At 41.4% G+C, this 115343-nt stretch carries 83 protein-coding genes and 9 pseudogenes (1 of these 92 only partly in view); 61 read left to right on the plus strand and 31 right to left on the minus strand.

Going from position 1 to position 115343, the window contains the following annotated elements; translation table 11 throughout:
- Positions 1–402 precede the first annotated feature (402 nt).
- The 10 genes from QUD05_RS00800 to QUD05_RS00845 all read left to right on the plus strand — a co-directional run bounded on the left by QUD05_RS00800 (position 403) and on the right by QUD05_RS00845 (position 7947).
- A complete protein-coding gene (locus QUD05_RS00800; protein WP_289794530.1) occupies positions 403–1200 on the plus strand; it encodes a hypothetical protein in 798 nt (265 codons plus the stop codon).
- 117 nt (positions 1201–1317) lie between these two features.
- Complete coding sequence (locus QUD05_RS00805) at positions 1318–2295, plus strand: DUF5895 domain-containing protein (protein ID WP_289794531.1); 978 nt, start codon at positions 1318–1320, stop codon at positions 2293–2295.
- A gap of 239 nt (positions 2296–2534) precedes the next feature.
- Positions 2535–2807 (plus strand): hypothetical protein, encoded by a 273-nt coding sequence (locus tag QUD05_RS00810; protein ID WP_289794532.1) that lies wholly within the window; start codon positions 2535–2537, stop codon positions 2805–2807.
- Between the two features lie 143 nt (positions 2808–2950).
- Positions 2951–3220 carry a hypothetical protein gene (locus QUD05_RS00815; protein WP_289794533.1) on the plus strand — a complete coding sequence of 90 codons (270 nt, stop codon included), beginning with the start codon at positions 2951–2953 and terminating at the stop codon, positions 3218–3220.
- Positions 3221–3378: 158 nt separating this feature from the next.
- On the plus strand, positions 3379–4452 hold the full coding sequence (locus QUD05_RS00820) for a hypothetical protein (protein ID WP_289794534.1): 1074 nt from the start codon (positions 3379–3381) through the stop codon (positions 4450–4452).
- Between the two features lie 108 nt (positions 4453–4560).
- On the plus strand, positions 4561–5010 hold the full coding sequence (locus tag QUD05_RS00825) for a DUF1257 domain-containing protein (protein ID WP_289794535.1): 450 nt from the start codon (positions 4561–4563) through the stop codon (positions 5008–5010).
- Positions 5011–5012: 2 nt separating this feature from the next.
- Positions 5013–5219 (plus strand): DUF2997 domain-containing protein, encoded by a 207-nt coding sequence (locus tag QUD05_RS00830; RefSeq protein ID WP_289794536.1) that lies wholly within the window; start codon positions 5013–5015, stop codon positions 5217–5219.
- Between the two features lie 90 nt (positions 5220–5309).
- Positions 5310–6932 (plus strand): AAA family ATPase, encoded by a 1623-nt coding sequence (locus QUD05_RS00835; protein WP_289794537.1) that lies wholly within the window; start codon positions 5310–5312, stop codon positions 6930–6932.
- Between the two features lie 95 nt (positions 6933–7027).
- Positions 7028–7375 carry a hypothetical protein gene (locus tag QUD05_RS00840; protein WP_289794538.1) on the plus strand — a complete coding sequence of 116 codons (348 nt, stop codon included), beginning with the start codon at positions 7028–7030 and terminating at the stop codon, positions 7373–7375.
- A 14-nt stretch (positions 7376–7389) separates the two neighbouring features.
- Positions 7390–7947 carry a WGR domain-containing protein gene (locus tag QUD05_RS00845; protein WP_289794539.1) on the plus strand — a complete coding sequence of 186 codons (558 nt, stop codon included), beginning with the start codon at positions 7390–7392 and terminating at the stop codon, positions 7945–7947.
- Positions 7948–7976: 29 nt separating this feature from the next.
- Here QUD05_RS00845 and QUD05_RS00850 read toward each other — a convergent pair whose 3' ends face one another.
- From QUD05_RS00850 to QUD05_RS00870, 5 genes are all read right to left on the minus strand, one after another.
- Positions 7977–8576 (minus strand): Uma2 family endonuclease, encoded by a 600-nt coding sequence (locus QUD05_RS00850; RefSeq protein ID WP_289794540.1) that lies wholly within the window; start codon positions 8574–8576, stop codon positions 7977–7979.
- A gap of 33 nt (positions 8577–8609) precedes the next feature.
- Entirely contained in the window at positions 8610–9815 is a 1206-nt protein-coding gene (locus QUD05_RS00855) for an RNA-guided endonuclease InsQ/TnpB family protein (protein WP_289794556.1), read from the minus strand.
- 255 nt (positions 9816–10070) lie between these two features.
- Positions 10071–11663 (minus strand): beta-barrel domain-containing protein, encoded by a 1593-nt coding sequence (locus QUD05_RS00860; protein WP_289794541.1) that lies wholly within the window; start codon positions 11661–11663, stop codon positions 10071–10073.
- A gap of 103 nt (positions 11664–11766) precedes the next feature.
- Entirely contained in the window at positions 11767–14712 is a 2946-nt protein-coding gene (locus QUD05_RS00865) for a peptidase domain-containing ABC transporter (RefSeq protein ID WP_289794542.1), read from the minus strand.
- On the minus strand, positions 14709–15464 hold the full coding sequence (locus QUD05_RS00870; RefSeq protein WP_289794543.1) for a peptidylprolyl isomerase: 756 nt from the start codon (positions 15462–15464) through the stop codon (positions 14709–14711). Before QUD05_RS00870 ends, QUD05_RS00865 begins: the two co-directional genes overlap by 4 nt.
- A gap of 416 nt (positions 15465–15880) precedes the next feature.
- On the opposite strand from QUD05_RS00870, the gene QUD05_RS00875 reads away from it, so the two are divergent.
- From QUD05_RS00875 to QUD05_RS00935, 13 genes are all read left to right on the plus strand, one after another.
- Complete coding sequence (locus QUD05_RS00875; RefSeq protein ID WP_289794544.1) at positions 15881–16618, plus strand: hypothetical protein; 738 nt, start codon at positions 15881–15883, stop codon at positions 16616–16618.
- Positions 16619–16930: 312 nt separating this feature from the next.
- Positions 16931–17692, plus strand: a complete 762-nt coding sequence (locus QUD05_RS00880) for a hypothetical protein (RefSeq protein WP_289794545.1) — start codon at positions 16931–16933, stop codon at positions 17690–17692.
- 19 nt (positions 17693–17711) lie between these two features.
- Positions 17712–30797 (plus strand): Ig-like domain-containing protein, encoded by a 13086-nt coding sequence (locus QUD05_RS00885; RefSeq protein ID WP_289794546.1) that lies wholly within the window; start codon positions 17712–17714, stop codon positions 30795–30797.
- A gap of 34 nt (positions 30798–30831) precedes the next feature.
- The gene (locus tag QUD05_RS00890; protein ID WP_289794270.1) at positions 30832–32388 is read left to right on the plus strand and encodes a hypothetical protein; all 1557 of its coding nucleotides are present in this window, start codon (positions 30832–30834) and stop codon (positions 32386–32388) included.
- A gap of 29 nt (positions 32389–32417) precedes the next feature.
- Positions 32418–40199 (plus strand): putative Ig domain-containing protein, encoded by a 7782-nt coding sequence (locus QUD05_RS00895; RefSeq protein ID WP_289794271.1) that lies wholly within the window; start codon positions 32418–32420, stop codon positions 40197–40199.
- Positions 40162–41700 carry a polymorphic toxin-type HINT domain-containing protein gene (locus tag QUD05_RS00900; RefSeq protein ID WP_289794272.1) on the plus strand — a complete coding sequence of 513 codons (1539 nt, stop codon included), beginning with the start codon at positions 40162–40164 and terminating at the stop codon, positions 41698–41700. The genes QUD05_RS00895 and QUD05_RS00900 overlap by 38 nt, the downstream gene beginning before the upstream one ends.
- 35 nt (positions 41701–41735) lie before the next feature.
- On the plus strand, positions 41736–41915 hold the full coding sequence (locus tag QUD05_RS00905) for a hypothetical protein (RefSeq protein WP_289794273.1): 180 nt from the start codon (positions 41736–41738) through the stop codon (positions 41913–41915).
- Between the two features lie 51 nt (positions 41916–41966).
- Positions 41967–42698, plus strand: coding sequence for a hypothetical protein (locus tag QUD05_RS00910; protein WP_289794274.1), 732 nt, complete (start codon positions 41967–41969; stop codon positions 42696–42698).
- 55 nt (positions 42699–42753) lie between these two features.
- Positions 42754–43035 (plus strand): polymorphic toxin-type HINT domain-containing protein, encoded by a 282-nt coding sequence (locus tag QUD05_RS00915; RefSeq protein ID WP_289794275.1) that lies wholly within the window; start codon positions 42754–42756, stop codon positions 43033–43035.
- Entirely contained in the window at positions 42987–43349 is a 363-nt protein-coding gene (locus QUD05_RS00920; protein ID WP_289794276.1) for a hypothetical protein, read from the plus strand. Before QUD05_RS00915 ends, QUD05_RS00920 begins: the two co-directional genes overlap by 49 nt.
- Before the next feature lie 225 nt (positions 43350–43574).
- The gene (locus tag QUD05_RS00925) at positions 43575–44054 is read left to right on the plus strand and encodes a hypothetical protein (RefSeq protein ID WP_289794277.1); all 480 of its coding nucleotides are present in this window, start codon (positions 43575–43577) and stop codon (positions 44052–44054) included.
- 73 nt (positions 44055–44127) lie between these two features.
- Positions 44128–44325, plus strand: a complete 198-nt coding sequence (locus QUD05_RS00930) for a hypothetical protein (RefSeq protein WP_289794278.1) — start codon at positions 44128–44130, stop codon at positions 44323–44325.
- 270 nt (positions 44326–44595) lie between these two features.
- Positions 44596–45474 carry a phosphotransferase enzyme family protein gene (locus QUD05_RS00935; RefSeq protein WP_289794557.1) on the plus strand — a complete coding sequence of 293 codons (879 nt, stop codon included), beginning with the start codon at positions 44596–44598 and terminating at the stop codon, positions 45472–45474.
- Between the two features lie 318 nt (positions 45475–45792).
- Here the strand turns inward: QUD05_RS00935 and QUD05_RS00940 are convergent.
- The 3 genes and pseudogenes from QUD05_RS00940 to QUD05_RS00950 all read right to left on the minus strand — a co-directional run.
- Positions 45793–46533, minus strand: a pseudogene (locus tag QUD05_RS00940) (reverse transcriptase domain-containing protein); the annotation flags it as partial.
- Positions 46534–46639: 106 nt separating this feature from the next.
- Entirely contained in the window at positions 46640–48427 is a 1788-nt protein-coding gene (locus QUD05_RS00945) for a reverse transcriptase domain-containing protein (RefSeq protein WP_289794279.1), read from the minus strand.
- Positions 48428–48929: 502 nt separating this feature from the next.
- Positions 48930–49508: pseudogene (locus tag QUD05_RS00950) on the minus strand (reverse transcriptase N-terminal domain-containing protein); the annotation flags it as partial.
- Positions 49509–50105: 597 nt separating this feature from the next.
- Here QUD05_RS00950 and QUD05_RS00955 point away from each other — a divergent pair.
- The gene (locus tag QUD05_RS00955) at positions 50106–50321 is read left to right on the plus strand and encodes a hypothetical protein (RefSeq protein ID WP_289794281.1); all 216 of its coding nucleotides are present in this window, start codon (positions 50106–50108) and stop codon (positions 50319–50321) included.
- A gap of 129 nt (positions 50322–50450) precedes the next feature.
- Here QUD05_RS00955 and QUD05_RS00960 read toward each other — a convergent pair whose 3' ends face one another.
- Positions 50451–52460: a protein-arginine deiminase family protein gene (locus QUD05_RS00960; RefSeq protein ID WP_289794282.1), complete on the minus strand. Its 2010-nt coding sequence runs from the start codon at positions 52458–52460 to the stop codon at positions 50451–50453.
- A gap of 344 nt (positions 52461–52804) precedes the next feature.
- Here QUD05_RS00960 and QUD05_RS00965 point away from each other — a divergent pair, with 344 nt between their 5' ends.
- Positions 52805–53542 (plus strand): SDR family oxidoreductase, encoded by a 738-nt coding sequence (locus QUD05_RS00965; protein ID WP_289794283.1) that lies wholly within the window; start codon positions 52805–52807, stop codon positions 53540–53542.
- Positions 53543–53704: 162 nt separating this feature from the next.
- Here the strand turns inward: QUD05_RS00965 and curA are convergent, their stop codons facing one another.
- Both curA and QUD05_RS00975 read right to left on the minus strand, forming a co-directional pair.
- Positions 53705–54724: an NADPH-dependent curcumin/dihydrocurcumin reductase gene (gene curA, locus QUD05_RS00970; protein WP_289794284.1), complete on the minus strand. Its 1020-nt coding sequence runs from the start codon at positions 54722–54724 to the stop codon at positions 53705–53707.
- A 258-nt stretch (positions 54725–54982) separates the two neighbouring features.
- A complete protein-coding gene (locus tag QUD05_RS00975) occupies positions 54983–55450 on the minus strand; it encodes a GNAT family N-acetyltransferase (RefSeq protein ID WP_289794285.1) in 468 nt (155 codons plus the stop codon).
- 362 nt (positions 55451–55812) lie between these two features.
- On the opposite strand from QUD05_RS00975, the gene QUD05_RS00980 reads away from it, so the two are divergent.
- From QUD05_RS00980 to QUD05_RS00995, 5 genes are read left to right on the plus strand one after another with little or no spacing between them, the layout of a single operon-like run.
- The gene (locus QUD05_RS00980; protein ID WP_289794286.1) at positions 55813–57858 is read left to right on the plus strand and encodes a pentapeptide repeat-containing protein; all 2046 of its coding nucleotides are present in this window, start codon (positions 55813–55815) and stop codon (positions 57856–57858) included.
- Between the two features lie 36 nt (positions 57859–57894).
- The gene (locus QUD05_RS33890; RefSeq protein WP_354666106.1) at positions 57895–58167 is read left to right on the plus strand and encodes a pentapeptide repeat-containing protein; all 273 of its coding nucleotides are present in this window, start codon (positions 57895–57897) and stop codon (positions 58165–58167) included.
- Positions 58139–59158 carry a pentapeptide repeat-containing protein gene (locus QUD05_RS00985; RefSeq protein ID WP_289794287.1) on the plus strand — a complete coding sequence of 340 codons (1020 nt, stop codon included), beginning with the start codon at positions 58139–58141 and terminating at the stop codon, positions 59156–59158. The genes QUD05_RS33890 and QUD05_RS00985 overlap by 29 nt, the downstream gene beginning before the upstream one ends.
- A gap of 18 nt (positions 59159–59176) precedes the next feature.
- Positions 59177–60574: an AAA-like domain-containing protein gene (locus QUD05_RS00990; protein WP_289794288.1), complete on the plus strand. Its 1398-nt coding sequence runs from the start codon at positions 59177–59179 to the stop codon at positions 60572–60574.
- Between the two features lie 7 nt (positions 60575–60581).
- A complete protein-coding gene (locus QUD05_RS00995; protein ID WP_289794289.1) occupies positions 60582–63131 on the plus strand; it encodes an AAA-like domain-containing protein in 2550 nt (849 codons plus the stop codon).
- A 137-nt stretch (positions 63132–63268) separates the two neighbouring features.
- Here the strand turns inward: QUD05_RS00995 and QUD05_RS01000 are convergent.
- The 3 genes and pseudogenes from QUD05_RS01000 to QUD05_RS01015 form a co-directional block, all read right to left on the minus strand.
- A pseudogene (locus tag QUD05_RS01000) lies at positions 63269–64039 on the minus strand (transposase).
- A gap of 52 nt (positions 64040–64091) precedes the next feature.
- Positions 64092–65432: a hypothetical protein gene (locus tag QUD05_RS01005; protein ID WP_289794290.1), complete on the minus strand. Its 1341-nt coding sequence runs from the start codon at positions 65430–65432 to the stop codon at positions 64092–64094.
- Positions 65433–67449: 2017 nt separating this feature from the next.
- Positions 67450–67713 carry a hypothetical protein gene (locus tag QUD05_RS01015; RefSeq protein WP_094345164.1) on the minus strand — a complete coding sequence of 88 codons (264 nt, stop codon included), beginning with the start codon at positions 67711–67713 and terminating at the stop codon, positions 67450–67452.
- A 246-nt stretch (positions 67714–67959) separates the two neighbouring features.
- Here QUD05_RS01015 and QUD05_RS01020 point away from each other — a divergent pair, with 246 nt between their 5' ends.
- The 14 genes from QUD05_RS01020 (at position 67960) to QUD05_RS01085 (ending at position 75184) form a co-directional block, all read left to right on the plus strand.
- Positions 67960–68562, plus strand: a complete 603-nt coding sequence (locus QUD05_RS01020; RefSeq protein ID WP_289794292.1) for a hypothetical protein — start codon at positions 67960–67962, stop codon at positions 68560–68562.
- Between the two features lie 289 nt (positions 68563–68851).
- Complete coding sequence (locus tag QUD05_RS01025; RefSeq protein ID WP_289794293.1) at positions 68852–69277, plus strand: hypothetical protein; 426 nt, start codon at positions 68852–68854, stop codon at positions 69275–69277.
- A 96-nt stretch (positions 69278–69373) separates the two neighbouring features.
- A complete protein-coding gene (locus QUD05_RS01030) occupies positions 69374–69589 on the plus strand; it encodes a hypothetical protein (RefSeq protein WP_289794294.1) in 216 nt (71 codons plus the stop codon).
- Positions 69586–69831, plus strand: coding sequence for a hypothetical protein (locus tag QUD05_RS01035; RefSeq protein WP_289794295.1), 246 nt, complete (start codon positions 69586–69588; stop codon positions 69829–69831). The genes QUD05_RS01030 and QUD05_RS01035 overlap by 4 nt, the downstream gene beginning before the upstream one ends.
- A 170-nt stretch (positions 69832–70001) precedes the next feature.
- Complete coding sequence (locus tag QUD05_RS01040; protein WP_289794296.1) at positions 70002–70760, plus strand: hypothetical protein; 759 nt, start codon at positions 70002–70004, stop codon at positions 70758–70760.
- Between the two features lie 66 nt (positions 70761–70826).
- A complete protein-coding gene (locus QUD05_RS01045; protein WP_289794297.1) occupies positions 70827–71096 on the plus strand; it encodes a hypothetical protein in 270 nt (89 codons plus the stop codon).
- Between the two features lie 11 nt (positions 71097–71107).
- Positions 71108–71446 (plus strand): hypothetical protein, encoded by a 339-nt coding sequence (locus tag QUD05_RS01050; protein ID WP_289794298.1) that lies wholly within the window; start codon positions 71108–71110, stop codon positions 71444–71446.
- Between the two features lie 59 nt (positions 71447–71505).
- Complete coding sequence (locus QUD05_RS01055; protein WP_289794299.1) at positions 71506–71799, plus strand: hypothetical protein; 294 nt, start codon at positions 71506–71508, stop codon at positions 71797–71799.
- Between the two features lie 156 nt (positions 71800–71955).
- Positions 71956–73251, plus strand: a complete 1296-nt coding sequence (locus QUD05_RS01060; RefSeq protein WP_289794300.1) for an RNA-guided endonuclease InsQ/TnpB family protein — start codon at positions 71956–71958, stop codon at positions 73249–73251.
- A 14-nt stretch (positions 73252–73265) separates the two neighbouring features.
- Positions 73266–74162, plus strand: a complete 897-nt coding sequence (locus QUD05_RS01065) for an RNA-guided endonuclease InsQ/TnpB family protein (RefSeq protein WP_289794558.1) — start codon at positions 73266–73268, stop codon at positions 74160–74162.
- A 9-nt stretch (positions 74163–74171) separates the two neighbouring features.
- On the plus strand, positions 74172–74414 hold the full coding sequence (locus QUD05_RS01070) for a hypothetical protein (protein WP_289794301.1): 243 nt from the start codon (positions 74172–74174) through the stop codon (positions 74412–74414).
- Positions 74398–74547, plus strand: a complete 150-nt coding sequence (locus QUD05_RS01075) for a hypothetical protein (RefSeq protein ID WP_190234010.1) — start codon at positions 74398–74400, stop codon at positions 74545–74547. The genes QUD05_RS01070 and QUD05_RS01075 overlap by 17 nt, the downstream gene beginning before the upstream one ends.
- A 2-nt stretch (positions 74548–74549) precedes the next feature.
- Positions 74550–74912, plus strand: a complete 363-nt coding sequence (locus QUD05_RS01080; RefSeq protein ID WP_289794302.1) for a hypothetical protein — start codon at positions 74550–74552, stop codon at positions 74910–74912.
- A complete protein-coding gene (locus tag QUD05_RS01085) occupies positions 74909–75184 on the plus strand; it encodes a hypothetical protein (RefSeq protein ID WP_289794303.1) in 276 nt (91 codons plus the stop codon). Before QUD05_RS01080 ends, QUD05_RS01085 begins: the two co-directional genes overlap by 4 nt.
- 3 nt (positions 75185–75187) lie before the next feature.
- Here QUD05_RS01085 and QUD05_RS01090 read toward each other — a convergent pair whose 3' ends face one another.
- Positions 75188–75562 (minus strand): hypothetical protein, encoded by a 375-nt coding sequence (locus tag QUD05_RS01090; RefSeq protein ID WP_289794304.1) that lies wholly within the window; start codon positions 75560–75562, stop codon positions 75188–75190.
- A complete protein-coding gene (locus tag QUD05_RS01095) occupies positions 75559–75891 on the minus strand; it encodes a DUF5674 family protein (protein ID WP_289794305.1) in 333 nt (110 codons plus the stop codon). The genes QUD05_RS01090 and QUD05_RS01095 overlap by 4 nt, the downstream gene beginning before the upstream one ends.
- 38 nt (positions 75892–75929) lie before the next feature.
- Here QUD05_RS01095 and QUD05_RS01100 point away from each other — a divergent pair, with 38 nt between their 5' ends.
- Positions 75930–76145: a hypothetical protein gene (locus tag QUD05_RS01100; protein WP_289794306.1), complete on the plus strand. Its 216-nt coding sequence runs from the start codon at positions 75930–75932 to the stop codon at positions 76143–76145.
- A 10-nt stretch (positions 76146–76155) separates the two neighbouring features.
- The gene (locus tag QUD05_RS01105; protein ID WP_289794307.1) at positions 76156–76467 is read left to right on the plus strand and encodes a hypothetical protein; all 312 of its coding nucleotides are present in this window, start codon (positions 76156–76158) and stop codon (positions 76465–76467) included.
- Positions 76468–77123: 656 nt separating this feature from the next.
- Here the strand turns inward: QUD05_RS01105 and QUD05_RS01110 are convergent.
- Both QUD05_RS01110 and QUD05_RS01115 read right to left on the minus strand, forming a co-directional pair.
- On the minus strand, positions 77124–77573 hold the full coding sequence (locus QUD05_RS01110; protein WP_289794308.1) for a hypothetical protein: 450 nt from the start codon (positions 77571–77573) through the stop codon (positions 77124–77126).
- An 11-nt stretch (positions 77574–77584) separates the two neighbouring features.
- Positions 77585–77905: a hypothetical protein gene (locus QUD05_RS01115; RefSeq protein WP_289794309.1), complete on the minus strand. Its 321-nt coding sequence runs from the start codon at positions 77903–77905 to the stop codon at positions 77585–77587.
- A 122-nt stretch (positions 77906–78027) separates the two neighbouring features.
- Here QUD05_RS01115 and QUD05_RS01120 point away from each other — a divergent pair, with 122 nt between their 5' ends.
- The 9 genes and pseudogenes from QUD05_RS01120 to QUD05_RS01165 all read left to right on the plus strand — a co-directional run.
- Positions 78028–78537, plus strand: a complete 510-nt coding sequence (locus QUD05_RS01120; protein ID WP_289794310.1) for a hypothetical protein — start codon at positions 78028–78030, stop codon at positions 78535–78537.
- A gap of 65 nt (positions 78538–78602) precedes the next feature.
- Positions 78603–78959 (plus strand): hypothetical protein, encoded by a 357-nt coding sequence (locus tag QUD05_RS01125; protein ID WP_289794311.1) that lies wholly within the window; start codon positions 78603–78605, stop codon positions 78957–78959.
- A gap of 119 nt (positions 78960–79078) precedes the next feature.
- Positions 79079–79519, plus strand: coding sequence for a hypothetical protein (locus QUD05_RS01130; protein WP_289794312.1), 441 nt, complete (start codon positions 79079–79081; stop codon positions 79517–79519).
- Positions 79520–79522: 3 nt separating this feature from the next.
- The gene (locus tag QUD05_RS01135) at positions 79523–79813 is read left to right on the plus strand and encodes a hypothetical protein (RefSeq protein WP_289794313.1); all 291 of its coding nucleotides are present in this window, start codon (positions 79523–79525) and stop codon (positions 79811–79813) included.
- Positions 79814–79817: 4 nt separating this feature from the next.
- Positions 79818–81359 (plus strand): hypothetical protein, encoded by a 1542-nt coding sequence (locus tag QUD05_RS01140; protein ID WP_289794314.1) that lies wholly within the window; start codon positions 79818–79820, stop codon positions 81357–81359.
- A gap of 309 nt (positions 81360–81668) precedes the next feature.
- The gene (locus QUD05_RS01145; protein ID WP_289794315.1) at positions 81669–81953 is read left to right on the plus strand and encodes a hypothetical protein; all 285 of its coding nucleotides are present in this window, start codon (positions 81669–81671) and stop codon (positions 81951–81953) included.
- A 100-nt stretch (positions 81954–82053) separates the two neighbouring features.
- Complete coding sequence (locus QUD05_RS01150; protein WP_289794316.1) at positions 82054–82272, plus strand: hypothetical protein; 219 nt, start codon at positions 82054–82056, stop codon at positions 82270–82272.
- A gap of 464 nt (positions 82273–82736) precedes the next feature.
- Positions 82737–83084: a hypothetical protein gene (locus tag QUD05_RS01155; RefSeq protein ID WP_289794317.1), complete on the plus strand. Its 348-nt coding sequence runs from the start codon at positions 82737–82739 to the stop codon at positions 83082–83084.
- A 616-nt stretch (positions 83085–83700) separates the two neighbouring features.
- Positions 83701–84849 (plus strand): annotated as a pseudogene (locus QUD05_RS01165) (FAD-dependent oxidoreductase); the annotation flags it as partial.
- Between the two features lie 28 nt (positions 84850–84877).
- Here QUD05_RS01165 and QUD05_RS01170 read toward each other — a convergent pair.
- Both QUD05_RS01170 and QUD05_RS01175 read right to left on the minus strand, forming a co-directional pair.
- Positions 84878–86113, minus strand: coding sequence for an AIPR family protein (locus QUD05_RS01170; RefSeq protein WP_289794318.1), 1236 nt, complete (start codon positions 86111–86113; stop codon positions 84878–84880).
- A gap of 79 nt (positions 86114–86192) precedes the next feature.
- The gene (locus QUD05_RS01175; protein WP_354666100.1) at positions 86193–86384 is read right to left on the minus strand and encodes a hypothetical protein; all 192 of its coding nucleotides are present in this window, start codon (positions 86382–86384) and stop codon (positions 86193–86195) included.
- 542 nt (positions 86385–86926) lie between these two features.
- Here QUD05_RS01175 and QUD05_RS01180 point away from each other — a divergent pair.
- From QUD05_RS01180 to QUD05_RS01190, 3 genes and pseudogenes are all read left to right on the plus strand, one after another.
- A complete protein-coding gene (locus QUD05_RS01180) occupies positions 86927–89359 on the plus strand; it encodes an MASE1 domain-containing protein (RefSeq protein ID WP_289794319.1) in 2433 nt (810 codons plus the stop codon).
- A 56-nt stretch (positions 89360–89415) separates the two neighbouring features.
- A pseudogene (locus QUD05_RS01185) lies at positions 89416–90679 on the plus strand (hybrid sensor histidine kinase/response regulator).
- Positions 90680–91097: 418 nt separating this feature from the next.
- Positions 91098–92993, plus strand: a complete 1896-nt coding sequence (locus QUD05_RS01190) for an ATP-binding protein (RefSeq protein ID WP_289794320.1) — start codon at positions 91098–91100, stop codon at positions 92991–92993.
- 11 nt (positions 92994–93004) lie between these two features.
- Here QUD05_RS01190 and QUD05_RS01195 read toward each other — a convergent pair whose 3' ends face one another.
- Complete coding sequence (locus tag QUD05_RS01195; protein ID WP_289794563.1) at positions 93005–93220, minus strand: hypothetical protein; 216 nt, start codon at positions 93218–93220, stop codon at positions 93005–93007.
- On the opposite strand from QUD05_RS01195, the pseudogene QUD05_RS01200 reads away from it, so the two are divergent.
- A pseudogene (locus QUD05_RS01200) lies at positions 93219–93389 on the plus strand (transposase); the annotation flags it as partial. The gene QUD05_RS01195 and the pseudogene QUD05_RS01200 overlap by 2 nt on opposite strands.
- A gap of 138 nt (positions 93390–93527) precedes the next feature.
- Here the strand turns inward: QUD05_RS01200 and QUD05_RS01205 are convergent.
- The 3 genes and pseudogenes from QUD05_RS01205 to QUD05_RS34275 all read right to left on the minus strand — a co-directional run.
- Positions 93528–95762 (minus strand): sensor histidine kinase, encoded by a 2235-nt coding sequence (locus tag QUD05_RS01205; RefSeq protein WP_289794321.1) that lies wholly within the window; start codon positions 95760–95762, stop codon positions 93528–93530.
- Positions 95763–96060: 298 nt separating this feature from the next.
- Entirely contained in the window at positions 96061–98802 is a 2742-nt protein-coding gene (locus QUD05_RS34270; protein WP_502911372.1) for a thioester reductase domain-containing protein, read from the minus strand.
- Between the two features lie 186 nt (positions 98803–98988).
- Positions 98989–103617: pseudogene (locus QUD05_RS34275) on the minus strand (amino acid adenylation domain-containing protein); the annotation flags it as partial.
- A gap of 447 nt (positions 103618–104064) precedes the next feature.
- Here QUD05_RS34275 and QUD05_RS01215 point away from each other — a divergent pair.
- Positions 104065–104568 (plus strand): annotated as a pseudogene (locus QUD05_RS01215) (transposase); the annotation flags it as partial.
- Between the two features lie 629 nt (positions 104569–105197).
- Here QUD05_RS01215 and QUD05_RS01220 read toward each other — a convergent pair.
- The 5 genes from QUD05_RS01220 to QUD05_RS01240 form a co-directional block, all read right to left on the minus strand.
- A complete protein-coding gene (locus QUD05_RS01220; RefSeq protein ID WP_289794323.1) occupies positions 105198–105827 on the minus strand; it encodes a Uma2 family endonuclease in 630 nt (209 codons plus the stop codon).
- Between the two features lie 43 nt (positions 105828–105870).
- Positions 105871–106080, minus strand: coding sequence for a hypothetical protein (locus QUD05_RS01225; protein WP_289794324.1), 210 nt, complete (start codon positions 106078–106080; stop codon positions 105871–105873).
- A gap of 112 nt (positions 106081–106192) precedes the next feature.
- Positions 106193–106780, minus strand: coding sequence for a PEP-CTERM sorting domain-containing protein (locus QUD05_RS01230; protein ID WP_289794325.1), 588 nt, complete (start codon positions 106778–106780; stop codon positions 106193–106195).
- Between the two features lie 182 nt (positions 106781–106962).
- On the minus strand, positions 106963–111174 hold the full coding sequence (locus QUD05_RS01235; protein ID WP_289794326.1) for a DEAD/DEAH box helicase: 4212 nt from the start codon (positions 111172–111174) through the stop codon (positions 106963–106965).
- A 128-nt stretch (positions 111175–111302) separates the two neighbouring features.
- Positions 111303–113069 (minus strand): SWIM zinc finger family protein, encoded by a 1767-nt coding sequence (locus QUD05_RS01240; protein ID WP_289794327.1) that lies wholly within the window; start codon positions 113067–113069, stop codon positions 111303–111305.
- A gap of 128 nt (positions 113070–113197) precedes the next feature.
- Here QUD05_RS01240 and QUD05_RS01245 point away from each other — a divergent pair.
- Positions 113198–113476, plus strand: a pseudogene (locus tag QUD05_RS01245) (GFA family protein); the annotation flags it as partial.
- An 86-nt stretch (positions 113477–113562) separates the two neighbouring features.
- Here the strand turns inward: QUD05_RS01245 and QUD05_RS01250 are convergent.
- On the minus strand, positions 113563–113814 hold the full coding sequence (locus QUD05_RS01250; protein WP_289794328.1) for a hypothetical protein: 252 nt from the start codon (positions 113812–113814) through the stop codon (positions 113563–113565).
- Between the two features lie 142 nt (positions 113815–113956).
- On the minus strand, positions 113957–115343 hold the 3' portion of the coding sequence (gene recD2, locus QUD05_RS01255) for an SF1B family DNA helicase RecD2 (protein WP_289794329.1). The gene runs 860 nt beyond the window's last position; the window shows 1387 of its 2247 coding nt (coding positions 861–2247); its start codon lies off the right edge, out of view — the gene reads right to left on this strand; its stop codon occupies positions 113957–113959.

The following is a 115343-nucleotide window of genomic DNA, read 5'->3' on the forward strand; positions in this document are numbered from 1 at the left end:
CCACCGGGACTAGCAGCCGGAAGCCTTAAACTTGTAATGGCCAAGCCACCGGAGATGATTCCGATGACNCAACCAAGTCTAAAAACTGGTTGTAAAAACTTCAATCTTTCCAGAATTAAGGCGATTGCGTACTCAGTAGTAGGCAATCGCCTTTTTAAAAAATACAACATGGCTGTACAGAGGACACGGTAACATCCCAATATCTTCTCTACAGCTTAGTGCTGTCTGGTGTTTTGACATCAGTTAATACGCTTTATTCTTGAACACTTTTATAAGGCTTCGCCAAATCTAGATTGAGAGTGTTGTGCTGAAAGCACAACAAACTTACCAATAAAAATAGGGCGATCGCGAGTTTTGCAGACGCAGCGATCGCCCTTTTACCCATTTAAGAGGTATTTGCTAATGATTACACAACTTTCAGCCCCTGCGCCAACAAAAGATCCGTTGACCACACGCGATCGCCAAATCATTGCAACCATCGTCAATCAGTCGGACTACTCAAAAGAGTGCAAGCCCGAAGATGTAGTGACTATCTGGATCAACAGTGATGATATCGTCTGGGTGAAAATGACCCACGGCTATGCTCGATACCACAAACAATCTTTCAAACGCGCTGTTGCAGACGTTAAAGCGAGTCTTTCTGCTCCAGTAGAGTGCAATCACGAGCAAGATAAGGAATTAAAACAAGCTACTGAGAAAATTGGCTTATTGGGTGATTGTGATTGGTTATCGTTGAGCGTCCAATACTATCCTGATAAAGTAATCGGTCACGCTGGTTGTTATATCTCTCACAAAGCTCGAATATTAACCCCACCATCTGAATGGGATTTTACCCTGCCGAAGTGGAATATGCTTGCTGCCATCTGTCCAGACTGCGAAGGTCATGGGTGCGGTAACTGCTCGTATCGCGGGACTCGTGCAGAAGACTTGTGCGAACCAGTAGACGGCTATCGACTGACCTATGTAGGACGCACTGACCTTCAGACGGCTCACAACGTATATCTAGATGGTGAATTCTTGGGCATACTCTTCAAAGTCCGAAACCCCAATGAAGTCTGGGAAAACGACCCCAAGACTTACTACTGGCGCTGTGGCAATGGCATGAAGTATTGGAGTGTGAAAGAGGCTGTAGAGGTTCTATCCAGGGCAACTGCTCCGATTGAACTGCCGCAAGTTCGTCAGGAGTTGGTCGCGGCGTAAGTGAAATGGTGGAAGAGAATTTTCTTCCACCACTGTTTTAAAATCAGTGCNCACTCAGAATTAGAGCTTCGTTTATTTTTTGCGAAAACTAACATTAAAGAAAGGCAAGCAGCTACTATGACAGCTTTTGACTTTGATTCTGCTGAACACAAGTCCTACGAAAAGACCCCAGCAGCCAAAAGTATTCCTTCACCCGCAGGCATTTGGATTGCTTACGAAAATCAACAATTAGCAGGATGGTACGAAAATAAAGAACTAGTTGGTGGGAAAGAGTATAAAGTTCTTACTAACAAGTTGGACGAAAACGACGAAAAAATAGGCATTCCTGGCGCTCTCTATAGACAACCACGAATACTTGTGATTGGGCGATCGCCTCTGCTATACGGAAACGATAGAAAGGTGATTGGAGTTTGGCGTAGCAGTGATGGTTTGGACAAGAACGCCTACAAATTCGGTAGGCGGTATATGGTGATTTTCGTCGATGCCCAAAATCAACCTCTTCATATCGCACCAGTACAAATAACTGCTTGGGGAGTGTTTCAAGTGTCGTTTGATCAACAACTAATGGCATTCCGTGAAACTTGCGAACAAGCTTATGCAAGTTTTCAAGGCAAACATCACCAACCGAAGAATTTACTTTGGCATTCGATGTGGGTATTTTGTCCCACATTAAAAACAGAGAAACGTGAGAAAGGGGGGCAAACTTCCAATGCCTGTGTATGTAGCGGATACGAAAAGCCAACTGCGCTCAACTGGGAAAGTTATTGTATTGGCAAGAAACCAATAGCTCAAGAAATTGCCCTTGTGCATAATTCCATCAGCGATTGGTGGAAAAAAGGATTGCCTAACAATAACTTACCAAAGCATACGTCTCATGCAATTGATCGCAATCAATTGATGATGGAGTCACAACGATTGATTGAAGCTTTAGGTTGGGGTGAGGAAAAGGGCAAACAGTTTCTCATAGAGAACTATGGTAAAAAAGGAAGACAGTCACTAACTAACGAAGAATTTGCTAACTTCGTCAACAAATTGCAGTCTATGCAAGCAAATTATGACAATGAAGTTGGTTACTGGGAGGATGTGCCTTCTTAATAGCCAAATACTTGTTGAGGTGATTACAGCAATTGCGTTCATCTTTATGCTTCCCTATTTACCTTCAAGTAGGGAAGCATATTTGATCAGTTCTCAAGTCTTTTCTACAGCTAATAAAGAAGGGACAGGGGAAAAGGTAAAAACCTTGCTTTTCTAAGGATAATTTAATTCATGAATCCCTTTCCACTTTCCCCATCTTTTGATTGGGCTGTACGTATTTCAATCATTTAAAATACCCCATGACTATTACAATCGTTCACCCCACTATCGAAAACTTACAGCAGTTTTCTGACTCATTCGACATTGAGAAACTATTGCAATCTGAGGGAGTTCTGCCGTGGCTTCTAGCAAATGCTTGGAACTACGGCGATGAATCTTGTTTGATTGCAAACATTATCGATGAGTCAACAAGTCTTGATGAAGTTTGGGAATCAGACGAGTTTGATTTTAAGGCTTTGCCTGATGAAGAGAAGGAAAAACTCAATCAAATCTTTGAGCATTTGTATCTGTAACATTTTCTACCCTCAATCAATAATTAACGCAGAGGCAACGAATTCTGCGTGAAAAACTCTACAGTCAGATTCAATCAGTCTGACTGTAGAGAAAAATCGATTCCACAAAAGATTATCACACACTCTACTTCAATACTAATCAGATGGAAGCAAATTTGATTAAAGTGTATGACGCGACACTGTTAAGTTCATCGAAAGTTTACCAAATCGACGGTACGCTTTCACGATACTTGGGTGATGAAGGTACTATCCAACATCCACAGTATCTATTTCTACCTCTGCCAAATCAAAGGAAAAAAGCCAGCTTTCGGCTAAACCGAAACAAACTCATGACTCGCTGTTATGAGGTCGAAGGCATGGTTTATCAAAAGCCTGTGGTACAGGATAATTCACAGCAACTTCAACTATTTTGAGTTATGTCAATACATAAACCACCAGTCATTAAAAGGCATATTCGGCTACAAAAAAGCTCTAAAAAAGTAATCTATAGAGCTACTACAGACATTCANAATAGTCACAAAGAAAGCTTCGCTNNNTCGAAAGTGAAAAATATTGATTGAGGTGAATAATCATGGTACAAGCAATCGACAACCCTATTGCTACAAATTTCCTAACTGATGCAGTAGTCGAGCGCCACAATTTCTCGCAATTAAATAAAACTCGCATCCGCTTTCGTATTCAACTGAAGAAAAGTACAAAGTCTGCTGCTCCTAAATGGGCAGACGTGCTAAAAGCTGAAGTGTCTGAAATTGAATCAGACCTCGTTAAAGTCACAAATTCCGAAGTCGGTCTGCGAGGTATTAAGGTATTCAAAAAGTTGGATGAAGCTGCTGCTCAATTGAGGCAAGAAATTGCTTCGGTTCAAGAGTGGATGTCTGCTGATACTGGTGATTGGATTTGTCCGATTGATTTAGCTCCACTCGTTTGGAACCAGTTAATTAATATTAGGGATAATATCGCTCCTGGATTGCGTAATCAATTAAAAGCTGATTACGAGGCGGGACTTCTTGATTATCAGGAACGGATTGATCAGTTCCTCTCACTTAACACTTGGGAATTAGCACAGGATAAGCAAGAGTCAGTCAAAGCAAACTTGTTAAGAGCATTTCCGATTCTGACCGATCTTGAAGACTATTTGCAGGTTGTCATTGGTCGTCCGGTAATTATTCCAGCACTGTCCGAACAACTGAACCAGCAACAAGCCGAGTGTCTAGACCAGATTACCAAGTTCATTCAACAGTATGACCAAAATCTGGAGCAAAGGCTACGGGAATCTGCGATCGCTGGCGGTGAACAACTTGCCGCACAGTTGCTTGAAGAATTGAGCGACTGGGAGCCAGGACGCAAGCCAATCCAGTTTAAAAAGAAGATGCAACGCCATCTGATGAAGGTTCAGGTTTTGCTAGCGAATGCTGACCCGGAGGCTGGCAGCAGTTTGGAGGCGATGATGGCGCACTTAGATTCTATCGTTAACGATCCAGCGATTGAGTCTAAGAATCTTGGTTCTGATACACGCAGTCAATTACAGCAAAAAATAGATTCTATCCGCGCCAAGTTGTTAGATGAACAACGCAATCTACAATCACTTGCGACTGAGGACGTGGGCTTATCGAAGGCTACAGTTGCCGCATTTAGGTTCAGGTAAAAAACAGTCTTGGGCGGGTGCATTCGCCCAAAACTAAGTACCTTAACGAAAAATGCAGTATACACCTCAAAAAGAATACCGCACTTCTACTATAGGGATAAAATTCTCATGTCACACTTCTCAACTGTTAAAACCAAGCTCACCAACCGCGAATGTCTGGTACAAGCCTTACAAGATTTGAAACTGAATCCGCAAGTTCATGAAACAGCACAATCACTAAAAGGGTACTACGGTAGCTCTCAAGGACAAAGCGCTGAAATTATCGTATCTGGTCGTACCATAAAAGCCCGTGCAGACATCGGGTTCAAATGGAATCAGTCAAGTGGTGTGTACGATGTGATACACGACAGCTACGAGACAGTTCCGAAGTTGGGACAAGACTTTTTCAGTAATAAACTAATGCTGGCTTATGGACAACGGATGGTTCGCGCTAAAGCCGCCGAGTTACAAGAAAAATTTGGGGAATGTGCGATTGCCGAAGAAACCAACGGCACTGTGCAAACTCTACGGCTGACTTTTGCCGGACATCAGGAAGTTAAACAATTTGCACGGAGATAAATATGGAACGTTCAATACTGATTCATTTCGACAATGCTACAGGTGAAGTTCGTGTGGAGGCTGAGGGGTTCGAGGGCTTGAGTTGTTTATCAGCTACGCAACCATTTGAAGAAGCACTTGGAGTTGTGGGCGATCGCACGTTTAAAGATGAAGCTCAAACCCAACAACTTCATACTACGAATAGTAATCAAACACGTTTGCGTCAGTAATCAGTCATCAGTTACCAGTCTTGACTCGGCTGGTAACTGCTGATCATAAAGGCTTCGCCATTTCATAAGTGAAATATTTGAATAATTGACATGAAACTCTCAAATCTTCTCTCCACGCTCGATTCACAGATTCCCATTGCTGCGGTTGATGTGCTGTCTCCTGATGAAGCGACAATTATTCAGTGGTTGACTACAGAGGCATCTAGCAAGCTATCAAGTCCAGTGTTCTTCTGGAATCTGGGGGTATCAACCTTAGAACAATGTTTAATCGCAGCAGATGGGGGATTGGTGTTTAAGCCAGTTGCAGAGTACAAAAGACCTCCACAGGCTGATCCACTACTATTTGTATTTGACTACATTGCTAACTTTAGTAGTGATGGAGTCTTTATCTTAGGTGACATTCACTCGTTTATTGGTAAAAATTCGCCTTCGTTATCTTGGGAGGTTGTTAGCAAGGTAAAAAATCTCTACCATCGTCTCAAACCTACAGATAAACGCATTGTCTTGTTGGGTCAGAATATACAATTACACGAATCACTAGTCAGATTGATTCCTTATTGTGAAATTCCTCTACCGGGAGTTGAGCAAATACTACTTCATATCAATTCTTATTTGCATGACCTACAACAGTCAGCTATTGAACAGGAATTGACTTTCACTATTTCCCTTAATAAAAGTGAAATTGAATCTCTTTCTCGTGCTGCTCTGGGATTAACACTGGAGGAGATTAGCGACTTCCTGCGGTTAACTGTCAAAGAAAACTTAACTAATGATGGTGTTGTCGTTGGTGCTGATTTCATCCCCAAAGCTGTTGAGTATAAAACTCGGCTGTTGTCTCAAATGGGTATTGAATTGGGCAAGCCTGCTAGCATCTCTTTTGGAGGATTGGATTTGTTGCGTGAGTGGCTCAATCGGCGGCGGCGGCTATTCACACAAGAGGCGCGTGAGCTACACCTACCTCAACCAAAAGGTGTGTTGCTGGCTGGCCCACCCGGTACAGGGAAAACTTTATTAGCCAAGAATATTGCTAACATTCTCAATTTACCACTACTCCAACTAGACATTGCGTCCCTCTTGGGCAGTCTGGTCGGTGAGTCTGAGGGAAATGTTAGACGGGCTTTGAAAACAGCTGAAGCGATCGCCCCGTGCATATTGTGGGTGGACGAAATCGAGAAAGCACTTTCGGGAACTGGTGACACGAGTGGAGTCTCACAGAGGATTCTGGGCAATATCCTTACATTCATGTCCGAATCTCAGTGTGGTGTGTTTGTCGTGGCAACTTGCAATGACCCATCTGCATTACCAAGTGAACTAAAACGGAAAGGCCGCTTCGATGAAAATTTCTTTGTTGATCTTCCTACGGAGCCTGAGCGAGTCCAGATTCTAGGGATTCATCTACAACGCTTTGGCATTCACCTGGAATCGGAGTACCTCGAAGCGATCGCAGCCTCGACCGCAAAATTCTCCGGCGCTGAATTGGAAACTCTCGCATCTGAAGCCGCACTGTTGGCATTTGACGAAGGACGACCACAGCAGGTAACGCTTGCTGATCTGGAAATCTGCCGTCAAACCATTACCCCGCTTGCGATTCAGGACGCTGCGGCAGTCGAGCGAATGCAAGCGTGGGCATCTACCGCACGACGGGCTAGTAGTCCTGTGGTTGCGGCGAAAACTCAGTCTCTTAGAACTGCCAAATACAGAAACATGAACTGATATTAATTGCGGTTGCTCCCTAATTTTATGGGGGCAATCACACTTTTTTTTAGAAATCAACACCAGCTTCTTAATAATTAGATAGACCAAAGAAAATGGCAACAGACTTAGTTACTTATTACGGACAAACAGACTTAATCAACCAGTTAGTTGATAACTATGGCGCACACTTAGAGAAATTGAACAGAGAAACAAAACTGTTATTACGAGTAACTCTGTCTACATACATTGTTATGCAGCAAGAGTACACCCCAACTGAATATCCAGTTTCTACAGCCCTTGAAGACGCTTTGTGTGAGCTAGTAATTCCTGATTCTATTCCCCAAGATTTGTATGATGTCTGCTCTGTTCTGAATGGGCTAACAACTCTGGAGGCTGAAACCTTACTTGAAGCTCTACAACATCAAATTAGATGGGGCAATGCCCAAAAGCTTGCGAGTTAATTGGATTTAAAAACATGGAAATCTATTTAGTCTTTGTTGATACTATCCAGAACAGCAATAAATTCTGGTCGGCCATTGTCGAAGATGGTAATTTAACAGTGCAGTGGGGCAGAGTCGGCTATCAAGCGCAGACTAAAGTCCACACATTAGGCAATCATCAGAGAGCCATTGCTAAATTTCATAATCTGGTAGCAGAAAAAAAAGGCAAGGGCTACCGTGAAAGTCAGCCAGAGATTGATGCTAGCCGCAGTGTTGCAGACATTAGACGAGCTATTCAATTGTTGAATATTATCCGTCCGGCTGTTGCTCTCCAGAATTTTGGTGATACCTACATATCTGCTCTTAATGAATATCTGAAAATTGTCCCAACACCTTTGGGGATTGTCAGCGCTATGTTGTTTGGCATCAGTGCGTTAGGCTACTGGGGATTAGAAATTGTTGAAGCTAACACAATCCCGATAATAGAAGAGAGATACGATTGGCAAACTCAAAAACATATTTGTTTCGGTTGGATGTTAGTTGCTTTTTCTAGCTTCCTTGGGAGTGCTTCTTTTGGTAACGAGTCCCACTAATCAATCAGTTCTAAGAGAGTTAAGCAGCCTTAAAAATTAATGCGACGATAGATTTCAGTCAGGGGAATTTCTACGTTTAAACTGTGCAGCATAATCGTGCGCTCAAGGTGAGAGTGAACTTGCCATAGCCAGCGATCGTTACTGTCCCGATCCAAGTTGTGATACTGTTCAATGTAGGGTTCAGTTTGGCTCACAAGCAGATATTCACAAAAGCTGGCAATCGAGCGATATTTTCTGAACTTATCCCCTCGATCATAAGCTTCAGTCGAGGGTGATAAAACTTCGACAATAAGCATTGGATTCAGAATTTCATCATTACGATTGCCATTGAACTCTGGTTCGCCATTCACAACCATCAAATCGGTATAAGTACCGCATTGATATTCAGGAATCCAAACTCGCAAGTCGCTGTTATACAAACGAAAATCCGTGTCTCTCAATAAAAACCCTAAGTAAATTAAGAAGTTACTGGCGATGGCACTGTGAGATTCCGAACCTCCCGACATAGTAATAATCTCTCCGTTGCGGTATTCATGGCGTTCTGGGTTTGTTTCTTCCATAGCCCGATACTCGTCTAACGTCAGGCGAGTTGTTATTACATTTGGGGGACTGGTTTGAGCAAAGAGCACAATCAACCTCTTAGATAATTAGCTGTGAACTACCTACAGTGACGCTTCGCGTACACCGTAGGCTTCCTGTCCAACAGAAAGCGCAGTAGTGGATTTCTTGCGTCCTCCCTTACTACGACTGACATCTGGACAACAGGCTTTATCCCCCGTTCCAGAGGTCAAAATCCGTAGTCCTTCATCTCGAAGGTTAATACTTGCGTTCACATCCCTGTCGTGTTTTGTATGGCACTTTTCACAAGTCCAATTTCTTATGTCTAGTGGTAAACTGCCAACTTGATTAAGACACACATGACAGGTTTTTGAACTGGGGAAAAATCTATCAACCTCTAAATAAATTTTCCCTTCCATTGCTGCTTTGTATTTCAGCATTGTGCAAAACATTCCCCATCCAACTTCATGGATAGCTTTGGAAAGTTTTCTATTTTGCATCATGCCTTTTACATTAAGGTTTTCTACAATAATAACTTGGTTTTCATTAACTATCCTACGAGACAGCTTGTGTAGAAAATCCTCACGGCAGTTAGTAATTTTTCTATGAATCCTAGCAACTTTAATTCTTGCTTTAGTTCTGCTATTAGAATTTTTTTGTTTTCTTGATAACTGCTGTTGTTTGAGTTTTAAATTATTCTCATGTTTATTGAGTACTCTAGGATTATCAAACTTAAACCCATCGCTAGTAACAGCGAAGTGAGTCAGCCCCAAATCAATACCTATTACCTTACCTTCTACTTTTTGTTCCGGCTTATCTTTACCATCATCAAAAAGAATAGCTGCGAAGTATTGATTAGAACAGTTTTTGGATACAGTCACAGTCTTGACTTTACCCTCAATTGGTCTATGAATAATTGCTGAAACATCTCCTATTTTTGGAAGTGTTAAGTAGCTATCAGCAAGTTTGACGTTTTGAGGATACTGAATAGACTGCAAAGCATGTTTTGATTTAAATCTAGGATAGTTAGCTCTTTTCTCAAAGAAATTATTAAAACTAACTCCAAGGTTCAGACAAACTTGCTGCAAACATTGTGAGTAGGTTAGTGATAGCCATTCATGCTCTTTTTTTAACTGTGGAATTATCTTTTTAACCTCGTATCCAGACAATCCCTTGCCAGTCTCTTTATATGTTTGGTTCATCAAATTCAAGCAATAATTCCATAACCAACGGCAACTGCCAAAAGCTTGTGCTAGTGACTGCTGCTGTTGAACATCTGGATATAGCCTAACTTTGACAACTCTTAACATATTAGAGTAAACAACGTTTGCTATAAAGGAGTGTAACACAGAATTGTTCATTTCCTCCATGTCCTTCTCCCTCTTTACCTTGTAGGAAAAATCGGTTAAAGGACTGTCGTAGTTTTTCACCCGCAATTCATCTCATCACTCCGATAGAGCGGGAAGTAAGAAGCTTCTTAAGGTTTTAACTAAAACTATTATCAGCAACAGAAGGAAGAATTGCCAATTTCATGAGAAATTATGATTCAAAGCACATTTACTGGCTTAACGAACAAACTTGAGACTTTCAACACTAGAGCTAAACATATCTGTAAAGATACTCATCACCGTCCGTTCTCGCAGTTTAATATTACCACTGACTGACATCCCAGATTGCAGAAGTACTTTACGCCCATTAATCGAAATTGATTGTTGCTCCAGGCGCACCTTAGCAGGAAAACGATAGAAAGGATAAATCTGATCTGGTGGCAAGGCATCAGAGCCAATCCATACTAGCTTACCTTTGACATCGCCAAACTCACTAAAAGGAAATGAATCAATTCTGACATCTACTGTCATCCCCTCTTTAACAAAACCAATATCTTTGTTGGTGATGTAAACTTTAGCAATCAGAGCATCATCAGGAACAATTTTGAGAATTGGTTCGCTGGATGTGACTACAAATCCTGGTGTATGTGCCTTAAGTTCAAAAACTGTACCTGAAACAGGGGAATTAATCGACTGATATTGAAGATTCATTTGAGTTTGGCTCAACTGAGAATCATTTTCGGCAATTTTCTTATTATTTTCGACAATGGCTTTAGTAAGCTGAGAATCAATCTCGGAAATTTTTTTGTTATTATCTGCAATTTGGGTGAGCCAATCTTTGCGAGAAATAGCTACAGTTGATTGCAACTTAGCTTGTGCTTGGTTAATAGCAGATTGTAAACGAAATCCTTCTTGGGTAAGCTGGTCAATTTCTGATTGAGCGTTTCTAACTTCTTCTTGTTGCTTGAAGTATTGGATTTTAGAAATCGCCCCATCATTCATTAAGGGAGTAATATTGTCAAGAATCCCCTGATTCATTTTAAGAGTATCTTTTGTGCTAACCAATTTAATTTGGCTTTGGTTAAGTTGACGACTTAATTGGTCAACTTCCAGTTTTGCAGCAGTGAACCGCGCATTCAATTCTTCAGAAGTAGAGAAAAATCGTTCTTTTTGTTCGATGGAAAGTCCACTACTAGAACCTGTACCATCTAGTTGGGCACGATATAAACGATTCTCTGCAACTAGAGCAACCCGACTTTTGGTAAGGTCAAGCATTTCATTTGTGGCTTGAAAATCGGTGGAAATTATTGTAGATCCACCTCTCATTTGAGACTGATAAAATTGATTTTCTCTGAGTAAAGATAGACGAATTTTCTTCAAAGAGTCGAGTTGAGCATTAGCAGTAGTGGGGTCAAGCCCGATAAGATGTTCGCCAAGTTTAACCTGCTGTCCATCTTCAACATAGATTTTTTTAACTACGCCACCAACAGGAGCTTGTATTTCTTTAACTGTGCCTGTAGGCTCTAACTTACCACTAGCGGAAACTGCTTCTTCAATTTTGGCGAAGTTTGCCCAGATAATTGTACCAGTAGTAACAGTTATCAAACCCCAAAGGATAGCGCGTGACCATTTACGAGATTGTCGAAGAATTACAGGTTGCTCAAATTTTGGGATATAACGGGGAGCAGTATTAGCTGGTTTTGGCTGAATATCAGATGTATCTATTGATAACTGTTCCAATTTTTGAACAGAAGTTATTGCTGCCTTTGGGGAACTACCATTGCCATTATTTGAATATTTACCATTCCCATTACCATTATTAGTACTCATAATTATTTAACTGTTAGCGATTAGCTTTTTATAGATAGTAGTTAGTGAACAGATAAGTTTTAGCTATTCTTAATTAGCAAAGTATATTCTTTTCCTAATCCGTTTAAACTTGAGCCTCCTGTTGTTGGTACAGGCAGTAATAAAGTCCCACTAAATCCATAAGTTCTGCATGAGTCCCCTGTTCTGCAATTCGTCCTTGGCTCATCATCAAAATTACATCGGCATTTTGAATTGTTCCTAGCCTGTGGGTAATAAAAAATACTGTCCTCCCCTTAAATACTTGGGCTAGATTCAAGCACACCTGACGCTCTGTAGCATAGTCAAGTGCGCTGGTAGCTTCATCCAGAATTAACAGTGGTGGGTTTTGTAGTACAGTCCGAGCGATCGCAATTCTTTGTCTTTGTCCACCAGATAAAGCTGAACCCCTCTCTCCAACACGAGTTTCATAACCATTGGGCAGATTCATAATAAAATCATGGGCGCAAGCAATTCTAGCAGCCTCCACAATCTCTTCTGGTGTGGCATCAGGCATTGTTAGAGCAATATTTCCTTGTACCGTGGTATCAAATAACAGAGTGTCTTGTAACACCATGCCAATTTGTTGACGCAGGGAGTAGAGTTCTACCTTATTAATGTCATAGCCATCAATTTTGATGCGACCAGAGTCTAATTCATAAAGTCGAGGTAAGAGTTTGGTTAATGTACTTTTCCCAGCACCACTTTGTCCTACAACTCCAACAAACATACCAGCTTCAATATCAAGATGAACGTTGTTAAGTTGGGGGTTAGGGCTTTTAACAAAGCTGAAAGTAACACTTTCATATTGAACAGCACCAACAATAGCTGGCATCGGGATGTTATTACGCCCAGCAATTTCTGTTTCTTGGGGAGTATCAAGAATATCAGCCAAGCGTTCTAGCGATAAAGCAGTTTCTTGAAAGTTCTGCCACAGTTGAATTAGTCGTAGTAGAGGACTTGTGACATAACCTGCGATAATACGAAAAGCAATTAACTGTCCCAAAGTTAGTTTTTGCTGCAAGACTAAATATGCACCTACCCATAATAAAAGTAAGCTTGATAGTTTATTCAGGAAGTTAGAGAGGGAACTAGCAGTATTGCTTGTCAGAACATTCTCAAAACTCGCACTAATATATCTTCCATAACGAGATTGCCATTGCCAGCGAGAATTGAGTTCGATGTTCTGTGCCTTGACAGTTTGGATACCAGATACCACCTCAACTAAATAAGATTGAGTTTCGGCATTGCGTTCAGCTTTAGTTCTAGTTTGGCTGCGAATAATCGGAGCAAATATAAAAGTAATCAGCGCAAAGAGCGGTACTGTTGCCAGTGCTACTATAGTTAGCAGCCAGCTGTAAAAAATCATTACTACAATATAAATAACAGAGAAAATAGCATCTAGAACAACAGTTAGGGCAGTACCAGTAAGGAAGGAGCGAATATTTTCTAATTCGTTGATCCGGCTGGATATTTCCCCAACAGGGCGCTTTTCAAAATAACGCAGTGGTAAACGTAATAGGTGATCGATTACTTCGCTTCCCAAACTTAAATCAATCCGATTGGTGGTATCGACAAATAAGTTGGTACGCAGCCAAGTAATAATGCCTTCTACTATAGCCATTGCTATGAGCAGAAAGCCAAGAACGTTGAGAGTATTAATCCCGTTTTGAATGATAACTTTATCAATAATTACTTGGGTGATTAAAGGGTTTGCTAGCCCCAATAATTGGACGAATAGTGAAGCAATAAATACTTCGATTAAAACAGTACGATGTTTTTTAATGGCAGGCAGAAACCAACTTAAGCCAAATCGCTTTTGAGGAGTTTCTTTGGTGGGTTGCAACAGAAGTACTTGCCCTTCCTCCCCCCAAGTCTCAGCAAAATCTGCTGGCTTCTTGCGGACAATGCCTTGTTCTGGGATGGCAAGGACTAATTCTTTTTCAGTAGCTTTGTAAAGAATTACATAGCTATCTTGCCAAGGAATCAAAACTGGTGTGGGTAGTTTAGATATTGCGATGGCGGGAACATTCACCAGTTGAGATGTCAACCCCATTAATTCTGCCAAAGCACCACATAATTGAATAGAAGTGCTGCCTGTGCGCTGAAAATTGCTGACTAAGGCACGGCGCAAGACATCGCGGCGAAATGGCATTCTTAACTGTTGCGCTAGCATTTGGAAACAAGCAAGAGTTCCATCTACAGGGCCACGACCCGATATGTGCGGGTATTTAATTCCTTGCCCTGGCTCTACTTCTTCTGTTTCTTCTGGACGCTCTGGAGCGAATGGGGCGTTTGCCCAAATTCCAGTATCTGACAATGAGGCGATGTTAACGTCAGATTCAGCGATCGGCAGTGTCGGATCGGTAAAACCAACTAAGCGAACTTCTCCAGTAATGTTAGCTCGATCTGAGCCAGGCAAAAGTCTTTCGCCCACATCATAGTTAGACCCTTTACTGCTAACTAACCACAGTAGGTTAGGGTCTAATTGCTGAAGTGATGTTTTGCCTGGGGGCAAGTTCAGGATTGTGGCTTGTTTTACAGTCGCAATCGCAAGTTCTTTAAGATTATCGGGAATCTTGCCCCGGCGTTCTAATTCTGCACCCAATAAATCAAAAACTTCAATGAGACTGCAATGGTTGCAAAAAGCATTCGCTATAGCAGGTTCGAGTTCTATTAGACTTAAAAAATCTGAGGCTTTTAGCGTTAAGCAAAGAGTTTCAACTGAAGCGATCGCAGTTTCACAGGGTACACCACGCAGCAAGCTTGTCCAACCGATGATTGATCCTGGTTTTAGTAGTTGCAGAGTATCAGGGGCAGAAGCACCAGGGGCATATCCCAATAAACGGGCTTGCCCCTGGTAAAGAATGACTACTCTAGCTGGGAGGGTTTCTCTGACCAAAATTGCTTGCCCCATGCGGTAGCGCAAAGGCTCAAGTTTTTCTGCAATCCGCTCAATACTAGTTATAGAAAGCTGATTAAATGGGTAGATGCTGGCGAGAAATTCTTGAATCGTGGTAGTGCTTTCTATCATCTTGTTATTAAAACTGGAGCAGGTGCATCATCATGTATGGTCAATTGCGCTTTGCTGATTTCTTCGGCTAACCAAGTCTCAAATAAATGATTCAGAAGTGTAGAGCGCATTGCATCATCTAATTGAGCCGGAATTAGCTTTTCCAGTCGCACAATCACAAACCACTCGTCCAATTTCATCGGCGGCCATAACTGTCCTGGTTGAGAAATGGTCAGTTTCTGTGCGATCGCTGGATGCGGTTGACTCATGGGAACAGGGCCTAACATTCCCCCTGTTTGAGCTTCTTGCCCTTGTGAATACACCGAGGCACAGTCAGCAAATGTCTGTTCTTGGGCTTTGATGCGGAAATAGAGTTCTTGGGCCACCTCTGCATCAGATGTGCGGATTAGGGAATAAATTACTTTGTCTAGCTGAGGCTTACATTGCAAAAAATAAGATTCTAGCTTTGTCCCCCAAGTGGCTTGCTTTAACTTCTCAATTTTCAGTTCTCGCATAGCAACAGCTTCTAGCTGCTCAAGGCTTATACTGTAATGTTCTAAGGCTTTTGCTATAGCTTCTGGTGTTGTCAGTTGATTGTTTTGGTAGAATTGCTCAATAACACACTCTTTTTCTGATGGAGTGAGTTCAAATGGAGCGATCGCTGTTTCAATAATCAATAAACGACACAATTGTGGGAGCATTTGGAAACCAGCCAGCAAATGCGTAATTTCTGCTTGGCTAATTATCTGGTTGCCAATTCTTAGGTGAGCCATTGGGTGCTAGAAAGTTAGGGTAGAGGAACCTATGTAATAATTTCCCTATCGCATCATGTATTGTAAGTTCTATTTATGACAATGATAAGTATACGTATGTTTTCCTAAAGGATAGCTGTTACATATACTTAGAAATACTTAGAAAAACCGGGAAAAATTAAATTTCCTAGATATATCAGCTACTTTATCAAAAAAATATACTTAATTTTGTTAGTACTTAAGTAAGTATCGAAGCAAGTTTAAGCATAATTTCGCTGGTGTAAATCTGAATAAGGAGAGTATAAAGTTACAAGTATCCGTAAAAAACGTATCCAGTGTCCAGTAATGGATTATGCGCCAAAAGGTTTCAAGTCTACGTCAGAATCAATTGGCGCAAAAACATTCATCTTTGAAGTAACAGTTATTAGGAAAGCATCATGAGTCAAAGCTTAATCACCCAAGAGTTCGGAATTATTATTGCTGCAAAAAATCATAACCCCACACTTCTCAATCCAGATTTTCTCAAATATAGTGGTATAGTTCCGACAGAATGGGAATTGGCTCGTCAACCAATATCTACCCAAAACGTATCTCAAGTTGCCTTCACTAACGGTGTTCTTATAGTAGCTGAACCGACGCGAGTAATATTTATAGAAGCTATTGAAGGTAAAGCAGTAGCAGAAATCATAGTTGCAGACATTGCTAAAAAATATGTCCAAGCACTACCTAACGTAGAGTACGAAGCTGTAGGTCTTAATCCCAGAAGCTACATGAGTTTTGACCAACAGCAAGATGCAGCCCGTCAGTATTTAGCTGAAATGCTACTGTCTCCTGGTCCTTGGCAAGAAGTTGGGACTGCACCTGTACGAGCGACACTAAACTTAGTTTATACTTTAGAGCGCTGCCCATTCTATCTCACTGTCAGTGAAGCAGCATTACGGAATCCAGACGAAACTAGCACTCCAATTGTATTGTTCAATGGCAGTTTTAGTTATCAAGTAATTGCCGAAACCGTACCAGAACGCCTCAGAAATTTGCACCAACTTATTGATAATTGGCAAGGAGATTTATTAACTTACCAAGATATTATCAATAGCAAGTTTATCACTCAAGTTGCGGCTCACACAACTGTAGTTCCAGATGTATTCTCAATGAATGCCAGTGCAGTAGCCTAGTCCAAAAGGTAGAGGATAGTTCAACATCCTAACAAGAGCAGAACAGCCTCTACTTAGTTCTGACGATCAAAAGAACGACTAGCCTACGGTAACAACAAAGGTGAACACCTAAACTAATTTCGGACGATTCATCTTTGCTACATATTCCAAAAAATATTAATAATAGGCAGAGTAATTGCCGCCAATATTGGGATTACATCAACTAGTGGATAATGCACTATTTGACGTAATCCCAAAAATTGGCTGAACCTTTTTAAATACAACTAAAAACTAAAAACAATCAACGATTTACTACTGGCGAGGAGTTAGGTCATGGGTAGTCCTGAAAATGGTGTGAACAACGGTGGTTTAATGCCACCATCTCTATTAGAAAGTGCATCTTTAAGTGCATCCCTAGATGATAATTCTGGTTTAACCGAATTACAAAAGGCACTGAAATCTTCTTCTAGTAGTTTTGATCCCATCAATTTTGAATTAGGAAAACCCTCTGATTCCAATAACTCTGCAACTATTAGCGATAATCAACAATCAAATTCAAATCAAATTGCCAACTACACCCCTGAAAATGGGATTTTTGACAACGGACTATCGATTACCCAACCAGTTGTCGCCAAAACGACTCCACTGTTAAAAACTAGCAACAACAATCAAAAATCTGGCACAACTCAAAGTGTAGATTCACTCACAGGTAATACATCTGACGCTTCCCTACTTGGCATCAGCAACCCGACGACCAATATTAGCGCCAATTCTACCTCTGCACCTCTAAGTGTTCAAACTCAACAAAATACCAGCCAGACTTCCACTCTCCCCTTCGCCATCCGTACAGATGGTACAATCAGCATCAACGGTGGCGGAGATTTTGATGGTGTCCCAACAGACCTCACAGATGATGCCCTAATTTACGCAGCGAAAGGATTTACAATTAATGGCAATCCCACCTTACCCGTACAAAGAAATGCTCAGGGAAACCCCATTCGGGATGCAAATGGCAAACTAATTCTGATCGATAGAGACTGTTACCGTTGCATCAGGATATACCACCATCAACGGAACGAACAACCAATATGCTAATTTAATCCCCCCGCAAGTAGTGGCACAGCAGACAATCACCGTGCCAGCTTACGCAGACATAAAACTTGTTGAACTCAATCGTAGAATACCCGCAGGCACTCCCACTGTCACCTTTAACATTTCCCAAAACCCCATCAACAATGCTAACGATTGGACAAACAAGTTTCCACCTCCTGGTACTACTAGTAATCCGAAAGTTGTCAGAGTCATAGGTGGGGGACTCAACGTTCCTGCCAACCTTAGTTTAAGCAACTATGTCATTACCGTTGACCAAGGAGACATCAACTTTAACGGTAATGGTCAAAATTTGAATAATGTAGTGCTAATTGCTAATAACGGCAATATTAACTTGTCCAATGTCCAGTCCCGCGATTTGTCTGTATTTGCTTCTAGTTCCATTAACATGAACGCGGGAGCCAGATTTGCGGGTTACACCACAATTGCCAATGGTAGCAGTGGCGGAAACATTACCTTCAACGGCGCGACTACAACTACGAGCACTACCGACAATCTCAAGGTAATATCTGCTGGAGATATCACTTATAATGGCGCATCTGACACCCGTGGATTATTTTTAAGCGTCAAAAACTTTATTTTTAATGGCAGTTCTACTTTGTATGGTTCGATTAGTGCTAAAGGGAATATCATCTTCAACGGTCAAGCGACTGTGATTGGTGTCGCTGAATTGATGCCAGATATTACCCCACCTATAATTAGCGCTACTTTAGCTCGTGATACTGCACCCTTCGGACAAACAAATCAAGATTTTATTACTTTTGATCCCACAATTACGGGAACTGTTACTGATATTAATCCCATACTTGAGTTTCGTGCAGGCTTCAATAATACGCCATCTGCCAACTACACAAATGTAACTGCTCAATCCAATAGTGATGGCAGCTTTAGCTTTACCCGTTCTCAGCTAGAAACTATTTATGGTAGCACTCTCGGTGACGGCATTTACACTCTACATTTACAGGCTAAAGATTTATACGGAAATCTTTCCAACACCTTTGATATTCAATTCACTCTTGATACTATTACCCCTTCTCCAAGTAATTTAGACCTCTTAGCTACTGACGATAGTGGCGCTAGTAATACTGATAACATAACTAATAAAAGTACACCGCATATTACAGGTAATGCTGAAATCGGGGCAGTTGTTCAACTTTTCAATAATGGGCAAACTATTGGTCAAGCAACAGCTAATAATACAGGTGTATGGCAAATTGTTACTAGTCCTTTAACAGACGGAGTTTATAATTTAACTGCAAAAGCCAATGACATCGCAGGTAATGTCAGCAATCTCAGTACTGCACTCAATATCACTATTGACAGCACATTACCTCTGTTAACGCTAAATACCCCAGTTGATACTGCACCTCTTACTCCAGGAGCTAGATTAACTGGTCGTGTCGATGGTACTGGTTCTGCTGTAACCGCATTGAGCTATCACTTTGATAACTTAGCGTCGGTTACAGTACCATTTAATGCTACTACGGGAGCATTTGACCAATCTTTTTCTTTGACTGGACTTGCTAACGGGGCGCATACACTAACTATTACCGCTACTGACACAGCAGGTAATATCAAAACTATTCAATATGCTGTCGCAGTGGTTATTGATCAGGATGCACCTGTGATTAGCGCTACCTTAGTGCGAGACACTGCGCCTGCTAACACGACCAATACTGATAAAATTACCTTTGACCCCAGCATTACGGGTACTGTCACCGATGTTAACCAAGTTGTTAGCTTTCGGGCTGGTTTCAACAATCCGAATGTTACCAACTTTGTCAATGTTTTACCTGCTAGGCAATCTGATGGTAGTTTTAGCTTTAGCCGCCCGCAATTAGAACAAATCTATGGCGGAACTTTACCAGATGGCCAACACATACTGTACTTGCAAGCAACAGATTCCTACGGCAATACTTCTAGCGTATTTGCTGTTGCCTTTACCCTCGATACTGTCACACCTGCACCGACTCTCAAATTGTCAACAGCTAGCGATTCGGGATTTAATAATAGCGATCGCCTCACTAACGATGCGACTCCCACAATTGTTGGCATTGCCGAAGTTGGAGCATCTGTACAATTATTCAACAACGGACAGCAAATCGGACAAACTACTGTCAGTGCCGATGGGACTTGGCAAATAACTACATCCTCATTGACCGATGGGATACATTCCTTAAGTGCTGCTGTTACTGACATCGCCGGAAATACTAACACCTCTTTGACATCGCTTGTCGTCACTGTTGATACTGCGCTTCCACAACTGACGCTCAATACACCTTTGGATCAAACTCCTCTGCGACGAGGAGATAAAATCACTGGGAGCATTAATGGTACAGGTAGTAGTGTAATTTCTTTGAGCTATCGCTTCAATAACCAAAGTGAAATACCTATTGCCTATAATTCTACGGAGGCTTTTGACCAGGAACTGGATTTGACTGGACTTGGGAATGGTAGCCACGTTCTGACGATTGTGGCAATTGATGCAGCTGGCAATTTACTGACGACACAATATAACGTCACTGTTCAGCTAGATGAAGCAGCACCTGTAATAACCGCAGCTTTGACAAATGACACAGCCCCAAGTGGTACAACTAACAGCGATCGCATTACTTTTGACCCGGCAATTAGGGGTAATATTGTTGATACTAGCCGTGTAGTTGAATTCCGAGCAGGTTTTGATAATACACAAATTGCCAATTTTGTTGATGTTTTACGCCAGTTAAATAGCGATGGGACTTTTAGCTTTGACCGCAGTCAACTGACAGCAATTTACGGCAGTTCTATCCCTGACGGCGTGCATACCTTACATTTGGTTGCCGAAGATGAATTTGGCAACCTCAGTCAGGTTTACAACTTCACCTTTACACTAGATACGACAACACCTGCGCCAAATAACCTCGATCTGCCTGCTAGTAACGATAGCGGCACGAGCAATACTGATAACATTACCTTAGACCCATCCTCAAGCATTACAGGTAACGCTGAAGCTGGTGCAACCGTCCAACTTGTGAATAGCAATGGCGGACAAATCCTCGGTCAGGCAACTGCCGATGCTAACGGTGTATGGCAAATTACTACCAATAACTTAGCTGACGGCACATACAATCTCAATGCTATTGCTACTGACATTGCTGGGAATCTCAGCAGCGTCTCGGCAATAACAATTACCATTGATAGCACTGCACCTACCCTCGCCTTGACAACTCCTGTTGATACAGCGCCATTAAAACAAGGAGCGCGTCTAGTTGGCAGTGCCAGTGGTACGGGTAGTAGCATTAGTGCTTTGAACTACAGCTTTGACAATCAAGCCGCAATACCTTTATTTTTCAACCTTGATGGTAGTTTTAACCAACAGCTTGACTTTAGAGGAATTGCCAACGGCGATCGCGTTTTGACAATTACTACAACAGACATTGCGGGGAACATTACTACCCAGCAGTATAATGTTACTGTTAATCTCGATTCCGAAGCTCCAATTATTACCGCGAACTTATTACGTGACACTGCCCAAGGAGGAAATACCAATAGCGATCGGATTACTTTTGACCCGACAATTGTAGGTACTGTCACTGACACGAACCGCGTAGTTGAATTGCGAGTTGGGTTGAACGATACACTTGCTGCGAACTATGTTGATATTACTGCCCAAATTCAACCTGATAGCAGCTTTACTCTCAATCGCACTCAGCTAGAAACCATTTTGGGCAATACTTTAACTGATGGCGTACACACTCTATACTTGGTAGCTAAAGATGAATTTGATAATATTTCACCTACCTTTGAATATACTTTTACGCTGGATACCAGCACACTTACACCTAGCAATCTAGACCTGACTCCAAATAGCGATCTAGGAGTAAGTAACAGCGACGATATTACTAATGTTAGCAATCCCACCATTACAGGTAACGCTGAGGCTGGAGCAACAATTCAACTTTTCCATTCTGGGCAAGTTTTAGGCAGCGCAACAACTGATAGCACGGGTACTTGGCAAATTGTCACTAGCGAACTTACTGACGGTACATACAATCTTACGGCGGTTGCTACAGATATTGCAGGTAATGTCAGCAATGAGTCTGCACCATTGCAAGTAATTATTGACAAAGTAATACCGCAACTGACTCTTAGCACTCCTGTGGATACTGCACCACTAGTAACAGGAGCCAATCTAACTGGTAGCATCAACGGTACGGGAAGCGCTGTGGCATCGTTGCGCTATCGCTTTGATAACCTTGAGGAAATTAATGTTGATTTTGATGCTACAGGAGGATTTAACCAACAATTAGATTTGACTGGGCTGAGTCATGGTACTCATATATTGACACTAATTGCCAGCGATATTGCAGGTAATCTCACAACAGTCACTTATAATATTAAAATTAATAATGATACTATTGCCCCTGTAATTGCTGCGGTTCTCAGCAACGACACTGCACCAGGCGGTACAATTAACAGTGATAAAATTACTGCTGACCCAGCAATTAACGGTACAGTTACCGATATAAGTCGAGTTATCAGTCTCCGGGCAGGATTTAACAACACCCTCGCTGCCAACTTTGTTGATGTTATTGCCCAACTAAACACTGACGGTAGCTTTAGCTTCAACCGCACACAACTCGAAGCAATATACGGTAGTTCCTTGCCAGATGGCGCTCATACCTTGCGCTTAATCGCATCTGACGAATTTGGCAACACCTCAAACGCCTTTAGCTTTACTTTTACCCTGGATACTAGTGTCACTCAACCAGTCTTCAATTTAGATGCAACATCGGATTCAGGCATAGTTGGCGACAAGAAAACCAAATTTGATACAGTCACGCTTACAGGTTTAACTGACCCTGGCGTGACTCTATCCTTGGAAGCAACAAATACTACCATTAGTGCTGATAATACAGGCAAATTTACCTTTACTAACGTTTCTTTAGTCGCAGGCGTTAATTCCTTCACCGTCAAAGCAACGGATATTGCAGGCAACCAACGCACCTATGCAACCACCATCTACCGTTTTAGCGCTCCGACTGCCATTAAACTTACTGCTAACAGCATTGCTGAAAATAGTCCTAATGGTACGTTGATTGGTGAGTTGAGCAGTATCGACCCGGATACAAGCGATAGCCATACTTATAGTCTGGTAGATGATGCTCACGGGCGATTCCAGATTGTAGGCAACTCTTTAAAAGTGGCTAATAATACACTTATAAATTACGAGAACCAGAGCCAGCATACTATCGTCGTTCGCAGCACTGATGCTCAAGGTCTAAGCACTACTCAAGAAATTACAGTTAATGTAACCAATATCAATGAAACTCCCAGCTTTACTAGCACGCCTATTATTACAACTATTGAATTTGGTAGTACTTATACTTATAATATCACTACCATTGATCCGGATGCTGGTGATACCCGCATTATCACTGCGACTGGAGTTCCCAGTTGGTTAATCTTTACCGATAACGGCGATGGCACTGCCGCCTTAACAGGTACCTCGAATGAAAATCAACTGGGTCTATTTAATATTGCATTTACGGTAAAAGATGCAGGTGGACTTGGCACTACACAAAATATTATTCTCGGTAGTCAAATTAGTTTGACTGAAGAAACTGACTTTACAGCAACTCGCAGCCTACCTCTAGTCATTCCAGCAACACCTTCTATCCTCAGCTTCAAGATTGATAAGAGTTTTGACATTTCCGATCCTAATGCTATTAACGATGCCTTTGAGGTGGCATTAGTTGATGCTAATGGCAACTCTCTAGTACACACCATCGCATCCGGTAGAGATGCTTTCTTCAACCTGACAGAAGGGGAAGATGTCGCATTGGGCGCGGGTGCTATTTATAACAGCACTGACCGGACTGTGAGCTTGAATTTGACAGGCGTTAAACCAGGTAATGCCACTCTCATTTTCCGTCTGGTAAACAATGACACCGATACTACTACCAATGTCAGCATTACCGAATTTGTTCTGCAAACTGCACCAGCTAATACACAAGCTCCTTTACAGTCGGGTTTTGGTACCCAGCTATCTGCAAATACTACGACATTGCCTAACTTCAACAACTTGACAGATGTCTCTCAAAGTTTCAGTGCAGATTATCACCGCACGAGCTTTAATGCAGATACCCACTTACTATATGCAGACATTGAAATACACAACATTGGCTCTTATAGTGTTGATGCTCCAATGATAGTTGCTGTTAACCACATCAGCGACCCGACTGTTGTATTACGCAATCCTGATGGCTTTACACCCGAAGGTATTCCCTACTATAACTTCTCCAACTTAGTTGCAGGTGGCAAACTCGATCCAAATGAATCCACCACACAACGCTCTCTGGTATTCTATAATCCTCAAGGGATACAGTTTAACTATAATTTGGTAGTGCTGGCGCAGTTAAATCAAGCTCCAGTCATTCAAACTCAGCCCAACAAAGAAATAATTGGTGGTCAGTTTTATACCTATGATGTTAATGCTACTGACACCGATGGAGATTCTTTAACATATAAACTGCTGACATCTCCAGATGGCATGACCATTGACCCAAACACAGGGCTGATTAACTGGAACACGGTAAGCAGCAATATTGGTAATCAGGTAATTAGTTTGGAAGTCAGCGATGGACGTGGTGGTTCAATTACACAGGATTACACTCTGAGTGTGATTGCAACACCACCTAATCGTCCACCTGTGTTTGTAACTAATCCTGTAGTAGAGGCTTACATAAATAAGCAATATACTTATGATTCTAATGCGGTTGACCCTGATTTTGACACGATTAGCTACAGTGTTGTGATTGGCCCCGATGGTCTGCTGATTGACCCAACTACAGGTAAGGTACAGTGGACAGCACCGCCTGCATTGATTTTAGGTGATACGGTGATTGGTCAAGTATCCGTAGCAGGACAAAATCAGGAATTTAATTTTGCGGGTCAAGCAGGTCAACGGATTTATTTTGATCCAATTCAGTATACGGGGAATCGTGGTGATTGGAAGTTTCAAGTTTATAGTCCCAGCAGTCGCCTTGTAGTGGATACCTATCTTGCCTATTACGATAATCAGCTGCTTACCCTAAATGAAGATGGTAATTACAAGATTGTCGTTGACCCCCAAGGCGCAACTACAGGTTCCTATGGGTTTAGTGTAATTAATCCGGCATTGCTGCCGATTCAGCCTTTTGACAAGGTTGTTAATGATAGGCTAAACCCTGGTACTGCGGATCGGGTCTATCGTTTTAATGCAACACAGGGACAGAAGCTCTATTTTGATTATCTCTCCCGTGTAAACGGATCTCTGGATTGGGTACTTTATGATCCACGTAATGTCGCAGTTGCTTTTAATGGCAACTTTGATGATATAGAGTATGATATCCAAACTTCAGGAGAATATATTCTTGCGGTACGGGGTAAAGGTGCTTTTAATGAGGTCAACTCCTTTTCCTTTAATATCATTGATTCACTGCTCCCAACTTCGGCTTACACACTTGGTTCCACAGTTAGTGGTTTTATCCAAAAAGGTGAGCAGGATTCTTTTACCTTTACAGGTACAGCAGGTCAGCAGTTATTCTATGACGCATTAAACAGTACTAATTATTTCCCAATCACTGTTTATGACCCAACTGGTAAACAGATAGATAGTTTTGATAGTCGCGGCGATCGAGGCCCAGACACGCCGCTATTTTTAAGTATGAGTGGCACTTATAAAGTTACAATTGATGGTTCTGGTGAAGCAACGGGAGATTATAAGTTCCGCTTCCTCGATAGAGCCGCAGCCACACCTGTGAATTTAGATACTCCAGTTACGGGTAACTTTGATTCGACATTGAATAATTTGGATGCCAAATCTTACAGCTTTGTGATTCCATCAGTTCCTGTAACTGCAAGTCCAAATGGCAGACAATATATCTATATTGATGGAACAGGCGGTACTGCTTACAATCGTTACAACATCTATAACGAGGCTGGGGTAAATGTTTCTAATGGTTATGTGTATGAAGATCGGGAACTATATTTAGATGCTGGCAGTTATTGGCTAGAGCTAAATGGAACTGGTGCAACTAATTCTAGCTTTAATGTGCAGATCATCACCGCACCTTTGACAACCACAGAAATGAATCTTGGTGATACTATCAGTGGTGCAATTGCCAAAAAAGGAGAGCAGGATTCCTATACTTTTACTGGCACAGCAGGACAACAGTTATTCTACGACACATTAAACAGTACTAATTATTTCCCAATCACTGTTTATGACCCAACTGGTAAACAGATAGATAGTTTTGATAGTCGCGGCGATCGAGGCCCAGACACGCCGCTATTTTTAAGCATGAGTGGCACTTATAAAGTTACAGTTGATGGTTCTGGTGAAGCAACGGGAGATTATAAGTTCCGCTTCCTCGATAGAGCCGCAGCCACACCTGTGAATTTAGATACTCCAGTTACGGGTAACTTTGATTCGACATTGAATAATTTGGATGCCAAATCTTACAGCTTTGTGATTCCATCAGTTCCTGTAACTGCAAGTCCAAATGGCAGACAATATATCTATATTGATGGAACAGGCGGTACTGCTTACAATCGTTACAACATCTATAACGAGGCTGGGGTAAATGTTTCTAATGGTTATGTGTATGAAGATCGGGAACTATATTTAGATGCTGGCAGTTATTGGCTAGAGCTAAATGGAACTGGTGCAACTAATTCTAGCTTTAATGTGCAGATCATCACCGCACCTTTGACAACCACAGAAATGAATCTTGGTGATACTATCAGTGGTGCAATTGCCAAAAAAGGAGAGCAGGATTCCTATACTTTTACTGGCACAGCAGGACAACAGTTATTCTACGACACATTAAACAGTACTAATTATTTCCCAATCACTGTTTATGACCCAACTGGTAAACAGATAGATAGTTTTGATAGTCGCGGCGATCGAGGCTCAGACACGCCGCTATTTTTAAGTATGAGTGGCACTTATAAAGTTACAATTGATGGTTCTGGTGAAGCAACGGGAGATTATAAGTTCCGCTTCCTCGATAGAGCCGCAGCCACACCTGTGAATTTAGATACTCCAGTTACGGGTAACTTTGATTCGACATTGAATAATTTGGATGCCAAATCTTACAGCTTTGTGATTCCATCAGTTCCTGTAACTGCAAGTCCAAATGGCAGACAATATATCTATATTGATGGAACAGGCGGTACTGCTTACAATCGTTACAACATCTACAACGAGGCTGGGGTAAATGTTTCTAATGGTTATGTGTATGAAGATCGGGAACTATATTTAGATGCTGGTAGTTATTGGCTAGAGCTAAATGGAACTGGTGCAACTAATTCTAGCTTCAATGTGCAGATCATCACCGCACCTTTGACAACCACAGCAATGAATCTTGGCGATACTATCAGTGGTGCAATTGCTAAAAAAGGTGAGCAGGATTCTTTTACCTTCACGGGTACAGCAGGGCGGCAACTATTCTTTAAGACGTTAAATACGACTAATCCTTTCACAATTACGGTCTATGACCCAACTGGAAAACAGATAGATTCTTTTGGTAGCACAGCTGATCGAGGAACAGCTAGTACACCCCTATTTATAAGTTTGACTGGTATTTACACTGTTAAGGTTGACGGTTCTGGCGAAGCAACAGGAGCTTATAGCTTTCAACTCCTTGATCAAGCCCCTGTCCTCGGTTCTCTTGTTCCAGCGCCCACATCTGCTATTCCTCTTACCATTGGTACACCTGTGAGTGGGAACATTACAACTTCAGGACAAAAGGTAAACTACACCTTTACAGGTGCAGTAGGGCAAAGACTGTACTTGGATCTCTTAAACAAAAACGGTTCACCTTTTGATCAACAATTTTCCCTCACTAGTCCAACAGGTGTAAACTATGGGATGTTCGATATAATTTACGGTTATCGGACTTTTTCAACAGCAATTACTTTAAAAGAAGCTGGTACTTACACACTCACTGTCTCTCAAGGAGCTTATAATTTTAACCTGTTGGATATAGATGCTCAAGCCACTAATACATTATTTGAGACGGTTACTAACGGAACCCTTGCTCCTTACCAGAGCGTTCTCTATAAGTTCAATGTGCTAAATAATGGGCAGCAGATGTATATAGATTCCCTAGCTAATCCTGGAAATGTATATTGGAAATTGCTAAACTCTAGTAACACTAGGATTATAGATTTATCAGCAGGAATCGATCAAGAAGTAACTCTAGCAACAGATACCTACACATTGATATTTGACAACGATGAGAATATTGCTAAGAACTATTCTTTTAATCTAATTCAAACACCAACTAACGCAACAATTCCAATCTCAGTTAGCACTAATACTGCAAATACTGCACCCAATATCATCAACGGTAATATTTCAATCAAAGGAGAGGTTGACACCTATAGTTTCTCTGGTGCTGCTGGGCAAAGATTGTACCTTGATGTCTTAAATAGAATCGGTAATTACGGGCAAAAAATCTATATAGATAGTCCTACAGGGGGAAATTATCTTAATTACGATCTGATCTACAACGATCAGAGGGATATAGAACCAATCACTTTAAAAGAAACAGGCATTTATAAAGTCAGGGTTGATTATGATGGTGAATTAACTGGGGCTTATAGCTTCAGTTTGATGGATTTAGATCAAGCAATACCTCTAACTTTCGATACTATCGTTAATGGTGCTTCAACTACAGGCATTATTACTGACACGCTTTCAACAGGACAAGAAACTCGTTTCTATAAATTCACTGGCACAGCAGGCACAAAGCTGTACATGGATGCCCTAGTCAATCCAGGGAATGTCTATTGGACATTGTTTAATTCCAGTAACCAAAGGGTAATGGATGATGCAGCAAGAAACGATCAAGAAATAACCCTAGTCGATGATACTTATATATTAGCTATTAGAGGTTATGAAAGTACTTCTAAGACATACACATTTAATCTAATTCTGCCGCCCACGCCTGCACCTACGCCAATTAATATAGATAATAATGCTACTCCTAATTCAGTATTAGGCAATGTGATTGTCAAAGGACAAAATGATATCTATACTTTTGTCGGTACAGCAGGACAGAGATTATACCTTGATATACTAGATCGAAGTACTGGCTCTAATAATATATACATAGACAGTCCAACGGGTGTTCGGTATCTCAGTTACGACATATATTATAACGAAAGCTATTTAGAACAACCGATCACCTTAAAAGAAACTGGCACTTACAAAGTTACTATGGATTTTAGGGGTGAACAGTTGGGAACCTATGGCTTTAGCTTGATGGATATGGATCAAGCAATACCTCTAACTTTTGATACTATCGTTAATGGTGCTTCAACTACAGGCATTATTACTGACACGCTTTCAACAGGACAAGAAACTCGTTTCTATAAATTCACTGGCACAGCAGGCACAAAGCTGTACATGGATGCCCTAGTCAATCCAGGGAATGTCTATTGGACATTGTTTAATTCCAGTAACCAAAGGGTAATGGATGATGCAGCAAGAAACGATCAAGAAATAACCTTAGCCGATGACACTTATACATTAGCCATTAGAGGTTATGAAAATGCTGCTAAGACGTACAATTTTAACCTAATCCTGCCGCCCACGCCTGCACCCACGCCAATTAATACAGGTGATAATGCTACTCCTAATCCAGTATCAGGCAATGTAATTGTCAAAGGACAGAATGATGTCTATACCTTCACAGGTACAGCAGGACAGAGATTGTATCTTGATATACTGGATCGGACTAATAACTATAGCAAAAATATTTACATAGATAGTCCAACAGGTATTCGATATCTCAGTTACCAAATTTATTTCAATGAAAGCAATTTAGAACCTATTACCTTAAAAGAAACTGGTACTTACAAAGTCACTATAGATTTTAGTGGTGAACAATTAGGAACTTATGGCTTTAGCTTGATGGATATGGATCAAGCAACACCTCTAACTTTTGATGCTGCCTCCCTAGATACTGGGATAATCACTGATACTTTACCCAGTGGACAAAATACGCACTTCTACAAATTTACAGGTACTGCTGGGGAAAAATTGTTCCTTGATTCGCTACAAGATCCAGGCAATGTCTATTGGACGTTGTTTAACTCCAGTAATCAGAGGATAATAGATAATGCCGCAAGAGATGATCGAGAAGTCACCCTAGCTACAGATACCTATGTTTTAGCAATTAGAGGTTATGAAACTGCTGCTAAAACCTACAAATTTAAGTTAGTTAAGCCCACCCAACCTGTTGTCAACTACACCGTAGGCGATACCATCAATAGTTCAATCACTAGACCTGGACAAAACGACAGCTATAAATTTGAAGGAAAAGCAGGACAACGGCTGTTCTTTGACTCCCTCTCTGATGCTTCTAATTTCTTTGCCTCGTTGTATGCACCAAGTGGTAAATTAGTCTCTGATGGCTCAAGTGAGCTTTTTAATTGGGATATTCGCAACAACAAAGTCAATAATATCCTTGATGAAAATGGTATTTACACTTTAGTAATTGATCCTATTGGTGAGACGATTGGTAACTACAACTTGAGGTTATTAGAGTATGCTAATGCTGCTTCTACTGCTGCATCTCAAGCTACATCAATTGCTCTAAATACAGATATTTTTGGTAGGTATGACGATCCGAAAGGGCTGGAATCCAATCTCTACAAATTTACTGCATCCGCAGGACAGACAATCTTTGTGGATGTTAACGCAGGTACTTCTCCTAACGGCTACTCAGTTTTCTCACCCAATGGCGAATTAGTCTCTGGTCAAAATAGAATTCTTTTAGGTCAGAGCTATACCAGTAGAAGCATAGTTATGCCATTTACAGGAGATTATACGATTGAATTCTATGGCACTGGCAATTACAGTAATTCTTCTGCTTACGATCCTCGCAATGATTACAGTTTTCGACTCTCAACACCCGATAACATCACTTCCAATTACACATTGGGAACATTGGTTAACACTGCAATCGCTAAAAAAGGAGAAGTTGATACCTACAGCTTCACAGGCACAATTGGACAGAAATTGTACTTTGATTATGTAGTTGCAGCTTGCAAATGAGAGGCTGAAATTCTATAGTCCAACAGGAGTTTTGTTGAACGAAAGATTTTTGAACAGTGGCGACTTCTTACCAGAAACCTTAAAAGAAAATGGTATTTATCGGATTGAGATTTCTGGTGATAACGGAACAACAGGAGCTTATGGATTTACTTTGAGCGATCGCAATGATGTATCTATTCCAGCAATCACTCTCGGCACCGCAATTGTAGATACAGTAAATAGCAACAACACCAAGCTCTACAAAATCAACGGTACTCAAGGACAAATTCTCAACTTCGATTTAGCTGCTCCCATCTGGACAGGCGCAAATTGGGTACTTTATGACCCCGCAGGTATAGCAATCTCCTCTACTTCTGTATCTAGTCCCGACTTCAAAATTACCTTGCCATCAACAGGGCTATTCACCCTTGCAATTGGTGGAGTAAATTCCCAAAACCTGAACTACAATTTCACAGTTAATAATATTGCGCCTTCACCCTTAATTAATAGTGGTTTAAATACATTACAAAGTGGAACTTTAACAGCAAGTACACCAGTTAATTACACTTTTACCGCCACCGCAGGTACGCAAATTTTCTACGATGGGCAAGATGACAGTACTAATGGATATATCCGAGGCAGGATTTACGATCCAAACGGAGTGATAATCGCTGACAACTTGGATCTGCGCTACGACTTTGCGCCAATTTTACTGAAAGAAACAGGTAATTACAAATTCCAGACTTATAGTTACTACGGTAATATAACAGGTAATTACAAATACAATCTTTTAGAAATGCCTAATAGTTTCCGTTCACCTGCGGCAACTTATTTAGCCTTCAATGGGATAGAAACAGGCACGCTCAATAGTGGAGAAGCTAAGGTATTTACCTTCCAGAACTTTGTCGGTACAAAAGTTCTATTCAACGGTATGGTTGGATATGGAGTCAATGCTTATCTCTATGACCCTAGCGGCAATCTAGTAATGAACTTTGGCAACTTTCAATACACTGATTCTGCTCAATATGTATTGACACAAGAAGGTCTATATCACTTAGCGATTGCAGGTGACTCTGGAGCAAATCGCAACTATAGTTTCCAGATGTTAGACGCGAGCAGTGCGCCTCCAGTCGAATATAACTTACCAACTACAGGCTCGTTGGATAATGGACAAAAGGATGTCTTTTATAAAATAAATGCCACAGCAGGAAAGCGGTTATATTTTGATAATCTATCAGCTACTACTACCACAGATATCAACCGATTCACTTGGGGACTTTATGCACCCGATGGTAGCTATGTAAGTAGTACTAACAATTATATCTACAATGATTTTCAATACGACTTCACGAATAGTGGCGAATACACCCTTGTCATTCGAGGACAAGCCGTAACCGATAAATTAGACTACAAGTTCCGAGTTATACAAACAGATATCAGCAACGCCAGAGACATCATCACCCCTGGTGTAGGCAAATCTAATGATCAATTAGATGACGGATCTCTAGCAACTGTAGCGGTTAAACTGCAAGCAAAAGATGGTAAAGGGGGAGTGTTTTCCAAGACTATAACATCAAAGTCTTTGCTGACCCCGATAATACCAATCCTGTAATTACCAGCACACCTGACACCAATTACAGTTTGGCAGAAGATGGTTATCGCTATACGCTCACTGCCCTAGATCCAAATAACGACCCATTAGTATATCGCTTAATTAATGCTCCTGTCGGTGCAGTGATTAATCGAGATACAGGTGAATTACTTTGGTTCCCTGAAACTACTGTCACTTCAGGTAGCAAAGCCAACTTTACTGTCGAAGTCAGCGATCGCAGAGGTGGTAAAGATACTCAAACCTTCACGGTGGATGCCTATAGTAAACTTGGCAAAATTCAAGGTGCGGTATTTGATGACCTGAATGGAAATGGATTACTCGATTCCAAACTGATCAAAGGTACAAATCCTGCTGTAATTATTGCCTTTGACGTGTCAGGAAGTACTGAAGCACCATTCTACGGTGCCCGCAACTTTCCGAATGTAAAAGTTGTTAAAGATGCCCAAGTCGCCGCTATCAAAGAACTGGTCAAAGGGATTATCGCTCAAAGTCAAGGCAACAATGTCAAGATTGGGTTGATTACATTCGTTGCTGGTGGCACAATCGAAGACATGGATTTATCTGCCACAGGCTTGCAGGAATACACTACCGCATTATTGGATACGAATAATAACGGCATCACCAACTTAAATGAAGTTTTAGGACAGCAAATTTTCGCTGACAACAAATTCTATCCACCGGGCAGAAGTGGATTTGATGCCGCTTTAACCACAATTCGCACATTATTACAGGCATATAGCGGCACGCCAAACCTGATCTTTATGTCCGATGGCTACGGGCAACTTAACCCAGTTCTCGCTGCTAGTGTTGCCAATGATATTAAGACAGGCTTTGGCGATCCCACCCGTCAAGGTAATGTTACTGCCTTTGCAATTGGTGAAGCATCAACCCTAGATACACTTAAAGAAATCGACCCAAATGCGATTAGACTCAAAGACATTGAATCTTTGACTACATTATTTGGCGGATTAGATGAAAACTACAATTTAGAACCGTTTAAAGAAAATGTCAGTGTTTATCTGGATTTGAACAACAACGGAGTTTATGATTCAAACGAACCAATTCAAAAGACCAAACGTGGGTTTGCACCGAATAGTTTAGATAAAACTAATTATTATTACACCTTTGACAATTTACTACCAGGGGATTATCGTGTCCGTATTCTGCCACCAGCAGGTTATAAAATTACCACAAATTATAATTTAACCACAGGCAGCTACGATCCTGCCACGGATCAAGGCAATGGCATCTTGCATCGCGTAACTACAGCAGGTGAAAGTTTTGTTGATTTCTTTGGTGTAAACCAGGTTGCAGCACCACCTAATAGTGATCCCAAATTTGTTACTACACCTCCGGTAATCACCCAGCTTAAAAGTGGTGAACTGCTCAAATATAATGCCAAAGCCACCGATGTCGATACTGATCCTTTGACTTTTGACCTAGTATTAGCACCCGACGGTATGGCTGTAGATTCCAATAACGGCACAGTAATCTGGAATCCCACCAAAAAACAAGTCGCTGACTACTACGCCAAACTTGATGCGGATAATCAGTTTCTGATCAATTTTGGTAGATCAGAGGCAGTCAAATCCACCCTCACCTTTGATGCTTTGCTTCGAGTACGCGATGGTCAAGGGGGACAAGATATTCAATATATTAAAGTAGAGTTACTTCGTGATAATACACTTCCTGTCTTTACCTCCACTACACCAACAGCTAACCCGCAAGTAGGTAAAACTTTCCGTTACCAAGCTCAAGCACTGGATTCTGATGGCGATACTTTAATCTACTCACTACTGACAGGCGCTCCCAGTGGCATTACAATTAACTCCACTACTGGTTTAGTCACTTGGAATCCGACTGCTGCTCAACTTGGCTCCCAAGAATTCTCCATTAAAGTTATAGATGGTAAAGGTGGAGAAGCACTACAGAAGGTGAGCCTAGTTGTTAACACTGCTGCACCAAATCTTGCCCCTGTCATCACTTCCACACCTCGTACCCAAACGCAACTGGGTAATAGTTACTACTACAAAATTGAAGCCACTGATCCTGACGGTGATATCTTAACTTACAGTTTACAGACTGCTCCAACTGGCATGACTATTGGTTCAGATGGTGTAATCACCTGGACTCCTACTGCATCTGGGTTTGGTTCTCACCCTGTAGTTATCAATGTCAGTGATGGTAGTTCTACTAAGACTCAAAGCTTTAACCTTAACGTTACTAATATTGCAGCTAACTATGCACCAAGTATTACTTCTGCTCCAAATTTAATTACAAATATAGAGCGGACTTATGAGTACAATCTCACAGGTAGCGACCCTGATAATGATTTGCTGCTGTGGAGTTTGGATGCTGCCCCAGAGGGTATGGTGATTGATACTCAACGGGGAACTCTGCGTTGGCAGCCATCAAGCAATCAAATTGGTGAACATAATGTTAAGGTGCGTCTCACTGATGCTTGGGGTCTTTATACTGGTCAAGAATTTACTCTTACTGTCACTGGTACTAATATTCCTTCTGCAATTGTCTCCAATCCCATAACCAGAGCCGCCCAAAATCAGCTTTATACCTATACGGTGATTGCCACCGATCCCGAAAACGACCCCCTTACCTTCAGCTTAGGTCGTAAACCTGTGGGGATGACGATTGATAGCAACGGGGTAATTCGCTGGACACCCCAAGCGTCGCAAATCGGTTCTCAACAAGTTGAAGTCTTTGCACGCGACGCTCAAGGTGCTGTCACCACGCAGACTTACGCCATTGAAGTTGGCGCAACCGCCATCAACACTGCCCCAAGTATCACTTCTACCCCAGTATACTTAGCCGCAGTTGGTAGTCCTTACACTTATCAAGTGCAAGCTACTGACCCGGATGCTGGCGATCGCTTAACATATCAATTGTTGTCTGTGCCTGCGGGTGTAACAGGTATCAGCATTGACTCTACCACTGGATTACTCACTTGGGCTAATCCTGTTGCTGGTAACTACAAGATAGTTGTCGGTGCAGTGGATGCTGCTGGTTTAGGTGCGGCACAGGGCTTTACACTGACTGCACGAGTTAATAATGCTCCGGTAATTCGCTCTACACCTGTGTTAACAGCAACCCCTGGCAGTACGTACAGCTATGATGTAATTGCCAGTGATGCGGATGGGGATCGCTTATCTTACACCTTGGATCAGACATCCCGTGATTTGGGAATGACACTGGATACTCTCGGCAGACTGCGCTGGACACCGACTACTAATAATGTTGGCAGTCATACAGTTGTCATTACAGTCAACGACGGCAATGGTAGTACTGGGCAGCAACAGTATAATCTGTCGGTGGCGGCTGACAGTGTAGCACCGAAAGTTAGGCTGATTGCGAATTACGACCTAGTAAATCTAGGCGAGTCGATAACGTTCCAAGCACGAGCTACGGATAATATAAAGGTAGCTGGGCTGCAATTGTTGATTGATGGAACTGCGGTAGTGTTGGATAGCAATGGTATGGCGACATTCAAACCCACCACTGCCGGGACGATTACCGCAAAAGCGATCGCAAAAGACACGGCTGGTAATATTGGTGAAGCTACATTCAGTGTGGCTGTGATTGACACCAGCGATGTGAATGCACCTTCTATTAGCCTTGACCTCAGTGCGATCGCTGGTGGTTTAATAACCGCACCTGTCGATATTAAGGGTTCTATTTCCGATGATGGCAGCTTGGATTATTACCGTCTCTTGGTTGCACCTGTTGCTGGTGGCGAGTTCAAGGAGATAGCTTTTGTTGATAATCCAAGTGCGATCGCTAATGGGGTCTTGGGTAAGTTCGACCCGTCACTGTTGCAGAATGACAGCTATATCCTGCGCCTGGAAGTTGCCGATAATGGTGGGCATATCAGCATAGCTGATGAGGTTATTGATGTTGCTGGGGATTTGAAGCTGGGGAATTTCAGACTGTCGTTTACGGATCTTGTTGTTCCGGTAACAGGAATACCTATAACCCTAACACGGACGTATGACAGTCTAAATTCTGGTAGCACTGATGACTTTGGTTACGGATGGCGCATGGAATTCAGAGATACTGACCTGCGGACTTCTCTGCGTCCTCCCAGCGAAGACAGCCAACTTGTAGGCTACCAGAATCCTTTTAAAAATGGTACTAAAGTATACATAACTCTCCCTGGTGGGAAACGCGAGGCATTTACATTTAAGGCGAAGCAAGTCGAGCAAGTCGATGGTGGCTCTTTACTCTATTTTTCTAAGTATTTCTATCAGCCAGAATTTGTTGCTGACAAAGGTGTAACCAGTACATTGACCGTTGAAAGCAATTTCATCACCAAGCAACAAGATGCCGACGAATTCTACGGCTTCCAAGGAAACCCCTACAATCCTGCCGATCCGCTATTTGGTGGCAAGTATAAGTTAACAACCAAAGAAGGGGTGGTATATGAAATTGATGCTGCTACTGGTGATTTACTAACGGTTACTGACACGAATGGCAACAAGTTAACCTATACAGATGCGGATATCACTAGTTCGACTGGGCAGAAAATAACCTTTGGGCGGGACGCGCAGGGCAGGATTGCGACGGTGACTGACCCGGCTGGTAAGCAAATTCGATACGATTACAACGCTCAGGGCGATTTAATTAGTGTTACGGATAGAGAAGGTAACACCACACGTATGGAGTATGACCAAGACCGTAAGCACTACCTTGACAAAATCATCGACCCCTTGGGCAGGACTGGTGTCAAGAACGAGTACGGTGATGATGGGCGGTTGAAATATCTGGAAGATGTTAACGGTCAGAAGGTGGAAATGTCCTATGACCCGAATAACTCCAGACAGGTAGTTAAAGATACACGCGGTTACTCTACAACTTACATCTACGACGAACGTGGAAATGTCCTGCAAGAAATTGATGCTAAGGGAGGTATTACCACACGTACTTATGACAATGATAATAACCTGTTGAGTGAAACTGATGCAGATGGTGTCACAAACGAATATACCTACGATAACCGCAGAAATCTGTTGACCATTGAAGATGGAGATGGCAACATTACTCGCATGACCTATAACATTAGAGGTCAAGCAAATAATATTGTTTCGCCAACAGGTTTAACAACTAGTGCCAAGTACGATCTCCGTGGCAATTTAATCGAAAGCATTGATACAGATGGCTTAAAAACAACTTATACATATAATGCACAAGGTCAACTGCGTTTCCAAACTGCACCAGATGGTCAAGTCACAGAGTTTGACTATGACCGCTTTGGTAACATTAACCGCATGGTTGATAGCCGAGGTAATGAAGTTAAGGCCTATTATGATTTCAATGGCAGAATTGAAAAAGCCACTACAACATTCATCCTAAATGGGCAGACATATAGTCAATGGATGGATTATGACTATGACGATAATGGTCGAACCATTGCCAGCAGAACTTCTCAAGGTAATAGCCAATCAATGAGCTATGACGCTCTTGGGCGTGTTTCATCAATGACGGATGTATTCGGGAATGTCACCTCCTACCGCTACGATTTACAGGGAACAGTTGGACAAGGCAATATTTTAACCGCTCCTGGATCAGTCGTCACTCGAATAGATGAAATGACGCTGCCAGACAATACACCTTTGGACAGCAGCGACAATCCGAAAGTTATCAAGAAGTATGACCAAGCCAACAATCTAGTAGCACAAATTTCACCAACTGGGTTAGAAACACGCTACATCTACGATGAATTAGGTCGTTTAGCAAAGACTATTCTACCTGATTTAACACCCGATAACTGGGACGACAACCCAACAGTTAAAACCGAGTATTCAGCCGCAAGTCGCGTCAAAGCCCAGACTGATGTTTACGGCAATCGGGAAGAATATTTCTACAACGACCTGGGTCAGCTAATTCGCTTAAAGGATGTTCTCACTAATGACACCACCTATACCTACAATAAGGGTGGTCAAATTGAGACGGTGACTGATCCTCGGAATCGCACTACTCGCTATGTTTATGATGACAAAGCGCGACTTAAAGAAACAGTTTTCTTTGATAACTCTCATTATCAAGTAAGTTATGACGAACTGGGACGGGTCAAGAGCGAAACAAATGAACTCAACCAAACTACAACTTACGAATACGATGCTTTCAGTCAAGTAAGCGCAGTCATTAATGCTCTGAATCAACGAACAGAGTTTGAATACGATCAACGTAAGAATCTAGTCAAAGTCACTGATGCCCTGGGTCACTCTACCCGTTACAAATATGATGAATACGCCCAGCAGGTAGAAACTCTCTTCAATAACGGCGATAAAGTTTCAATCGGCTATGACCAATTTAGCCGAGTCACTAGTGTTACAGACGAGAATTTAAATACCACTAAGTACACCTACGACAATCTCAGTCAACTAACTCAAGTTGAACAAGCTAATCAAGCTAAAACAAAATATACCTACAATAATCTCGGTCTTTTAACTCAAACTCAAGATGCAAATCAAAATATCACTCAGTATGAGTATGATGACTTTTATCGCTTAACGGCAACAATTTTGCCGATGGGTCAGCAGAATAAAACTGTTTATGACAAGTTTGGGCAAGTCACTAGTCAAAAAGATTTCAATGGCGACACTATTAACTACAACTATGACCAATACGGTCGCCTCAAGCAAAAAACCTTTACTGATCCCAGAGTTGCAACAGTCTCTTACACTTACGATCCAGTTTCGTCGCAGCTGAAGACTGTGACGGATGGACGTGGGGTAACACAGTACAACTATGACCAGCGCGATCGCTTATCCAAAATTATTCAACCCGATCAACAATTTGTTAGCTACGGCTATGATTTGTTAAGCAATGTTACATCTTTGACAACAGAGGCGGGAACCACTAGCTACGGTTACGACAAGCTGAATCGCTTGGATACTGTTAAAGATGGCACGCGACTCTTAGCAGATTATGATTATGATGCTGTTGGCAACTTAATTCAAACAAAGTTGGCTAATGGTTCTGTTGAATCACGGCAGTACGATACACGCGATCGCTTAACCCAAGTGACAACAAAAAACGTCACGGGTACAACATTCTCTGAATTTAAGTACACCCTTGATGCAGTCGGCAATCGTAAGAAAGTAGAAGAATACTCTGGTCGCAGTGTTGATTATACTTACGATTCGCTCTATCGTCTGACTGAAGAAAAAATCACTGATGCCACAGCAGGGAACCGCACTCTTGGCTATTCCTATGACTTAGCAGGAAATCGTTTAAACAAAACTGATTCCTTGGAAGGATTAACTACTTACACCTATGATGCCAATAATCGACTCAAGGATACAACCCAAGGTAGCGTAGTTACAAACTTTACTTACGATAATAACGGTTCACTCAAACAACGTGCTAATGGCAGCCAGACAATTAACTACGATTGGATTAATGACGGAGAAAATCGCCTGATTGGGGTGACTAGTTCTTCTACAACTGGTATTTCCCAACAGCAGTATATCTACGATGCCTTTGGTAGCCGTGTTGCAAGTATCTCTGATGGGGTAAGAACTAATTACTTGGCTGCACCGATTTGGGATTTGCCCCAAGTTTTGATGGAATATGACGAGTCCGGGCAAATTACGACTGATTATACATTAGGCATGGGATTGGTGCGATCGCGTCATGATGACAGGGAAGGTTTTTATCACACTGATGGGCTGGGTTCAACTAGGCTAATCACAGATAATGTTGGTTTGATTACCGACCGCTACACCTATGATGCCTTTGGGGTGTTGTTGAATCAAGATGGTACTTTCGGTAACTCCTTCGGGTTTGCTAGGTGAACAACGGGATGCTGCAACTGGTTTGGATTATCTACGGGCGAGGTATTATGACTCCAGTTTAGGACGCTTTATCTCCAAGGATGAGTTTCCTGGATACTTAAACGACCCCTACAGTCAGCATGATTACCAGTATGCTCACGCTAACCCTGTCAGATATACCGACCCCAGTGGGTATTTCACTTTGGGAGATGCAATGGCTGCTGTCACCCTTGCGGGGCAACTAGCTACATTTAGCGGCATTGGTTTTGGGGTAGGTTACATTGCTGGGGCTGCGGCTAATGGTGCAAGTGGCGAAGAAATCCTGGGTATGTTTGGCGAATGGGGGGCAGGTTTTGCCAGTGGTGTATCTGGTGGTTTCTTAACTGATGTATATGAATTCACTACTGGACAGAAGATTGAACCAAAACATGCCATGCTCTATAACGCTGGTAATGTTACTGGTATTGGCGTATCCTTTTTGACAGGCATGAAAGCTGCAACCTGGGCGAAAACTGCAATTGGGCCTCTAAAGTGGGTATCTACTGTACAAACTGGATTAGATGTTTATGATGCGGCTAAAGCTACCAATAACCTTTACCAAAGTTACCAAGATAACGGTAAGTTTGAACGAGAAGATGCTTGGAACTTGCTGGCTTATGTACCCTTTGTTGGCTCATTATTAGGGGTCAAAAAATTCTTTGCTGCTAATAAGGCGATTAAAGAAGGTACTGAAGGTGTAGATAATGTCCTAAAAAATGGCGCTGAAAATGTAGGAACCCAAATTAGGAATTGCTTTGTCGCTGGTACAGAAATTCTTACAACAGAAGGTATTAAGAACATTGAGGATATTAAAGTTGGCGATTGGGTAATTGCAGATGACCCAACTACTCCCGGCGAAATTGAAGCACGTCAAGTAACAGATACGTTTGTACGGGAAACAACTGCTTTGGTTGATTTGTATGTGGACGGGGAAGTGATTTCGACTACAGGCGAACATCCTTTCTGGACACCTGATAAGGGTTGGGTAGAAGCTAAGGATTTGCAGGTTGGAAGCTTGTTGCAGACGGAAGATGGCAGGGTTATTGATGTTGATCGGGTTGAGAAGAGGGAAGGGCAGTTTGAGGTTTATAACTTTAAGGTTGATGGCTTTCACTCCTACTTCGTTTCTGGCCTTGGTGTATTGGTTCATAATGCGACTTATGACGATGATGATATATGGGCAGAACTAGACAGACTCAATAATCCATTACCTAAAGTCTCACCACAGGCTCAAGCAATTTCACGTGGTCATGCTTTCAACGACCATATTGGAGACTTTGATTTTGACACTCCAGATGATTTTGCTAGGCATATTGACAACATAATTAACAATCCTTCAAATGTAAAAAATCTAGAACGTGGAAGAACTGCTTACTGGGATAATCAATCAGGAACAGTTATAATTATAGATCCAGGCGATATAGATGGCGGTACAGCATTTAGACCTGATAGAGGCAAAGCTTATTTTGATAACTTAGAATAGGAAGATATTTATGGAACTCATAGAAAAAAAGTGAAATGGTTGAAGTTAGACTATCAATTGATGAATTAAACATTCTGATAAAGGTACTTAATAAAGTGTGTAACACTCTTTCTGACTCAGATTTTAAAGCAAGAGTTGGAGTACATAGAGAAGAAATCATGCTAATTTTATCTTCAATTAATGAAGTAGTTGAAGATTTTAATAAAAAAGAATAAAGCAGAAAGCAGCTAAAAATTGTAATTCTTATTGAGACATAGTGAGTGAAAATGAAATTAATTAACTTTACTGATAATCAAGCAAATATTCAGTTCTCTTTGGATGAGATAACTACTTTAAAAAATACTTTAAATGAAGTGTGTCATGGAATAAAAACAACTAATTTCGAGAATGAAATAGGAATAAGTCGTGAACAAGCAGATTTAATTTTAAAATCAATTAGAAATTTGATTACCGATGAACCATTTTCACACTACCACAATGCTAGTAATTTTGATATGAATGAAAATTTATCTAATAATTCTATACAAAAAGAAAAGTTTTATTTAGAAACAGAGGGTTATCAAATTATTTTTTACTTAAGAAATTTAGAAAATCTTAAAGGATATATTGGTATAGTAGTTGTAATGAATATAAATACAAATATTTATAAATCTTCTATAAAATCTCCTGCTCAATCAATATCAGTTGAGAATTTAATAAGCCTTGTTAATTATTTTGAAAATCATATTAATTCAAAAAAAGGAAATTGTAATGCTGATTCACCAGTTTTTTCAAATTGTCAAAAAGCTTTTCAAATTCAAGCATTATCAGAAAACTTTTCTTTTAATAAAGAAGAAAAATTTCCTCTTCGTTTCATGATTAATATAAATAATCAAGACAATAATATAAATCCAAGTACTTATGTTGGTGCTGAAGCTTTAGTGACTTATAAAAGTGTAAAAAGCTTTATATTATCAATTCAGTCAGCGTTGGCTAAATTATCTCTAAATAATAAATAACTAACTACCCCCGGTTCGCCCATTTTTTAGTAAGTTACAAGAAAGACTACTCCGAGTGGCGCTGGTTGATTTGTATGTTGATGGGGAAGTTATTTCTACTACTGGGGAACATCCTTTCTGGACACCTGATAAGGGTTGGGTGGAAGCTAAAGATTTGCAAGTGGGGTCATTGCTGCAAACTGAAGATGGCAGAATTATTGATGTTGATAGAATTGAGAAGGGCAGTTTAACGTTTACAACTTTAAGGTTGAAGGCATCCCAACCTACTTTGTTTCAGATTTGGGGATTTTGGTTCATAATACTTATTGTGGTGATGAAAATCCTTGGGCGGAGCTAGAAAGACTAAACAGTGGAGCCGATTATGAACTCACGACGTTAAGTGGATTGAAATTCTCAAATCACGCGATATTTGATAGTCTTACCAGACATGGTGTTGATCCACTCGTAGAGGTAGATAATATTGTCGCACAAGCTACAAGCAATAGAATTCAAAATGATGGAGCTAAAGTTTACATTAGGAACAACAACAATGGCACTTTTGACTTGGCTGTGATCAATGAACAAGAAAACTTAATCGTTACTGCCATGACGGGTAAAACAAGTTCAGAGTTATCAAACATGGGAGCTAATAATGGTTGGAATTGGCCATAATTTTTGTCAAGATAATATTAAGTTCAATAAATAGTGAAGCTACAAAAGAACAAAAAATCAACCCGTGTAATTACACACTTTAACACATTATAGGACTCATATTTGACTTCTGAAAAACCAAATGGGTTAGAAGCTTACCATACAAAGGTTTCTTTCTCAGTATACTTAGCAAGATTCAAGTATGATTCCTATATATGACCAAAATAACCTAAGATTTTCTTGAATATGAGACAAAAATGTATCCTAAAAACTTCTGGCTTTGAATTGGTATTTTATCTGCAAAGTTTGGATTCTTCTAAAGACTGTCTTGGTATAATCACGGAATTCATTTTAAATCCTAGTCATGGAGAAATCTCTATCAGATCAATTGCCACTTACATTTACATGAAAGACTTAGAAAAATTGATTCAATACCTAGAATGGCATATTGCTGCCATGAAAAATGACTTAGGTTATCAATCACAAGTTTTTATATCTTATGGAAATTGCTTTCAAATTCAAGCTCTTCAAGGACAGCTTAGAGCGGAAAATGAAGGAGAATTTACTATCCGCTGTATGGTAAATATTGATAAACCAGCAGGCGATATTTTTTCAACTTATGTTGGTGGCGAAGGTGTTATTAGTATTAAGAATACTCAACTTTTTATCTCTTCACTTCGTATGACATTAAATAGTTTTTTACAGGGCGATTATCCCTCGTTGTAATCTAGGCTATGTGTGGAATAATTTTGACGTAAACCTGATATATCTTTAGCCCAACGTTCTACTACCACATACGATGCAGCTAGTAATATCCTCAGAAGTCGGATTTTTAATTTTATGGCGATCGCTACTCATCCCACCTAAGCACCACCCCATCAACACAAGCAATACCCCACTGCGGAAACTTCACCAGCAGCTTCTTGATCATAATCTGCAAAGCCGGATCATCATCCCAACACTCCTACAAGAACTCAAACCCCGGATTCTGCCCTGAATTCGCCGCAAAGCGTGAGTTTCTGCATACGCTCCGGTCGCGCATTTGACAAAAGCAACAATCGCCTCATGCAATCACTTTTCAGCATTTGGCACGGGCGCAGCCACAAGCTAATCGTTGGGAGTTAAGGTTAAAGTATGTATGCCAAGACGTTATAGAAAAATGCAAGATAACATCTATGACTACATAGCAAAAACTGCCCTTACCCATTATGGTATGGCCTAAGGACAGCATTGTTTTTTAAGCCACAGTGGAAGCGTAACCTTCTGTATAAAAACACCAGGGAGAGATTTTCTTCTCCGTATTCATCGACCAATATCTATGCTCCAAGGTGAGGTATGGCAAAGACCACAGGTAATAGAGTCAGAACTTCTGTGGCTTGCTGCCTTGCGTCATGACACAGAGGTTGGTGTGCAGGAGCCAGTGAAAAATCTACAGGATAAATGGTTAACTCCAGTTTTGGCAGATGATACCGGAGAAGTGTTTTATTGCTCACTGCTGCATTGGATTGATGGCAACATTCTCAACGGACAACGAACTACACAACAGTCTTACCAACTTGGTTTGTTGCTAGCTCGATTGCACCAGCATAGTAGTCAGTGGCAACTGCCACAAAACTTTGTTCGCCCAGCATACGACAAGAATCGGTTGCAAGTAACGAGCAAAGCACTTTATCCAGCAGTATTACAAGAATTGATTTCAGCAGAAAATTACAAGCTCCTCGAAGTAGCGGCTTGCAAAATTCAAGGGATGATGGAAACACTCTCGCCAAAACAAAATGTCTGGGGGCTGATTCACGCTGACCTTCATGAAGGTAACTATTTATTGCATAACGAGGAATTTTGCCCAATCGATTTCGCACGCTGTGGCTTTGGTTACTATCTTTACGATGTTGCAAGTTCGCTTCAATATTTACTTCCTACTGTCAGACCTTCCTTTTTTGAAGGCTATCAAGCTATTCGTAAGCTACCTGAACACTACTTACAGATTACAGAAGGTTTCTTTATCATGGCGCTGATTGAAGTACTTTCTTTTCATGTGAATAATCCACAAGAGCATAAGTGGATTTCGGAAAACGTGCCGTATATCGTTAAAGAACACGTTCATCCGTATCTTGAGGGCGAATCATTTTTGTTTGCTAAATACTAGGCAGTTGGTGACGATCACAGCACAACAACTTCATTTTGATCAGCACCCCACTCACGCAAATAATCCCCCAGCATGGAAACTTCGCCAGCAACTTCTTGATTGCAATCTGCAATGCTGGATCAGCATTCCAGCACGAGAGCAAGAAGTCAAAACCCGGATTCTGCTCCGAATTCGCAGCAAAGCATGAGTTTCTGCATACGTCGTAGTCGCTCCAGGAGCAGAATGTCTGCGGGGAAATCTTAGTTAATAGCTATATTCTGCAACATTTTTTCAAGAAAAATGCAGATGATAACAAGTTACTATACAGCAGTTACTCGAAATGTGTTTATTTTCGGAGTAAGGAACCTTCGGGAATGCCTTTTTTATTAGCTCCTGGCATGAGTGACTGTTTTGCTTGGTTTCCTTGTTGAATACCTTAAAAGCTCTGTGATTGATGTGCCATAAGGAAAACCTTGACCCATCCATCTTGCAGAACTTATGGTAGTTTCTCCAACCTCTAACTACCGGGGCTAATTTCTCAGCCTTTGTGGTAGCACCATAATTCGAGTTGTTGACGATGTGTTTTACTTTCTTACGGAACGCTTTGAAGTTATCCACTGAAGGAATACATCTAAACTTTCCGTTTTTCTGGACTTTAAAGTGCCAGCCGAGGAAATCAAACCCATCTGTCGCGGCGGTGACTTTGGTCTTCTTTTGGCTTACATTCATTCCGCGTTTGCGGAGGAACTCGCTGATTCTTTCAAGTATCTCTGTCGCATCGTCTTCAGGTCGGAGTATAATAACCATGTCATCCGCGTATCGGACTGATGGTTCGATGATAGAACTGGCTGAGGTTTTAGTGGTGATTCTATACCCTCTATTTTCGTGATATCTGTGTATACTCTCAATCCCGTTAAGCGCGATGTTGGCTAGTAATGGGCTGACCACTCCCCCTTGAGGTGTACCCTGTTCGGGGAATTCTGGGTTAACTCCTGCCTTGAGGCATCGGAAGATACCGAGTTTTAAGCCTTTGGGGGCGATGAGTTCGTCCATTATTGCTGAGTGGTTAATCCTATCGAAAGTGGGTAGCTAGCTAGCGAGGTTTCCAAGCCTTGGCTCCTTTTCTAACTAGCCCCCTCCGAACCGTGCTTACGAGTTTCCAGGTACACGGCTCTCCAGTACTCTGTTATCGCGAGACTTGTTGAGATATTGGTTTACCAGCGTGTATTGCATCATGGCATTGAGGGCAAACCATGAGAGTTTTTCTTCTACGTGCGGACATGATTTGCATCCATTGCGGTTTTTCTTTCTTGCCTTTAATTTTGAGGTCTTTAAGGGCATGAATATGGTGAACTTCAATATCACCTGTTGCCCCGCAAATCTCACATTCCGAAGCAAGAAGCCGTTTAATCAGTTCATTTCTGAACGCGGGTTTTCGCACTCGTGGCAAATCTTCTATGGTTGCTTTTAAGTTGCGTTTTAATTGTATGCCCCCGAAACGAGTTACCAAGGGTTTCTTACCTTCTACTGGGACGGTTATTTCAACACACTTTCTCCTTCCTTGTGGAAGTTTTACCGTCTTCTGGTACTTGGCGCAGATTTTGGCTACGCTAGTTTTGTGTTTACAGGCAAGGGTTTTCATTAACGAACTCCACATAACCCATTGGAGTTTACGGAGCCATGCAATGTTTTGAGCAAGGCTGTAGAATTGTACGTAGCCTCTGAGTTCTGATTGGTAAATGTTAATGATAGTAAAATCATCGTCATTTATTAACTCAGGACGATGAATGGGTTTGCCATTCCTCATATAAAGAGCGCATTTTCCTTCTACAAAACTTGCTGGGATTCTTAGTGCAGTAATTCCATTAAGTGAGCGTTTACCATTGGTATGCTTATTGTCGGAATATTGAACTAAGATTTCGTAACCTAAGAAGTTCGCTGCTTCATTTCTGGCATTAGTAATTAAGGTCTTTTCTGCTGACATTTCTAACTGAAGATTGTCGGCTAGGAATGTCTTTAGTTTTTCCTTAATTTCTTTTGCTTCTTGAAGTGAACCAATGAAACCAAGTAGAAAATCATCAGCATAGCGGACGTAATTTAGCCTTCTGTATTCTGGGTCACGGACATCTTTGGAGGGCATTTTCTGGTATTTAATCTCCAGTTGACGCGCTTTATCGAATTGTCCATTTTTCCTGTAATACCAAGCAAGTTTTACGAGCCTTGAATACTCTCGATTTTCTGCCCGACATTTACCTCGTGTATATTCTGGAATGACTGTCTGTTCGACAAAATTATCTAGCTTATCAAGGTAAATATTTGCGAGTATGGGTGAGACAATCGACCCTTGTGGCGTTCCACTCAGTGTAGAATGGTATCTCCATTGCTCACAGTAACCTGCCGTTAATAAGGTTTCAATCAATCTCAAAAATCGATTATCTTGGATTTTCTCACGGAGAATTGACATTAAGATTTTCTGATCTATATTGTCAAAACAACCACGGATATCTCCTTCAATAAACCATTTGGTTCCTTGCCAAGTGCGGTCTATTACTGTTAATGCAGTATGGCATCCACGCTCTTGTCGAAAACCATGACTGCTGTTAGAAAATTGGGGTTCGTAGTACGCTTCTAATATCAAACGTATTACTTCCTGAACCAATTTATCGTTCCAAGTGGGAATGCCCAGTGGTCGCGTTTTCCCATTTTTCTTGGGAATATTAATTCGCCGTACTGGTGTCCATCGAAAACGTTCATAGCGAATATCTTCTATGAGGTTTTCAATCTTTTTGATGGACATCCCATCCACAGTCTCTGATGTAACTCCTTGCGTCATTGCCCCATTATTTTTGTAAATGCGACTGTACGCCAAGAGGTACAGGTTAGGATTGAAAAGTTGCCTGTAGACATCATCCAGAGGTAAACCACGATTTCCTCTGTCTCGGATTACACTTAAAACCGTTTCGGCGTTTCGCATCTCGCGTACCTCCCGATATAAGTGTGAAGAATACCTGTTCTCCTTTGCCATGTAAGCGGCTTTCCCGCTCTCGGACTACTATGAGAACTCTGTAACCATAGGGGTCGCCCCCGTAAGTCATCCCGCGCTTTATTAACTCGATACGTAGTAGTGTGATTTAGGTGTCCCATTCATTCGTTAAGCCATCTCATCGCTGGCTGACTCCGTTTGAAGAAGTTGTGTGGTTCAAATGTTTAAAACTACACACAAACGATTATTCCTGTTAGGCGTTGTAGGAATAGGCAATCGAATATACCGTCAGAATTAGGCTTCAGGTAGTTTAACCTTCACCCTGTCACACAAGTCTTGCCGGACTCTAGTTTTAACGCCTTCTCTCTATTTCCGGCTTTACCAACATGCGGTTGTTCCTTTTGTCTTTCGACTCTAGGTAAGTTGGTTGACTTAGAGATGTTCTTCTTAATCTCTCCCAATTTGATTGATTGGGGATACCGCGTTAACTGTCACGGCGCACGCACTTTTCGATGTCGAGTTCGATAACTCGTTTTTCTATTCCATCGGCTTGGGAGCGAAGGTTGTTAAAGATGTACATTTGTGCATCGTGGGCAGAGCGCCCAGTTCTAAACCCGTAGCTCCGTGCGTGGAAAGTGGCTTCATGTGCTGGTTCAAGTGCATATTTTGCGAGGCATTGCCAAACTCTATCCGCGATGGTTGGTATTTTAAGCATTCTGGTAGTCCCGTCCTTTTTGGGGATGGGGATTTCCCGTAAGCCTTGATGTTTCCAATTTCCACTGTTCATTTTCAGTAGTTCTTCAAGGTTGAAGCGTTCTTCAAATGAGAGGGATTTCTTCCCATCAATACCCGCCGTCTTTTTGCCAGCATTTAGCTGAGATACAAGTCTAATTGCAAGAAATCGAGCCGAGGTAGATTTAAGAATAAGCTTTTGGAGTGACCGAGCTTTCCGCTTGTCTCCAACAAGAACCGCTTTAAATACGCGCTTTTGAAGGCGGAAAAGATTTCGGCGGAATTTCTTCCACGGTAAAGCTCTCCAAGATTCACTAGTTTTATAACTGTGTCTAATCATTTTCTCTTCTAGAGTTTGTATTTTCTGAACACCTCAGACCAATTACGGTCTGTCCTACCCGACTTGTGAGGGTTCCGCTTCTCGTCTAGCCTACTTGGGGAACGAAAAGCCCCAGGACNNNCAAATCGTTTTTATTCGTTCCCTCGGAGAGATTGATTGTTCCGTTAGATGTAGCCAATTCGACTGCTGGATTCCCTTGACTCTTTGCCGATAATCCTGCCATGATTCGNGCGGGAATGTTCTCCAGTGAGGTCAGGGGTTTTGCGTTGCGCCCTGCCCGTAGNNNNAGTCGCTTTTCTAGGCTCTGTTTCATCATAGGAACTCCCTATTAGCGCCAGTGTCAACCCGCAACGGTCGTCTGATTGCACCCTGTTCCCAGCTTCACTCTACAAGAACCGAGCTTGTTCGGTGTGGGCAGATAAGGAGTCAATTCTGAGTCTGAATGGTAGGGCTTTCACCTACATCTGACCGAGAGTTCAGCCTTTTTTGGTGACAGTAATCTGCTGTCAGGCTGGATTAGTTATTTACGGACTGATTACCGTGATTTACTAATCAACGAATCGCACAGCAGGAACCACTGCCACCTTGATTCTGGCAATGTTTTGTCTTGTCAATCTTTCGTTGCTACTCATCAAACGCCGAGAAGTTGAAACTAACGGGTTTCAGGTTCCTTATATAGTTCCGGCGATCGCGTTACTGCTAAATCTCGTTTTGTTTGCTTTTGCTTCTGGGGCAAGTCACATTTTAGCACTTGTGTTTGTAGGAATTGGAATGCTTCTAATTCTGATCCAAAAGGCTTTTAAAAGAGGGTGATGTAGGGTAGATGCTGCATGGTGTTGGGAGTGGGAACGAGTTCTGAAATATGCGACTAGTACCGCAGCAGGAAGCGGAGTAGTTGATGTATCCGCCTACTATTAGTTTCTTGAATGAAACTTTTCTAAGTTAAAAAGAAACTTTTTTTAAAAATGCAGGCTCAACTTCCCACCACTTCTGAGGAAAAGGTTGCCGACGTGTATTAGTTCCACAATGAATTTCCCCTCGTCCGAGAAAATATGGCTCCCAATCATCGATAAAATGGCAAACTAAACCCAAGGGTTCTAAAACTTGTTTAACATAAGTTTCAAATTGGCATTGATTATTAATCTTAGGGCCAAAAGGTTTAGGAATACCGAGATGCTGCTTCAAAACTATCATGTTGACCATGTTAGGGGAAAAAGTTTCTGCTCGTCCATCTCTATCATTTTCAAACAAAGCAGGCAGTTCGATAATATCTTCTTCGCTTAAATCTAATTCTTGTTTTAAAACCTCTCGATTCCAATTAATGTATTCTTGAAAGCGATGATTATGCTCATTCAATTTTTCATCAGCTAGGACATCTGACACACTAATATCAGCTGGCCCACTAGAAAATCGTTTTCCTTGCCGTAATAATACATGAGCATGACCTTGTTCTCGTAACCGTTTGAGAATGTTATAAAATTGTTCAGTACTAGCTAAAAGTAGTTTAAAACCTTTAGAGGTAGGAGCAGGAACAAAAGTCATAAACTCATCAATATGTCCTACACTCAACCAATCAGAAAAGATTTCAAAAGGTGCTTGAATTTCTTGAGCGTAAAGAAAATCTCGTAACACCTTTAACATTCGACGCGGCTGTGGAATAATTTCTTTGCGAGTTCCTCCAAAAATCAGACGACCAAAGGGATAATGAACGCCTTTAACGGTTACTGGTGGAGAAACTTCTAAGTTGCCAAAAGAGTCTAATTTTGTAGCCTCATAGCGGCTTTTGCGGGTTACATAACCAAAGTCAATGCCTAAAAGTTTGGTTTTGGGGAAGTCAACTAATCCTCGATCACGGGGAGAATCAAAGACCACGTACATTAGATGTCCTGGAGCTTGAGTATAACCAATCTCAATCTCGTCTTGCATCCAACGGTCATCCTGATGAAATTCAAAAGGAACAATATCTAGCTGCGCGTTCGCTTTTCCAACAACTTTTCTCAGTTCCTCAATAAATTCCTTGTTAACTCCATTTGATAACCGAGAAACAAAGACTGCGATCGGAGATAAAGTATTCGGAGTCATAATCCAAGGTGCGACTCTGAAGATAACTTTATCACTGTAGAGAGATTTTTCATCTTTTACTAGACTTAAAGTAATCTCAACTATGCCAGGAAAATCAAAATCAGGATAACTTAGTCCCTCAATTGCTAAGAGAATATCTCGGTCGGTATCCCTAATTTTTGCTGTTGTTCTTCCTGAGCCCATTAACTCATAACCATCTCTCTCTAATTCATCATAGATGCGAATCTTTTTGGCTATGTCTTTATTAACTGACAAATAAAGCTCGTATCCAGAGGGTAAATCTCTCAAACCAGTTTTACGAACAGTCATAAAGCTAAAATCTTTCAGATCGAGCAAACCTTTTATTAACCTTTCTGTATCATCATCTTCTTGATTAGAATAAACAATGTCGCGATCGCTATTCACTAATAAAACTGCACCATGACCATTAATGCCCCACTTCCAATCAGCTTTTTGGGGATTATCTTCGTCAATAACTCCATCGCGATCTGCATCAATATCTAAACAAACCCGAACAACAGTTAACTTCAGTTGTACAAGACTTAGCTGACGATCATTATCATCTTGAAAACTGATTTGCAAAGAACGGTCTTTGATTTGATCGCTAAAGGTTCTTGACAAGAGATTAATTTCTGGAAATTGTTCCAAAGAAAGATGGGTTTGTGTAGGAACTATTTGGTCGGTACTAGTAAATAGTTCAACTTCCCCGCTAGTGTTTAAAATTACAAGTTTAGTTTGGGTAGGAGCTAGTTTTTTTAAAGAGATTTGTACTGGCTGACCGACAATTAGAACATCCTCATAATTTTGGCTTCTTTCTTTAGAAGCTGAACGACGCTCATCAAATCTTTCAACTTCTAATAACTTTCTCATAACCATAATGACCATTTAACTTAATCTATTTTTACTATTTTATTTATCCTATAACTATTATTGAAGATTGATAATCATTTAATTAATAAATATTACTAATGCCTTAGCGCACTTTTGTAACTTTCTGGAACTACAAATTTAACTGAAATTATGAGAATGTTGACAGGCAAAGCGACTTATGACTTTAAAAATTCCCTATTTAGTAAAAGTTTAATTAATGCAGGGCAGAAAGGCAGAAACGGTTAATACAGACAAAATAGGTGTTAGTATTCACAACAATAACGCTTAAGAACGCTCATGTCCAAGGTTTTTCAGATCATGGAAAACCATAAGGAGAAATCCAAATGAACTACGACATCAAAGACAAAACCATTTTGGTTACGGGCGCAAATCGCGGCATCGGCAAGGCGATAGTTGAGTCGTTTATTGAACACGGAGCCACCAAAGTCTATGCGGCTGTTCGTCAGCTCAACAGTGTCTTCTCATTGGTTGAACAATACGGCTTACGAGTAGTACCAATTCAGGTTGATTTAGGTGATCCCCAATCTATTGTTGCTGCTGCTAAAACTGCCCTAGATGTGCAAATAGTTGTCAATAATGCAGGAGTTTTTCAAGCTGGAACTCCCCTAGCTGAGGATGCGATCGCCGCTCTCGAATTTCAGATGAAGATCAATGTATATGGATTGATCTACATGGCTCAGGCATTTGCCCCGGTACTCAAAGCCAATGGAGGTGGTGTCTTTGCCCAAATCAATTCTGTTGCTTCGCTCAAGGGTTTCCCCGACTCTGCGACTTACTGTGCCTCAAAAGCTGCGGCCTATTCAATCACCCAGGCATTACGAGAACTATTGAGTGAGCAGGGCACAATTGTGCTAAGTGTTCACCCTGGCCCGATTGCCACGGATATGGGCGATGCGGCAGGAATGAATGAGGTTGCACAGCCACCTACACTTGTGGCAGATGGGATAATAAAAGCTCTCAAAGCTGGGGATTTTCACGTCTTTCCTGACTCGGTGGCTAAACAAATGGGCGATGCTTATAAAAGCTTTGCCCAAAATGTCGTTCAGGTGCCATCAACTTAACTACATTGCAGGGTAATGCTCTAGACAGTATTTTGAGCTATCCTGAGTTAGAGTCACCGAGGCAAAGATGGTGGAATGCCGCAGTTTTTCAGTAGGGGTATGATATACCTAATCGGCTGGCTGGTTGCTAAATTATCTATGAGGTTCAATCAAAAAGTATGCTTATCGTGTCGGATCGTCGCTGACTTGAACAATCAGCTTCCCGAAGTTTTTCCCTTGTAGTAAGCCTATGAAGGCGTGCGGGGCGTTTTCCAGTTTCTGTACAACATCTTCCTTGTACTTGAGCTTACCTTCTTGCAACCACCCAGAAACATCTTTGACAAACTCTGCCTGCCGATGTTGGTAATCACCCACAAGAAATCCTTTGATTAACGCCCGTTTAACCAACAGCGGCATTAAATTAGGGCCAGGAGGAGAATTTTCGGCATTATACTGTGAGATTAAACCAACCAATGGGATTCTTGCTCCTTGATTAATGTGCTGCAACACCGCTTCTAAAATCGGGCTAGCTGTATTGTCAAAGTAAACATCGACCCCATTCGGACAAGCAGCTTTTAGGGCTGAACTCAGTTCTTGAGTTTTACGGTTAATACAGGCATCAAACCCTAATTCTTTCGTCACATAATTGCATTTTGCATCACTCCCAGCGACTCCTACCACGTGAGAGCCTTTGATTTTGGCAATTTGACCCACTACAGAACCGACTGCACCAGAGGCGGCAGAGACAACAACCGTTTCGCCAATTTTGAGTTGCCCAACATCAAGCAGAGCAAAGTATGCCGTCATTCCGGGCATTCCTGTTACACCCAACGCATAGGAAATGCGAGCTTGATTGGGGTCAAGCTTACGCAAAGTTTCGCCTTTCGATATGCCATAGGCTTGCCAGCCGTCATAACCAAGCACAAAATCTCCGGTTGAGAATTGGGGATGGTTAGATTTCATCACTTGGCTAACTGTGCCACCGACCATCACAGACCCCAGTTCTACTGGAGCAGCATAAGACTCGCGATCGCTCATACGACCGCGCATATAAGGGTCAAGGGACAGGTAGATCGTCCGATTGAGAACTTCACCTTCCCCTGGTTCTGGAATTGGTGTTTCGACAAGGGCAAAATCGCTCTCTTTTGGTTCTCCAAGTGGACGGCTTTTGAGTAAGATTTGTTGGTTAATTGAACTAGTCATTGGTTGTGCCTGCTTATTTACTGATTTTTTCTATCAAAACTACAAGTCGTCTTGAAAGCACTCTTATTACAGTAGCTTGTCTGTAATGGGCAGATCGCGAATCCGTTTGCCTGTAGCGTGATAGACCGCGTTGGCGATCGCAAGCCCCTCGGTAAGCGATGGCTGCGCCAACGCCTGCCTTCTTGATGCCCGTTCGCGTACCGTATCCTTTAGGAGAGAGAAGGGCTGTAGAACGAACGCACTTTTGACAGCAAATACTTAAATTTCTCGGAGCATTTCGATATTACTGAACCGGAAACCACAGGATGCAAACAACTTTCGAGCGTTTTCATTCACTACTGCCGTATCTAATCTAATTTGTTTGATTCCCATTTGCTCAAAACGCTCTACACACAGCATTACTATCTGTCGGGCAATACCTTTTTGACGGTATTCTGGCTCTACCCACAGATCGTAAATAAACGCATATTCCCGCAAGCAATAAATTGGGATCTCTTGCTCTACTGCTGAGATGAGAAATGCTACAAGCTGCCGATCATCTTCTGCTACTAAAAATACGCTGCGCTCGTTTTGCGCCATTCGCGTTAACCATTTTTCATAACGCTGTTCTGGATGCGGTAGAAAACCGTACTTAGCATTATCCCAAGAGTCGTGTAAAGCACAAATCTTGGCCACCATTGGCAGAACTGCGGGTACATCATCTGGCGTAGCAGAACGGATTAGCATGAGCTTGTGCAGTGTAATGTAAGAGTGAAATTTATCACAAACAGAGCAGACAACTAACTCACCTTCAATTACAGCTTTGTTACATCATCTTATAGCTAGAAGAACCATTACATCAAATATAAAGCTGCACCAAAATCAGAGAAGTACGTTCGCTTGCCCCTGGTAAACAATTGCACTTCTCTTATGTTCTAAAGCTTTGCTAAATTTAGGTGAATGCGTTGTGGATTCCCACAACGTTAGTTCGTAAAAAACAAAGGCGATCGCTAAACACACAAACTTCAACAGAAATCTTGTATTACAGTCCGTAAAAGCTGATACTGAAGCTGTATGTAACATAACCCCTCGCTTTTATAAGCCTAGCCATGCCCCAAGACTTCTCTCACCAGAATCTCAGAGGTCGTTTGTTCAAGGGTCAAGACCTTGCAGGGGCAAACTTTAGCGGCGCAGATATCCGAAGTACAGATTTTACTGGTGCAAACCTAATAGGCGCAAACTTTAGTCATGCCAAAGCTGGGCTGGAAAAGCGTTGGGGTATTTACTTACCGATTGCCTTATTCTTATTTGTGGGACTATTAGGGGTTTTTTCATATATAACTAATTATTTAGGATTATTAATAGTCAAAACGCCTGTATTAGAATCCCAAATCATAGCTTGTACTACTTTTATTTTATTGACTACCTTCTTTATCAGTACAATTTCTCAGGGTTTAGAAACTGGTTTAAAAGTATTTACTCTTATTGGAGGAATAATTATTGTATTTTCTGCTGGAATCAAACTCGTGCCAGCTTTTACCGGAGCAGCAACTGGAGTTTTATTAGTAGCTTTGGCGATACTAGGTTCTGTAGCTATAGCAGTATCTATAGCAGCTTCTAACAAGACGTTAGTTATAATTGCTTCCATAATAGTAATTCTAGCCGTACTTGCATCTGTAATTACATCCTCCCTTCAATTCATATCCAATACAATTGGAGCAATATTGATAACTGTAGGTTTAGTTATAGCCTTATCTATAGCCTTATCTAGCATCTATTTTGGCTATCAAGCAATAGAAGGAAATAAAAAATACTTTTGGATTCGTACCATTGCTATTGCCTGGGCTGCTACGGGAGGTACAAGTTTTCGTGGAACTGACTTGACTAATGCTAGTTTTACTAAAGCTGTACTTAGAAATGCGGATTTTAGAAAAGCCAATTTAATGCACACCAATTTTTATCAAGTTAAAATGCTTGATTGTGCTGAACTTGACAAAACCTATCTTCAAAATTCGCAAGTACGTAATTTATTAATTACAGGACAAGGACAGAACCAAATTTTTGACCGCCAAAACTTGCGAGGAGTCAACTTGAAAGGCGCTAACCTAGCAGATGCAAGCTTTATAGGTGCAGACCTAAGTGAAGCCAACTTACAAGATGCAAACTTATCCAGAGCAAATTTAGTACAAACTCAACTGGACAGCACTGACTTCACAGGCGCAACTTTAACTGGAGTCTACATTCAAGATTGGGGCATCACTATCAATACTAAATTTGATGGGGTGCGGTGCGAATATGTTTATATGCGTTTGCCCACAAAAGAAAACCCTGATCCTCACCGCAAACCCGACAATAGGCAAGAAATATTTGCTCCAGGTGAGTTTGGGGATTTCATCAAACCAATTTTTGATACACTCGACCTTTACCACAGCCAAGGAATTGACCCAAGAGCGATCGCAATCGCCTTTAAGGAACTAGCTGAAAATAACCCAGAGGCAGAGCTTGAGATTGTAGCAATAGAAAGACGAGGTGAAGATAAGATATTACTCCGTGCTAAAACAGTAACTACAGCTAATAAATCTGAATTAAGTAGAGATTATTTTATTAATTATAATCAACTCAAAGCGCTAGCGGAGAGAGATTTTAAAGTATTAATAGCAGAGAAAGAATACCAAATAAATAAATTAGAGAATATGATAACTACAGCCCTAGAGCGTCCTAGTTTTTATGTTCAAAATTATCACAATCAAGGAGATACCATAATGCCAGAAGGTTCTAAAAAACAATCTAACTTTGACCTCAAAGGCGCTCAATTTGGAGGTGGTCTAGTCAACGCAGACACAGTAACCGCAAATCAAATCGGCGGCAACATTACCAACTACTCCACTGAGCAAAAGCAGAATCTCGCACAAGCCGCAGCAGAGATTCAGCAGCTTCTCAATCAGTTAGGGCAGAGTTACCCTACTAACACTCCACTAGAAAAACAGATAGCAGTGACAGAAGCACTCAAGCAAATTGATAGTAATCCCACTTTGAAAGCGCGGGTAATTGGGGCGTTGAAATCTGGTGGAACTGAGGCATTGAAGGAATTAGTGGATCATCCTCTTGTCAATATACTTTTGGCAACTTTAGAAGGGTGGCAGGATGCTGAATAGTTCAGTTGCTACAGATGAAGCAGGGAGTAACTGGTGATGGCGAATAAGGAGCATTTGGCAATACTTGAGCAAGGAGTAGAAGTTTGGAATGAGTGGAGACGTAAATATCCCAGGATAATTCCTAACCTCACAAGCGCTAATCTTAGAGGGACTAATCTTAGCGAAGCTAACTTGAGAAAAGCTAACCTCATGGGCGCTGTATTCAACGAATTTGAAATTTTACCAATAGCAAATCTGAGCAAATCCGACCTGAGAGGGGCAAATCTTAGAGGGGTTGTATTTGGAGGAGCTCGATCTCAGAGAAGCTGACCTAAGAAAAGCGGATCTTAGCGGAATTGACCTCACAGGAGCTAACCTTAGCAATTTTGGCTTTGACGATGGGGTAAAGCTCAGAGGAGCGGATCTTAGGGGAGCTAATCTTGAGAAGGCTAATCTTAGCAAACTTGACCTGAGTGAATTTGACCTAAGTGGAGCTAATCTTAGGGGGACAAAACTCAAAGGAACCAGATTTAAAGGAGCTAACCCGACAGGGACAAAGCTCAAGGGTACAAACCTTAGCGAACTTGATCTTAGCAGATTTGACCTGAGTGAATTAGATTTTAGTAGAGCTAATTTCAAAGAGTCTAACCTCAGCAGAGTACAAGCATTAGGAACAAATTTCACAAGAGCAACATTTACCGGAGCCTGCATAGAAGATTGGCATATTAACAGCGCTACCAACCTTGAAGGTGTAATTTGTGCTTATATTTACCTTAAGGAAGGGCAACAAGAACGCCGTCCCAGCAGTGGTAACTTTGCCCCTGGAGAATTCACCAAACTGTTCCAAAAATCCCTAGAAACAGTTGACCTAATCTTCCGTAACGGCATCGACTGGGACGCTTTTGCCTATTCCTTCAAAAAATTAGAAGTCGAAAACCAAGGCGCTCAACTAGATGTCCAAAGCATTGAGAAGAAAGGCGACGGCATTCTCGTAGTCAGAGTTGCTGTTTCCCCTGATGCAGACAAAGCGAAAATCCACAATCAGTTCATCCAGGGCTATGAATTTGCAGCTAAGACATTAGAGGCGCAGTACCGAGCAAGACTTGAAGATAAAGATACTCTAATTTCCAAACAAGAAGCACAGATTAACCGCTTGTTTTACATAGTGGAACAGCAAGGGTCAGTTCAAAAAGCATTAGCAGAAAATCCAAGGAAAGTTTCTAACTACAATATGCAGAATCCGCAGTTTGCAAGTGGCATAGTAGATGCCAACACTGTTAACTCAGAACGAATAGGTGGTAATATTCACAACAACGCTTAAACCTGCCCAAACCGACCCATGCCCGATTCACAAGACCCAAAGCAAGTCAGCAATGACTTACGCAATTCCCAGTTTGGCGGTGGGTTTATCAACGCTGACACAGTGAACGCTGGGCGAATTGGCGGCGACATCTACAACATTCACCTTGAGCAGCAGACGGCAGCATCAGGTAATTCAATCCAATCACAGAATCAAAGAGAGCGATCGCTTTCTGAAAAAGACTCACTCGAAAAAGCTTACACTCTCCAAAGCCAGAAAGTTGCAAATTTACGAACAGGGTTGGTTATTGAAACCGATGTATCCCGCAAGTTCCAATATGAACACCAGCTTCAGTCAGAAGAACGCACCTTGAAGGAACTTGGTGACAAGTTGAATGCAATCGAACAACAATTGCAAACGAGTGATAACTCTGGGTTAGCGGCAGACACAACAATATATATTGAGCGACCACCAATTGAAGATAAATGTTATAAAGCAATCGTGCAACCAGGGGCATTGATTCGTCTCAAAGCCCCACAGAGAATGGGTAAAACATTACTGCTAGAGAAAACCCTAGACTATGCAAGACACCAGGGTTATCAAACTGCAAAATTAGATTTACAACTGGCTGATATTGATATTCTGGCTAATTTAAAAACGTTTCTACAATGGTTATGTGTTGATGTGGCTGACAGTCTGGAACTAGAACCGCAACTAGATAAACACTGGCAAGAGGTTTTTGGGCTGAATAAAAACTGTACCCGTTATTTTCAAAAATATTTATTATCACTTACTGATACTCCCTTAGTTTTAGCTATAGATAACTTTGAGCGATTATTTGAATATCCAGACATTTTCCCTCAATTCTGCTTGTTACTGCGGGGATGGTATGAGGCTGCGAAACAAGGAGACAAGATTGGTAATATCTGGAAGAAGCTGCGGTTAGTAGTAGTTCATTCGACTGAATCTTACCCTTCCTTAGATAGTAATCATTCCCCGTTTAATGTGGGATTGGCGATTGATTTACCCGAATTTAATCTGCAACAAGTAACAACCCTCGCCAAACAGAATGAGTTAAGCCTGGGAGAACAGGACTTAAGCGGGTTGATGGAGTTGCTAGGGGGGCATCCTTATTTGGTACAATCTGCGATTGCCCATCTCAAAAGCCAGCAAGTGACCTTAGAAGAACTCTTGAGGCTTGCGCCAACAGAGCAAGGAATCTTCAGCGATCACTTGCGACAACAACTGTGGCATTTACAACATAATCCCCAGCTTGAGATAGGGTATAAAAAAATAGTAATGACGAATGCACCTGTGAGGCTAGATACTGAAGTTGCGTTTAAGTTGCATAGCTTGGGATTAGTAAAACTTGTTAGTAATGATTGCGTTCCTGGCTGTGATTTGTATCGTCAGTATTTCTCAACTCGTTTGGAGTAGGTAAATCGTGGTTGACCAATACATATTCTCTGGAAGTCTACCTGAAAATGCCAGCACCTACGTCATACGAGAAGCTGATGCACAGTTATATGAAGGACTGAAGGCGGGGAAGTTTTGTTACGTACTAAATTCGCGCCAAAGTGGAAAATCCAGCTTGCGTGTGCGAACCATGCAGCGATTGAGGGAAGATGGCGTAGAATGTGCAGCTGTTGACCTTTCTGCTGGAGGTATTCAGAATGTCCCTCCCGAACAATGGTATGCAGATTTAATTGACACGCTCATTGACAGTTTTGGATTAGATTTAGATTTTGGTGATTGGTGGGAAGCGAATCAGTTAAATTCGCTAGTTACAAGATTTCGCAAGTTTTTGGAAGAAGTATTACTTGTTGAAGTTCAAGATAGTATCGTTATTTTTGTTGATGAAATCGATAGCGTACTCAGTCTGAATTTTCCCACAGATGACTTTTTTGCATTGATTCGCGCTTGCTATAACAAACGAGTTGATAACCCTGAATATAATCGCCTCACTTTTTGTTTATTAGGGGTTGCCTCGCCTAGCAATTTAATTTCAGATAAACAGCGTACTCCGTTTAACATTGGTAAGGCTATTTCCCTTAAGGGCTTTCAACTACATGAGGCTGAACCATTAGAGAAGGGTTTGCAGGGAAAGTTTAATAATCCTCAAGCAATAATACAAGAAATATTGCAGTGGACTGGGGGGCAACCATTTCTGACTCAAAAGCTGTGTCAGTTCATGGTTGAGGAATCTGAGCAAGATAACCCTCGTTCAATAGAGCAAGTTGTTAGGTCACGGATTATTGAAAATTGGGAATCACTTGATGAACCTGAACACCTGCGAACAATCCAAGCCAGGATTTTGCGGGATGAACAACGGGCAGGGTATTTACTAGAACTGTACCAACAAGTCAGATTGAGTGAGAAAGAAGTTGAGATAATAGCAGATGATACTTTGGAGCAAAGTGAGTTACAGCTTTCGGGATTAGTTGTTAGGCAGCAAGGTAAGCTGAGAATTTATAACCAGATTTATCGGGAAATCTTTGACTTCAATTGGATAGAAAACCAATTAAATAATCTCCGTCCATATTCTGAAAATTTTCGTTTTTGGGTAGTTTCTGGAGGTGCTGATGAATCACGGTTGTTGCGGGGCAAGGCTTTACAAGAAGCGGAAGAATGGGCGAGAGATAAAAACTTAAGTTATCAGGATAAACAGTATTTAGCAGCTAGTAAAGAGAAAGAAATTCAGGGAAAAATCACTGTTCAAGAACAAGAAGCTGCTTTTGAGAGAGAAAGGAAGGATAAGGAGGCAGTAGAGGAAAGGAATCAATTACTTAGTGAGGCTAATAGGAAGGATAGGGAGGCGCTAGAGCAAAGAAATGAATTACTTAGTAAGGCTAATAAGAAAGCTCAAGGACTTATTAGAAGTGGGACTGTTATTTTAATTTTAACTGTATTTGGAACAGCAATTTCAGTAACAATGGCTACACTAGAAGTCAAAGAAGCTCAAAAGAAACTTCAAGAAACATACACATACGTCGCTTATCCCAAACAACTAAAAGAATTGTCGGAAAAGTTATCAGAGAAGGGTTTGTCTGAGCAAAGTACTCAAATACAAGAAAAAGCAAATATAAAAATTAAAGACTATCAACTTGAACAAGTGTACCTTCATGCTACTAAATCGTTAGCTTATCAATATCTTAAAGATTGGGAATCAGCAAAAGAAGCTATGAAACAGAGTATTAATTTTTTAAAAGGATGGGAGTACAATAAAAACGAAAGAGAGAACTTAGAACCAAACAATGAATTCTTGCAGACAAATATATTTGCTTTGAGTGTTGAAGGTAATTTACTAAGGACACAAGACAAGACTCTTAATCAAGCAAAGGAAACTTACCAAGATGCATTCATCCTCCTTCAAAAACATCCTCAACTCAAATCTTTCCAATCAGCCCCAAAAATTATTGACAATAAGATTGTTAAATCTGTTCATCGTAATTTAATTGAGTTACTCTCCAAAAATAATAAAGAATTAGAATTTAGTAAAAAAATAGAGCTACTTCCAAAAAATAATACAGAATTAGAATTTAAGAAACAAGTTGAAGCATCTCTTACCGAATATTTATATGTTGGACTCGTATATTATTTAAAGAATAAAGATTGGGAGTCGGCTGACCAACAAACAGACCAACTCATGCTCAATATTGCTAAACGAGAAGAACAAGGATATTTAGATTATTCGGACATCAATAGATTTTCTTGTCCAGACCTGCAAAAGATAGACAAGCTTTGGTTCAATACAGACAACCGTTTTGGCTTTCGTGTGCAAAAGGAAATATGGATCAGCACAGCGCAAAACTATTTTCAGTTCGCTAAGACAGTAGGATGGTATGCTGAGAAAGCAAGTGGAGACAATAGAGGTTCGTGGGTGAGTTACACTGAACTGATAAAGGGTATAAAAGATAACGCAGTAGGGTATAGAGGTAGCCTACCGACGATGAGATTTGGGGGGGGTAGTACNGGCATTTGGCAAGGAGCTTGAGGGGGGCGGGTACATTGTCGGAGATGACATTAATTGGGGAGTGAGGAGTTTCTCGGGCTGCGACTTGTAAAGTCTAACCTATAGTCTTTTCAGAAGTTTGTAAACAATTATTGCAACGCACATTTTCCACGCAATAATCACCATTTCATAAATTCGATACCTGGCACAATTGGCTGATAGCAATTAGCCTGAATAAATTCCATTGCTACCTCATGTACTTCCGTACTTTCTGTTACCCTTTGCTTGTTCCAAGGTAGACTCAACTGCTCAGGTGATCACTTTTTCGCCTTTGCACCTTTTAAAATCGATGGTAAAAAGTTGCTACCCCAGTGATTTCATTTCTCTGGTTTAGCCTTTGGTCGATATTTCTGGCAAAACCTGCGATATTTAGCCGCACACTCTTCTAAAGTTCGTCCCAATTGCAAAAAAGATGGATGCCATTGCGTGATGCCATCATTGCTCAAGCGGTTATGAGTGCCGTAATTACTAAAGTCATAGAAGAAGCCTTGATGCATCCCCGCCGCTTTTGGGTTAGCGTGGATGTATCGCAATGTATTCAAAGCTCGTCGCTGATCTGTGTTAAGAAAACCTGTGCTGTGGTATCGCTTCTCCCAGAAGTGACCTGTGCGGTTGAGCATTCGATTGAAGTACATAGCAGTGTACCAGTTGAGCCAGTGCATAATTTTCGGCAATTCTTCAGGCTGTTGGGGTTCTATCAAGTAATGGACATTATTACTCATTATGCACAGGGCATAAAGTTTAAATTGATACTTCCCCTGTGCCTTCTTGATGGCGTAAAGCAGTACTTCACGGCATTCTAGGCGTGTTAAGCGAAACTCCCGGTTGTTGCAACGGACAGTAACGTGGTCGCAAAATCCAGTTTGAAGGTCGCGTTTTGGACGAGACATTGCAAATACGTAAATTATATTAGTATATTTTATATTTTGTTGTACAGACTCCCTACTCCTCCCAATTAAGCAACATCCCATCCACAATCGCAATACCCCACTGTGGAAACTTCGCCAATAGTTTTTTAATCACAATCTGCAAAGCCGGATCATCGTCCCAACACTCCTGCAAGAAGCCCAACCCTGGATTCTCCCCCGAATTTGCCGCAAGTTTGAGTTTCTGCATACGCTCCGGTCGCACATTTGCCCTTGCAACAATCGCCTCATGTGACCATTTTTCAGTGACGAGCGCGGCGGAAGCTTCACCCTCATGATCTGCTTTGATTTCTACGCCCGAAACCGAGTTTTCAACCAACAACGAAGCAGAGGGGCAACTCGGTTCTATTTTCTGATCTGCGATCGCTGAAGTTGAAGAAAATTCAATTTGGGCAGGCGACGCGACGGAACCAGTGCCTTTATGATCTGCTTTCATTTCTACATCGGAAACTTGGTTTTCTCCTGGCAAGAAAGCAGATTGACCTTGTTCTACTTGCCCCTGTATTTGATTAGCGATCGCTTCCTTGTCAGAAGATTTATTTTGTGCGACGGGCGCGGCGGAACAAGCACCTTCATGACAGTCTCTCGGCTCAACACCACAGTCTTGGTTTTCAGCCAACAACAAAGCAGATTCACCCTGTACAGCATCCACAAGCGCCAGCAATGTGCAGTCAGTCACCGGAGGCGAGTCTTCCTCATTCTCTGACACGCCTTGAACAATCAGAGGCGACGCGACCCTCAAGGGAGCGATCGCCGCCTCACAAGAGTGCGAAATAACGGGTTGCGTGTCAGAGTTACACCTCACAAACTCTTTTGTAGAGTTTGTGAGGTGTTCCTGAACAGTTCGTGAGGTTTCCTGGAACCCCTGCTCTGACTGGTCTTTACCTAAAATAGATGCTTTATACGAAGCACCCATTTCTTCAGAGCCAGCATCTTTCTCTGAATCCCCAGCATTTGGTTCTCGTTTTTCAGAATTTGGTTGCTGATTTTCCAAATTGGCTTTCTCCCAAAATTCCTTCATTCGGCTACCATGTAAATTTTTTACCATCCAGGTAACGGTTTCTCGGCTATCCTGAATTGACTTATCCGGCTTAAAAATGAACAGCTCACTTTCGGAAAGAATTTTCTTCGCAGAGATAAAAGTACTGTAACCCAAAGCAGAAGTCAGAGGCATCCACCGAGAACCATAGGGGTCAGCCGTCCAGCACTCCTGCCACAGTTGCGTAACTGAAGGCTTTTGTTGCGAAGCCCAGAGCATATCTTGTATGGGAATAATCACATGAAGCCTTTTATACGGTGACTGTGGTTTAGTGGCAGCAGACTTTTTGAGCTTGGGTCTGGTAATAGTTGCAGTCATATTTCAATCTCCTGTTTATGTTGACGCACGGAATTTTCCCTACAACGATTGCAGGGCTTGGTACTTCTATTTTGTTGTCTAAAAAGTTACCGATACACTGAAAGCTTATTGAGGTTGCCAGAATCGCAATTCGTCTCGGAAATACCTATCAGCCTTTTTTGATTGCTCCTTCCAACAATCCCAGGCAACCACCAACTCTTCGCCCAAATCCTCTACAACTTCCCCCCTCTCGACATACAAAGTACGGTATGGATCAGCATGGGCAACGATAGAACCAACGCCAATGATGTCGGTTTCAGTAGATGCTTTTTGGAGTGCATTAATTAAATCAGTCTCTTCACTGGTCAATTCCCCCCAATAGTCCTGTTTAATCACCTCATACTCTTGCGCCACTGCCCAATAGTCCTGCCAAGTACACCCAGGTTTTGCAAGCACCTGCCGAATATCACTAACAGCCTGGGGCAACATTTCCAGTTGTTCGGCTCGATAGGCGATCGCAGATGGTGTCGGCTCACTCCCTAGAATGATTGCCGCAGCTTCCAAAGCTTGGGCGTTGTTCATCGCACTAGCGAGATTTTTCAGCGCCATGCCCATGAGTCGTAAGCATTCTTGGGCATTTTCTTTTGGGGGTTCCTGGGCTAGCGATCGCAAATCAATAGTTTTCTCCAACGCCTGTTTAACTTGCTTGTTCAACGCTTTGGTCGCTTGCTGGGTCATCGTATTTCCCCACTGTTGGACAGGACGTTCTTCTACGGCACGTTCCAATTCCTGAATACGTTGCTGGAGTTGTTGATTCTCAATCTCCAGCTTCCTCAACCCCTCCATTTCATCCAGCCGTTCCTGCAACTGGATGTTTTGCTCTTTCTGCTGCTTGTACAGGTTTTGCAGAGATTGGATTTGCTCTTGCACTTGTTCTTCTGCTCTGGCTGTGGCTTCTGACTGTAGCCCAATCCTCAATTCCTGCTGTAAGCGCTCTAACTCTTGCTGGTGTTGTTCCTTGAGTGCTGCGATTGCTTCAGAATATTCTTTTGGGTATGTGCGCTCTGCTGAGAATGACACAATTGCGTCATTTAAACCAGTCAAATCAGCATTGTTGATCAACAACCTTTCACCATCGCTAAAGGTGACAATCTGCTGATAGTTATTGGGTGTATCTGCCTCAATCACTCCCGAATCCCCATATCTGGGATGTGAAAGGGAAGAAACAGTGACAGAATTACACAATTGCGTTTTGACTTTTTCTTGTTTTGTGCTACTGGTTCTAGTGGGTGACGTATTGTTTGGAACGACCTTCTGTACTGCTTTGGCGAAGTCTGCGGCAGTGGGGAAGGGCTTTTCTTTGGCTGCGATCGCAACAGCTTCGTGTAACTTATCAGGAGTTTTAACCAGCCGGAGTAAGGGGCGAGTTTGAGAGGGTTTAGTAATCTTTTCCCTGAGTGACTCTGGCAGAGTATCAACTACTTTCTTGGCAGACAGCAAATCTCTGACCCGGCGATATCCCCCGTGTTTGATCAACTCACTTTCGCAGTAAGCTTCAAAGCTCTTGTGTCCACCATCTTCGTAATAGCCTTTATCTCGCATCAGTCGAAGTTCATCGGATGCTTGCCACTCGAACCGGTCAATGGCGGTGAAGGTTTCCTGGATGCTGGTGTTGACAACACCATAATCTAAAAGCGATGTTGTNTCCGGGGTTGTAGTCAATAACGGTATTATCCTCTGTGCATGGTGCAAGAAGATTTGATATTGTTTGATTAACCATAAACCTGAGCGTTTGTGGAACTACCCTCAGCGCCTGCCTCGAAAACAATCGCTGGGGGTTTGAATTTGTCAGCATAATTGCTTTGAGTCTAGCACTAGGCTAGCCACAAAAGCAACTGGGCTAGACAGATATCACCACCCTTTAAAAGCTTCGCCCCCTATTGTTCTATAGGAGGCGAGTTTGTTGCTAGATTTATGAGATTTTTGGCGCTGGCTAGCATGTGTTCTAGCTGACTCTTGAGTTGTTGATTTTCTGCGGCTAGCCCGCCCTTAATTTTCCCAGTTCTGCTTTAATCTCCGCTATCTCTTGTTGTTGTCTTTCTATAACTTGCCTGATATCAACAACATTAGTTTCACTCTCTTCTCTACCGAGTCTACCTCTAATGTAGCTTTCTATATCTTCAGTCATACTTGTTCCTTCTTTTTCTAGCAACTCCTTATACTCAACGTACAAGCTCTCATCAAGCCTTACATTCATCTGAGCGCCACGCTTCCTAGTAGAAAGCTTTCTTTCGTCTGCCATCTTTTCTTCTTTGAATTTAAACAACTATTTACACTATAAAGCACGGTCTAGCCAGTGGCTATAACTTCTACTAATGTCTAAAGCCTATGTAGATCAGTTAATTGGCTAGATTGTGTCTTGACAGTGGCTAGCCAAAATAGTATATTAGATTCATGATATACAAACAAAAGACGATCACCCTGTCTGGAAAACTAGCGATCGCCCTTTGTGAAAACCTAACCCAAAACATGAGTCAGGAATATAATTATGACGCATTCAACCTATACAGAGCAAGCACCTTCAAGCTTAAATCTCAACACACTAACCACATTTGCTCACGTTCCTTTCAAAGACGAGCAAGCCCTAGCCCAAGCAGAACTAAACTACCTTCTCGAATCCCAAGCCGAAGCTGTAGCGCCAACCAAAGACCCCCTAACATCTCGTGACCGCCGCATCATTGGCGAGATTATCGAAGTTGAATCTTCATCTGTTCGCACCATTTGGATCGAAGGCGGAATCACAGTATGGGTGCAGTTCGTGGAAGGCGGACGACTACCATTTGATCGCAACTGGTTCGCAAAAAGAGTTGCAGAAGTCAAAGCGACTCTGCCAGAAACACCCCTGGAGCGCAACGAGCGATTAAGCGATGAATTAGAGGAAGCCTGCACTGTTTTCGGTCTGTACCACGGAGAGATCGACTGGCTCTCGTTTAGCACCAAACTCTACCAAGACGGGCGTTTTGTTGGCTTCGTCGGGTGCAATCAAGAACGGTGGTACGCAAGACCGAGGCAGTACGGAGTGAATCGGGTTGCTGGCAGTGCCGAACAAGTGATTGCGTCGTTAGGAGTACGAGCGGCAGTAGCGGCGTAAGTTGCTGAAGTGAGAAAAGGGCGATTGCTGCCCCAAGACAAAAGCAATCGCCTTCAAAGCTCAATCGCTGCTTTAGAAATAATAATCATGACACAAAGTGCAGCAAGTAACCTCTTACTTCAAGTAGGTGACTGTCACGAGAGAATTCTCCTACCTGCGACAGATACGAATGCAGAGGTGTAAGAAATCCCTAGCCGTAAAAGTGAAAAAGGCGACCGCAGTCCTAGAGTTATGCAATCGCCGTTCAACCGAAATNTTAGACAATCGAAATCATCATGGCACANNNAATATGATTACCACACTTTCTCTTCAAGAAGCCCAGTTGGATAATCCAAAAGAGAAAATTCTCCTCCCTCCAACAGACCCCAATGCAGAAGTGCAAGAGATTCCTCCCTACAAACTCGTATACGTGGATGGAGCTTGCCCCAGAGTTTATCGCGTGTACAAAGGTCATTCAATGCTGGGAGTGATATTTCAACACATTACTCATTGGTCAAATGCAGTAGATAAGATTCGATACGCCGAGTCGCTAAATGCAGCAGTGGGATTGAACGACTTCATGGTGATGACAGGTAGATTAACAGCGGCTACAGAAAAACCACCCACAGAAGAAGAGTTGCTAGATATTGAATTTGACGCGCTGACAAATGAAGAATGGGAACGGTTGAAGAAATACGTACCAATGCCAGAAACTAGCGATTTGGTAGCAGCGTAAAAAATAGGTGGGCAGGAAAACCCACCTCTAAAGTAAAGAGCAAAATCAATTTCTCAGTTTATCTGAATACAACCACGCAACTCATCGGATAAATCAATGAAACCGATAGAAATACTGAAACAGTTTAACTCGTGCTATCTGAACATTCAGGCGATCGCTCAAGATGAAAATTGGCTCAAGTTGATTGCTGATAAAAGGATTGACCCAGAGGCAGCAACTCACGTAGGTGATACATTGCATTACTTGGGTGAGGCAATGGGTTGTGTAGAAGAAATTGTTGAAGTCAAGTTTAATCAAGAGGTAGAAGTATGAAACTCTACGCAACCAGTATTCCTCAATTTTTGCCAACTTGGGCAACTGTTGTATCGAATAATGCAGGTTTGATGGAGATAGAAATTAATGATGAAGACCCTGGTTTTCATTCAATAATTGAGGAACTATCTACTGAAATTGAGCCAGGAATTATTGGTGTAAAAGCTAGTGATTTATGTACAAGACTCAGCATTGAGATGGTTGATAATAGTGAAGAAAATCACTTAGAGAATGAGATTTAATTGCTCAAGCCGCAGGAATTAAAAACACTTCTAGAAGCAGAGATTAAAAAGCGGCTATATCAACTCGAAGTGCTGAAATACGAATTAAAAACAATTCCTGGAATTGTCATAAATAGCTAAGTCGAACAGTATCCAGTATCAACGCAATTTTTAGCAACAACAACGCAATTATGGAAATCATCAAAATCAACAACAGCGTCTTTCTCATCCCACCCAGCCAACCGAAACTACAAGCGAATTGCGCTAAAGAGTACGGGCAATTTCTTCTCGATTGTCCCCCAAAATTGACAATTCTAGAAGCACAAGCAGGAGGATATCTCAAAGGTAACAAGGCTGATTTTGCGATCGCAATCTCCCGCCCTGACCGTGCATTGACTATCAACGAGAACTTCACCAATGAACCATTTACCGAACTTTGGGTAATTCCTGTTGCTGGCGGACTAAAAGACCAGTTTAAGGGGCCAGCCTCTATGCTGCTTTCTTTCCTGATCCACCGCCGCAGTAAAGACAATTTCGCCGGACTGTACAATCACTTCGCCCATCGTGCTTTCCAGCAGTGGTGTGAGGAAGGGATGCCGGAAGATCCCAAAGAGTTCTGTTATCAGGCGATCGCTAGCGTACTCAAAAACTACATTTTCTGTGCTGAGTTTCAGAAAGTGGAAGGGGCGCTAGGAACGTACTGGTTCATTCAGTGGAGCTATCGCAATCCTCAATCTGATTTTGAAAAAGACGCACTCGTTGCAGCCGAGATGATTCGCTCTGGTGCTGAATCTGGGGCAACAGTTCACTGGGTGACGAATGATACTTATGAGCGATGGGCTAGTAATGCTGTCACTGCACCAGCATTATCCCCGGTTTCGGAAACTGAGGCACGGCTATCTCTGCAAGCGCAGAATCAGACAGTTATGCCGCAAGTTAACAAGCGGTAATTAGACACGGAAAAGGCGATTCACCTTTGAGTCGCCACTACATAAATTAGCGGTTCAAACAAGTCAATGAAAATCGGTACTGTTTCAATTAACTATTCGAGAAAGTTTAACTTGGGTAATTATGAATCTCTCGAATTGGGCTGCTCACTTTGGGCACAAGTGGAGGATGAAGAAGATGCAGATGGTGTAGTTCAATTTCTCTATCATCAAGCAAAAGCAGCAGTTAAAGAGGCTGCAATACCTGTAATTAAAGCGAACGAATTCCAGATTAGCAAAGCCAAATCTCAGCGCAAAGTAGTAACTGATGAAGGTGTTGCAGAAATAGATAATTTTTGAGCCAATCAAACATGAAACAACTAACAGGTTTTACTCCCGTTGCAGCATTACCACCATCTACTGCGGCTTCTGCTAAACAACAACTGCTAGAAACAATTGAATGGCTTCACAAAGAAGGTGCTGCTACTGAAATCAATCTCAAACTTTTGACTGCAATTGTCGAATCAATTCTTTGCTCGGAAGAATCATACAGCAGATTTTTACAGTGTGGTTTTGATGCAGCCATTGAGTTTTTCGATACCAATTCTCAAAACTGGGAGTTTGAAGAATCAATCTTATCACCTCATAATCCCAAGAATTGGGATGAATACAAGCAGCTACAACAAAAACGGGTTTTGTCACAGTCATAGTTTCAAGAATATGAAAAAATCAATTTCTACACTTCTACGCCGAAAGCGAGGTGATAAAAATGCTAGTCCGATGGAACTTTAAGTTAAAACCCTGTCAGCTTCAACAAGCAAAAATGTCACAGTGGTTAATCACTCTCAAGAAGCATAGAAACTATGCACTTAGAGAACGAGAGATTGGATACAATACTAATAATCAGAATGCTGATCAACCAGTTAATTATGCTTGGGGTAGTTACTGCGATCTGAAAACCAGAGTCGAATATGGTGGGTATTGTCCACTAACTTGCCCTGTGTTGAAACATGGTGTTATTCCAACTGATCTAAATATTGCCCTGAAAACAACGAGAGCATGAAAGCCCTTGAGAAACAGCAACGCAGTTGCGTGTTTCGTGCTTTAGACAGGGGATGAAATGCGATACGGCGGGATTTATCCCGCATTCCCCACGTAATCTTAATATTGTAAAGATGCAAGCAATGAGATAATTAATAATACTAAGGGGGTGATTTATTTGTACGGTTGTCAACAAGTTTTGATTCATGTGGATAAAAACTTAAAAGCGATTTTAGAATTTATCTGTTCTGAAGCAAACAAACTATCAAATTGTGCCGTCTACTATGCTCGTCAAATATGGTTTAAGGGCAAACGCTATATAACCAAGTTTGAGCTAGATAGCGAAATGAAATCAAATCGTCATTTCCAAACACTCTACTCTCAGGCAGCACAACAATTGTGTCGTTCTGTGTATGAGTCCTTTGCATCATTTAAACAGCTTAACGCTTTGTACAATCGTGGTAAGTTAGCGGATAAACCTAGACCACCAAAGTACAGAAAGAATGGTTTTAATCTAGTTAGTTATCCAAAACAAGCACTAAAGCTAAATGATGGACAGATTAGAATACCTCTCGGATCTCAAGTAAAAGCTTGGTTTAAGCTAGATTCTTTCTCTCTACCAATGCCGTCAAATTTAAGATTTGATGATATTAAAGAGGTAAGAATTCTACCTAGAAACCGTTGTTTTTATGCGGAGTTTGTTTACAAAACTACTACGGTAAAACCAGATGTGGATAAAAGCAATGTACTGGGTATTGACCACGGACTAAACAACTGGTTAACCTGCCTTTCTAACGTAGGTACAAGTTTCATTGTTGATGGCAAACACATTAAAAGCTTAAATCGTTGGTATAACAAACAAGTAGCGACGATTAAAGAAAATAAACCTCAAGGGTTTTGGTCTAATAAACTTGCCACCATCACCGAGAAACGTAACCGCCAAATCAGAGATGCTATCAATCAAGTGGGAAGAATTGTTATTAACCACTGTCTAGATAATCGCATTGGTAGAGTTATTTTTGGATGGGGGCAAGGTATCAAACAAGAGATTAATTTAGGAAAGAAACGCAATCAACAATTTGTTCAAATCCCAACTGCTAGACTCAAAGGGCGAATTGAGCAACTATGCCAACAGTACAGCATTGAGTTTGTAGAAACAGAAGAAGCAAACACCTCTACTGCATCGTTTGTAGATGCTGATACACTCCCAAAACACGGTGAAAAACCCGATAGCTGGAAATCTTCTGGTCGCAGAATAAAGCGTGGACTGTTTAGAACAGCAATGAACTGGTACATCAATGCAGATTGCAATGGTGCTGCCAACATCATCCGCAAAGTAAGCACAACACTTGGACTTGATTTAAGTGGAGTGTCTAGGGGTGCTTTGACTCACCCCACCCGGATCTGTATCTGGGTGACAGCTAAAAAGAAGCCGAGCGACGTGGTTTTAACCCGTCGCGTAGCATCCTTTTAGAATCCCCCGAATTCATTCGGGGGAGTAGTCAATGGTTCTTATCGATGTTAGTTCAAATACCCCAAGAACTACCGAAAGAAAAGTCAATATCTCAAATCAAATCAGTAGTCGGGATTGATGTTGGTGTGAATAAGCTTGTAGCTTTATCAGATGGTAGTTTTGTCGAAAATATTAGAGTTACAACTAACATCAAAACATCTAGACGTTTAACTATGCGTCAACGTGCCATAAGCCGCAAGCGCCAGGGTTCTCAAAACAAAAACAAGGCATACGCTAGAATTGCCAGAAAACAACATAAATTAGCACAACATCGAGACGGCTACAATTGGCAAGCAGCCAGTAAGATTGTCAAAACTGCTGATGCTGTTGGACGTGAAGACCTAAACATCAAGAACATGGTTAAGCGTGCCAAACCAAAACGTGATGGCAAAGGTGGATATAAGAGAAATGGTGCTAGTCGCAAGAGTGGTTTAAACAAGGCTATCCTTGATTGTGCTTGGGGTGATTTATTCGCCAAAATTGCTTGGTTAGCTGCTAAATCTGGTAAACCAGTTATTCTAGTTAATCCCAAGCATAGCAGTCAGGAATGTCCACAGTGCAGACATACTGACAAGAGTAATCGCAGTGGAGAAAAATTTCTCTGTACTAACTGTGGATACACACAACACGCTGACACAAAAGCTTCTCGAACAATTGCAAAACGTGTGGGATTAGTCTTCCCTAAAAACATTAAAAAGACTCTACCGGGGGACTCTCGGAAAGTTATGCCTGTGAAGATATCGCTACCGATGGGTGGGGAGTCCAGGAACCATGCCTATGAGTCATTGAATATTCAGTTAAGTTTATTCGATTTAACCCAATATACAGTGGCTGACAGTCGGATATCTAAGAGATACGGCAAAAACTTTTAGAGAATCTGTGTGTCTTTAGATCGCAGAGCGTCAACAGAGATTCGGACTATCTTACAAGGCTGTCAACATACATTGCGGCTTGTTGGCAGTAGCCGAGATTATCGCAACATTCAGTCTTCGCAGTATTTCTCTACATCAAAAAATGTGGTGCTAAATGATGCGTTCAATATTTTAGGACAAATAGTGGATGCAATTGATCAGGTGGAGCAAATTAATCAACAAGGAGAACCTAAATATGGAGCAGGAAATTAAAAATGCAGTCGGTTTGGGTAGCCCAGAACTGGTAATAGAGTCAAAATCGGAGCCGGAACCAAAACCAACAGTAACGATTTATGATTTTGCCGCTCTGTTATCTAAGCACGAACCACCCAAAAAACAGCAATAAATATGAAACGACCAGTTTTTCTCTCTTGTATTAGTGCAGCAGCAGCAATAATTATTTGTGGATATTTCGGCACTCAATATCTCGGCAGAAATATCATGTACGTCATTAGTGGAGCAATAGCCGGGACTGGGATCACAGCATTCATGGTTGACCGAATTACTGGTCAAAATGAAATTGACCAAGTTATGTTGCGCCGACCTCGACCTTTAAATAGACCCACCAGTTGTATAGGTTGCAAATACTATCACGGGATCTCTTACAACGGCTCCCCTTTAATTTGTTCTGTTCATCCCGAAGGCATTGAGAGCGTGGAATGCCCCGATTGGCAAGGCTTTCAACTATCTAAAGAAGGAGCAAGAAAATGACATTAACCCTAAATAATCGCTCTCGAAACAAAGAATCGTCCCTGACGCAAGCGTTACGGCAGATACAACAACTAAACTCCAAGATTGCTGTGCTAGAGCAGCAGCTTCAAGATTACGTGCATCAGCAACAGAATTTGATTGCTGCGATTGCTGAAATCTGTGTTTCTCCAATCCAGGAAATACAGGCGCTGCGAATTCTGATACACCGGGGAGAAGCAGCTTGCCGACAGTACTTGCGTTCGGTGTTGGTCAAACAGAGAAAGACTTCATAGACTTCAGGCACTCAGTGATTCCGGTTCTGTACGTGATATTTCCAAAACTCGCTGTAACCAATACGAAATTTGAACAGATGCAGATTGCTTTTGTTCAGCATCAGTCCAAATATCGTCCCAATGGAATAGCCAACGAGTCAGAAGACGAACTAAATCAACTAACTCACAGGCTCGGTCAATATCATCTGCCTTTACCATGTCTGGCACAGTCCACTCAACAAAGTATCTGCTTTCATCAACCAAAGCCAGTATTAAATCCTCTGATGAGCCTTGAGTCCACAAAGATTGAATTTGTGACAAGTGTGTAGCTAGACGACGTAAACGTGTAGTCACATCATCTTGCATAAAAATTTGTTGCTTTGGTGTCACTTCGATCATAAATTTCCTAGGAACTCGTTAATCAGTTGAGCTACCCTTTCTCTAATTTTAGGGTCTAAAAGTTCCATTGATCTATTTTGCCGGGGACGAAGATTAACCATCGACTCATAAATGATTTTTCCACTTATCGGCATAAAACTGGCAGCCCAAATATCTTGTTGTCTACTGCCGTCATCTAGCAACTTTTCTTCACAATCAGCGTGTAGACCACCACCACCAACCAGCACCCGACGTTCGATATCAACTGCGGTTCTAATGTAAAACTTGTGAGAACGCAGCATAAGTTCAAGTTGCTCCGGGGTAGCGCGTTCGCGTAACAGCAAAATCATTTAAATCATAACCTCTATCAGGGAAAGGCATTTTAATTATGGAACGGAATCAAGCACAAACAATCGTTGTAAGTCTCACTGGTACATTAGCGGCCATATCTATTGGGTACATTGGAGTACAAATTTTTGGCAGATATACAATGTACACGATTGCTACAGTCATGTTAGGGCTGGGTACTGGAGGAGCTATCGGTCAGATTTTGGTGGAGAAAAGGCAGCAGCGAATAGTACAACCACAATCAAAACAAAGATAGGAACAATCGTATGGAAACTTCAAAAGTTGTCACTATTCCCAATCATTGGACATCACCAAAATACTCGTTAGGGCAAAGAACCAAGCAGGGGATGATTGTAGGCGTTCAGTATTGTCTATTTGAAAACTTGGTGGTTCCTGAACGAGATGGTTCATGGCGATATGCAATATTAGTTAGCACCGAAGATGAACAGGTCGAATATATTTCCGAATCTGGGGTTCAATTACCACCTGAGAAGGAGTTGCGTTTGGAGATAGAAGGCGAGATTGACTTTTGCCAGCGCAAGATTGAGAATCTGACACAGTATTTAGAGGCGGTGTGAAAAATCGGGCTTTAATAAAAAAAGCCCCAAAAGCCTGTTTTTCTCAAAACTTGACCAAGTGTGCCGCTTTGAGTTGTGACATCTCTACTCTTTACCCCGACAGGATTTGAGGCATTTTTAACCACTCAAAAATCAAGTTAAAAAACAAAAGCGGCACGGAAAGCGGCCAAAAAAGGGAGAAAAATGGCTCTAATAATTGCAGGGAGGGAGTTTTAGAAAATAATGGCTGTGACACTAGAAATATAAGGGTTTCAGAAAAAGCGGCACGATGTCGCAACGAAAGAATAAGGGTTTTGAGCATTTTAAAATGTCACGGCACACTTGATTTGCGACATCNNCGAAAGACTTCTTGGCATTTGTCGGATAAAGGTGAAGCTGGNGGGCCATCTGAGAATAAGGGGCGGGGANNNGGGAGGAGGGATGGAATTTTCCTTTANCCCTTTTCCCTGCAAGAGGTCTAATAAAAAAGAGGGGCGAATTCTGCCCCCCAATTAATGAAGAAAAGGAGAAGGGGCAAAGGAGAAAACTTTATAATTCCCCATTCCCCATTCCCCATTCCCCATTCCCCATTCCCCATTCCCCATTCCCCATTCCCCATTCCCCATTCCCCATTCCCCATTCCCCATTCCCCATTTCCCTTTCCCCCTTTCCCATTATTAAGCCACAGCCCATCGTATCCATTGCTCTACTTCTGGGCGACTTAAACGTTTAGAAGCTTTGAAAGTAACTTGCTGTTTTCGTGCCCAACGGTAAAGTGTTCGTACTGTTACCTGTTTACCTGTGACTCTAAGAATGATTTCTGGTAAGTCCTTTCCAACTGCGTTGGTGTAACAAGCGTTATAAATTGCTTCAGCTAGATGCAATTCGGCAAATGGATTTCCTGAGAGTTTAAACTTAATTTGAAACAGGGTGAATTTTTTATTTGGCTCTAACTTCTTCATGTAAGTCAAAGTCAATAACCACATAGCTTGTTCCTTTACCACTTCCCTAGCGTACTGTGGAACTTGGCACAATCTTAACCATTTGCGCCAAGTACGTTCTGCTATGGGATGGCAATAGACTTGCTCACATGAGGTTTTTAGCCAGTCTAAAGGATATTTTTCCATAGCTTTTTAGTTTACTCCTCGGTAGGTACTGCTGATTCGTCTACTAAAAATGTTTCCCAGTCAACCGTTTCAATATCCAACACGTCTTTCAAGCCATTGTTTTTGAGTATGCCTGCAATTAACTCACCAACTGTTGAGTGATTAATCGCAGCTTCTTGTTTTAAGTCCTGACAAACTTCTCGCCAATTTCCATCGCTGGAAACCCGATCAATCAAAATTGCTTCTGCCATACGAGTTTTGCTTACTCCTCTGGTGTGTCCCCATAGAATCAGGCGTATCTCTTTAACTAAGGGAAGGTTAACGGAAAATCTTCGATCGCGTTTATCTGCCATATTTATGATGCCAATTAGATTCCATAATTATACTTTTTAGCGTCCTATTTCCTAATTTTAATGCTATACCAAATAAATGGATGCTAAAATAACACTATTACTTGCATAAATGGAAGCATTTTATGGAAAAAGTTCAACAATTCCTTCAACCCTACAATATAGAAGCCACTGAGTCAGAAATCGCTGACCTCTGCGCCCAAGTTAACGCTGACATCGACCAATTGACCGATCAACAAGCCCAAGCGATCGCTACTCAGATTCTTGAGCTTAGGCAAACGTCCGGGAAACTGGCTACCAATGGCAAGTCCAAGAATAGCAACGGTAAATTAGGTAAGAACTCACCCCGCCGTAAATCCATTCCTCCACTGCAAGGAGCGATCGCTCACGCATCCCAGGTTTCAAACCAAGAAATTCAATCTTTGGAGGATGTTCTCAACGTCGGGATTGATGCTTACACAACCGACAAAGCTGACCAGTTGTTATCAACGATCCGCAATGCCCCCAAGGACGTGGTGAGTAAGTTTGTCTCTAAAGCGATGGAGGAGGAAGCTGACGTAGATTCCTTTCGTGCAATCGGTGACGAACTCGTTGCGGGTATTTTCGGCATTAGCCCAACAAATGCGACCGAATAAATTGATTGGATTAGCAGCAGTACTAAATCTGCTGCTATTAACCCTCGTTTTGGGCGTGGCAATATATGGAGCAACAAGACCAAACCCATCGCAAAGCATTAAATATTCACCTGAAGAAGGACGGGGAATTGAATCTGTCAGGGCTGACACTAGAAAACCTGACAACAGAAGAATTCCTGGTAGTCCAGCAAATTATTGATGAGTCGAGAGTGCGATCGCATTCCAATAGACAGATTGAGGAATTGATGCAACGGGGAATGATGGCTCAAACTGCGATCGCAGCAATAACAGTATTGATGTTTTCGTTCATGGGGATATATGGCATAACCCGGTACATCGGGTCACAAGTTCAACAAGTTCAGCAAACTTATACACAGGAGTCAGGAGTCAGGAGTCAGAATTCAGGAGAACTGAATAGGTAGATTTGAAAAGCGAAAATTTAATGCTTTATAGCCTGTTTATTCAGTACTACAATTCTTTATTCTGGCTTCTGACTACTGACTTCTGGATTCTTTAATTAGTAGTTAAAGGGGAGAAAGCAATGTTAGGTAAATGGCTTCCTGGTTTGTTTGGTAGTAAAGGTGATGGAGTAGTATCAACGGATTTAAGAGTTGGGGATGCAACACAAATTGAGGGTAATTTACCTTCATCAATCCGCGATCGCTACACATTGCCAGCTTACACTACAGCACAACAGGTTTTGGATGAGGCAGAAGTAGCTGGCAATTTGAAAGCACAGAAGTGGTTGCACACTAAATTTTCTCGGCACAGGCTCAAGCAGTTGCAATCCTTGGCAGAGATGTATAAAAACCAATTGGCATATTCCCAAGAAGCCATGAAGGTTGAGGAAGATTTGCAGCGAACCAGGGGATTACATGGGGAGGCAGTGATCCGTCATGCCTTTGGTTCGCAGGAGCAACAGCGTCAACTTGGAGGATACGAGAAAGCATTTGATGAAGTGGGAGATTCATTCAGATTTTAGGTTATGCAAAGTATTAAGCTCTCTCATGTAGGATATGCAGTGTCTGGGGTTGGCTTTTCTATGTTTATGGGTTATTTATCCGTTGCCAGCCCCGTTAGTCGATACATTCTTTGGTTTATTGGCATAATCTCCATCTGCTGCATAGTTCTGGGGTTATTCAACTTTGGCGGTTTAGTCATTAAAGGATTCGGCTTTAACCGCAAAACTTTCATTATTGGATTAATGCCTGGAGTCATATTTCTGTTTATCTTCTTGACTTTAGTTGCAGCTGGTGTTGCTTTGGGGGTGAGATAAGTTTATGCCATTTGAATTACAACGTCTAACTGCCAGTAGCGTTATTCATGCAGAACGGAGTATTTTATGTTCTTTAGGAGCGAGTGCAGTATTATGCCTGTCTGCTCCTTTTTTCTTAAACACTGACAGAATAACAACCGGGATGCTACTTGGTGCGGGAACAGTGAGTGCTGGCTTATTTGGGGTATCCGCCCAAATCAGCGAAAGTAAGGAAAAAGTTTACCAGTCTTTGCTAGAAGCTGACCTCAAAGCACTTAAACAGCATTTACAAGGTGAGGCTGTTTATGATTATGTCACCACTGCGATCGCAGCTAAACGCAGAGTTGCTGATTACGTGAATCGGCTACCAGTGCAAGAGCGCCCCCGGTGGATTGCTGAATATCAGTTGCAGGGGTTGGTTACTCTTCCCCAACCACCAGCACAACAATCACCTTCACCGATTGGTATTCCTAATCCAGATATTGCTGACATCGGTGAAGAGTCGGTGCAGTCCGTGATTAATCCGGGTGCGATGAAAATTCTGCAAGCGATCGCTGCTAATTATCCTGAGTACATCAGAATTGATGGTGCTTGGATTGATGAACTATGTGATGCTGCATCTAATCAAAATATGACTCTTCGCAGCAATCACCATTTTTACCTTTCTGGTGGCACACAATCCGGCAAGTCAACTCTGGCTGGAGTGATTATTAATAAAATTGCTGCAAAATCTCAAAGTCCGGCAATTGTCATTGGCAGCGATCCAAAAGATGATGTCACCAGATGGCTGTGCAAGTTCAGCCGTAAGTTTGACGGCATGAAAGCCTTAAGAGATTGGATTACTTTCGCCACTAACATGATTGACCAACAAAAAGCTAGGGTTGCAAAAGTTGGTGGTGAATGTCAGGGTGTTCCCGAATTATTTCTTGCTCAAGATGAGGTGGACTCTGTATTTGGTGGTGGCAAGGGACTTCCGGGAATGGTTGATGCTGATACTGCCAAAGACTTGCAAGGTTTTTGGAACTATATCATCAAATTCACTGCTGGGTTAAAGGGTCATGGTTTATTTATGGGCCAGTCCCCACTCTCTGGGGAAACCGGATTTAGCCGCCCGTCCTTGAAAAATGTTTGCTTTATTGCGATGGGGCAAACATCAAGTTATATCCTTGACCATCCCCAGGATTTTCTGAATGTCAAAAAAGAAATTCTTGAAATCTTGCGACAGGCTTGCGAAATGTTGGATAAAGCCGGAGTTCGATATGCCCTAGTAATTCCCACTCGATCTAATCCTTTTGTTGCTCTAATCCCGGAATTTGATATTAAAGGTCTGGAACAAAAACAGGATTCCAAACCGAATAGTGACACTGTTGATAGTTCTAAAAATAATCAACAATCCTCACAGCAGCAGGTTGACTGGTACGAAGAAATTAGAAAATGGGCAACAGAATTAGGGAGAAGACCACATTTTCAGGAAATCAAACAAAAGTGGTACGAATTAACGGGGCAAGAGTTAAACGAAAAGGGGGTAACTCTATTACTGGAAAATCTCGGCTACACAGACGATTAAACTGGAATGCTCGATATGGTAATCCTAAAGAGTATAAAAAACAAGTAGCGATCGCACACAGAAAAACTCACAATTATTGTGTAGTCTGCCTGACTAAGAAAAGTGAAGAGATCCATCACGCTTACTACGGCAACGACATCATTGGTCAATCTACATTTCCTACGTGCTACCGTTGTCATAATGAGATTTGTCATAGTCCAATCAACTGGATAAAAAGCCGTAGTAATCCTGTTTGGGGGAATCGCAATACTGACGAATTTATTACGAGATTGAGGCTGGGATATCAGCTACTTTATGGAGGGATTATCTATGATTAAGCTCTTGCTAAAATATGCACCTAATTCAATTGTTGATGCTGTAAACGATATTTCTTTAGCAGAACTTGATAAACGAGGTTTAATAGTGTGGGCTGATGCGCCGCGCCTGGAGCCAGAAGATGAGAACTCAGCATTTAATCTAGCTATTCAGTTTCAAAACGTTACACCGGATAATATACCGTTCATACTCCAGGCGATCGCTCAAACATATACAAATTACGGTGATTGCTTGGCTCTGAAATACTTGATGGAACTTTCAGCCGAATACTTTAGTTGAATTGGAGTTCACGAAGATGTATAACTAATACGATGATTTAAGTTTTTCAGAACAGTTACACCTGACTGAAGAGGAGATTAGACGGCGGCACAATCATCAGATGTTCTTGCATCGAAATGCCCAGATGTTGCAACAAGAGTTAGACTTGGAAGATGAACTTTTGGCAGAAAATCCAGAGTTAGCCCAGGCGGTTCATGCTTTTAATATGCAGGAGATTCTTGCCCAGCAGCAAGGATCGTTTGATGTTATGCAAGGAGATTCAACCTCTAAAGGACAAAGTGTTTGGAGCAAATTTTTTCCCGGATTGGGGAAGAGCTAGTTTACTATCCAAGATTGACCTATTCTCAGTATAATTGGGTGATAACCCTCAATTTGAGGTAGATATATCGTAGCTGAAACTAGGGGCAATATAGGCTGAAAGTATTTCTGCGTAATATTTTTAACTATTGCTTTTTGATAAATCATCCAAGCCTTGTTTGCTTCTTGTTAGGCAAGGTTGTAACGGAAGAACAAGGGCTTCATGCCTGTAATTGGCATACTACGGACCTCAGTTTTAGGTAAATTTGTACTGTTTTGACCCTAGTGCCAACTACGCTATATTTACCCCTGCTTCTTGCTTATTCATAAATCTCGCCAAGTATCGAGAGTCGCCAAAATAGTATGAGTGATTGGCGAGTTTTAGCAAATTTTGCCAGATTGCTTGACATAATAGATAGTTAAGATTTTTTCAAGTGAGCGTTATTACTAGCATTTATAATTAAATATTATTTTTACAGTTAATATATGGCATTAGAATTTAGACCAATAGTAATCAATGATAGAAGAACTTACGTTTTTACAGAATATGGAATAGAAATTATTCCTGATGCTAATACAATTCCCGAACCTCGTACTGTTGAATATATTTCGTCTGGTCAAGAACTTCCTGTAGGAACGCCAAAAGTGTTTTCGTTTACTTCTTACCGTTCTTTCGTTGGATTTACTATAGCTGAACCATATAAAAGAATATTTAGAATTGAATTATTTGGTAGAACTGGAAATAGTAGTGTTATGAAATTAGAAATTGAAACATCAGAGGAGCAATTAGAAGAATTAAAAACCTTACTAATAGAAGGAATAAGTAAAGCTTAGTGCTAGTCTCAACCACTTTGACTGGTCTAAACATTGCTTTTCATACTTTTCAGTCTTGACAAGCGAGTAAGCAGAAATTTCTCCATAGTGCTGAAATCGGTTATAGTGAGTGATTTCCAGAGCCATTACCTACCTGCGCTTGTACCCCTCAAACGAGTTGCAAAATGCCTCAAGTCCCTGTTTAGGGGACTATTAGTATCCATTTCTAACTTTTTTCATCAATAACTGTCTCTACACCATTTCTAGCCACAGGCGATAACATAGCCAAACTTGCCGCCACCCTCAAAACCTGCTCATCCGACACTTCAAAATATTTTTGCAACTACTCCAAATTCCGATGAAGAGAGATTTCCTGAATTACTCGCAGTGGGATGCGAGCGTTACTCATCTGGGCTAAGGCAGTACGCCTAAAGCTATAGGTAGATACGCCAATTACCCCAGCTTGGAGAGCAAGCCCCTCTCAAAATCCTAGCGGCTGAGTCTTCGCTTATGTTTCCATCACTGCGACTCGGGGAACAGATAACTCTCTCCGGCCAGTGGGTAGTATTCAACCAATAACCGCGGTCATCGGTCATTGGTCATTGGTCATTGGGTATTTGGCATTGGGCATTAGTCATGTGATTTTAGTCGCCAAAGTGCCTATACTTTCGCAGAAACCGAAGCTCATCTCAAGGACATTGAAAAAGAGGTAGAAGCAGCACTAAAAATCGGACTACCCGCCACATTTGTTCGTGAAACTTCCTTGCCCTTTCCTATTGTTGGTGCTGTTAAGTTTGACAACCAAGCACAATTTCACTCTCGCAAATACCTTTTACACCTGATCAAGCAGATTCCTGGTAATGGAAGTTACGTATTTGAAAATACAAGAGTACTGAAAGTCGCTGAAGATAATCGTTGTCAAGTTACTACTGACAAAGGAATTATTCAGGCACAGGATGTCATCGTTGCAACTAATATTCCCATTACCGATGAAGGATTATTCTTTGCTAAAACTTACCCCAAACGTTCTTACATCATTGGTGCGCGGATTGCAGAGCAGAAAGCACCTGTGGGAATGTACATCGGTTCAGGAGAAAAATACTACTCTATTCGGACTACTCCTGACAAGAATGGCTTATTGCTACTTGTTGGTGGCGGCGGTCATCAAGTGGGAATAGTGGAGAATACTGAAGAAAAATATCTAGATTTAGAAAATTATGCCCGTTCTCGCTTTGATATCGATTCCATTGACTATCGTTGGTCTACTCAGGATTTTGTCTCTTTTGACAAGATACCATACGTAGGCAAATTAACTCCTCTAAGCAAGCATACCTTTGTGGCAACTGGGTTTAGTCTGTGGGGCATGACTCAAGGAACCTTGTCTGGAATGATACTTTCTGACCAGATTTTAGGCATTGAAAATCCTACGGCTGATTTGTACGATTCAACCCGCGCAACTCCTTTTCTCACTCCACAAGGTATAAAGCAAAACTTGGAGGTTGGCGCTCATTGGGTAGGCGATCGCCTCAAGGGATTGAATAAATCTCTGCAAGATGTGGCTATCGGTGAAGGAAAGCTAGTCACTGTCGATGGTGATAAAGTTGCCGCTTACCGAGATCAAACAGGAGAAATACACGCTGTTTCTGCGGTATGTTCTCACTTGGGTTGTGTTGTTGCTTGGAACAGTGCTGAGAAAAGTTGGGACTGTCCCTGTCATGGTTCACGTTTCAGTTGCAAGGGGGAAGTTTTACACGCCTCGACAGTGAAAGATTTAAAGAAATTTTAGCTTTAACTATTGCCTATTAAGGGTTTTATCATTTCTTAGCTGCTTGCACACCCCCTTTTCTACCTTGTGTCGCCTTCGGTTCTTCTTCCTTACTAGAGTTAACCATTTTAACCAAGTGCTGATTTAGATAACTTTGCGCTGATATGTAAAGACTTTCCCAAATCTCCTGGTTCCGACTGATTTTTGTACCGACTGTATTCCCTGCTGTTTTCTCCGACACCAAGTATTTGCGGAAATAGTTATTCCACAGATGTTGCAGAAAATCTTCGGCGAATTCGTTAAACGGCAGAATCCATTTATAGTCCTTGTCCAAAAATACCCGATATGATGCGATTATTGGTAGTGCCAAGTCAGTTGGCGCACCAAACCCAAAAGAGTACTTACTGTCCGGCAACAATGTAGTTTTACGTATATCAATTGATGCTAGGTCGTTAGCACCCTTTCTTCTGGGGTTGCTGATATAGTCTTGGATTATTTCGTAGAGTCTTTGCTCTATCCACAGAGCATGAGTCAAGAGAGGCAGCAAGGCGGTTAATCTTTCCCTTTCTGCGTCTGTGATGTTACTTGGAAGACTCATCCCTACTGGGTGCTTGGTTCGTTTATTGCCGTCGGGGTTGTATTTATTTCTGTCAAGGCAGTAAAGGAGCTTCAGCAAGTGGGTGACATTACACTGGGCATTTCTGGGAGCGCCGCTTTGGTTTTGATAATAAGCGATGCGGAATTTCCTATCTTCTTTCTGTTCTAACTGGGCTAAATACTGCTTGATGAATTTGTAATCACCCCTGGCGTTGACTTTGGAGCGAGAATCTACTGGCGTTGTGGTGTTGGAGGCCAGGGCTATATCTTTGGCTGATTCTTCAGTCAGTCCAATGTGGATGGTAACTTTTACTCTGGCTTGACTTAAATTGTAGTTATAATTTTTCGCTTGCTCAAACCCTAATACTGTATGGCCACCGTTGATAATGCCATCGCTGCCCCCCTCGTTAGCTTCTAAGACTTCTAGCTCCAGTTCAGTTTTGTTCTTGATAGGCTTAACTTTATTGGCTGACAGAACGATTCCACTGTGGCGAGAGAAGAATTTATCGGGTTCGGTTGTCAGTGAGTCGAAGACTTGTCTGTAAGTCGCGCTTTTGCGGTTTGGTTCCCTGATGTTGGGTTCTAGCGGCAGGTCTATAGGGAATGAGTCTACATGGGCGGTGGCGATGATGCAATTGGGGTTGGCTTGAAAATAGTTATCTATCTTTATATTCCAAGTCTTGGGCATACTTGATCTAGCAATGAAATTAATAGGTCAAGACTAATGTATCTCTAATTGTTGTCGAATTATGCCATCGCTGTTCCTGTTAACCAAATGGTTGACCCCAACGCTGCCAGTTTTCTTTATTAAACGGCGACTGCCATTTCAAAATTAAGCTTAACTCCAAATAATCTTGTCGTGCGCGTCGCTCAACTGGGGTATCCCACCAAAACATAGCGTTTACTGCTGTTTTCAACCCATAGCAATAATGCAAGTCTTGATACGTGACAACTCTCACCGCTAACTGCTTTTCAGTTAGCGGGAGTATCTGTGCGATTCGTTGTGAAGTTAATCACAGTATTCAGTCCGTAAATAACTACACCAACCAACTCTGCTACAGAGCGGTTGAACTCTTGGAGGAATGCGGGTGAAAACCCCGCCCACCAGACTCAGGTGTGACTCCCTGTCTACCCACATTGACCAGACTCGGTTTCTGGAGGATGAAGCTGGGAACAGGGCGCAATCAGACATCCGTTGTGGGATGACACTGGCGCTAATGGGGAGTTCCCACGGTGAAATATAGCCTATAAAAGCAACCTACCCGCAAGCGGGGCACAACAATAACACCCCGACTTTACTGGAATTAATTCCTGCCGCGTCTTAGATGCTACAGTGTTTTGTTTAAGTCCCGCTATTTGTATCACACTTTTAGTGAATTAGTATGACAGCTATGTCATATCTATTCTTGATGATAAAAGTCACAACTACTTTTGGGAATTATAAACTGGACAACCTTTATTGAGGGTTACTGACCTTCAGCTATCTGCACGGAGACAAGAAATGCAGCAAACTACGATAAAGCAGCAATTCCTACCCAAGCTGGATCGTTCATTTATAATAGCAGCACTGACCATTCCTATTGTTCACCTCGGACTTGGATACATAGGTTTATCCATGACATTTGTCGGTGGTGCATCAGCGTTTTGGCCTTCATTCGGTGTGTTTTTAGCAGGAATGTTATTGGTAGGCTATCGGGTCTGGCCTATCATATTTTTGAGTGATTTTATTGTTAGTTATATTTTCTTTTTTAAGAACAATCTTTTAATTAGTACTATCATTCCGGCTATCAACTTAATTACTCCTTTCGTAGCAACTTTTTTAATTCATAAGTTTATCAAGCGTCGCCATTTCTTAGAGCGATCGCAAGATGTTTTTAAATTTATGCTTCTGACTATACCCAGTCCCCTAATCAGTTCCATCTTGGCTGCACTAACGCTTTGTATTAGTGGTATTGCACCTTGGTCAATATTTAGTAACATTTGTCGAACTTGGCTGACATCAGACAGCACAGGTATTTTAATTGTTACACCTTTAGTGCTGGCATGGTTGCAAAAATCTCCATCGCCGAGAAGCTTCCATCGGCGACAAATTATCGAACTTGCATTCGTCTTATTGTCAATGATGGTGATTGTTCGGGTCGCTTTTTCGGGGGGATACCCGATTGAATACATGATCATTCCGCCGTTAATTTGGACGGCATTTCGATTTGAAGCGCGGATATCAACTCTAGCTGTACTTATTGTGTCAGCGATCGCGGTTTTTGGTACTGTTAAAGGCTTTGGTTCGTTTGCCAAACAACTCTCACCTAATGAATCGCTGATCTTGTTGCAATCATTCATTTGTGTAATTGCTATCACTACCTTTGTGATCTCTGCGGTAACTAGTGAAAACCAAAGATCAGCAATTATACTGCGGCAAACCAATGATGAACTAGAGCGACGAGTTGAAGAACGAACAGCCCAACTCAACGAAGCAAAAACTGTTGCCGAAGTTGCCAATCAAGCCAAAAGTGAATTTCTCGCCAACATGAGCCACGAATTACGAACTCCACTAAATGGCATCCTCGGTTATACTCAAATTCTCCAACGGACTGAAACCTTGTCGGAAAAAGGATACAAAGGAATTGAAATTATCCATCAATGCGGCTTTCATCTATTAACTTTAATTAATGACGTTTTGGATTTGTCTAAAATCGAAGCCCGCAAAATGGAGTTGCATCCCATCGATTTCCATTTTCCTTCGTTTCTGGAAGGAGTAGTCGAAATCTGTCGGATTAAAGCCGATCAAAAAGTTATTTTATTCACCTATCAGCCCGACTCTCAACTCCCAGTTGGTATCCACGCCGATGAGAAAAGACTGCGGCAAGTTCTGATTAATCTTTTGGGTAACGCAGTCAAGTTTACAGATAAAGGAGGGGTGACTTTAAAAGTAAACGTTATTAATCATTCGTCCAGGGTCAGTAGCCAAGAAACACAACAAATAACTAATTATAAAATTCGTTTTCAAGTAGAAGATACAGGGGTTGGGATGACATCGATGCAATTGCAGAAAATCTTCCTTCCCTTTGAGCAAGCAGGAGACATCAAACGACAATCTGAAGGAACAGGTTTGGGATTAGCTATTAGTCAAAAAATTGTTTACCTCATGGGTAGTACTTTGGAAGTTGAAAGTCAAATTGGTCAAGGTAGTATTTTCTGGTTTGAAGTAGAGTTACCAGAAGCAAAACAATGGGCTGCAAGTTCCAGAGTAATACAACAAGGAGCTATTACAGGCTATCAAGGCAAAAAACGCAGCATTTTAGTAGTAGATGACAAGTGGGAAAACCGTTCGGTAATCCTTAATTTATTAGAACCAATTGGATTTGAGTTAATAGAAGCTAGTAATGGACAAGAGGGGATTGATCGGGCTGTTACATCTCAACCTGACTTGATCCTTACTGATTTAGTTATGCCTGTAATGAATGGCTTTGAGCTGATTCGGTACATCAAGCAATCTGCTCAGTTAAAAAACGTAGCAATAATTGCTTCTTCTGCAAGTGTGTTTGACAGCGATCAAAATCGTAGTTTAGATGTTGGGGCGGATGCTTTCTTATCTAAACCTGTTGTAGCTGAAACTTTGCTGGAATTACTGCGATCAAAATTAAATTTGGTATGGATTTATGCACCAGAATCGGAAGTTTTTTCAAAGTGCAATCAAACTCATATTCAGTCAGATTCTCAGAATCTATCTTTACCTTCAATTGAGATTTTGACTAACTTGTATGAGTTAGCAAAAGATGGCAATATTGATGAAATATTACATGAAGCCAATAACTTAAAGAGTAATCATCCTGTTTATTTTGATTTTGCTCAACAAGTAATCCAACTTGCGGAGAATTTCCAAATCAGGAAATTGCGAGAGGCATTAAATCAATTGATAGGCCAGTCCAAATAACTGTAAATAATCCTTAATAAGATTTTGGTCTTGTTAATTCATTTTATAAAAAACATTTGATAACCATGAAAAACTCTGATTTTGTTTTAATTGTTGATGATAATCCAACTAATTTGTCAGTACTATCACAAGCGCTAAAAAGTGCAGGTTTTGCGGTTAGAGTCGCCGAAGATGGAGAAAGTGCGATCGAAATGGTGCAGCATAAACCACCTGCTCTAATTTTGTTAGATGTGCAAATGCCGGGAATAGATGGGTTTGAGACTTGCCAAAAACTTAAAGCTGATCCATTAACGCAAAACATCCCAATTATTTTTATGACAGCGTTGGCTGATACTGGAAATATGGTGAAAGGGTTCTCGTTAGGAGCTGTTGATTACATTCCCAAACCCTTTGAACAAGAGGAAGTGATTGCCAGAGTGCGAATACATTTGCAACTGAAGCAATTGACCGATAATCTTGAACAAATGGTTACAGAGCGAACGACAGCGTTACAAAAGGCACAAATACAACTGGTGCAACAAGAAAAGCTTTCAATGCTTGGTCAATTGGTAGCAGGTGTAGCACATGAAATGAATAATCCCATCAGACTGCATTGTTAGCAATATTCATCCTGCTCAAGAGTATATTGCTGATCTCACTCATGTCCTGCAATTATGTCATGAAAATTATTCCCAACTACCGCCTGTCATTCAGAATGCGATCGCTCAAACAGATTTAGACTTTCTTTTAGAAGATTTGCCCAAGCTCCTCAATTCCATGCAGGTTAGCACAGAACGAATTAAAGAAATATCCGTGTCGCTGCGAAACTTTGCCCGGATTGACACATCTGTAAAGGTTAAGTTTGATGTTCATGAGGGACTTGACGATACATTATTAATCCTGCGACATCGTTTTAAAGGGTTGGGACAGCGACCTGAAATTAAAGTCGTCAGAAAATACGCTTCCTTAGCAAAGGTCGAGTGCTATCCAGGACAACTCAATCAAGTGTTCATGAATCTAATAGCTAATGCTGTAGATGCTTTAGAAGATGTTTGGCAGCAGGGCAAGCGAGTGAATGATTCCCTAGCAATCAACATCTTTACAGAGATGTCCACCCCTGGATATATAACGATTCGGATTGCCGATAATGGCATTGGCATGACAGAGGAGGTGAGACAACAAATTTTTAATTATCTATTCACAACCAAAACAGTTGGTAAAGGTACTGGACTGGGGTTGGCGATCGCTTATCAAATTGTAGTAGAAAAGCATGGTGGAGCAATGGAGGTTAATTCCATACTCAATCAAGGAACTGAATTTGCAATTATGTTGCCTTTGTAAGACTTACATAGATGGCGTCTTAGAAACGGATGGTGCGCGATATTTTTACCCAACGGACAACAGAAAGTCTTTTACGGTGATGATTGCTGGAAATAAAATTATCACTCAGTTGAAGAAAATCAGTAATTCAATCTCAAGCGTAGGCGCAGCCCGTCGTAGACATCGCACTTTAGCCCAATAGCTGCTGAAGATTGCACTCAGAATTTATCGGGGGAAGCTCATGAACAACCAACCGAATCACAAAAACCTTAGTCCTTACCCAGTCCAAACCCAGCAATCAATTTTGGCGGGGCAGACGTGTAGTTAAATGGCATTTTGGGCATACTAAGGAAGAACTTAGGCAATCTTCTGAGCTACTCATCCCTGATTTGGGATGAGTAGCTCAGAAGAAAGTCAGTACCTTGCAGGATTAAGCAAGATGGTATTTTTCGACATTGTTCCGCAACAATCTTCTCAGACTTTTCTGTGGAGTATTTTTAACAGCATTACAGATCCAATATTTGTCAAAGACAGACAACACAGTTGGATGTTTGTCAATGATGCCTTGTGCCAGTTCATGGGATATGAACGTGCAGAACTAATTGGTAAATCCGATTATGATTTCTTCTGCAAAACAGAAGCCGATGTTTTGTGGGAGAGAGATGAACAAATATTCATCACAGGCTTGAATGATGAACATGAACAATTAATTACAGATTACCAAGGTGAAACTCAGATAATTTCTACGAAAAAAAGCTTATTTTCTGATGAAGTTGGTAATTCATTTTTAGTGGGTTCAATTCGGTTTATTGGTTCAAAAAATACAACTGAAACCGCTTTACTGTGTCAGGCAGTAAATAAGTTGGAACAGGAAATTCATGAACGCCAAGAAACAGAGAAACGCTTTCGCAGACATAGCATTGCTTTACAGCAACTTGTGCAAAGTGAAAAACTACAACACGATGATTTTCAAGTTGCCATCCAATATGTAACGGAAGTGGCTAGTTTAGGTCTTGATGTCGAACGTGTAAGTATTTGGTTATACACAGAAAAAGGTCTAGGGATTCAATGTATTGACTTATATGAACGTGAGAATAATTGCCACAGTCATGGTTTAGAATTATCTTTCTGCGACTTCCCCAGGTATTTTCAAGCTTTAAAGGAAGAACAAGTAATTGCAGTTTCTGATGTTCATAATGATCCTCGTACTTGGGAGTTTTCTGCAACTTATACGACCCCACTGGGAATTACCTCAATGCTTGATGCCAGGATTTGGTCTAAAGGGCAGGTAATTGGTGTAGTTTGTTGTGAACATCTGGCAACTCAGCGTCAGTGGACACTAGAAGAAGAAAGTTTTATTGGTTCAATTACTGACTTCGTGCGACTGGTAATTGAATCAGACAATCGCAAAATTGCCGAAGAAGCACTGCGACAATCAGAAATGCAGCTCAGACAACAAACTCAACAACTAGAGTTAGCGCTCTTTGAATTACAACGCACTCAAACCCAAATGCTCCAAAGTGAAAAAATGTCTTCTTTGGGACAACTAGTAGCAGGTGTTGCTCACGAAATCAATAATCCAGTTAACTTCATCTATGGCAATATTGCACCTGCTCATGATTACATTCAAGACTTACTGAATTTGATTAACTTATATCAAGAATACTATCCTTATCCTGTTCCTGTTATTCAATCACAGATTGCAGCTATCGACCTAGATTTTTTGATTGCAGATTTACTGAAGCTTCTATCTTCCATGAAAATAGGAGCAGAGCGTATTCGGCAAATCGTCCTTTCTCTACGAAATTTTTCTCGTCTAGATGAAGCTGAATATAAAGCAGTTGATATTCATGAAGGAATCGATAGTACATTATTAATTTTAGAAAATCGCCTCAAAACAAAACCTAATTGTCTAGGAATTGAAATTGTTAAGGAATATGGAAATTTACCTCTAATTGAGTGTTATGCAGGTCAACTCAATCAAGTGTTCATGAATATTTTAACTAATGCTATTGATGCCTTAGAAGAACGAGATGAGCAACACACTCAACAGCAAATCAGACAATTTCCTAGCGTGATTCAGATTCGCACAGAAATAATTAATCACAATCAGATTGCGATTAAAATTTCCGACAATGGTCTGGGTATACCGGAAAAAATAAAACAACGTATTTTTGACCCCTTCTTTACTACAAAACCAATTGGTAAAGGTACAGGAATGGGTATGTCAATTAGTTATCAAATTGTGACTAAAAATCATTATGGAACCCTTGAATGTATTTCATCTCCATATCAGGGTACAACATTTGTCATTATCATCCCTTTAAAACAGTAGTGGTTTGCTAATTAATCAAGACCTTCATTGCTGCTAAAACCACCACCTTGAGCATGACGGAGTAGCGATTGTACTATCGGCATCGCAATACTCATGCCAAATAAGGCATTGAAACCTGCAATAACCACTGGTGCAGATAATACAACTGTAAATTCTGGAAATAAGGCTAATACAGCTACTAAAATCAGGAAAACAATTGGTGTCGCAATACCTGCTGCCTTTGCCATTAGTAGATGGATAGATGAGATTCTCGCTTATTTTGATCACCGAACTACTCAAGGTATTGTTGAGGGAATTAATCAGAAAATTAAGCTCATTAAAAGAAGGGCTTATGGCTTAACTAACTTTAATAATTTTCGGAGAAGGATTTTACTAAACTGGCATTTTTGTTGTTAATTTAACATATTTAGTCTAGGAGAGCCACAGTTTCTTATGTCGGAATAGCAACTGCTTGCACTCCAAATCAGTCAAATAAGCTGACAAAGCGGCGTTTTTATTTTTTGCAGTAGTGTTTTGCCACTAAAAAGACACTATTTATGTAACTGGGATATTGTGAGCTTCTGGTATCTTTGCTTGTACAGATTTAATTTGTTGAATGGGAATCTCGATTATAAATTTAGCTCCTGCTCCTGGAGATGAAATACATTCTAAATGTCCCTGATGTTTTTGTGTAATAATTTGATAGCTAATTGACATTCCTAAACCAGTTCCCTTACCTACTGGTTTAGTCGTAAAAAAGGGGTCAAATAGACGCTGTTGAACTTCTTGCGACATTCCAGTCCCATTGTCGGCAATCTCAATCGCAACCCAATCTGAGTTGAGTACAAGAGTGCGTATAACGATTTGTGGGTTGTTTGGCTGATTAATAACAGACAAATTTTCTAAAGCATCGATCGCATTAGTGAGGATGTTCATCAACACCTGGTTAAGTTGACACGCATAACATTCTACTAAAGGCAGTTTACCGTACTCTTTAATAATTTCAATTGATAGATGGTCGGATTTATTTTTGAGGCGGTATTGCAGAATTAATAGCGTACTTTCGATACCTTCATGAATATCAACTGTCTTAAATTCCGCTTCATCCATACGCGAAAAATTCCGCAGAGACAGCACAATATTACGAATCCTCTCAGTCCCGATTTTCATTGAAGACAGCATCTTCTGTAAATCATCTTTGAGGAATTCCAGATCAATTTCCTGGGCTAATGCTTGAATTTCTGGGTCATGGCTAGAATAGCGTTCTTGGCAAAAATAGATTATCTGCAACAAGTTTTGAGTATATTCATCCAAGTGAGTAATATTGCCGTGAATAAAGTTGACTGGGTTATTGATTTCATGGGCAATACCTGCTACTAATTGGCCCAGACTAGACATTTTTTCACTTTGAACTACTTGTGCTTGGGTACGCTGCAATTCACTCATGGCTGTTTTGAGTTCAACAGTTCGTTCTTCGACTCGCGCTTCTAGTTCGGCATTACTATTTTCTAAAGCAATAAAGGATTGGCGCAGTTGCCCTGCCATGTGGTTAAACGAATGGGCAAGGACGTTAAGTTCTTGAATGTTGCCATCTATAACTCTCTGGTCTAAGTCGCCAGATGCCATTGCCTGGCTTGCCTGCTTCAGACGCAGGACAGGATGTGAAATCCAGCGTCCGGTAAAAATACCACTTATGGTTGCCAATATCAGCGCCCCAAAACAAAGTAAAACAGTAATCTGGGTATTAGCATTGATTTGGGACATAAAGGCACTGTGCGGGATGCTGGTCATAACTAGCCAGTCCAAGCCATAAGAGTCGCGCCAAGGCGCAATATGCACAGAATAATCTTCTCCTTGAAAATTAACTTGCAGTTCTTGGGTACTAGTGATTGTCCGAAGATTAGGAATTCTTTGCTGAAGCTGTCGAGCAATTCCCTGCACAACTGGATTAGGACTATCTATTGCTTTAAGACGTTTAATTTCGTTTTTGTTGACAGTAAAAGGTTGCTCTGCACAAGAATTAGCAACTAACATCCCATCACGCTCTACAATAAATACTTGCCCAGAGCGACTGATATCTAATGTCCGCAAAAATTCGCTCAGTTTCAATAGATGAATATCAACCCCCACCACGGCAATCAGCTTTTTACTGGCATCATAAACTGGGCTACCTGCCGATGCTGCAATATAGGGAGGGTAAGCAGGATCGTAGTAGGTGTAGATCCGCGTCCAGATGGGTTTCCCAGCTTTGGCGGGTTCTGTGTAATTAGGTTCATTGAGGGTATCCCAGGTAGCGGTAGACAACAGTTGAGTACGATTACCGTCGTTGTCTGTCAAATAAGTTTTGGAATTTTTCGGCAAGCTAGCTGTTTTGGTGGTGTTTTCGTCGATAGTAACCGTTTTCCCATCATAGCGACTAGCTCCACCTCCTTCCCCAGTTGGTAGATTAAAGCTGATGTAGGTCAAATCATAGGCTTGCATTTGGTACCAGAAGAATTTGCCAACAGTTTTGCGATCCCGCACATTCAGTAATCCCATGCGAATTGCGTTAGCATTGGTCTGGATCACTTTATGCGGAATTGACAAGTAAGCATCTAAGTGATGATTTACCTCACTACTTGTTCGCTTCATCAACTGCTTTGACAGATCCTCAACTACCTTCTCACCATTTTTAAACGACAAGTATCCCACCAAACCCACTGCACCAAACACTTGCACCACGAAGGGAACAATGAGAACAAGCTGCAATGGCAATGCCCAGAATTTGCTAGATGATAAACAGGTTTTCATAAGGTGGAAACTAGAGTACATTTAAAAGGCTGTTGATACTGATTAAAACTTATTAAAAGCAGTATAAATTGTTGCCTTAGTTAAGATAATTCCCTAAAAATATCCAGATCGAACATAAATTCACTCTACTTTTAGGCACCTAAAATAAAATGCCTCATCTCATAAAGGAGATAATACGGTTGGGTTAACAAAGTTACCTTTTGAGGCAAGCAGTTCTTGAATAGTAAAGAGAAGCAGGAGCAGAGAAATTGATGATTAACCAATTTCTCTGCTCCTGCCTCAATAATTTATCAGCACCCTATTGGAGAGGAGGCTGCAAAAAACCAGAGTGAATAAAGTATGAAAAGTAAGTATTCAGTAGTTTATCATCCACGGGTGGGCAAGTAATATTACTACTTACTAAGCCCGTGAATGTATTAGAGCTATCAAATTGCAGAGATTTTGGTTGAAAATAAATTTCAGGAATTGACTGTTGATGCTCTTGAAGCTTTTCAAATAAGAAAGAAAAGAAGGGATATAAAGCATTTTCTGACATATTTGGGAGCAAAAAAATGACTTTAGAAAGCCAATCTTGAAAAGAAATTTGTTCAATTGAATAACCAAAATTCTGCATCCAATTCACAAGCTGATTCCATGAAATAGATTGAGGATTAGAGATATGAAATATTCTCTGATTAAGTGATTTTTGTCTTGATAATTGGATGATCGCCTGGCTAATATAATCAACGGGAACAATATCTACCGACATATTCCAATCAGGTGCTAACCCCAGTTGAATGCAACCTTTAATCAGGCTGCGTAAAAAGCCGGGACGGTTACAAATTCCTGTTTGGCTATGTCCTTCTATCCAAGTGGGACGATAGATAGCTGTGGGAATTCCTCGCTCATGAGCAAGTGTAACTAATTTTTCTGCAACCCATTTGCTTTGGGTGTAACCATAGAGACCATGCGGGCGATCGGCAGACTGTTCTAAAATAATTGCTGTTTCAGGATAGGCAATTGGTGAAAAAACGCCAATAGTAGAAACGAAATGAACGGGTTTAATCTTGGTTTGACTTGCCAATCTCAGAATTTCTTGTGTACCTAAAACGTTTGCTGGTTTTAGCGCCGAGTATGGATAAACAAAGTTAACGGATGCACCGTTGTGGTAAATAATATCGATAGTTTCTGCCAAATTTTGAAATTGTTCAGGCGACAACCCCAGCAGTGGTAGAGATATATCGCCAATTACGGGAATAATTCTGGAGCTTCTATTTTGCTCCCAAAGCTTGTATCCTTCTAGGATGCTCTTGATGCGATCGTTACCTTCTTCAAGATCACTAGCCCTGACCAAGCAATAAACCTTTGCCTGGGTTTGCTCAAGTAATTCATGAAGAAAGAAAGCACCCAAAAAGCCTGTTGCACCAGTTAATAAAACGTTGGTTGCTTTAAAAGCGAAATCAAGCGATGCAGTTTGAGAATTAATTGTTGGATCTAAAATAGCATCAGCTTCCAGATCGAGGGCAGGATGAATGCTTGATGCGGCATAATCTCCAGCTTTGATTGCTGCAATGATTTTAGCTAATTCTGCAATACTAGGAGCTATGAAAATATTTTGCAGGGACAACTCTATCTGCAATGTTTTTTGTATCTGGAAAAGCATTCGAGCTAATAGTAGAGAGTGTCCCCCTAACTCAAAGAAGTTGTCATAAATTCCAACTTGTTGGAGTCCCAAAATTTGAGTTGCGATCTGAGCTAATTGCTGTTCAACTTCGTTACGAGGTGCGACAAAACTTTTCTGTAGTTCAGGTCTAAGTCGGTTTGGTGCCGGTAACGCACGGCGATCAACCTTACCATTTGGTGTCAGTGGTAGGGAGTCCATGACGACAAAGACAGCAGGAATCATATAATCAGGTAGTTTTTCTTTCAGAAAAGCACGCAGTTGCGATATCAGATTTACTGAATTGTCTGCTTGTTTACTTTTAAGAGGATTATTAGCAAAGGCACTCCAAGGTTTGATGGGAGCGGTTTTGTTACAGAAGAAATAAATTATGCTCTTGTCATCTGTTGTGGGCGCACTACAATTTCGCTGAAATACTACGTCATAGCAGTCTTGTACATTTGAAACTGACCAGTTGGTGTGGATAGTGTAAGGTAAGCAATTGCCCAAATTCCACAGTGCTTCAGGATCAATTCCTACTTGCTGTGTGTTTTCCTGTAATTTTGCCCGCAGTTCACCGACTGTTTGAAAATCATTGGAGTTAGCCAACAATTTAGTAGCTTCAACATCTGCTAGAACTCGCGGATTCTGAATACCAGCTAAACCCAGATATTCTGGTTCTGTTTCTTCTAGAAGTTTATGGATTGTAGATAACGTTAAATCTGGCTGCCAATCTACCCAGGTAGGCTCTACAGTCCTATTCTCCTTAGTGCCGATATGAAGGATGACATCGTAACGAAAGCAAGTCATTTCATTGTGATAATCACCACGCTTGAGTTGAATCTGCACATGACTAATCTGAGATAGATGTTGTTTGACGGCATTAAAAAAGGCTGGCTCGATAACTAATTCTCCATCCTGAGCTATACGTTCTTGAATGCGCTGTCGTAGTTCCTCTATGGGCAAAGTGTCGGCAGCTTGATATAACTGCACGGATGTATGAAAAGTTTCTAGCAACGGCAAGCTGCGTACATCTCCAATGAAGATGTATCCCCCCTGTTTAACTAACTTTACTGCTTTTTCTAAAACACTCACCAAGTAGTCAATACTAGGAAAATACTGAATTACAGAGTTAATCACGATCGCGTCAAAACTTTCAGCCTCTAATTCATCAAGTGCATCTGCGGCTTTAGTGGCAAGTTTTACCTGGGATAAATTTTGCTGTTTTAATTGCTGCTCTAGGTAACAAATGGCTGTTTCTGAGAGATCCATCCCCAAGTAATAGGAGCAGTGGGGAGCAATTCTAAACAGCAACAACCCCATTCCACAACCAATTTCTAAGACACGCTGCGGTTGTAAAGATAAAATTCGCTCAACTGTTCGATCTACCCACTCTTGCATCTCTTGAGATGCGATCGCTAATCCTGTGTAGCTGCTATTCCAGCTTGTAATATTGAATTTTGGATCGAACTTGGAATTTTGCTCTATTGCAGACTGGTTATATGATTCATTCCAAATTGTCTGCCACTGTTGTAGTTGTTCAATTTGGGATGTAGTCGAGGCATCCTCTGCTGATTTTTCTGGTTTAGGAACAAGGTAGGCAACCAATCGCTCATCATTGGCAACAACTACTGTTTCCCTCACAGTAGGATGTTGGTTGAGTGCAGTTTCAATATCTCCTAATTCAATCCGAAAACCACGAATTTTAACTTGGTGATCAATTCTACCTAAGTATTCAATGTTACCATCTGGAAGATAGCGTGCTAAATCACCAGTTTTATACAGGCGGTCAGAAGAGGCAGAGGGGAGCGAGTGCGTTGGGCGGCTCTGCCCACTTGTTCGCGTAGCGTCTCCGACAGGAGAAGCAACTGGCGTGCAGAGGTGCAAAGGGGCAGAGGAGAATATCTCCCCTCTGCTCCCCTGCTCCCCTGCTCCCCTGCTTCTTCGGAAGGGGTTATGAATAAATCTCTCTTGGTTCAATTCTGGTCGGTTCAGGTATCCTTGAGCTAAACCCACACCACCAATATATAATTCCCCTGCTACACCAACAGGTACAAGTTGCAAAGACTTCTGGTGATTTTTATGAGATTTACATAAGTAAATTTGCGTATTGGCAATGGCACTACCAATAGGTACCGAATTATTTCCTGATTCTAATTTGTAAATTGTAGACCATACGGTAGTCTCTGTTGGCCCGTAGACATTCCAAACAGAGGAACACTTATTGAGCAGTTCATCTGCTAGTGCTCTCGACAAAGCTTCCCCACCACAAAGAATTCTCAGATGTGGATTACCTTGCCAACCTACTGCTAAGAGCATTCGCCAAGTCGCTGGGGTGGCTTGCATAAAAGTTGCACCCGATCGCTCAATATACTCAGCTAGTTGTGAAGCATCAGAGGCAACTTCGCGGCTAGCTATGGCAATACGCGCACCGACAATGAGCGGTAAGTAAAGCTCGATGGTTGCAATATCGAAAGAGATGGTAGTCACAGCCAAGAGGATATCTTGCTCGCTCAGTCCTGGTTCCTGAGCGATGAAAGATACAATATTGACTAGTGAACAATGTTTAATTTGCACTCCTTTAGGCTTACCTGTGGAACCTGATGTGTAAATTGTATAGACTAAGTTTTCAGGTTTTACTCCACTATTTGGATTCTGCTGGCTTTGCTTGCCAATGATATGCCAATCAGAGTCTATGCAAACTACCTGTGCATGATGTTTAGTCAGCTTATCGCTCAAACTTTGCTGCGTCAACAGCACTGGTGCTTGTGAATCGTTGAGCATGAATGCTAAACGTTCTTGCGGATAAGCGGGGTCTAATGGCACATAAACTCCGCCTGCTTTCATAATTCCTAAAAGCCCAATCATCATCTGAAGCGATCGCTCAATGCAAATACCCACAATAACATCCGGTTTTACACCAAGGGTTTGCAAATAATTTGCTACTTGATTTGCTTGCTGATTTAATTCTCGGTAAGTTAATTGCTGTCCGGCAAATTCAATGGCGATCGCATTCGGTATCCTTGCTACTTGTGCTTCAAACAATTGGTGAATACATTCTTGAGGGAAATCTTTTTGAGTTTGATTCCATGTATGCAGTTGTTGCTGCTCGGTTTTTGTGAGCAAGGAGTATCTATCGACTTTCTCATCTGGATTGGCAACGATGTCTTCCAGTAGTTTTTGGAAATGTTCAGTCATACGAGCGATCGTACTAGCTGCAAACAAGTCGGTACTATACTCGAAGTAACCTACTAGCCCAATCGGTGCTTCAGCCAATTCCAAAAATAAATCAAATTTGACAGTTTTATTATCAAGGGGCAGGTGAGTTAACGACAAACCCGGCACTTCCCAAGTAGATGTTGGTGTATTTTGCAAGTTAAATACAACTTGAACAAGTGGATTTTGATTGAGATCGCGATCGGGTTGTAATGCCTGCACCAGTTCCTCAAATGGTAAGTACTGATGAGCATAAGCTCCTAAAGTCATCTCTCGGACTCGTTGTAAAAACTGCCGAAAACTAGGCAAACCTGACAAGTCTGCTCGGAGTACGAGGGTGTTGGCAAAAAATCCCAACATCTTTTCTAGTTCAGGGCGATGACGATTGGCAACGAGTGTTCCAATAGCAAAATCGTCTTGTCCAGTGTAATGAAAAAGTAATGTTTGGAAGGCGGCCAGCAGTATCATAAAGAAAGTAACCCCTTCTCGACGGCTCAATTCCTTAAGTTCTGTGCTTAAAGATTGGGATAAACTCAGGAAGTGACGCGCCCCTTGATAGGTTGACACTGGTGGTGGAGGAAAGTCTGTTGGGAATGGCAAGATTGGTGGTAGACCATTTAACTGCTTTTGCCAATAGGCAAGTTGACGTTCTCGGATCTCACCTTGCAACCACTGTCGTTGCCACACAGCAAAATCAGCATACTGAATTTTTAAATCTGACAGGGGAGAAGTTTGTTTTGATGCAAAGGCAGTGTAGAGGGTCGCCAGTTCTTGCAACAATAAGTTGATTGACCAACCATCACAGACGATATGATGCAAGTTGATCAAAAGAAAATGCTCGGTTTCACTCAATTTAAAGAGTGCAGCACGCAGCATGAGATCCTTAGATAAATCAAAGGAACGTCTAGCCTCTTGGATAATTAATTCCCAGATTTGGCTTTGGTCTGTAGGTGAATCTATGACAGGTAGTTTAAATATTGGAGATGGATGAATCACCTGTATAGGTTGCCCATCCACAGCTTTAAAGGTAGTACGTAAGATTTCATGACGGTTGATTATTTTTTGGAAACTTTGTTCTAAAGCTCCAACATTGACCAAACCACTTAAGTGAAAGGCTTCTGGTACATTATAGAAGGGATTGTTCGGTACTAACTGATCCAAAAACCACAATGGTTCCTGTACGGATGCTAAGGGTAAGTTAGCGTCGCGTTCTACTGGTTGGATTGGGGGAAGCGTTATAGTTTGTATTTGTTGTCTATCTGTTTCTATCAGCTTTGCAAGTTCAGCTATTGTGGCTGATTCAAATAGACAATGTAAAGGTAACTCAATTTGCAAAGCATTGCGGATACGGGAAATTACTTGCGTAGCCAGCAGTGAATGTCCGCCTAAATCCAAAAAATGGTCATAAATTCCCACTTGCGTTAAGCCAAGAATTTCACTCCAAATATTTGCTAACGCTATTTCTGTAGGAGTTTCCGGCGCAACAAAATTCTCCTCGTTATTTCCATAGCTTGGCACTGGCAGAGCTTGGCGGTCAACTTTACCACTAGGAGTTAATGGCAGTTTGTCTAGTAACACGATCGTACTCGGCACCATATACTCTGGTAGTTGCGATCGCAAAAATTGCCGCAGTTCACTCACCGAAGTAGCAGGCGCATCTGCAACTACTATATATGCAACTAAACGCTGTTCACCAGGTATATCATTTCGAGGAACTACTACTGCCTGCCGTACTGGAGAATGCTGCTCAAGTACATTTTCAATTTCTCCTGGCTCAATACGGTAGCCGCGAATCTTGAGTTGCTGATCTATGCGTCCTAAATACTCAATATTGCCATCAGCTAGATATCTGGCTAAATCACCTGTTTTATACAAGCGATCGCAATCATTAAAAGGACTGACAACAAATCTTTGTGCTGTCAATTCAGGAGAATTGAAATATCCTTTTGCTAGACTAACACCACCAACATATAACTCCCCAGCAACCCCAACAGGTACAGGCTGGAGGTCTGAATCTAACAGATATATTTGACTATTAGCAATTGGTTGCCCAATGGGTGGCAATGCCGGCCAATCTTGCGATGAACCAGTCAAGGCAAAGGCTGTGACTACATGAGTTTCAGACGGACCATAGTGGTTGTATAAACTACATTGAGGTAACTGACTAAATAAATGTGCGATCGCTGTTGTGATACGTAATTGTTCCCCAGCAGTAATCACCTCACGCAAACTAGCAGGAATGATGCTTTCCATCTGTGCCACTTCTGCTAACTGTTGCAGTGCCACAAACGGCAGAAACAGCCTCTTAATCTCTGCTTGGTTAAGAAAGCGTAGCAAGCTTGTGGGGTCACGGCGCGTTTGTTCGGAAATTAGAACCAGTGTACCGCCTGTGGTGAGGGTAGCAAAGATTTCTTGGAAGGAGACATCAAAACTAATCGGAGTATATTGGAGTGTTTTGGCATTAAGACCGATTGTTGAATTTTGCCACTGCCAAGTAATTAAGTTGACAAGGGGATGGTGAGGCATTGCCACACCTTTGGGTTTACCAGTTGAACCAGAGGTGTAGATTACGTATGCTAAGTTGTCGGGAGTAACTTCGCTTTGGGGGGCAGTTGTAGGATTTTGGGCAATTGCTTGCTCATCGCTATCTAAGCAAAAGCGATGTGTAGTTTGTATTGACAAATCTTTGCACAGATGGCTTTGAGTCAATAATATAGAAGCTTGGGCATTTTCGAGCATGAAACTGAGACGTTCTGCTGGATAGCTTGGATCAAGAGGAAGATAAGCACCACCTGCTTTTAAGATAGCTAGTACAGCAATAACTAATTCTAAAGAACGTTCTAAACACAATCCAACGATAGTATCAGGTTGCACTCCTAATACTTGCAAATAATGAGCAAGTCGGTTAGCACGCTGATTTAGCTCTTGATAAGAAAGACGCTTACCTTCAAATTCTATTGCAAGACTAGTCGATGAACACAGTACTTGAGCTTCAAATAAATGATGAATTAATAACGTTTGATAAGGGTTACAATCATGGAATTTTTGGGGAAAATTTCCTTGGAATTCTGTAGAATTTTTAATTCTCATGTTTGTGTTTTATCAATTTTTTAAGGATTACTGGGTGAAAGCCTGAACTGAACTCTCAAGCTAGTTTAGCTGTTTTATTAACCATTTAGGTAGATTTTTTATTGATGCAGCAATCAGCATTATATGAACCAGCTTTTAGCTTTGTGTGATTTTACCCCCTGCATGACCAAAAGTTAACGTAATTTCAAGCTTTTGAGCCAATTAATAACTTAATTTTATGAATCAAATTATTTCCGCGTGTTTTAAATGTGAACCATAATACGACCAAAAGTTTTATTTTGAGACTTGGTAAAAAATGCCGAGCAAGACACACTAATTTAGTCGAAAATTTTAAACTTTCGGTCAAAAGAGGATAAAATCGAAACTGATGTTTATCAATGCACTCTCCTTCACAATGAATTTGCCCAAGCACTGAATATACTTATTTTGGTCAAAACCAATCTTAATACTAATGCTCGTAGTCACGTAATTCTATTTTCTAGTGATCTAAAATTGTCATCTGAGAAAATAATTGACTACTACAAGTTGCGCTTTCAGATCGAATTCAATTTTCGAGATGCCAAGCACTTTTGGGGATTGGAAGATTTTATGAGTTTAAGTCAAACTGCTGTAACCAATGCTGTTAATCTAGCATTCTTTATGGTCAACTTATCCCATCATCTTCTCGCGGATTTTCGTCTCCTTAATCCCGACTCCGGCATCCTTGATCTTAAGGCTCATTATCGTGGTTTTCGATATGTTCGTGAAATCTTAAAAATGCTTCCGGAAATGCCTGAGCCTATTTTACTAACCCAGATTTTTGCCAAGCTTACTTCTTTAGGACGTATTCATAACGTTTCCACAGGCGTTGAACCCTCGTAAATTGGCAAAGGTATTGGTTAACGGAGGTTTTTAAAGATGGATTCTGTAGCCCAACTTGAGTCAGGATGGCACGATAACGCACTTGTCCGTAATGACTTCAATATCATTCTTTGTGAAACTTAATGATATAAAACTGTTGCAACTACTGTTAGTCGTTGAGTGTGAATGTGAAAGTGATGTTAGCTTCTCTAGTGAAAAAGATAAAAGGATTTGATTTTTGTTTTTTGGCTGATTTATTTTTGGACATTGCCACACTATAAGTCTTTTTTCTCAAGCGAACGATTCAGTCACTTCTACTACTTTTTATTTTAGTCCTTTACCTGAAGATCAGTATCTCCAAAGTACTCACACCAATTGACTTTCGGATCAAGGGTTGCCGTTGGCAAAGTCTCTCGAATAGAAGCCATCGCACAGAAGTTACAGGCTAAGATTGACTTGAAACTGGACTATGTTTCTGGGCAAGTCAATGAAATCATAAACCAAATTTTTACCTAAGGAAAAATCAGGTTTTTCGATTCTTGTTAATTTGTCTAACCATCTTGATGCTTCGTTATCAGATTTGAACTGTTTTTCACTAATACCAAACTGTTAAAAATCTGGCATTGACAATCTTTTGGAGTTCAAAAAGTTCACATCACCGAGTCAAAAATTTGTTGTGCGGTTAGATTGAACTGACAAAAAGTAGGAGACACTATAAGGTTTGTTCCTCTAAAGGGTGTCATTTGATATTCACCATCAATAAGTTCACAGACAAAAATAGTCGGAACTTTGGGACTACCAATAAATACACGTCCACCCAAAGCTGCATAATCCACAATCCAATATTCAGGTATACCCATAGCTTCATAGTCACGAAGCTTATCGTAATAATCATCCTGCCAGTTGGTTGACACTACTTCAACTATTAGTTTGACCGAACTAGCATTATGGATAACTGATTCCTTCTTCCAGCGTGTTTTGGTATCAATAGTTTCTTGATTTAAAACAATAATATCCGGTTCGTACCCTGATTTCTCTCGGAATGGTTTAATAATGGATTCTTTCGGTATAGTCCAGATACCGCGTTTACCCATCTCTCTAATTGTGATCAGTAATTCTTCAATCAAAAAACCAGCTAAATCAGAATGCTCCCCTTTAGGCTTTGGCATCTCCACAATCACCCCATCATGTAATTCATAACGTACTTCTGAGTTTTCTGGATACCATTCGATAAATTCATCGAAGGTCAGTAGCTTTAGTTCCGATTGTGTTTGACTCATAAAAGTTACTGGATTTATTTTTACGGTTCATTTATCCTTTTTATTATGCTAACGAAGCGATGATGCTCCCTTTGAAGGCTGAGTCCTCGTGTAAACCCTGTAACCCACAGCGTACCCCGATCTCAGCCCCAGCGATCGCCGTTTCTACGTCAATTGAAACAAGTTTATTTAATTTTGAGAGATGACCAACAGCTAGTCTCCACAATCGGCTCGGCTGTTGGCATTGCTGATGGTGAGGCAATATGGAACGCATACCTGGGGGAATGGCAGGTTTGGGTTAACTTTCTTAGAGGGTGTGCGTCTGTGGTGTGCAATTGGTTGGTTGCGGTGTAGATCGATAAAGCTTTGGTAAAGAGTTCAGTAATTTATGCTTCAGATTTCGTCTCACTAGCTTTTTTAGAGGCAGCAATTGCACCAACTCCAAACAATAGACCTAGTAGGGAAGTGGGTTCAGGTACTGATGTAGATGAAGAACTCAGGGTAATATTGGCAGCAGAATCTTGATAAATGTATGTTCCTGCCCGTCCCACTTCACCCGTCAAGCTAATTTCAGAGCTTGAAGTTTTTTCTAAGGTATATCTAGGAGCATCAAAAGCAATGCCAAAATCAACCACTAAATTCCAATTCGACCTAGAATCAAGCTCAAAATCAACATCTGGGGTTAAGTTACCGCCATTAGTAGATTCTGAATTCAAATTCAGGTCTAGATTGTTGACGGATAGCTCCCAATCGCTCAAAGTCCCGGACTCTGAGTAAATCACGAATCCCGAATATTCGCTCTTGAATGGCAAAGAGTTCGTAAGGAATGGGCTAGTAGCATCGACTAAGGTAAAATTACCTGAAAATTCTTGTCTAGTTAGAATCGCTCCCAGGACGGGAGTAGCATGAAATACGCTTGCAACTACCAAACCAATCATGGCGACGCTAACTTTGGGGAGTCGAACTTGATTCATGGATTGGGTATGCTACTTAAATTTGTTGAAGGTATGCTATCACATCCTTGTCTCGTAGAGAGGAAAAGGTGTCCTTTTCTCAAGCCCCTAAATTTATTTATGGGGTTCAAAATTATGAATTCAAAATTCATAATTTTGAATTCCCCGTTCGTGCAGCGTCTCGCAGAGAAGGGGTTGACAGCTTAACCTTCGCTAATCAACTGTAACAAGGCTTCCGTTGATATCTTGCCACTAATATCAGCACCTTCCAAAAGGCTATCCGCCAAATCTCGCTTGTGGTGGTGCAATTGCACAATCTTTTCTTCAATAGTATCCTTTGCTACTAGACGATAAATGGTAACAGGGCGTTGTTGCCCAATGCGATGGGCGCGGTCTGAGGCTTGGTCTTCCACTGCGGGATTCCACCAGGGGTCTGTATGAATCACGTAATCAGCCGCAGTCAGATTCAGTCCTGTACCCCCTGCCTTGAGACTAATCAGAAATATATCTCCTGAACCAGCTTGGAAAGCATCCACCCGTTTTTTGCGCTCTGCCACTGAAGTGCTGCCATCTAGATATTGATAATTAATACCTTGGTGTTCGAGATAATCTCTAATAATGTGCAAATGGTCAACAAACTGACTAAACACTAACGCTTTATGACGATTTTCCAGCAGTTCACCCAGCACTTCACCAAAAAGTTGCAACTTGGAACTGGATAATTCCGTATCAGGCATAACCAAACTAGGATTACAGCAAGCGCGACGCAGTTTCATAATCTCAGCCAAAACCTGCAAATGTTTCTTTCCTGCTTCTGCATCACTTTCAGTAAGTTTAGAGATCGCCTGGCGGCGCAAGGCTTCATAGAACGCCTTTTCCTCTCGACTCAATTCCACATGCAAAAGAATTTCGGTACGAGATGGCAACTCTTCTAATACTTGATTTTTCGTCCGCCGCAACAGAAATGGTTGAATCAGTTTTTTGAGTTTATTACGTGCAAGTTTATCCTGATATTTTTCAATAGGAGTAGCAAAGCGTTGATTGAAGCTTTCAAATGAACCCAATAACCCAGGATTAATAAAACGGAACAAATTCCATAACTCACCCAGGTGATTTTCAATCGGAGTCCCAGTAGTCAGCAACTTAAAATTAGATTTTAGGTTCATGGCTGCCTGAGAACGTTTAGTGGTCATATTTTTAATCGCCTGGGCTTCATCCAGGACAATTGTTTGCCACTGTACTTGAGAAAGCATTTGCGCTACTTCTTCTTGCTGTAATAAACCATAACTGCATACCAACATATCTAAAGGTTGTAACCCATCCAATAATTTTTGGCGGTTAGCACCAGAAAATTGAATAATATTCAGAGTTGGGGCAAACTTCTGTGCTTCACTCACCCAATTCATACACACAGAAGTGGGGGCAATAATTAGGGTTGGCCCCTCATGGGCATTTCTCAGAATGACCGCCAATGCTTGCAAGGTCTTACCGAGTCCCATTTGGTCTGCTAAACAAGCACCCACACCCCAATGTGCTAGTCGCGCTAGCCAACAAAAACCCTCCATTTGGTAGTCACGTAGTTCTGCTTGAAGGGTAGATGGCAGTTCCGGCTGGAGGTTTTTTACCTCCTGGAGACGCTGGATATGTGTTTTCCAGTGTTTATCTGCTTTTACCTTACCTACCTCATCGACAAAATCCTCTAACCCTAATGTTGCTAAGGGGTGAAAACGAATACATGAACTATGTTTTTCCGAAAACATTCGCAATTCGTCGAGGCGTTTCCGAAAAGCTTGAGTTAAAGCCAAAAATTGACCATCACCAAGGGGGATAAAACGGCTGGGGGTTTTCTCCAATAGTTCTAGTAATTGCTGCATATCCAGCACTAGGTCGTTATTTAATTTCAACTCCCCAGTGGCTGCAAACCAGTCTTGCTGACGTTGAATTGATAAATTAAAGTCTTTCAAGTCGGCATTGTGGCTAACACGCAGTTTTTCTCCTTGTGGCCATTCAATGACTACGTTATTTTCCAGTGCTTGCAATTCTAGCAGCAGTTCTAAACAGTCTTCTGGATCGTCTATAATCCATTCACCATCTTGTTCTTCAGTTTGAGTCAAGGTGGCGCAGGCGGCTACAGCATAGGCGGCAAGTTGCTTTTCTTCAGACAGATTTCGTCTGGTTTGGAGACGTTTACCGTCAATCTCGGCAATTACAGTTTCACCACCTGTACCAGGACGGTAGTAGGGGCCACCTTGGGCAAAGGGGCGCGATAAAAGGCTGATTTTCAAGCTCGCATTGGCAGGTAAAAGATGAATATGGGGGAGAGTCTGGGCGGGTACTTCTTCTGCACCTTCTGAACCGCCACCAATGTCAGAATGTACGGTAACGATGCCAGAGACGGCATTTATGGCTGCTAAAACTTGTTTCTCTGCGAAGGCAGGTACATTTAATTTATTATCTATACCAATAATCTCCGCAATGCGTCTGTGTTCGGCAGTAATTTCAATGACTTTGATGCGGGTTGGAGTTTCTTTGATATGCAGAATATTCTGTGATTCTGGTAATTTGGGAGAAAATTCCAAGGTGAGACGGCCAAGTTTTTCTTTTTTAACCAGTAGTTCCGGTTCTCCCTTGACAATTTCTACACGGATAGTAGGTGTATCTTCCCAAAAAACCAACGGGTGTCCAATTAAAGCAGAGATGGCTTTTTCACCGAAGGTATAATCCACTTTGCCGTAATAGCCTTCACTATATACCTCAATACAACTACATACCCGCATATCTTGGGGGGTGATGTAATCAAACTCAGATAATGCACTGCTTAAACGCTTGAGGGATATGGGGCGACCTTTACTCCATTCTCCTTTGGCATTAACTTTTTGTTCTTTTGGTTGTAAGACACATCTGCTAGGATAGAAGGTAATGAACCATGCTAAACGCAGTTCCGATTCTGGTTTTCCTGGTGTTTGTGGTTCTTTTTGGAGATTTGCTAAGGCATTGAGGCACATTTCCCAAGCTTCTTGGGGTCGAATTAAGTCTACGATGGTTTGGATATTGCTATATTCTCGCAGTGCCTCTGCAAGTTGTTTATAGTTACTACTAGGTTTGAGTCGGGATAGGAGTTCTGCGGTTTCCATTGCCAACCAGTGATAACCGGATGTGAGCGATCGCCGATACAATGGTTCTAATAAATTAGGTAAGCGTTTTTTAGCACTCTGGGCATCCATCCAGTAAAGGCATAGCGAACAAAACAATGTTTGTAAGCTATTTTCTTCTTCCACGGAAGAAATATGACCACTGACTACAAATTGTTTTTGAGTAATATCACCAAGGTGTACTTGCAGTACCATTTTCAGTCTGCCATAAGTGAACCTCAGCCAATGATCTGATTGGCGGGACATCAAACTGGTATACTCTTCTGCTTCTTTGAGGTGTTGTGCTGAACCATCTTTTAAAAGTGCGAGGATGAAAAATAAGCCCCCAATTGTATTGAAATAGATTTGGCGTTTGCCTGTAGCTTTTTTGATGGCTTTCAGGGCATCTTTATAATATTTGATGGCTTGTTCATTCTCACCCTGCAAAAAACTTAACCAACCCCAAAAGATCGCAGCATTATTTTGATATTCTTTTGATATCCGCCCCAGACTTTCTTGTGCTTCTTGGGTACAACCCTGTAACAACAGTTGTTCTGTCAAAATCAGATGTAGATAATCTGAGCAATGTTTTCCAGACGTAGAGCATTCTTCTTCCAGCATCATCAACGCATCTTCAGAAGCGGATAATTTTAAGGCTGAATTGAAGAGGATACTTGATATACCACTTTCATATAATCCTTGTGGTAGGGTCTTAAACCAATCTGCATCAAATGGATTATTGTATATTTGCTCAAAGATATTTTCTATTACTATTTTTTCTTCACTATCAGCGTACTTTTGGTAAGCTTCAATTTGCTGATTAATAAAACTAAGGTCTTGACGATAAATACCAATGCGGATTTCTCTGATACACTGGCGTAAGTTGTAGAAGATCCGAGAATCTCTGTTCCAGTGAGTACGTATTGGTAGCTTCTCCTCTACTGCTGTGACGAGAATTTCAAACTGTCCGGTTTGTACAGCATGGCGAGTAGCAATTTCTGTGAGTAATGGATGACATTCAGCACCTTGCCTGTTTTCCTGTATTAAGAAGCCTGCTTTTAACAATTTATCAATTTGGGGACTAAGGGTTTTAGTACCCCAAGGTTTATTGTTTTCATCTAAAGCACCAGTTTTACTAAGACAACTTACGAATGAATTTTTGTCTATCGGTGCATAAATTACCGAAAATAACTGGATAATTTTTTGTATGGAAGGATGTAATTTGAAGTATTTATCCGCAAGTTGTGTTTGTAATTTTGTGGTATCAGTTGCTAAATTAATCATACTATTGGTCTGTTAAGTGAAGTTTGAAGGGTAAAAGAACGAACCAAAGAGGCGCAGAGGGCACAGAGTCAGAGAAAAAAGAGATGTTTAAGAAGTGTCTCACCCGTCAAAGTTAACTTGACAGACTACTATTTATTCAGTTCTTTAAATAATTCCATTAATTTACGTTTACGTCCATGAGCAGCTTCTAGTTGTGAGCGATAAGCAGACCATTCAGCTTTTTGTCCAAGTTGAAGATAGGCAGCTTTGACTTTTTTTAGCCAATTAACCGCAGCGTCATAACGGTCAGCTTTTCCTTGTTCCATTATTGGTTCTGCTCGTCTGCGAGCGTTATCAATAACCCAATCTGGACGATGGGAAACTGCTGCATCCATAACTCGATGAACCAGTTTGGAATCATAATAAGTATCTCTTTCTACTGTTTTAATTGCATCATCAATTAATCCTTCATGGAGGAGAATATCAACTTGAGCTTCTTTTATTCCCCAATCTGGCTGATCTCGTAGTGTTTGCAGTAAATCTTGTTTGAGCGTCAACCAAGTTTCTCCTGCATAGTCTTGAATTTTATCATAGTCTCGAAACGATGGTCTGATTTTAAAAGCAATGATGCTGGCAGTTAACGCAGTGGCATTATCTTCTAATCCTTGGGCTAAATCACTTGTCCAAGTAGCAAATTCATATAAACAGTTACCTGTTAAATTGATACCAGCTTGGCATATTTCTAAAGCTTCAACCAAATAACCATCTTCTCGCAATATTTTTGCCAGGGCAAAACCCTCTTCTGCTTTTTCCATGAGGATTTTAGCCGCAGACATGGCTTCTTCTACTCTTCCTAAAGCTGCTAATTGCGTTAGGTATTGCAGAGTTATTTCTTCTACTAAAGCTAGATTTAAATACTCTGTATAACGATTTTGACGTTCAAGAATTTGCAAGCGAATCAAGGCTAAATCATCAGCATAGCTTGGTCGTTCATTTTCCCAAAGTTCTGCGGTATCATCTCCTTGCATAATTTGTTGCAGTGGTTCATGATCCCAACCTTGACGCAATGCTTCTAAGCTCATACTAAAGTCTGCACTGATTTCGTCTTGCCATGATTCCAACATCAACTGCAAATCTACTATTTCTCCTGTAGACATTTCTACACACAAAATTGCTTCTGTCCACGCGCTGTCAAGAGGTTCTGCTATAGAATAACTGTCTCCACCGTAATCGAGTAATTCGTCCCATTCTTGGGCATAAGTTTCGGTAATAGTTTCGAGAATTGCGATCGCATTATTGCCATCTCCATTTTCTGCTAACTCCCGCGCTTTCTCAATTACAGCCAGCAAATCATTTGTAAATGGATCTTCTTCTGAACCATACTCTAATTCTTTCAATCCATCCTGCAAAATCCGCAAGACATGAGAGCGGAAAGGTGATGTGTCAATTTTGCTTTGGCGGGTAGAAGGCTGTTTTGTTTTTGGTTTTGGTAAGTCTATCAAACTGACAAACTCATCAATATCATCAATTATTTCTGGTCTATTTTCCACCAGTTCTTGCAGTAATCGCTGAGTTTGAAGAAGATCGAGGCGATTTAATAATTGTTCTAGCGTTGGACGTTCTTCAATCCTATCTGATTGACGCGAACAGCTTAATAAGGTGGCAACAATATGTTTGCACCAACCATCATAATCATAAGGACAGGTACAACTTGCTGAGGTAATTCCACCTGCATCAAAACGAATACTGACTTGATATGGTGTAATTTCGCCGCCTTCTACCTCTGCTTGAATTAGATTACCGCGTTTTTTGAGATCGGCGATTGCACCCCTGCGGTAATATTCTTCACCACGACTGTAGGATGAAGCGTTGGAGTTATGACGTATTATTGCTTCAGAAATTTCTGGAATCGACATAGCACCCAAGTCTTTTATTTTTAGCTTACGCTTAAACTGCCTTTATTTCTCCTTGGGACTGTATCCCACTTCAATCCAATATCCATGAATGAAATTGATTCAAGTCGGAAAACTGGACAAGGGATAAAACTGATGTTAGCTTCTCTGGTGAAGAAAATATTGGGGTTTATCAATCGTCACAGTGGGCAGAACGTGGATTCTGTAAGCAGTGTGGTAGCCATCTATTTTACAAATTGAAACAAAGTAACCAGTATTTCATGCCTGTTGGACTATTCGATAGTTCTGAAGGTCTTGTTTTCGATCATCAGGTATTCATTGATGAAAAGCCCAAATATTACTGTTTCGCCCATGAAGCTAATGACCTAACAGGGGCTGAGGTCTTTGCACAGTTTGCACCTCCTGAATGAGTAGTAACAGTAGAGTTACCTTTTTACCAGTTTGAGTTAGCTTGGGCGAATGAGCGCACTGCTTCATTCACCCTTGAGACAACAACTCACCCCGCAATACCTTTTCCACTCTTGTAGTTCATCGCCCTTGGTTTCCTCTTGCCTATAGGGACTACTTTCGATTGCTTCGGAGGTTGAGGAGGGCGGCATTTCTCGCAATATAGAGGTCTAACTCCAAAGGTTTCTCGTTGTGTGGGTTGTTCACACTGCTTGCATACGAAGTTGAAAACGCGAGTATGAATTTCCCGCTTGTGCGCTCTAACGGTGTACTCTCGGACTTCAATAATTTTGCTGGGCATTGATTACCTATTGTGGTCTTACTTCTAAAATATAGTTTTTCATCTTAGTTCTGCAAGATCCGTGCGTCATCTAACTGAAGTAATTCTACTTAATCGGGGATTTAAAAGTATAAATCAAATAATTCAACAAACTTTTTTATTTTTAACAATGCTGGGCTGCATGAAGTAACCTCTGCTGTAACCGTGTGTAGCGCTGTTGGTCATCTGTAGAGCGCACCGCCAGGGATATCGCTTTTTTTGCTCCAACTACGATTGCTAACTTCTTGGCACGAGTTATACCAGTGTAAAATAGATTCCGAGTCAACATCATATAATGCTGCATATAGATTGGCAGAATCACCACTGGATATTCTGATCCCTGACTTTTATGAATAGTCACGCACCACGCTAGCGCAATTTCATTCAAGTCCGCGTAATCGTAAACTACAGTCCGCTCACCATATTGGACTGTAACTTCTTGCTCGACAATATCAATATTTCGGATAATTCCCAAATCGCCGTTGAAGACTTCGCGGTTGTAGTCGTTGGTCAACTGGATGATGCGATCGCCCTCACGCAATAAATTGCCGCCCCTGTTAATCTCCACCTTGTCGGGACTAGGTGGATTAATTAGCTGCTGCAATACAGTATTTAGGTTACGAGTCCCAACTACACCCCGTGTCATCGGGCAAAGGACTTGGACATCAGTAGCCGGATTAAAACCTAAGCGGGGAATGAAATCAGCGATCAGTTCACAGATTGCTTGTACTCCATGTTCCGGCTGATAACCTCCGCCGTGCCAAATACAGTCAGACACAGGATTGTCAGAAATCGGTTCAATCGTGGGATAAATTCCTCGATTAATCTGATGAGCAGCAGTGATGATTGCACTTGTTTGAGCTTGGCGGAATACCTGAGTTAACCGCACTACTGGCACACGACCAGAATTAATCAAATCAGCGAGTATTTGACCTGGATCCACAGATGGTAACTGGTCAATATCGCCCACCAACAACAATTGAGCGCCTTCTGCTACTGCTTTAACCAAGGAGTACGCCAGAAACAAATCAAGCATCGAAGCTTCGTCAGCGATAATTGCTGTATAGGGCAAAGGGTTTTCACTGTCGCATTTAAATCCCCTTGTCCTGGGGTCAAATTCTAACAATCGATGTATAGTTTTTGCTTCAAGTCCAGCCATCTCACCCAAGCGTTGAGCAGCCCGTCCAGTCGGTGCAGTTAGAGCAATAGATTTCCCCATTGCTTTCCAAAGTGAGACAATGGTGTGGGTGGTGAAAGTTTTTCCAACGCCAGGGCCACCAGTAAGGATCATGATTTTGGAATAGGCTGCTGTTTCTACAGCTTGGTGTTGCTGTTCTGAAAGCTGAATTTTACGGCTAGCGGTGAAGCGGTATATCCAATCACGCACGCGCTCAATGTCAGTACCAACAGGCTTTTCTAAACGTTGGCGGATCAGTTGAGCTAAATTCTGTTCAGTATGAAAGTAAGTCGGCTTGTAGCAAAGTAGGTTTTTCTCTTCATCTCGCTCTCTA

The sequence above is a fragment of the Nostoc sp. GT001 genome (genome assembly GCF_030382115.1).
Classification (GTDB): domain Bacteria; phylum Cyanobacteriota; class Cyanobacteriia; order Cyanobacteriales; family Nostocaceae; genus Nostoc.

Coding starts and splice junctions, on each gene's coding strand:
- QUD05_RS00800 (WP_289794530.1), top strand. CDS start 403: ATGATTACACAACTTTCAGCCCCTGCGCCAACAAAAGATCCGTTGACC.
- QUD05_RS00805 (WP_289794531.1), top strand. CDS start 1,318: ATGACAGCTTTTGACTTTGATTCTGCTGAACACAAGTCCTACGAAAAG.
- QUD05_RS00810 (WP_289794532.1), top strand. CDS start 2,535: ATGACTATTACAATCGTTCACCCCACTATCGAAAACTTACAGCAGTTT.
- QUD05_RS00815 (WP_289794533.1), top strand. CDS start 2,951: ATGGAAGCAAATTTGATTAAAGTGTATGACGCGACACTGTTAAGTTCA.
- QUD05_RS00820 (WP_289794534.1), top strand. CDS start 3,379: ATGGTACAAGCAATCGACAACCCTATTGCTACAAATTTCCTAACTGAT.
- QUD05_RS00825 (WP_289794535.1), top strand. CDS start 4,561: ATGTCACACTTCTCAACTGTTAAAACCAAGCTCACCAACCGCGAATGT.
- QUD05_RS00830 (WP_289794536.1), top strand. CDS start 5,013: ATGGAACGTTCAATACTGATTCATTTCGACAATGCTACAGGTGAAGTT.
- QUD05_RS00835 (WP_289794537.1), top strand. CDS start 5,310: ATGAAACTCTCAAATCTTCTCTCCACGCTCGATTCACAGATTCCCATT.
- QUD05_RS00840 (WP_289794538.1), top strand. CDS start 7,028: ATGGCAACAGACTTAGTTACTTATTACGGACAAACAGACTTAATCAAC.
- QUD05_RS00845 (WP_289794539.1), top strand. CDS start 7,390: ATGGAAATCTATTTAGTCTTTGTTGATACTATCCAGAACAGCAATAAA.
- QUD05_RS00855 (WP_289794556.1), bottom strand. CDS start 9,815: ATGTTAAGAGTTGTCAAAGTTAGGCTATATCCAGATGTTCAACAGCAG.
- QUD05_RS00860 (WP_289794541.1), bottom strand. CDS start 11,663: ATGAGTACTAATAATGGTAATGGGAATGGTAAATATTCAAATAATGGC.
- QUD05_RS00865 (WP_289794542.1), bottom strand. CDS start 14,712: ATGATAGAAAGCACTACCACGATTCAAGAATTTCTCGCCAGCATCTAC.
- QUD05_RS00870 (WP_289794543.1), bottom strand. CDS start 15,464: ATGGCTCACCTAAGAATTGGCAACCAGATAATTAGCCAAGCAGAAATT.
- QUD05_RS00875 (WP_289794544.1), top strand. CDS start 15,881: ATGAGTCAAAGCTTAATCACCCAAGAGTTCGGAATTATTATTGCTGCA.
- QUD05_RS00880 (WP_289794545.1), top strand. CDS start 16,931: ATGGGTAGTCCTGAAAATGGTGTGAACAACGGTGGTTTAATGCCACCA.
- QUD05_RS00900 (WP_289794272.1), top strand. CDS start 40,162: ATGGTACTTTCGGTAACTCCTTCGGGTTTGCTAGGTGAACAACGGGAT.
- QUD05_RS00905 (WP_289794273.1), top strand. CDS start 41,736: ATGGTTGAAGTTAGACTATCAATTGATGAATTAAACATTCTGATAAAG.
- QUD05_RS00910 (WP_289794274.1), top strand. CDS start 41,967: ATGAAATTAATTAACTTTACTGATAATCAAGCAAATATTCAGTTCTCT.
- QUD05_RS00925 (WP_289794277.1), top strand. CDS start 43,575: ATGAGACAAAAATGTATCCTAAAAACTTCTGGCTTTGAATTGGTATTT.
- QUD05_RS00930 (WP_289794278.1), top strand. CDS start 44,128: ATGCAGCTAGTAATATCCTCAGAAGTCGGATTTTTAATTTTATGGCGA.
- QUD05_RS00945 (WP_289794279.1), bottom strand. CDS start 48,427: ATGCGAAACGCCGAAACGGTTTTAAGTGTAATCCGAGACAGAGGAAAT.
- QUD05_RS00955 (WP_289794281.1), top strand. CDS start 50,106: ATGTTTTGTCTTGTCAATCTTTCGTTGCTACTCATCAAACGCCGAGAA.
- QUD05_RS00960 (WP_289794282.1), bottom strand. CDS start 52,460: ATGAGAAAGTTATTAGAAGTTGAAAGATTTGATGAGCGTCGTTCAGCT.
- QUD05_RS00965 (WP_289794283.1), top strand. CDS start 52,805: ATGAACTACGACATCAAAGACAAAACCATTTTGGTTACGGGCGCAAAT.
- curA (WP_289794284.1), bottom strand. CDS start 54,724: ATGACTAGTTCAATTAACCAACAAATCTTACTCAAAAGCCGTCCACTT.
- QUD05_RS00975 (WP_289794285.1), bottom strand. CDS start 55,450: ATGCTAATCCGTTCTGCTACGCCAGATGATGTACCCGCAGTTCTGCCA.
- QUD05_RS00980 (WP_289794286.1), top strand. CDS start 55,813: ATGCCCCAAGACTTCTCTCACCAGAATCTCAGAGGTCGTTTGTTCAAG.
- QUD05_RS33890 (WP_354666106.1), top strand. CDS start 57,895: ATGGCGAATAAGGAGCATTTGGCAATACTTGAGCAAGGAGTAGAAGTT.
- QUD05_RS00990 (WP_289794288.1), top strand. CDS start 59,177: ATGCCCGATTCACAAGACCCAAAGCAAGTCAGCAATGACTTACGCAAT.
- QUD05_RS01005 (WP_289794290.1), bottom strand. CDS start 65,432: ATGACTGCAACTATTACCAGACCCAAGCTCAAAAAGTCTGCTGCCACT.
- QUD05_RS01015 (WP_094345164.1), bottom strand. CDS start 67,713: ATGGCAGACGAAAGAAAGCTTTCTACTAGGAAGCGTGGCGCTCAGATG.
- QUD05_RS01020 (WP_289794292.1), top strand. CDS start 67,960: ATGACGCATTCAACCTATACAGAGCAAGCACCTTCAAGCTTAAATCTC.
- QUD05_RS01025 (WP_289794293.1), top strand. CDS start 68,852: ATGATTACCACACTTTCTCTTCAAGAAGCCCAGTTGGATAATCCAAAA.
- QUD05_RS01030 (WP_289794294.1), top strand. CDS start 69,374: ATGAAACCGATAGAAATACTGAAACAGTTTAACTCGTGCTATCTGAAC.
- QUD05_RS01035 (WP_289794295.1), top strand. CDS start 69,586: ATGAAACTCTACGCAACCAGTATTCCTCAATTTTTGCCAACTTGGGCA.
- QUD05_RS01040 (WP_289794296.1), top strand. CDS start 70,002: ATGGAAATCATCAAAATCAACAACAGCGTCTTTCTCATCCCACCCAGC.
- QUD05_RS01045 (WP_289794297.1), top strand. CDS start 70,827: ATGAAAATCGGTACTGTTTCAATTAACTATTCGAGAAAGTTTAACTTG.
- QUD05_RS01050 (WP_289794298.1), top strand. CDS start 71,108: ATGAAACAACTAACAGGTTTTACTCCCGTTGCAGCATTACCACCATCT.
- QUD05_RS01055 (WP_289794299.1), top strand. CDS start 71,506: ATGCTAGTCCGATGGAACTTTAAGTTAAAACCCTGTCAGCTTCAACAA.
- QUD05_RS01075 (WP_190234010.1), top strand. CDS start 74,398: ATGGAGCAGGAAATTAAAAATGCAGTCGGTTTGGGTAGCCCAGAACTG.
- QUD05_RS01080 (WP_289794302.1), top strand. CDS start 74,550: ATGAAACGACCAGTTTTTCTCTCTTGTATTAGTGCAGCAGCAGCAATA.
- QUD05_RS01085 (WP_289794303.1), top strand. CDS start 74,909: ATGACATTAACCCTAAATAATCGCTCTCGAAACAAAGAATCGTCCCTG.
- QUD05_RS01090 (WP_289794304.1), bottom strand. CDS start 75,562: ATGATCGAAGTGACACCAAAGCAACAAATTTTTATGCAAGATGATGTG.
- QUD05_RS01095 (WP_289794305.1), bottom strand. CDS start 75,891: ATGATTTTGCTGTTACGCGAACGCGCTACCCCGGAGCAACTTGAACTT.
- QUD05_RS01100 (WP_289794306.1), top strand. CDS start 75,930: ATGGAACGGAATCAAGCACAAACAATCGTTGTAAGTCTCACTGGTACA.
- QUD05_RS01105 (WP_289794307.1), top strand. CDS start 76,156: ATGGAAACTTCAAAAGTTGTCACTATTCCCAATCATTGGACATCACCA.
- QUD05_RS01110 (WP_289794308.1), bottom strand. CDS start 77,573: ATGGAAAAATATCCTTTAGACTGGCTAAAAACCTCATGTGAGCAAGTC.
- QUD05_RS01115 (WP_289794309.1), bottom strand. CDS start 77,905: ATGGCAGATAAACGCGATCGAAGATTTTCCGTTAACCTTCCCTTAGTT.
- QUD05_RS01120 (WP_289794310.1), top strand. CDS start 78,028: ATGGAAAAAGTTCAACAATTCCTTCAACCCTACAATATAGAAGCCACT.
- QUD05_RS01125 (WP_289794311.1), top strand. CDS start 78,603: ATGGAGCAACAAGACCAAACCCATCGCAAAGCATTAAATATTCACCTG.
- QUD05_RS01130 (WP_289794312.1), top strand. CDS start 79,079: ATGTTAGGTAAATGGCTTCCTGGTTTGTTTGGTAGTAAAGGTGATGGA.
- QUD05_RS01135 (WP_289794313.1), top strand. CDS start 79,523: ATGCAAAGTATTAAGCTCTCTCATGTAGGATATGCAGTGTCTGGGGTT.
- QUD05_RS01140 (WP_289794314.1), top strand. CDS start 79,818: ATGCCATTTGAATTACAACGTCTAACTGCCAGTAGCGTTATTCATGCA.
- QUD05_RS01145 (WP_289794315.1), top strand. CDS start 81,669: ATGATTAAGCTCTTGCTAAAATATGCACCTAATTCAATTGTTGATGCT.
- QUD05_RS01150 (WP_289794316.1), top strand. CDS start 82,054: ATGTTCTTGCATCGAAATGCCCAGATGTTGCAACAAGAGTTAGACTTG.
- QUD05_RS01155 (WP_289794317.1), top strand. CDS start 82,737: ATGGCATTAGAATTTAGACCAATAGTAATCAATGATAGAAGAACTTAC.
- QUD05_RS01170 (WP_289794318.1), bottom strand. CDS start 86,113: ATGCCCAAGACTTGGAATATAAAGATAGATAACTATTTTCAAGCCAAC.
- QUD05_RS01180 (WP_289794319.1), top strand. CDS start 86,927: ATGCAGCAAACTACGATAAAGCAGCAATTCCTACCCAAGCTGGATCGT.
- QUD05_RS01190 (WP_289794320.1), top strand. CDS start 91,098: ATGGTATTTTTCGACATTGTTCCGCAACAATCTTCTCAGACTTTTCTG.
- QUD05_RS01195 (WP_289794563.1), bottom strand. CDS start 93,220: ATGGCAAAGGCAGCAGGTATTGCGACACCAATTGTTTTCCTGATTTTA.
- QUD05_RS01205 (WP_289794321.1), bottom strand. CDS start 95,762: ATGAAAACCTGTTTATCATCTAGCAAATTCTGGGCATTGCCATTGCAG.
- QUD05_RS34270 (WP_502911372.1), bottom strand. CDS start 98,802: ATGCAAGAGTGGGTAGATCGAACAGTTGAGCGAATTTTATCTTTACAA.
- QUD05_RS01220 (WP_289794323.1), bottom strand. CDS start 105,827: ATGAGTCAAACACAATCGGAACTAAAGCTACTGACCTTCGATGAATTT.
- QUD05_RS01225 (WP_289794324.1), bottom strand. CDS start 106,080: ATGCGTTCCATATTGCCTCACCATCAGCAATGCCAACAGCCGAGCCGA.
- QUD05_RS01230 (WP_289794325.1), bottom strand. CDS start 106,780: ATGAATCAAGTTCGACTCCCCAAAGTTAGCGTCGCCATGATTGGTTTG.
- QUD05_RS01235 (WP_289794326.1), bottom strand. CDS start 111,174: ATGATTAATTTAGCAACTGATACCACAAAATTACAAACACAACTTGCG.
- QUD05_RS01240 (WP_289794327.1), bottom strand. CDS start 113,069: ATGTCGATTCCAGAAATTTCTGAAGCAATAATACGTCATAACTCCAAC.
- QUD05_RS01250 (WP_289794328.1), bottom strand. CDS start 113,814: ATGCCCAGCAAAATTATTGAAGTCCGAGAGTACACCGTTAGAGCGCAC.